Genomic DNA, 115,343 nt, shown 5'->3' with positions numbered 1-115,343 from the left:
AAGCATCCCAGCCCATCGGATGAAGCACATTCAAACCTTGCATAGTCATAAACCTTGCAATAACATCACCTATAGAATAGTTGCGTACGTGACCTACATGGATTTTACCGGAAGGATAAGGCAGCATTTCAAGTACGTAATATTTTGGCTTGCTACTCGCATTTGATACCTCAAAAGCTTTTTCTTCTTGCCAAATGTGCTGCCATTTTTGTTCTATTTGGTTCATATTTTTTTAATTTATATACTGCATCATCATTGCGAGCAGTCGTAGACTGCACGGCAATCTCATCAAATATCCTGAGATTGCTTCGTCAATTACTCCGTAATTTCCTCGCCATGACGGAAATACTGTTATTACCTCACACTATTAATATATATATCTCTAGCTTTTCTTAAAATTTTATCTTCAAGCGTGATAGCAAGATTTGAGGTGTTTTCATTAAGTACCCATTGTTTATTTTTAAACATTTCTTCAAATACTTTCACTTCAATTGAATCAGGGCTTATTACATCGTCTTTAATAAATATATTTATTTTAAATCGAAAATTAGGATTAGAACGTGGGCTATACCATTCCGTAATAATCACGCCGCCGTTTGAGTCGGCTGATGCAAGGGGAGCAACACTTATAGTCTCTAATGCTGCTTGCCAGAGATATTTATTAACTGAACCTCCTACAGCTTTAGTAGATTCGTTCTTAACCCTACCCGGTCTAAAAACTAATCCTTCTTCACCTGCTATAGAACCTACTTCGTCCCATTGCTGCTCTCGTTCTGTTTTTGGATAATCACCCGCTAAGATACGAGTACTTATTGCACTAAGTATAATTACAAAAAATAATCCGATAATTTTCTTCATAACCAATATTTAATTAGTGTGCTTGAGGGAAATAATAGAGAAGCTTTAGCTATTAGTCAAAAATTATTTCTTCCCACCGTTCTTTGGCATTGTTATATGGCTCAAAAAACCCACTCGATGTCATTCCCGTCTACGCGGGAATGACATCGGGCAGATTTAATTATTTCTCAGAAATAAATCCAAAACGTGGAATATTTTTGCCGTGTAATAAAACCTTTTCGTTAAACATTTCAAGCGGCCTTACCCAAAGCTGGAAATTATCATATAATGCTTTATAAACTACTAACTCTTGCAAAGCTCCAGTATGTTTTGCAGTATCTATAACTTGATATAATTTTTCTTTGTAATACTTATATATTCCGGTTCTCATAAAACTTACACCTTAACAGGCATGACGACAAAAATATCTTTAGGATTCTCAGGAAATTTAATAAGTACCGGTGCTGAAACATCTGAAAAATATAGTTCTACTAAATCCGATTTCACTGCTTTTAAGACATCTTCCAAATATTGCGGGTTAAAGCCTATAGCTAAAGACTCATCACTATTATATTCATAAAAACTGTCCTTATCTTGTGAAGAATTAATAACCTCTTTTGCGTTACCTCTTGCTTCACCGACGGCACTAATCTCTAAGGTTTCACGAGATAACGATAATTTTACTGCTCTAAATTTTTCAACGGTTATTATCGCTATCCTTTCTATACTATCTGCAAATATTTTTCGATTAATTACTAATTTTGAGCTGCTGCTTTCCGGAATAAAAGCACTATAATCAGGGAAAGTACCGTCTATAAGCTTTGATAGCATAATAGTATTTTCGTTACATATAAATTTAATCTTATTGCTACTTAATAAAATTTCTATATCTTCATTTATATTTTTAGGATCTTTAACGATTTTTAAAATTTCCTCTGCACTTTTTTGCGGTAATATAACTCCAAAATTCTTTATTTGTTTTTCTAATGTTACCCATGAAATCGAAAGTCTATGCCCATCGGTACTTGCTGAATAAAACTCTTTGTCTTTTATGTGTAAATAAACACCGTTTAAATTATAACGAGTTTCATCTAAAGAAACCGAAAATTTTGTCGATTCGATTATTTTAGCAAAATCCGTGCAGGAAATTTTAAAACTTGCTTCAGGATTAATACTATCCATTGCAGGAAAAGAACTAACCGGCAAAGTAAATAAATTAAATTTACAATTTTTTCCTTTGATCTCAAGTCCCGTTGTACCGAGATCTGTTAATGTAAGCTCGGAATCCGGAAGTTTTCGGACTATATCATTTAGAGTTTTCGTAGAAACGGTAAATTCACCTTCACTTACTACCTGTACTGCTATTTTTTGACTTAAGTACAAATCCATATTAGTGGAACTAAGCTCTAGATTGCTGTCTTTTGCCGATAATTTAATGTTTGCATATTCAGGTATTACATTACGTTTTTCAACAACGGAACTTGCAAACCCTAGGGACTGAACTAACGTTTTTGTTTCAACTATTAATTTTAACATATTGTTATTCTCTTAATGTTCCTTGAAATTTTTGCGAGATGGCAGCAACTAAATTTTTACTGAACGAATTTAAATCAGTATCAGATAACGTCCGATCATCTGCTTGTAGCTCTATTTTAACCGCTATAGATTTTTTACCTTCAGGTAATTTATCACCGCTATAAATATCAAATAATATAACTGATTTGACAAGCTTTTTATTAAAATTATTTATATATGATATTATTTCACCGACTCTATGATCTTGATCAACAATAAATGCATAATCTCTAAAATTAGCTTGGAAATCCGATACTGCAAATTCGTCTCTTTTACCGAATTTAGCTTTTATCAACGGCAAATTCGTAATATTTAGCTCGAATGCAAATATTTCCTGATTAATATCGTAATATTTCAAGATTTTAGGGTGTATCTGCCCAAAATGACCTAATAAATTTTTACCAAGCCCTATATTTACTGCTCTAGTTGGATGATAATATTGTGGCAATACTGTCCCATTTATTGCTATACATTTATCTATAGATAGTCCTGCATAATCAGCTACCAACTCTAAATCGCCTTTAAGATCAAAAACATCATAGCCTCGCCCAAGCGAATGAGGATTTTTATTATTATATGAACCGCTTATAATTGCCGTCAAATAAATTGCTTCCGTATTTAAATCTATAAAACTTGGTCCAACTTCAAAAAAAGCCATATCTTTTATAGAGCGTGCTAGATTTTTACTTACTATACTTAACAAATTCGGCAGTATAGTAGGACGCATATAATTGTCTCCTATGCTAATAGGATTAAGCAAAAACAACTCTTCTTTTAATGCCGCAAACAACTTTGCATCTTCACTACTCATAAAAGAGTTAGTTACTACCTCATCATAGCCTTTGCTTGCTAATATCCTTTTAAAACTAGATATTCTTTTATGCTCTCTTAGCGTATTATTATCTTGGTCTAGTGCGGGTAATTTTATACTCTCTATTTTATCATAGCCGTAAATACGAGCAATTTCTTCCGCTATATCTTCTAAAATAGTTATATCGTGACGCCAAGAAGGAGCTATTACCTTTATAATCTCACCTTTAACATCCGTAATAAATCCTAGTTTATTTAATATGGTTTCTATCGCTTTGATATTTAGTTTAATTCCTATAATTTTTGCTAAATAACATGCTGAAAAATCTAAAGGTTTTTTTTGTGATTCTTTTTCACCGACTTTCACTACTTCCGATACTTCACCGTTTCCGCATATTGACAAAATAAGATTAGTTGCTATGTCCAAAGCCTTTTCCGTAAAATTTCTATCGATATTACGCTCATTACGATATCTAGCATCCGTATCAATTTGGAATCTTCGCCCGCTAGCTGCAACCATTTTAGCATTAAAACAAGCAGCTTCGAGTATTATATTAGTCGTACTATCAGTACAACTACTATCAGCCTCGCCAATGATACCGGCCAGACCTTGAATACCGCTTTCATCTTTTATAACTAAATCATTTTCGGTAAGTAGATATTCTTTGCCGTTTAGGGCGTGGAATTTAGCTACGTCATTGCGAGGCTGCAAAGCAGCCGTGGCAATCTCATTTTGTTGTCCTGAGATTGCTTCGTCGCTACGCTTCTCGCAATGACGTGCTACAGTAATGCCCCCTTTTATCCTATCTGCATCGTAAGCATGCATCGGCTGCCCAAAGCTATAGGCAATATAATTTGTTACATCCACTAAGCTTGAAATAGTTTTTACCCCAACATTTTTTAATAATTTCTGCAACCAATCAGGGCTTGGTTTATTTTTTAAATTTCTTATCTCTCTAAAAGTAAATAACGGACAGGCTTCTTTATCTTGCACGTTAAGCTTCATTTTAGAAATAAATGTACTCTTTATTTCTGAAATTTCTAGCTCTTTAAGTATTCCTATTCCTTTAGCTGCTAAATCTCTTGCGATGCCGTACACTCCAAGTACATCACCACGATTAGGAGCAACGTGAATAACAAATATAGGATCATCTAAACCGTAATATTTAGTAAAATTCTCTCCAACTACGGCATCTTCAGGTAGCTCTATAATCCCTTCAGACTCTGAAGCTAGCAGTAATTCCTCTTCAGAGCAAAGCATACCACAGCTTTTTGCGCCTCTAATAACAGATTCCTTAATCTTAAATTTACCGTTTGGTATTTCTATTCCGATATTTGCAAGTACCACTTTTATACCTGCTCTTGCATTACGCGCACCACAAACTATTTGCAGCATACCACTTTTAGTCTCAACATTACAAAGCTTTAATTTATCAGCTGACGGGTGAGGTTTAATATTTGTAATATATGCTACTTCAAACTTTTGCAACTCCGCCGCTTTATCTATCACCTCTTCCACTTCAAGGCCAATAGCTGTTAGGGCTTCGGCAATTTCAGTAACTGAAGCCGATGTCTCCAAAAATTGTTTTAACCATGATAACGTAAATTTCATTTCGTAAGCCCTCCTGCTAAATTCGGTATATCAAAGCTCCCAAAATTATAATGTTTAAGCCAACGCATATCTCCTTCAAAAAATTGTCTTAAATCTTTGATATTATATTTTAACATTGCAAAACGCTCTACTCCAAGTCCAAAAGCAAAACCTTGATACTCGCTGCTATCGATACCAACATTTTTAAGCACGTTTGGATGAACCATCCCACAACCAAGGACCTCAAGCCATTTATCGTTTTTATTCATCCGAATATCCACTTCGGCAGAAGGTTCGGTAAATGGGAAAAAGCTGGGTCTAAAACGTAATTCAATATTAGAATTTTCAAAAAAGCTTTTTATAAATGCCGTGATAACATATTTTAAATGTCCCATATTGATATTTTTATCAATAACAAGCCCTTCTATTTGGTGGAACATTGGCGTATGCGTCATATCCGAATCCGATCTATAAGTCCTACCCGGTGCTATAAACCTAAAAGGCGGTTTGCCGTTTTTCATAGCTCTAATCTGCACTGTTGAGGTATGAGTACGTAATAACAGCGGCTTATTATTTTCCTGACTTTTCAAATAAAAAGTATCATGCATTTGCCTTGCGGGATGATCATCTTCAAAATTGAGAGCGGTAAAATTATGAAAATCATTCTCGATATTCGGTCCGTTTTCTATAATAAAACCAAACTGCGAAAATACTTGTATTAACTCCTCACTACATTGTGTTATTGGATGAATAGAACCTTGTTTATATCTCCGTGCAGGGATTGTTAAATCAATTTTATCGGCAGCAAGTTTAAAATTTAGTTCCTGCTCCTCTAAAATTTCTTCTTTTGCTTTTATTATATTCTGTATTTTATCTTTTAATTTATTGATTTTTAAGCCAAATTCTTTACGTTCCTGTTCATTTAAACTACCTAATTTTTTAAGCTCACCGGTCACTATACCGTTCTTGCCTAAAAATTCTACTTTATATTCTTGCAGAGCTTTTAAGTTTTGTACTAATAAGATTTTGTCCTCAGCAAGCCTTAATATTGTTTCTATATTTTCCATGATTGTTTTTTTGTTTTTGATTTTTTATTGTACGGTAGAACGTCATTGCGAGGAGGTATTGTTGCGTGGACCTGTTTATCCGTCATTGCGAGGAAATTGCATAGCACTTGACTAAGCAATCCAGTTAAAAATTCTGATTTACAGAATTTTTTTAATTATTTTCTGGATTGCCGCGTTGCCTACGGCTCCTCGCAGTGACGACCTTCAGTATCTACGCAACAATACCTCCTCGCAATGACGTTAAACCAACATACACTTCATATAATTCTCTTCTATCCCCACCAACTTCGCTTTAAATATCTGCCCTATTTCTAAAGGTTTATCTAGCTTTACCGGAATAAAATTTTCGGTATGGGCAATATTATTATTCTCTACTAATAACTCTACTTTCTGTCCTATATGTTTTTTAAAGAATGCGGTCAACTGGTTTTGCCCTTCTTGCCTTAAAATTTCTGCCCTTTCTTTTCTTATATTTTTAGGTACTTGTGGCATACGTGCTGCAGGCGTTCCTTCTCTTTCCGAATAAGGAAAAACATGTAAATATTGTAATTCCGCCTCTGAAATTAATTTTCTTGTATTTTCAAACATTTCAGGGGTTTCAGTCGGGAAACCAGCTATAATATCCGCACCAAAAGATACTTCCGGTCTTATTGCCCGCAGCTTCCGACAAAACTCTATTACGTTTGCTCTATTATGACGTCTTTTCATACGTTTTAATATCATATCGTCGCCTGCTTGCAAGCTAATATGCAAATGCGGCATTATCCTTTCACTATAAGCTATAAGCTCAAAAAGTTCATCATCTATTTCTGCAACATCTATTGAAGATAATCTAAGCCTCTTTAATTCAGGAACTAAATTCAACACTCGTTTAATCATTTGTGCGAATGTTGGACTTCCCGGCAAATCACTACCGTAAGCCGTAACATCGACACCGGTAAAAACTACTTCTTTAAAGCCGTTTAATACCAAATGCTTTACCTGCTCTGCTATAGCTCCTATTGCTACTGATCTACTTTTTCCTCTACCATAAGGGATAATACAGAAAGTACAAAAATGATCACAACCGTTTTGTACCTGAATAAAAGCACGAGACTTACCGTCAAAGCTACTTACTAAATGACTTGCCGTCTCTTTCACCGACATTATATCGTTAACTGTTATTTTTGCATCGGTAATTTGGTAGTAATTAGGTAATAACTTCTCTTCATTACCTATAACTTTATCAACTTCCGGCATATTACCGTACATTTGCGGACTTGTTTGAGCACTACAGCCGGTAACAATAATTTTTAAATCAGGATTATTTTTTTTAGCCTTGCGTATAGCTTGTCTTGCTTGTTGCTCAGCTGCTTTAGTTACCGCACAAGTATTGAATACTGCCACATTATCGATACCGGACAATTCCAAGTTTTTTCGTATTATCTCACTTTCGTAAATATTAAGTCTACAGCCAAATGTTACTACGTCTTGTCTTAAATTATTGCTCACAATAATATTCCCCACGTGCTACAAGCGTAGCTGCCCCTTGCATTATTATATTACCGTTTTCTTCTCTCATAGTAAGGTTACCGTGCTTAAAGACTATAGTACTTGGTGAATGGATAAAACCGAGCTTTAAACCGACAGCAAAACTACCGCAAGCTCCGCTTCCGCAAGCAAGCGTTAACCCTGCACCCCGCTCCCAAACGGATAAATAGATTTTATTATCTTTTACTTCAGCAAAATTAACGTTTACCCCATCTGTGAATAATTCCTTAGCCTGCAATTTTTCACCGACAATTTTTTGATCTTGAGGTTCTAACTTACTAAAAATAACCAAATGCGGATTACCTATATCAACGCAAATAGTTTCCTTTAAATCAATCATATAACGCTCTGCAAATTCCCAAACTTTATCACGACTTGGCATCCAAGCTTCATTAAAACTAACGCTTCCTACATTAACGCTAATATTATTTTCATCATTGACATTACATAGCAATTTTTTATTGCCTACCATTACGGTAATATCTTTCTTTCCCGTATCAAGATAAATTAACTTGGCTAAACATCTTGTAGCATTACCGCATAATTTAGCACTAGAGCCGTCTATGTTATATATAATCATTTCATAAAAATCATTATGCTCTTCATAAATAATAAACTGATCGCAACCGATACCTGTATGACGCTCAGCCATATTTTTTGCTAACTGCGATAAATCATATGAACTTGATAAATCTCGTTTGTTAACAATAACAAAATCATTACCGAGACCATGCATTTTTACAAAATTAATTTTACTAATCATAATGTTTTACATATTAGGAAATTGTATTATAGCAAATTTCTTGGAATTTGCTATAATGACGTGATGATATATAAAAATATAGACTATTATGCTAATTTCACGTTTCTTAGACCCTAAAAATAACTATGCATTTTTAAAAATTTTCGGTACAGAAAAAAAATAAGGATATACTTATTCATTTTCTAAATAACATTTTGGTTATACGGAAAAAGAAGTAATTACCGAAGTTACTTTTTTAAAAACAATCTAAGATCCCGATATCGCTGCTTATAGACAATCTATAGTTGATGTATTATGTAGAGATAAATACGGTACTCAATATTATTGTAGAGATACAGGTCAGCAAACATCCAGATTTTGAAAAACGAGCTCAGCTTTATGCAGCAAAGGCCTATTCAAGACAAACAATAAAAGAAGATGAAGATCATAAAAAAAATGGCAGTATATGCAAAACTTCGAGGAGTAATATTCTTAGCTATTGCCGATTTTATTTTATTGCTCGATAAAAAAGATTGGAGATCAGATAATAGATTACTTGATACTAAAACTTATGAGAACGACCTACAAGATTTTTATTTTATCTTTTTAGAGCTTGCGAAATTTAATAAAGAATTAGATCAATTAGAGAACCTTCAAGAAAAATGGGCATATTTCTTTAAACATGCATATGAAAGCACTCTAGAAGAAATGGAGAATTTGATAGGTCATGATTTTATTATTAAAAAAGCTTTGTATGCTTTGGATCAAGCTAGTTGGTCTGAAAAAGAGTTAAATACTTATGAAAAAATGATAAAAACCGAAATGGATAATCTAGCCGTAGAAGAGCAGAAAATTATGGATGCTGAAGCTAAAGGGGAAGCAAGACAAAAAATTTCTATAGCTAAAAAAATGTTAGCAAAAAAATAAACCTTTAGATAAAATTATAGATTTTACCGGTTTAACAGAAAACGAAATCGAGCAATTATAGTAATGAAGATCCTTAATATTATGCTAAGTCGTGACCTTGGCGGCATTCAACAAGCATTTTTAGATTATAGTACTGCTTTAGAGATGCAAAAAATTGAGATTATAAATATCACTTCTTACAAGGCAAAAATAAATTCCTTTCTACACAAACAAAGCTTAAAACTACCTAATATGGTACCGTTTGATTTACTCTCGGTACTTATTCTTAAGTATATAATTCATAAGACTAAGCCCGATATAATTATAGCACACGGTAATAGAGCAATAAATTTTAGTAAATTTGCTAAATCACAAAATATAAAATTAATCGGTATCGCTCATAATTATAGTTTAAAAGGACTACGTAAATGTGATTTTGTTATTGCCTTGACGCATCATATGAAAGAATTTTTACTAAAAAATAACTTTGCCGAATCTAGGATATGCATCCTACCGAATATGATAAATATTGCTAAAGACTTGCTTCCAAATAAAACATATAGAAAACCTGTCGTAATTGGTGTACTAGCAAGATTTGTAGCTAAGAAAGGTGTTGATATTTTTATTAAAGCTATCAAAATTTTAAAAGAAAAAAAATATGATCTTCATGCAGTTATAGGTGGAAGCGGCGAGGAAAAAGATAATTTAATTGCTTTAGCACATAAACTTAATTTACAAGATCAAATATCATTTACGGGATGGGTTAACGCTAGAGATAAATTCTTTAAACAAATAGATATTTTTTGCTTACCGTCTCTTCATGAACCGTTTGGAATTATAGTGCTTGAAGCAATGGAGGCAAGCGTGCCTATCGTTAGTACAGATACTGAAGGGCCTGCAGCAATCTTAAGCGACATGCAAGACGGGCTTATTTGTAAAGCCGGCTCTGCTGAAGATTTAGCAGAAAAAATTGTCTATCTAATAGAGAACCCTATAAAAGCAAAAGAATTTTCTAAAAATGCCTACCTTACTCTCAAACAAAATTATGACATTAAAGTTGTGTCTGAAAAGTTACAGCATATTTTAGAAAACTTCAGATAAGATGAATTTAAGGGTGAGCCTACACAGCGTATCAAAATACGTGAACACAGGCGAATCCTGCAAAATTCACTTATATCAAGCTTTCTAAAATACGCTGTAGCAACATTATTACGTAATTATAAAAATAGTTAGTTGAAAAAATAATAGTCTATATTGACATAGCGGTTTAAAGATTCATAATTAATATTAAGTAATATGAATTTATTTTAATGAACTTACTCGATGAACTTCGTATGCCGATTTTTCATTTACTTAAAATATATTCTAGTTTTATCGATTTCATCATTGCTTCTATGTGGTTGTAATGCAAAACACGATAATATTCCCCCTAAACTCTCATTACCTGCTACTTGGAATAATTATTCTCTAGAACAAAATAATAATGCATCCTCCAAGTGGTGGCTGCAATTTAACGATCCGGTGTTAGATAACCTAATCGAAGAATCTTTAACCGGTAACTCCGATATTGAGCTGGCAATGAGTAATGTGCTAGCAGCGAAAGCACAGCTTAACCTTATTAATTCTTATCGATTTCCACAAATCAATTTACAAGGCGGAGCAAATCGAACAAAAAACAGTAAAGAAACAAAAGCACCGCATTAGCCGAAATTCTCTAATAATTTTGGGCTAGCAAGCGTGCTTAATTACGAGCTGGATTCATAGGGGCAGCCGCCCACGCTCTAGTGAATCGGCTAAAAAAACTTTCCTTGCAAGCGAGTATAGCAAGGCAGAGCGGTACGTTTATCGGTTATAAGTAACGTCACTATAAGTTACTTTAATCTTTTAGCATTAGACAAACAAATCTATCTAACTGAAAAGCTAATTGAGGCTTAAACGGAAATTTATAAATTAGAAATTATATAATCTTGGCGTAGGTGATTTAATATCGGTTAGTGAAGCTGCTTCCGAGCTTGCACTTACTAAGTTATCATTGCCGCCTTTAAAATAACAAAGACATGAGCAGGAAACCGCTTTAAAAATTTTAGTAGGTAGAATTCCTGAAAATATAGTAAACGGCTTAATTTATCTTGATAAACCAATAGATTACTTCCCTGCTCTACCGGTATTACCTAAAATATTACCATCAGAGCTTTTAGAGCAAAGACCGGATATTAAAGCAGCAGAGTAGAATTTACTAGCAGCAGATGCAAACTTAAACACAATAAAAGCTACTTATTTTCCACAAATTTCTTTAACAGGCTTATTAGGATTCGGTAGCAATAAACTTAATACTCTGTTTACTAACTCAGCTGAAACTTGGCAGGTAGGCGGCCACATAGCAGGACCTATTTTTGATTTTGGCAAATAACAATACTTAAAACAATAATGCGGAATTTGATATTGATAACATTACTAGTACTAATAGTAATATTAGGGGTTTGGGTATCATAAAAACAGTAAACAAATCACTATAACAGCTCCGGTTGAGGTAACACAAGTTATCAGCAAAGACGTACCTGATGTGATAGAACTTGCAGGAGTAGCTGAAACTTACCAAAGTGCCGATATTCAATCTCAAGTTATGGGCCAAATATTAAGTGTAAATTTTGATAACGGACAAGAAGTAAAAGCAGGTGATTTATTATATGAAATTGATTCTCGTCCGTTTCACAATCAATCACAGCAAGCACAAGCAAATTTACTAAGTGATACTTATAACCTTGAAGATGCTATAAAAGAAGAGGCAAGATATCGTGCTTTATACGAGGGAAAAGCCGTTTCGGAAGAGCAGTATTTACAGATGCTAACTAATATGAATATGCTTAGGGCCACCATGGAACGCGATAAAGCAATTATTGCAGACGCTAATTTACAAATCGAGTATTCAAAAATAGTAACTCCTTTTGATGGTAAACTTAGTGAGAGTAATGTGGATATAGGTGATTTAGTATCGCCGGATTTTGTGAGTCTAGTAACTATAAATACTATCTCGCCTATTTATGTCAGCTTCTCCGTACCTGAAAAATATCTCGATCGTATATAGTTCCGTCTAAAGCCATGCAAACTAACGATCAAGGTCCTTATGTATTTGTTATCAAGATAATAAAGCCGTGGTCAAGAATATAGATATAGTGTTTTCTGTTATAAAAGCGGTATAGATGAGGGAGAAACGGTAATCACCAACGGGCAGCTACGATTATCTAACGGAGCAGAGGTGAGTGTTAGGGAGGAGTAGTGTCAAATCGTCATTGCGAGCAGGCGTCATTGCGAGGAAATTACAAAGTCATTGACAAAAAGCAATCTTAGGAGTTTGTCATTATTTCATGAGATTACCACGCTTCTTACAGTCGCTCGCAATGACGATATGTATGACGGGAAAAATCCATACAACAGGAAAAAAATAATTGGGTATTTCAGAAATATTTATTAAGTGTCCGGTTCTTGCTACTTTATTCATGGCAACTATTTTGCTGTTTGGAGCATTCGGCTATAGGCTATTACTGGTCAGCGTTTTACCTGACATCAACTGCCCGACTACTCAGGTTTCAGTAAGCTTGCCTGGAGCTGACCCTACTACTTGGCATCTTCAGTTGCATTACCGCTTGAAAAGCAATTCTCGACGATATCAGATATTGACTCGATGAGTTCGGTTAATAGTAACGGTACTACTCAAATTACTTTGCAGTTTAATTTAGACTGAGATATAGATGCAGCGACACAAGACATACAAGCAGCTACCGAACGACTTACCTACCCCGCCCTCATATCGTAAAGTAAATCCTGCCGACGCACCTATATTTTATTTATCTTTAACCTCTGATACTCTCCCCCTTATATACCGTGGACTATTACGCCAAAACAATTATGGCTGAGCGTTTATCTATGCTGCCGGGTGTTGCACAGGTACAAGTTTACGGCTCACAGCAATATGCAGTGCGTGTGCAGGTTGACCCTGTTAAAATGGCAGCAAATAATATAGGGCTTGACCAAGTATCAAATATTATCAGCTCTGCTAACGTTAATTTACCGACCGGAGCTTTATACGGTAAAGATATCTACTCAAGCATTAGAGCCCCTGGGCAATTACAAAATGCTCAAGAATATAATGAGTTAATATTATTTATGAGCGGAATTTTAGGGAAGCTACTGCACGAACCTGCCGTTGTTATTATTACCGCTATTTTGCTTTCAGGAATTATCTCAACAACCGTAACTCCTATGTTATGTAATGTGTTTTTGAGGGATCGTCATTGCGAGGAACGAACGTAGTGACGAAGCACTCTCAGGGCAACCAACCGAGATTGCCACGGCGTCTGTGATGCCTCGCAATGACGACCTACCACTAACCGAAAAAGTCTTTGAATATGTCAAACAAAAATATGGTAGCAGTCTAAAAACAGTAGTAGAGCTCAAACACTACTATGCTTATATTGCTCTTAGTAATCATCGCAACGGCTTATTTATTTGTAGTTTTTACCGACGCCGCTCAAACTATTTCTTTTGATGCGATGGTGCAAGAACAGCAACAAGTAAGTGATGTGTTACTTAAAAATCCTAATATAGATTCATTTTGGCCATAGGTATTTCAGGTAGAAACTCTGCCGTAAATCAGGGTACGATTTTGATTAGCTTAAAACCTCGTGATCAAAGAAGAGGAGCTGACGCCGTTATAGATCAGTTACGTTCAAAACTAAATCATTCAGTAGGTTTAAGGGTATATATCCAGAACGTACCTACTATTACGATCGACCGACAAGCAACCAAAAGCCAATATCAATATACTATGCAAGAACTCGATCAAGATGTGCTATTTAGCTTTGCACCAAAATTAAAGGACAAGCTCGCACGGCTGCCAGGTTTTATTGACGTAACTTCGGATTTACAAATAGCACAGCCACAAACTTTAGTGCAGATTGATAGATATAAGGCTGCAAAACTCGGTATATCAGTCGAGCACGTCAGAATATCTTATATGCAGCTTACGGTGCTGAGCAGATTTCCACATTATATACCCCAACAACCCAATATGACGTTATTTTAGAGCTAGATCCTAAATATCAAACAGATTCGTCAATGTTATCTTTTGTCAATATTAACTCCGCAAGCGGCAATTTAGTACTGCTAACTACCATTGCTAAAATTGTTAATACTGTTGGCCCGCTTAGTATTTCACATTTCGGGCAATTACCTTCAGTTACGGTATCATTTAACCTGCAAGATGGATATTCAATTAGTGATGCCGTTCCAAAAGTTAATCAAGCAATAAGAGAGTTACAAATGCCGGCTACGATTATGGGAATCTTCCAAGGAACAGTTCAGGCATGTCAGTCGTCTTTTTCCGATCTTAGCTTATTGCTTGGACTTGCCGTTATAGTTATTTACATCATCCTTGGCATGTTATATGAAAGTTTTGTGCATCCTATAACTATACTTTTAGGACTACCTACCGCTATATTTGGAGCATTACTCACTCTACTAATATTTAATAGCACACTTGATATGTACCGATTTGTCGGACTTATAATGTTAATCGGTATAGTAAAGAAAAACGCTATCATGATTATCGATTTTGCCTTAGAACTTGAGAGAACTGGCAATAAATCCTCGCATGAAACAATTTATAAAGCATGTATAATACGATTCAGACCGATTATGATGACTACCATAGCTGCCTCAATAAGAGCTATGCCTATTACTCTTGGAGTCGGAGCAACAGAAGCAGAGAGAAGATCACTAGGGCTTACAGTAGTGGGAGGTTTATTCACATTGCAATTACTTACTCTTTACATCACACTGATAATTTGCCTATATTTAGAAACAGCTAAGAAATGGTTAAAGCATAGCAATTATAAAGCTGAAATTAGAAACTATCCGGAATTAAATTGGAAATCTTAATGTTGTTGTATGGCGCGAGAAACTCGTTCGGTGTTATACCGTGGCTTGACCACGATATCCAGCAAAACAACTAAAAATACTAATAATATTAGTATTTTTAACTAGACCCCGTGGACAAGCCACGGCGTGACAGTGGTATCAAGCTTGTTCAGTATTCGGCGTCGTTTTCTCTTCTCCAGCAACCGTAATTTCATCACTGTCATAATTAAATGTGTCCGTTATAGAAGGAGTAGACGGTACAGGCGATGTGCTTACTCACTTAGAAGGCTTTTGATCTAAATAGTCTCTTACTTCTTGTTTACCAAGCAATTCCATAGCATCATTTTTATTACTTTCGTTTATATATGCTTCAGGAATATATGCCTTAATATATTCCATATCAGATGCGTTTTTTAATAAATAAGGTGATACAAATTCTAGTATGTCCTTACCGCTTCTTTTATAATGAGCAAATGAGTAAGCAACACAAATACCGTAGTCATTTAATAAATGCTTGTCTGTTGAATGTTGTTTTGCAGATTCCACAGCTCTTAAAGCATATAATATCTGTTCTCTTGTTGCTTGAATAGAAACATCATCTGAAGTCATCCCGTAAGCTTTTCAAGCTCTTGATCTTTAAAATGTAATTTTTTTGTTAATTCTTTTATTTCAGTAACAATAGGGTTTTGAAGGCCTTTTATAAAGGTAAGACTAGCAGTACTTGCTGAGAGTTTACTTTTCATGATAGTAATAAATATATTACATCAGAGATTGCTGTATATATCTAATATCTAAAGACTGGATGCTTTTAGCTAAGAATAGGCTTATTATATCGAACAAGCATTACTGCCGTTATCATCATCTTCACGGATAAATTTTTGCTTTACCTTAGAATTGTTATTATCCGGCTTACTATTTTTTACCGATGGATAATTTACAGGCTTATAATTTGTAACGGGCGGGGCATAATTTTGATTTACTACAGCATTTGGACAAGTATATTTTGATATATCACGCTTAGTTTCTCTAAGCATGGCTTTTATCTGATTTAATTCCTCTTGTATCTTTTTTTCTTTAGCGCTATCGTCTTTTCTAACCTTTTTATTAGCTCTACTTAAAGTCATATCATCATCGGATTCAGCGAAGCCGGCTTTTGTTTTTTGCCTTGCTATATCCCTTTTAATCATCTTAAGATACATTTCACGATTTCTCTTTACAGGATCGATTCTTTCTCCTCTTAAAGGACTATCGCTATCATAGTCATCATCATCGTCGTTATCATAATCAAGATTATCTTCTACTATATTCTTTTTAGCCAAAGTAATATATTTATTATTATATACAGGTTTTCTCTTGCCGCCTTTAGCACCTTTGCTATCAACCAATCTGTTATTTGCTGATCTTTGAAAATAGCTTCTAAAATTATCTGTACAAGCTGAAAGTAAAAACATTCCTAAAAATAATATTATAATTTTTTTAAACATATATTTATATTATTCCAAAACTTTTATTAGACTTCCTGTACAACTTAGCTAATAAGGAGGAATTTGTAGGAGACACGGAACGCAGCACCGCAGCGTACGCTTTGGTACGTGAGGATGCGAGTACCGGATCGACGCACAAATTACCCTTAGAAGCAAGTTATGCAGAAAGTCTATTATGATTAATGCCACATAATGGCCAAACTTGCAAGGATAAAGAGCCGAACTACTATGTGCTTAATTAAATTATTGTTATTCTGAGGTATTTTTGGTCTTGTTGTATGTCTCCCACCCCGTCATTGCAAGCGACTAAAAGGAGCGTGGCAATCTCAGGACTTTAGCACGAGATTGCTTCGTCAAAACTCACAGTCTTTCCTCATAATGACGGGAAACAAAATCTAAATCACCTCTTCTATTAGGTTACTTAATAGCTTATGCCCTTCTTTTCTTCTTTTTAATAAATTTTGTGAAGCATCCTCTAATATTTTTGGATTACTTATCAAATCGAGTATTTTATCTGCTAATTTTCCTGCAGAAATATTATTCTGCTCTAAACACCATCCTGTTTTTTTATCTTCCAATAATTTTGCATTGTAATATTGATGATTATCCGCAGCACTAGGAAGTGGAATAAAGATTGCCGGCAACCCTATATATGTCAATTCTTCTATAGTAGATGCTCCTGCTCTTGAAATCACTAAATCGGCTTCTTTATATTGCAATGCCATATTATCAAAAAATTCAGCAAATTCATAAGTAATGTTTAATTTCGAGTATATATCTTTTATTTTTACTTGATCATCTAATGCTGCTTGCTGGATTATATTTAATTCAAGACTTGGCTGTTTTTGCATCAAAATTTGGATACTTGCAGGTATCAGCTCTGAAAATAACTTAGCTCCTTGACTACCGCCAAAGATGAATATTGTAAAAAGCTTGTCATTCCGTGGCTTGACCATGAAGTCCAGTGCTTTTATCAAAGACTTTTTGGACCCCGTGGTCAAGCCACGGGACGACATTTCTATAACCTTTAATGCCCTAATATTCTCTCTAACTACCCCACCGGTAATTACTATTTTACTCTTTGCAAATTCCGGTAAATTCTTTATTTTTTCATAAGAAATAGCTATCTTTTTAGCAAAGCTTGCAAAAAATTTATTAACTTTTCCAAAGTAAGAATTCTGTTCATGAATTATAATCGGTACTCTTAAAAAAATTGCCGCAAACATTGGAGCTATAACAGGATAACCGCCAAACCCTACAGTGACGGAAGGCTTCATATTATATAATAATTTAATAGCCTTTAAAACTGCAATTGATAACCTAGGTAAAAACAAGAAAATATTACCTGAGCGTTTTAAATCTAGGATATGAAAAATTACTTTCATATCCTGCTTTATATATTGTTTGCATCTTAAATCAGTAATACAATGAACTTTATAGCCACGTTTGATTAATTCTTCTCCAAGAGCAACTGCCGGGAAAAAATGTCCCCCCGTCCCTCCTGCTACCAAAATGATTTTTTTCATATTTCAATATTACGAATTTTGTACGAATTTAAAGGCGTTCGGTGTCTTGTAAAGCCAAGAAGCATACCAGTAGCGATAGCTATTGCAAGCGTTGAAGAACCACCGTAACTAATAAACGGTAATGTCATACCTTTAGTAGGCAGTAAATGTAAAGTCACGCCCATATTAATTATTGCCTGAAGCCCTAATTGTGCAATTATACCGCTAGCAGCGAATTGTACAAATTTATCTGTTTCGTTTAATAACTTAATAAGACTTCTTAATACTATAAAAGCAAATATACCTATAACAATAAGGCAAATAATAGCTCCAAACTCCTCACCTGCTACAGCAAAAATAAAATCCGTATGCGAGTCGGGTAGTACCTGCTTTACTGCCCCCTCCCCTGGACCTCGTCCATATAACCCGCCATGCTCAAAAGCCTTAAGAGACTTACTAACTTGATAATTCTCGCTACTATCTGGATCTAAAAACGAATTAATTCTTTGCGTTACGTGCGGTAACCAAAAATAAGCAATAGTTACTCCTATCATTCCTAAAAAACCGGCTAAAACAATCCAAAATATCGGCATACCCGCAATAAACAGTTGAATACCGAAAACTGCCGTAATCATTACAAGCATTCCAAAATCCGGCTGAATAATTAAGAGAATAGCAACAATAGAATAAAGTATTACACAAATCGTAAAACTTGGAAAATCATCATTAAATTTTAGCGATAATATCCAGCCCATAACAACTGCAAAAAACGGTTTGATAAATTCCGAAGGTTGAATAGATAGACCTAGAATATCAATCCATCGCACTGCGCCTTTTACTTCATAGCCAAAAAATTTAACTGCTATTAATAAAACTACACTAGCAATAAATCCAACTATTGCAAAACGCCTTAACCATTTTTTATTAAGACATGAAAATAATAATATCAGTCCTGAAGCGGCAGCTAAATAAAATATTTGTCTAGATACAAAATAACTTTCTTCAAGACCTATTCTACTTGCTACTGCTGAACCTGAGGTAGTAACAAGCATTAGACTAAAAGCAAATAAGATAATTAAAGAAATTATTATTTGCCTATCGGTACTCCGCCACCATAATTTTATAAAGTTATTAGATATTTCGTTATTCATATTATAGTTATTCAATTATGGCTATATTTATAGATGTTATTGCATGGATCGGAAAACACCCTTGATGTCACCCCGTGGCTTGACCACGGTATCCAGAAAAACAATAAAAAATACTAATATTATTTAGTATTTTTAACTAGACCCCGTGGTCAAGCCACGGGGTGACAGGATACTACACAATTTTATAAACAACTCGCCACGCTCTTCAAAATTTTTAAACTGATCATATGAGCTACAACTAGGTGCTAACAAGATATTTTTTACCTCCGCGTTATCACCTACTGCATCCTTATAAGCAAGATCGAAAGCCTGCTCAAGATTATCACATATTACAAAATCTACTATATTCTTAGCAGTATTTGCAAATATTTCTTTAGCTTGACCATAAAAATAAGCTTTCTTAATTTGACTGAAATAAGGCTTTATTTCCTCAATACCACCCTCTTTAGCGATTCCTCCCGCAAGCCAATAAATATTATCGAGTACTTTAATTGATTGCACGGCAGATATGGCATTTGTTGCTTTACTATCATTGTAAAAACTTATATTATTTATACTACCGATATATTGCATCCTATGAGGTAAACTTTGAAAACTACTTATAGATTCAAGTATTTTTTTAGGTTCTACTCCTATTATTTTAGCTACTGCATAACTTGCTGCAATATTCTCACAATTATGAACTCCTTGCAGGTTTTTATTAAAAGGTACAGCATAATGCATAAAGCTTGATACAAGCGAATTTTGCAGGTCTCGCCTGTGCTCACGTATTTTTATACGCTCCGCAGGCTCACCTTGAAATTCATCTTGTCTAAAACTTTTTGAATTACAGCGTAATTCAAAACTTATACCATCAAAAAAATTAGCGCTAATTTTATTATTAACTACCGAAATACCGTGTTCAAGAATTTTAGTAACCGAAAAAGGAATTAGCTTTATACGCTGCTCTTGCTGCAATTTTATAAAGACTTCACGACAATAATCATTATCGATATTAATTACCGCATAACTCTCTTGATCCATTCGATCAAAGATCTTAGATTTTGCTGCAATATAGCAGGTCATATCCTGATGTCTATCTAAATGGTCGGGAGTTATATTAAGAAGCACAGCTATTTTAGCTGTAAAGGTTTTTACTAGATCTAGCTGAAAAGAAGACAATTCAAGTACATATCCATCCTTACTGGCTTTAGCTTGCAAAGCAGAAACTCCAATATTACCGGCAACCGGATAGTCTAAACCGCTACTATTTAAGATATGGCTTATTAAAGCAGTAGTAGTACTTTTACCGTTTGTACCGGTTATAGCTATAAATTTTAAGTTTTTTGATTTTGCAAATAATAAGTCTATATCAGAAGTGATTGGAATATTAAAATTTTTTGCAATATTGACTATCTCATGCGTTAAAGGAATTCCAGGACTTAAGACAATTGTATCTAAATTTTGCCATCTTGAATCAGATAAAGCAGCGATAGCGGTTTTACTATATAATTCTTCAAATATATCTCTATTTGCTTTTAAATCATCATAAACAATTACATCATATTTATTTTGCAATTCCTTGTAAACCGATATACCGGTTTTACCAAGCCCAAAAACACCCATTTTTTGTTTTGTATGAGAATTCATGCATTAATTTGAAAAAACATTACAGTCTTAGTATTCAAGCACAGGGATATGAAGATCAACTGCAAAAAGAGCAAGGCGTTTACAAGTCGAGGAGGGAAGCGTATACTTAATACGTGAGCACCGCAGATCTTGTAAAACGACGTAGCCAATTTTTGCAGTTGATCAAGTATACTAATTCATGTCCTGCATTAATGCTTGTTCACCTTCATTAAATTCACCTTGTCCTTTTACATTACTGTAAGTTGTTTTGCTATGCCCAGGATCAGGTAAATAATAATGAGGCGGAACTTCTAGTGCTTTAGCACGCTGTACTTGATACTCATTAGGTCCAGCTGTTGATATACCTACGGTTTCTTTTAACTTTTTACTACAAGCAGAAGTAATTAATAAAACAGTAAATAATAAAAAAATCTTTTTCACTTAAACACCTATAAATCTAAATTATAATAGACTCCTTGCAAAATGAACTTCTAGAGGTAATTTGTACGTTAATCCGGTACTCGAATCCTCACGTAGGTCTACTACGCTACGGTTCTGCGTTTCGTGTTTCCTTCAAATTCCTCTCTATAAGTTTAATTTTGCAAGGAGTCTATTTTATCGTTACCACCCTCTATCGGTATTACGAATTTTTTCAGCCATAGCTTCAATCTGCACATTATCATAATTCCCTCTAGCCTTTTCTTCAATAACTTTTTTAGTACTATAATAATCTTCTATTAAGATAATTACTCCTATTGTAATAAAGCAATCAGCTAAATTAAATACGGGGAAGCTATAATTCTGATAATGAAAATGAATGAAGTCAAAAACTGCTCCTCTAAAAAATCTATCAATTAGATTACCAACAGCTCCGCCGATTACAAAGCTATAACCGGCAAAGCTTCCGATCGTTTTTGAACGTATCATCAAATAATATAAATAACAGACAATAATCGTGTTCGTTATTAAGAAAATAGCATTGCTATATTGATAATATTCACGCATTAGACCAAAGCTAATACCGTAATTCCAAGTATAAACCATATTTAAGAAAGAAGTAACCTTAAGCATTAAGCCTGGCTTCCATCTCAAATTATCAATAAACCACCATTTACTTAACTGATCAATAATCACTAAGGTTATTATTATACGACTACTACGAGCAAATGTGAGATATAGTTTTTGTAGTAGTGGGCGCATAATTGTAAATGTCATTCCCGCGAAATCGGGAATCCAGAAAAAAACAACCTTAATATTAATACAAAATTATATATTTGATAAAATAAACCTATAAAAAACAAGTTTTTTATAGGTTTTACTAGATTCCCGATTTCGCGGGAATGACACAAGAGTCGTACAACACCAAGTTGATTACGGTATGACAAGGATTCACTCTACAATGAAACTGTGGCTACTTTATCAGCTTGCAATTCCTTATCAAGCTTAACATTTAAAGTTTTTATTGCTTTTTTAAATTGTTTAAATTTCTCTAAATTTTTTCCGTTTAATTCTATACCCGGTGTTGTTTTAACTGACATAGGATTAACATGTTTGCCATCAATTTTAACTTCATAATGTAAATGTGGAGCTGTAGCTCTGCCGGTACTTCCGACATATGCGATAATTTGTCCTTGTTTTACGATATTTCCCACTTTTAAATTTTTTGCAAAATTTGAAGCATGCGCATAAGCAGTAGATAGCGTACCGCTATGTTTTACCTGAATAAATTTTCCATAACCCGACTTCCAACCTATTTCTGTTATAACTCCGTTTCCTGCGGAATATATAGGCGTACCGGTTGGAGCTGCAAAGTCAACCCCCTTGTGCATTTTAGTATAACCGAGTATCGGATGCTTTCTATTACCGTAATGTGAAGAAACTTTTATAACTTTTAGCGGAGTTTTAAGTAAGCTTCTTTTTACGCTTTTACCGTCTTCGGAAAAAAATGCATGATTATTTTCGTTATTGTCATGAGAATAACGATATATATTATATTCTTTCCCTGAAAGATTTAATGAAACATATAGAATTTTACCGTGGTGGGAAAATTTACCGTCTTCCGTTACGTATTTTTCCGTTATTACGGTTGCAGTATCACCGCTTTTTATTTGACGCTGAAAATCGATTTGATAAGCATAAGCATTAATTAGCTCTATTATACTGTTATTCGATAAGCCCAGTTTTTTAAGAGCTGACATAAAATTTGCTTCAATACTTACCGACGATTTAGTAACTTTTTTACTTAAAGGTACTACAATTTCTTCAACTTTAAAATTATCACCTTCTCTAATTACTTCAATAGTTTTTAGCTTATCGATAATTATAACGATTTTATTTAAGAATGCTACCTCTGAGGTTAAATCTTCATCCTCGTTTTCGGTAATTTTTGTTTCATATTCAAAAGTAATTTGCTGCCCTATTTTAAGAGCAGAAGATAATTTTCCCTCTTTTATTAAACTTACAATTTTGTCTATTTCATTTTTAGGGATATGTTGTTCTATCAAAATTGACTTTATAGTATCACCTTTTTTTACTACTACTTCTTTAAATGAAATTGTTTCTTCTTCACTACTATCAGGTTGTACTAAAGTTATGGATAAAGTGTCGTTAACATAATTATTAACAGCAAAAGAGACAAAAACAACTAATCCTATAAATAATAATAAGGAAGCAGAGGTGAGGATTTTTCTGAGACGTGCACTAATAAAAGCTGATGGTAATATGCCATTAAAATCATAAGATAGTGCAGTATCATTCATTAAAATTGCTCTGAAGATTATTTGAATCAATTTTTCATTACTAGTAATATGAACTATATACAAACAAATTACAATAGAAAATTGTAAAATTTTGTTTTATTTCTGTCTTATTAGTTTTTGATTGATTAAAATTTAATATAAGTTAATTTTCATTAACTTATATAGATAAATATTATGCCTAGACTTTCCTATTTTTATTAATTTTTATAAATCTTATATTCTGCTCATCTAGCCATAATACTGTCAAATTACCCAAAATAGAATATTATGAGAATATTTCTTTAAATAAAAACTGTCCTATAAATAGTGAAATAGTTCCAGTAGGCGGTTGTTTTGATTTATTACATTACGGTCATATAGAATTTCTACGCAAAACTAAAAAACACGGTAAGTACTTAATCTTTGCTTTAGAGCCGGATGAAACAATTATTAAATATAAAAAACGTCAACCTATCCATCATCAATTACAACGAGCAAAAATTTTAAGTTTTTTCACACTTGTTGATAAAGTACTTATATTACCTAAACTAAAAGATTTTAATGATTACGCTCGGTTAGTGCAAAATATTTGTCCTTCTATAATCGCCGTAACCAAGCACGATCCTCAATTAATAAATAAATTCAAGCAAAATTAATAAATGCGAAAGTAATAGTAAGTTATTGACTTACTGCAACATCCTAATATAGGTACACTTTCTAGCTCAAATATTATTAAAAATATGTAGTTTTTACAAAAATTTATCGATTTTTACTTTAATAAAACTGTATATCCATTTATATTAAATATAAATAACTTTATATGTGCTATGAAAAATATTATTAGACATCTTTCCAAACCAGCTTATAGAGAGGAATTTAAAGGAGACACTTCCCCTCGCACCGCAGCGTACAAAAGCGTACGTGAGGATTCGAGTACCGGCTCGACGTATAAATTACCTCCAAAAGCGCAATTTGGAAAGATGTCTATTGCTTTAATTTGTTTTTTGATTGTGAGTAGTAATTGCTTTGCTTCCGAGCCGTTACCTTGGCAAGTAACGTTCCAGCCGCCGGCAAGTCCGATTATGGAGGAATTACATCATTTTCATAATTTTCTGCTTTATATCTCAACAGCTATTGTTTTATTTGTTGCCGGACTACTTGGCTTTGTATGCATCAGATTTAATGCAAAAAATAATCCCGTACCGGCAAAATTTTCACATAATGTTTTAATAGAAATAATTTGGACTGTAATACCTATAATAATTTTAGTTATTATTGCAGTGCCGTCTTTTAAAATATTGCGTCATGCCGAAAAAATACCCGAAACGGATTTAACTATTAAAGTAGTAGGTTATCAATGGTATTGGCATTATATATATCCTGATCATGATAATTTAGAATTTGATAGCGTAATGATCTCTGATGAGAATTTAAAACCTAACCAAAAAAGATTATTAGATGTTGATAATCGAATTGTTATCCCTGAAAATGCTACCGTAAGGTTTCTCATTACCGCAGGTGACGTGATACATAGTTTTGCCGTTCCATCACTTGGGTTTAAAATAGACGCAGTCCCAGGCAGAATAAACGAAACCTGGACAAGAGTGGCTAAAAAAGGCGTATATTACGGACAATGCTCCGAACTATGCGGCATCCATCACGGCTTCATGCCGATTGCTATAGAAGTAGTAAGTAAAGAGGATTTTGACCATTGGATTGCAAGCAAGAATAAGACGGCTATGAATGGCAAGAAGCCAAAATTGGCAGTTAACTAATTATATTTAGAAGTGCTATGGAAAATTATAATACAAAAATATCTGCACTAGATAAATTACTAAACGATATAACCGATTCTAATCGACATTAAGAAATTATTAAGTATTGATTATAGGCAAATTTTGTGCTATGGGTACTAGTTTTATAACCGATGATATGAATCATCCTATGGACGGCTTTTCTACTTATCCTTTCTTTATTTTTGAAAATTGGAATAATTACACGCCTTCACCTGACAAAAGAAGAGACACCGTTATAGGAAATGATGTATGGTTTGGTACAAACTCTACCATTTTGCCCGGAGTTAATATAGGTGACGGAGCAATTATCGGTGCTTGCTCAGTAGTAGCTAAAGATGTACCACCGTATAGTATTGTTGTCGGTAATCCTACAAAGATAGTACGCTATAGATTTCCTGATGAGATAGTTGAGCAATTACTTGAAATTAAATGGTGGGATTGGGATTATGATAAAATCACTCGGAATATTCCGGCAATTGTTGGAGCAGATATCGAAAAATTAAAACAGGCAGAATAGTAATTATGAATATAGCTACTACCGAAATTTATCACGATGACCACCACACCCCACACGGTTGGAGGCGATGGCTTTTTTCTACCAATCACAAAGATATCGGCATTATGTATATCATATTTGCCGTTTTTGCCGGAATTGTCGGAGGTTTGTTCTCACTGCTTTTTAGGTTAGAGCTTGCAATACCCGGCGGCACTTTCTTAAATCATGATTTCCAGCTATATAACGTGCTTATCACAGCACATGCGGTTATTATGGTATTCTTTATGATTATGCCGGCTTTGTTCGGTGGCTTTGGTAACTATTTCGTACCTCTGTTAATAGGGGCTCCCGATATGGCATTTCCACGCCTTAACAATATCAGTTTTTGGCTACTAGTTCCTGCTTTTCTTTTACTTATAGGATCAGCTTTTGTTGACGGTGGGCCGGGAACGGGCTGGACGCTCTACCCTCCTTTAAGTAATTTAAGCGGTCACCCCGGTGCAGCCGTTGATGTGGCTATTTTCAGTTTACATTTAACCGGCCTATCGTCAATCCTTGGATCAATTAACTTAATCGTTACTATCTTTAATATGAGAGCTCCAGGAATGGGGCTTTTCAAGATGCCGTTATTCGTTTGGTCTATTTTAGTTACCGCATTTCTAATAATTCTTGCTATGCCGGTACTTGGTGGAGCTATTACTATGCTACTTACAGATCGTAATTTTGGAACTACTTTCTTTAAGCCTGACGGCGGCGGTGATCCTGTATTATTTCAGCATCTATTTTGGTTTTTCGGTCATCCTGAAGTATACATCGTAATACTTCCAGGCTTTGGTATCGTAAGTCAAGTTATTTCAACTTTTTCACGCAAACCTATATTCGGCTATCAAGGTATGGTCGGAGCTATGGTGATAATAGGCTTTGTTGGATTTATCGTATGGGCTCACCATATGTTTACTGTTGGGCTTTCTTATAATGCACTTATATATTTCACTGCCGGAACGATGATTATAGCAGTTCCGACGGGTATTAAAATATTTAGCTGGATAGCGACTATGTGGGGTGGTTCGATTACATTCCCAACTCCTATGCTATTTTCGATAGGATTTATTATATTATTCACGATCGGCGGCGTAACCGGCATAATCCTATCAAATTCGGCACTTGATAGAGTGCTGCACGATACATATTATGTTGTTGCACATTTCCATTATACGATGTCGCTCGGTGCTTTATTTACGGCATTTGCAGGCTTTTATTATTGGTTTGGCAAAATATCCGGTAAACAATATCCGGACATTTTAGGCAAAATTCATTTTTGGATTACCTTTATAGGCGTTAATTTAACTTTCTTCCCGCAGCATTTCTTAGGTCTTGCGGGCATGCCAAGAAGAATACCGGACTACCCTGAAGCTTTCGCCGGCTGGAATATGGTTTCGTCGATAGGAGCAGGTATTTCTATGTTTGCTGCCCTTTATTTTGTATTTATCGTTTTCTATACGCTCAAATACGGCAAAAATTGTCCAAATAATCCTTGGGGAGAAGGAGCAGACACATTAGAGTGGACACTTACTTCACCACCGCCGTTCCATACTTTTGAAACACCACCGCATATTGAGGGATAATAGTGGCTTTGCTGCGTGGATGCCAAGTCATCATTGCGAGGAGTTGCGTTAGCAAAGACGCGGCAATCTTATAAGATAATATAAAAAAACTCCTGAGATTGCCACGTCAGCATAAATGCTGGCTCGCAATGACAGGACCTTTATGAACTATCCGGTACTATGAAGAATGACATAGCTGACAGAAAAACAATAAAGCGATAATAAAATGTATAAAAAACCGATAATAGGTGTTACACCTGATTTAGCTCAAAATTGTGAAAAATATATTTACGCTGCTTTTCCATGGTACGCCTTGCGAAGAAACTATACCGATGCGATTATTGCAGCCGGCGGTGTACCGCTATTATTACCTTATCAAAGTGATACAATAAATCAGCTTATGGAACTTGTTGATGCTGTTGTCATGCCAGGCGGTGATGAGGACATACATCCTAAATTTTATGAGCCAGAATACGCCGAAGATATAGTAGTTTCCAATGAAGAACGTGATAATTTTGAGATATTAGTTTTAAAGAAAGCATTAGAGAGAGATATTCCGGTTTTAGGAATATGTCGAGGTATGCAGTTATTAAACGTTCTTTTTAAGGGTACGCTTATTAAACATATTCCTGATTATATTGAAACTGTAATTAATCATACACAACCTTCGCCTAAAAACATCGTTTCGCATGCAATTAATATAGAAGCAAATACTAAACTTGCTAAAATAGCTAATAATCAGCTACAAACTATGGTTAATTCGACTCATCACCAGGCTGCTAAACAACTTGGTAATGATCTTATCGTATCTGCAAAAGCAGAAGACGGTATAATTGAAGCCATTGAATCAACGAAACATAAATTTGTTATCGGCGTTCAATGGCATCCTGAATATCTTAACGATAATGGAGTAGATTTAGAATTATTTAAAGAATTCGTAAAAGTTAGTAAGTAAATATTAGTTTTTAACATCATTAGATGAACATATTACAAACGCTTTATTATATTCATATCCAAGCAGCCAACAACATACGGAATTTTTAGAGCGTTCATATACGAAAGTAGAACCTCTACCATTGTCTTCTCATTAATACTGACCATAAATTACAGGTCCACATTGTTCTTGCCAAGCAATTGAATATTTTACCCGATTATCTTGCACATCCCATTGTTGTAAACAGCCGCTAATAATACAATTCATTTCAGTCACAAATAGTTTTTTAACCAATTTTTGTATTACCAAATCTTCTTGTTGTTCTACTTGTATATTATCACAATAAGCTATATGTGAGTTTAAATTATTAGCATAAGCTCATGATGTTATAGAGACTATAATAGTAAATAATATAATAAAAATTTGCATATGATACTTTATTTATTAAATTTAAATTAATATATTTAAAGATATTTAATAAAAAACTAATAATCAAATATTATTTATTGTACTATATTATCATTTTAAATAAGATTTCAGACCTTTGATCTGCTATATTATCGTCCAAAACATTATTTATGACTGCTGATTATTCTTTTTTGAAAAGTTTTGCTGAGTATATCATTGATAAATTAGGTAAAGGTACAGAAGTTCAAATAATATTGCCTAATAATTTCTCGTGCCTAGAATTAAAGAAGATTTTAACCAATAAATATAAAATTAAATTACCTATCATTATTCCTTTTAATTCTCTTATTTCAAAAAAAACCGATTCGGATTATATATCTAAAATAGAAGAATTACTTATTTTATCATCCATTATCACCGAATATAAAGAATTACCTTTTAATAAAAATGAATCATTAAAAGCTGCAGAACTTTTAAGAAAATTGTTTAATGATCTTATAATCAATAATATCGATATAAAATTAATTGAAGTCTATAACAATTCTAACTATTGGCAAAAGATTTATAAATTTCTAGAATATTGCTTTTTAAGATGGCAAGAAGAAATATCGTTTACTCAAAAACAAACTAAAGCAGTTTATAAATTAAAGCTATTACAAGAAGAAATAATAAAAATAAAAAAAGGACATAAGCAGGTAATACTCGCCGGAATATTCAAGCCTAATGTTTTTTTTAAAAGATTTGAAGAAGAATTAAAGGATTACATAATTCACTATAATCCTGCCTCCAAGCAGATTAGCGATGGTATATCTTATTATGAGCCTAATGACATTTATGAAGAAACTAAACAAATAGCTTATATATGTAGCCGTAATAAAGACAGACGGATTGCAATCATTACAAATAATAATAAACTTAAAAGAGTATATTGTAATTTTTTAGACAAATATAAAGATCTACTAGGTAATGACTTAAGGCTTACTAATATAGGTGAATTATTAACTTCCATTATTAAAATATTATGTAATAATTTTGATTTAAAACTTCTATTTTTATTACTTAAAAATCCTTTAATTAACTGCCCTACTGTGCAGCAGTTAGAGTTAATGCTATCTAATAAAAACCGTTTTATATCCTCACCGAAATATTTATTGCAATTACAATTTGATAATGAGGAGATAAGAGAGTATTGCCGTAACTTAATAGATATTTTATTTACTGATACTCCACATAATATACAAGCTATTCTAACCTTAACTAAAGAAATAACTGAAAAACTTTTGCCTACTATTTGGGGAAAAGAAGGAGGAGCAGAACTACTTGAGTTTTTAACAAACTTAACCGCATATAGTAAATATATAAATTCAACGGATAAAAAGGATTTTCCTAAAATTTTTTCTTTTTTACTTTCTAATATCAAATATTACAAAAATACCAACGCTGCTAGTATTATTATAGGACGGCCTGAAGATTTAGCATTATGTGAATTTGACTTAATTATATTACCGCATTTTAATAATGAAAACTGGACACTCAGTACTAAAGCTCACCCATGGCTTAGCAAGAAAGCCTTGCAGATACTAAATATAGATTACGATGAAATCGCCCCTACTCTATATTCAGATTACTTCAATTTATTTCTACAAAATAAACAAATAGTTATACTGAATGCTAAAAAATATGATGGGAAGTTGTCAGTGCCGAGTAATTTATTTTTGAAGCTAGAACACGGTTCTGTGTCACCCCGTGACTTGATCACGGGATCCAGTAATTATATGGATACCGTGGTCAAGCCACAGTATGACAAGAGTATTGAGATCCACAGCCTCTCTTTCCCAACCACCTTATCAGTAACCGAAATAGAAACATTAATAAGAAACCCATACGGTTTTTATGCTAAGAAAATTCTTGGACTACGTAAAAAAGATCATATATGGGAAGAGCCTAAAATATCGGATTTCGGTAGTTTGATTCATAAAGTTTTAGAGGAATATTCTAAAAATTACGACAAACAATATATTAATTTAAATTTGCTTGATAAACAAGATGCTTTAATAAATATCGGTAATCATATTTTATATAGCACTATTTTACCAAGCTACACAAAAAAAACTTGGCAAATAAAACTCACGGCTTTCAGCAAAGCTTTTATTTTATTTGATATAGAGCGCCGAAAAAACTGCAAAGAAATCTATTTTGAAACTAAAGGGGAGTTACGGCTAAATATTGTAGGTCAAGATATAAAAATAATCGGTATAGCTGACCGAATTGAAATAAGTAAATCAAACAATATAACTATACTAGATTATAAGACCGGTACTATTCCGACTAAGAAAGAAATAGAGCTTGGACTCTCTCCACAACTTATCATAGAAAGTTTGATGTTACTAGAAAACGGATTTACGAAATGTAATGCTCTGTCCCTTTTATGTCATCCCCAGCCCCTTTTGTGTTATTCACGCAAAAGCGGGAATCCAGTTATGAATAACAATATTACTATCGCCTACGTAAAAATAACTAGTACCGAACCTTATGTGCAAACAACGGAAATAGCTTTAAGCATCGAGACTTTAAATAGACATAAAGCAGGATTAGTAAAATTACTTGAACATTATATTACAAATAAATTCTTTTCTTATGATTTGAATTTATCAAAGTATAATGATTATTTGCATTTGAGTCGATAGGCTAATTATGTCATGCCTGCGAAGGTGCATGGGTGTCAACTTAAGACTCGATGTCATTCCCGCTTACGCGGGCATGACATAAACAAACCATGCAACAAGGCTTTCAGTCGCTCGCAATGACGGATTAGCAACTGCTCGCAATAGTGCTTACAACCCCATCACTAACTTAAATTCTTTACTTTTAATAATCTTACTATTCGTATTATAAATAATCGGATCGTTAATTTTTTCATGACCGAATCTATTTGTTTTAAATACCGGTATATCTAAACTATCTGCAAAATTACGAAGCACTAACATTGTGGCATCAAGATCTTTACCAAATGAACCAAATATTATAGCCTTAACATCCTCAAGTAACCCTGCTTGCTTTAAGTGTAAAAGCTCACGATCTAATCTAAAAGGAGCTACATTCACATCTTCTAAAAAAAGAATTTTGCCCTTAGTCTTTATTTGCCAACTCGTTCCTATACTAGTCTGCACCATAGTTAAGTTACCGCCTGTTAGTTTGCCGTTAACAAGATCACTTGATTTTGCTATATCGTTAAGAGGCACTAAATTATCTATAGTAACCTGCTTTACTTTACCTTTTAATATTTCAGCAAGCTTGGTAAAATTACCTTGATCTTGTTCTAGCTTTAAGAGATCGGCTATATTACTGCCGTGAATAGTTTTCCAGCCCCATTCTTGTGATAGAAAAAGATGTAACACCGTTATATCGCTATATCCTATAAAGAATTTCTCTTTATTGGGTTTTGATAGCTTTAGTAAATCGGGAATTATTCTCGCAGAGCCGTAACCACCTCGTAAACTCCATACTATATTATCAGACTCATCAAATAATGTATCCCGCAGGCAATTAAATCTTATTTCATCGCTACTTGCAAGAAAGGGTAGCTTACCTTTAGCAAAACACTTAGAAGGAATTTGTAAATTTAGTCCATTAATATTTTTTAAATCCGACAAGGTTTTATTATCGGCTCCTGTTGCCGGAGCAACAACAGTAATAGAGATATTTTTTAGACTATGACCAGCAGAAAAAGTTGATATTGAAAAAAATAATATTATTAGTAAAGATATATTTTTAAGAATCATGAATATAATTGATAGGTATTGTTATATGTTATATGAACAGGTAAACCTACTATGTCATGCCGTGGCTTGACCATGGCATCCAGTCTTTATTTTATTTTTTCTAGATACCGTGGCCAAGCCACGCTATGACAGAGGCAAGCACTGGATTCCCATTTTAGCTAGGAATGACATAGAAAATGAGAACAACCTTAAGAAACTATTCTAAATAAAAAGCAGCAGCAGCATCACCGGTAAGCTCTACTGCTTTAGCCTTGATTTGGTCAATAGTAAGGCCACTATATTCTACAAACCAACCTAATAAAGTAGCGTCCTGACCAAAAAAATTAATGTTCTTAACAACCGTTGCTTTATCTATATTACCTTTCCTCATATCATATACAAGTTTTAATGCTTCTTTTTGTGCTGGTAGTTCATGAGTATTAGATAGTGCTAAAGTCTTTACTTTTTCTCCAAGTTTATTCGCCGAAGCCTCTGATATTTCATCATCTTCAGATTTATCAGTTGAATTTTCGCTTATTCTAAGATTTTCTATTTTAGGTTTAACAAGCTTTGTCCATAGCTGGTCAGTTGAACTACAATCACAATCGGCTAGATATTTTTTGCTACCTTCTTCTCCAGTTTTTATAGCATTATCAAGAAACTCTTTAACTATCCACGTATTGTTAAATTTGTTATAAGCAGCTTTTATGAATAGTTCTAAATTATTAGAACCTAAATCTAAGAATTTTTGTTTCAGGTCCATAGGGATATGACTTTTTGTATCTAGCCATGTTTGCATTCCTGATAATATTTCTGACATTACCTTATGAGTGTCTTGTGTCAGTACAGTAATATTGTTACTCTTAATAGTAGCCTCAAGTGCATTTTTAGTACTAGCATCCAAGTTAGATACTAAGTTTTCATACTGGGCTGGGTTACTTTTAGCTTCTTTTAAAGTGCTTACTATTTTCTTAAATCTTGGTACTATTTCTGAATGACTACCCGTAGTGCTTGTCATCCAATCCCATTTAAAATATTCAAACCCGCCGGTAGCATGATTTGGCACTTCAACATGTGCAGATTTATGGTCATATCTAATGCCGATTATATCAAGATCGTTTTTATATTTCTTTACTTGAATATCGTTATCATTACGCTGTTTTTTAAAGTGTTGCTCTAATTTTTTCATACTCTCCTCCTTAATTCATATTTTTAATTAGTGTCCATATCATACTTATATATTACTATATGTCACAATAAAACACTAATAGAAATTAATTTTTTGCTATATCACAAGCATGTAAGTCACGCTTAAAGTACAAACTACTATTCTTATTTAAGATTACCCGATAAATCTGAACATTTTCAAGTACTCTTTGAACGTAATCTCTTGTTTCTCGATAAGGTATAAGTTCTATCCAGTCAATAACTTTTCTTGTATCTTTTATACCCCTTGGATCACCAAACCTATCTATCCATTTTACTACATTATGACTTCCGGCATTGTAAGCAGCAATAGATAGAATATAAGAACCTTTATGATCATCTAATAATTTTTTGAAATGATGCGAACCAAGTTTAATATTATATACCGGATTTCTAGTTAAGTCTGCTACATTACATTTAACATTTATGGATCTTGCGGTATCACAAGCAGTACCTTTAATAAGTTGCATGAGACCCATAGCATTTGCATAACTTACTGCTTGATGATCAAAAACCGATTCTTGTCTAATGATTCCATAAGTTAAATGAGGTGGGATAGGCAAACCTACTAGATTATAAGGCGTTGGAAAAGCACAATCCGGAATAAAAGCATTATTTTGGGCGGCAATTTTTGCCACCTCAACCATATGATTAGTATTATTATTTGCTTTAATAATATTCGCAATTATTTGAATTTCTGCAGAATTTTTAGTGTTTTTCATTGCTGCTTTGGAATATATCAGGGCTAAGTAGTTTTTATTATATTTAACCAATAACCTTATTGCTTTAATAATCTCTTTATTTTCTATAATTTTCCTTTCTTCAGAAGTTATTACGGGAATAGGAGGTAAAACTAACTTTGTCCTATTTAATTCAATATTTGCTGCCTGCCCATAAAAGGTAAAAGAATATTTGGCTGCCTGCTCGTAAAATTTTCTAGCCGTTTGCTTATCGCCTTTTGCTGCATAAGTACGACCGAGCCAATAAAACCCACGTGCTAAACTAATCGGAGTCTTAACAACTTTAATAAACTTATTAAAATGTACTAATGCTTGATCAGGCTTTTTTAAAAAACTTAAAGAAAGCCAGCCCGCAAGCCACTCCTGCTCCCTTATAGTTTCAGGACAAGTAGCAAAAGGAAGCGTTGCCATTCTATAGCTATTAGCAAAATCTTTGTAATCGATGAATTCACGAGCATAATAGGACTGCATACGACACCATTTAGCAAAATGTTTACGGTTATTTTTAGCTTTCTTAAACAAAGTAATCATTTCCTTTGTCGGCTTTTGCATTTTTTTAAAATCTAAATAACGATATAATAAACCGGAAGTATAGTATTTTTCAGGAACACTTTTAAAAAGCTTTTCAGCATTTGGCGATTTACCTATAATCGCAATTTGGACTTTAAAAGAATTACGGTAACCTTGATCTACATATTTCAGGGATTGCTCAGCAGATCTAATATCATTTTTCCATAAATGTTCTTCTATTCGCTCTAAATGATCACTCGCAGTTAAATATTTATGCCACTTATTGTAATATGCATTTTCTTCTTCAGGAGTGAAATTGGCGTATACCCAAGCCTCTTTAATAATCGGTAGTAATATCTTCTGATCTTTGATTAAACTACTTGCAGCTACCGCATAAAATTTATAACCTTTGCCGGTAAGAGGAGGATGTTTACTAAACCAATCAAAAATTACTTTTTTATTTGTATTATTATTTAGATATTCTTCTGCTCTTTCTTCAAGCAGCTTATTTTGAGGCCAATCCGGGTTATTGCATAAAAACCTTATTACATATTCAAAACTATTATCTGAATATTTATTATCTAAATATTTCTGAGAAAGTACAATTTTTGTTAAAATTTTATTATTGACTTCTAGAGCTAAATCTTCGGCTTGTGACCATTTTTTTTGATCGATATAGGTAAAAACTTGCTTAACATTATCTACAGAATCAGAATTAGCATTTACTTTCAAAGCTAATAACAAGAATATAGAAGTTAATAATTTTATTGTGATTTTCATAAGTTTTATGATTTGTTGCGTGGATACCTAATAGTCATTACGAGCTACTAAAAGCGTTGTTGCATGGCTCGTTTATGTCATTCCCGCAAAAGCAAGGAATCCAGTAAAACCTATAAAACCTTATTTTTACCTAATATGTAATTTTTGTATCAATATTAAGGTTATTTTTACTGGATTCCCGCCTACGCGGGAATGACATAGAGACCAACTAAACACCCGTAGAACCAAAGCCACCGCTACCACGCATCGTTTCCATAAGACTACTACTTTCTTCCCATAATATACGTTCGTACTTTGCGATTATCATCTGTGCAATTCGCATGCCTTTTTCTATAATGAAATCTTCTTTACCGAGATTAATAAGAATGACCTTTATTTCACCTCGATAATCTGCATCAATAGTACCGGGTGAATTAGCAACCGTGATACCGTGTTTAACGGCAAGACCCGAACGGGGTCTTATTTGGGCTTCACACGAATCCGGTAGTGCTATAGCGATGCCTGTTGGAATTAGCTGTATTGCGCCTGCTTTGATTGTTATAGGTTGCTCGCTTGCGGCTATTAAATCCATCCCCGCACTATGCTCTGTAGCATATTCCGGCAGACTGCCGGAAAAATTTTCTAGTTTTTTAATTTTAACTTGTGTTATTGTCATATTATTTCATATCAAATTTATCGTTAATAATTTTATTTTCTACCGCATAAATTAAAGAATTAGCAAGATTATCGGTTAATATCTTACTTCCCATGCCAAGTTTCTTTTTAAGCCAAGGCTGCTTAGCACACAGATATTGAAACTTAATATTATCACCGAATTTTTCTTTCATTATGCTATACATATCACCTATGCCGTCAATTAAGCCGTAATCAAGCGCCGTTTGCCCTGCCCAAAATTCACCGTTAAATAAAATTTCGTCTTGCTGAGTTAACTTCCCTGCTCTTCTTGTTTTTACATATTCTATAAAATGTTCATAAACCTGCTTTTGCACATCTTTGATAATTTTAAGATCATCTTTATTAATAGGTTTAAACGGATCCAATACTGATTTATTCTTGCCTTCCGTATAAACTCTTCTCTCTATCCCAAGTTTATTAATTGCTTTATGAAAACCGAATCCGCTTGATACTACTCCGATACTACCGATAATCGAACTCGGCAAAGCATATATCCGGTCACCGCTGCAAGCAAGCCAATATCCGCCTGAAGCCGCCATATCTTCAATAAAACTATAAATTTTTATTTTATTTTCTTTAGCAAGGTCACGAATACGTTTTGCAATAAGTTCAGATTGTACCGGAGAACCGCCGGGAGAATTAATAATTAAACATAATGCTTTTAATTTCTTTATTTTAAAAGCTTTTTCTATTAGTTCATTTAATGATTCTAACGTAAGTCCCGATTGCATAGTACTTACTTTACCGATAACACCGCTAAGGCGTAAAACAGCAATCACCTCTTTAGAATCACCAAAAACCGAAGCCAATAATTGATCTAATTTACTTATATGCCGTTTGGTTATTATCTGATCAAATTCAGCATTCGCCATAGTTGATTTATTTACTTCATTCATTAATTTTACTCATTTTTAATTTAATATACTCGTTTCATTTGAAAAATTGTCTACGTCGTCTTATAAGATCTGCGGTACTCACCTATTAAGTATACGCTCCGCTCCTCGCCTTATAGACTCCTTGCTCTTTTCCAAATTACACTTCGTCTATTTACTTGGAGTTACTATAGCATCCGTTTTTATTGGCGGTAAAGGCTTAGCCGGTTTATTCAGAGATTGCTAGTTATAACTATTTTTAGGTTCAGGATAATTTCCGGGAATGGCCGATAAAATAGTATCTCTAACTTTTTCGTCATACCAATTTGTATTGCCGACAAAGCTAGTTACTATTTTGCCGTTTGGGTCTATTAATATACTAGTCGGTAAACTAACAACCCCTAAGGCTTTAAATAATTCATTTCTATAATCATGATAAATCGGCAAATATCTTATTTGATAGCTTTTAAAATATTCTTGCACAACTTTTATGTCTTGATAATCTTCTGAAATCGGAATTACTGAAAAAGGTAATTTCCTAAAATCTTTTTGCAACATATCAAGATCAGGCATTTCTTTGACACAATGAGCACTCCAAGTAGCCCAAAACACTAACAATATAGTCTTTCCTTCAAACTGATCAAGAGAATATTGATTTTTTTCTTCATCAAAAAAAATTATATTATCAGGAACGCTTGAACCTCTTAAAAATGCTAATTTATCCTTAGGCTTCTCATAGAGCTTAGCATGAATTTTAGGAATAAAAATTATTATAGATAATAAAAATACTATAATACATATAAGATATTTATTATAATTTCTTAAGGTCATATAATAATTTATAGTAATGAAGACATTTTATTTATTCGTATTAGCATTTACATTATGTAGTTGTGGTATAAAAAAGCCTTTAGAAGTACCACAGAAAGAGGCAAAACGTCATTGCGAGCAGTCGTAGACTGCGTGGCAATCTCGTCAAATATCCTGAGATTGCTTCGTCAAATTACTTCGTAATTTTCCTCGCAATGATGTACTGTATCAATACCTCTTAAGCGTCATACCTTGCAAAACTAAGTCAAAACAATAAGACAGCATATTTTCTTGCGGTTCAATCAATATCGGATTTACTTCACCGCACTCATTATCACACATATTTTTATCAGATAAGTCTAAGCGTGTTTCGAGAGTAGTAAGACTAGGATGCTCTATTCTTATATTTGCACTTCTCAAATAATGAGAAGATTTATAAGGCAACATGCTAATAAAGTAATATTCTCCTTTATTATTAGTAGTAGCAATACCGGAACCGGTAAAGCTTGAATCGCTTTTACTTGTAAATCTTCTTTTATCAACTCTAGTTTTTAAAGGTTCGTAAGGATATTTACCTCCGCTTCCTGCTTGCCATAAATAAACTTTAGCATCCGCAACCGGCACGCAATTCTGATCTAATACTTTTCCTTTAATTAATATCCTTTCACCGTAAAATTTTGATAATCTTCCTGTTTTACGTAATAAATTATTAGTAGTTTCAAAAACTTTTGGCTCATAATCATTAAATATATTTCTAGTAATTTTACAACGATTAAGCTTATTAGGGTAAGTTTTAGAAGCAGCAAATATGTTTAATGTCCATAAACATAAAAAACAAAATATAAATTTTTTCACTTTTCACCACTATATTTATAAAATTCTGCATCTAAATTTAAATCAATTATTTTTATTAATCAAATTATTTTTATTCTCATTTGATTATTAAGTAATTGATTGTTATAGTGTAAACTTTGTTATACTAAAATATTATATAATATATGCAAAAATTTTTATCTTTAATAATTGTAATTTTAATACTTTATAATATAGTAAAGTTAAAAATATCTCCCGACAACAATAATCCTACAACTGTAGCGCAAACGGCTTCAAATAATTCATCTACCGATGAAAACCAAACTAGTATAAATAATGAACCCCCTATTTCATTAAACGGTAACTTATTTGAACGTACGGTTTCAAAAATAGTAATAAATGCTCTTAAAACCGAAGAAGGGAAAGCATTTTTTGAAAATATTTTACAACCGTTAAATGGACCTATCAATCCTAATGATTACACTATTGAAGTACGTAAGGATTTAGTAAAAACACTGTTCAAAATTAATACGCTCGGTAGCGGTAATATCGGTCCCGCTTCTTGTGGACATGTAGTTACCGTATTTTATCAAATATCAGATATGAACAATACTTTAATATCTGAAGATACTAAGACCTTTACTTTAGGCTCTGCTCCTGTAATGCTTGGCTTAGATAATGTAATAATCGGTATGATGGTAGGAGAAGCACGAGAAGCTATTATTCCGGCAAAATATGCCGTTAATAATAGTAATAATATTATCTTCGATGATGCTTATAATTATAAAGTTAATGTAATTTTAAAATCCATATTACCGCAAAATTTTGTTAAAAGTAATGAAGTTAAAATTTATGACGATGAGATAGCTTATCGTGTTCCTTTATTATGTGGTGAAAAAGTAAGCTTTAATGCTAAAATTACTCGCTTATCAAACGGTAAAATACTATATGATTCAAAAGCAAAAGGACAACAAATAGATATGAAAATCGGCGATATTACATATCCTTTAATTTTTTCTTACGCCTTGCAAGGTAAAGTAACGGTTGGAACACGCAGTGTTATTGCTGCAGGCAAAACATTTAAAACTTTAGGTTCTAACATAAATAAAATTATTTCTCATGAATCGTTACCGATCAATGAATATCTTTTGCTTGAACTAGGAGACTTTAAACAAAATTAAATAAATATGAAACAAAATAAAATTCAAAGACAAAAAAATTATATTTTATTATCTATCCTTGTCATAATGATAATAATTGTATATCTTATAGCATTAATAAAAATTGCAGGATAAATTTTGTAATTATTAAAAATTTATCACTCAAATTAAACGAGTATATAAGCATCTTACTTTAAACTTTAATTACGCTAGGAGTATGGAAATTATTAAAAAAAACAAAAATATTATTATATTAGTAGGTTTAATATTTTTAGCAGTAATTATTTATATCTCTACAAGTAAGAGTTCCGATGATAAAACAAACGATAATATATTAGAAGTAAAGATAGCTATACAAGATCATAAATTTGTTCCGAATATAGTTGAAGTACCAAAATCGACTAAGATACGGTTAATTGTTCATAATGAAGATGATACGGTAGAAGAGTTTGAAAGTCATGATTTACATCGTGAAAAAATAGTTATGCCAAATGAGTCAATACATATTATACTTGCACCTCTCAAGTCCGGAAAATATGAATTTTTTGGAGATTTTCATCAAGATACGGCTAAGGGTTTTATAATTGTTAATGATTAGATAAAAAATATGTTTAAAATTGCTTTAGTAGTGTTTCGTGAATGTTTAGAAATATCCTTATTACTTGGTGTAATACTCGTCGTAACAAAACAAATAGAAAAATCTCGTCTTTATATTATTGCTGGAGTAATGCTTGGAGTAGTATTTGCTTCAATTTTTGCATTTTTTACACGTAAATTATCTATAGCTTTTGGCGGAATAGGCGACGAGTTATTCGATTCTGGAATTATGATACTAATAACAATTCTGATTAGCTGGACAATAATATGGATGCAAGGTTACAGTATAAAAGTAAAGCAACATATAAACGACTTATCAGTAAAAATTCATGAAGGTAATGCCAGTTATTTCATGTTGTTTTTTTTAGTTGCCACTACTATATTACGAGAAGGTGCAGAAATTATTATTTTAGTATATAGCATATCTTCAGTTGAAACAATATCAAGCAGTATTTACCTGCAAGGAGTGATAATAGGTGCTACAAGTGGCTTCTTACTTGGTTTAGTAATATATTTCGGTTTCATTAAGATTGCTAATCAAAAATATATTTTTAAAATCTCTACCATATTATTAATGCTAATAGCAGGCGGATTTGCAGCAAGTGCTGCAGGTATTTTAACCTCTTCCGGTCTAGTTATGTTTTTATCCGATCAACTTTGGGATAGTTCATGGTTAATAGCAGATAGAAGTATGATAGGTAAAATCTTACATATTGTTACCGGTTATATTGCAAGACCTAACGGGCTACAAGTACTGGCTTATTTTACTACTATATTACTGATAAATATTGTCATACAAATAAAATTAAGATATTCCAAAAATAACTTAATATCAGTACAAAAAAATGAATCAAATTAATTTTATCAAAGAGAACAATTAAATATGTTAAAACTTTTATCAGAAATTGGTCCGGTAATAGCATTTTTTGCAGGCTTTTTTTATGGAGGCGGTATACAACACGCTACTCTTTATATGCTTATTACCTCTGTCATTTGTATTACCCTTTGTTATGTTATAGATAAGAAAGTATCCAAGCTTTCTATTATTTCTACGACTGTTTTATTAGTTTCGGGAAGCATTACTTTAATTAGCGGCGATTCAATGTACATAAAAATCAAACCTACTATATTATATGTTATTTTTGGCATAATATTTCTCATGAGCGGTATAAGAAAAAATCCTTTTATCAAATATGCTTTAGAGAGTATAGTACGTCTTAAAGAAGAAAGTTGGATAACCTTAAGCTATAGAACAGCGGCTTTTTTCTTTTTTATGGCTGTAGTTAATGAAGTAGTTTGGCGTAATTTCTCAGATGAAACATGGGTAAAATTCAAAGTATTCGGTGTAATACCTATTACTTTTATATTTATTTTACTGCAATTACCTCTTTTATTAAAGAATAAATTACCGGATAGTAAGATATGATATATATAATACCTTACTATTTTTACTTTATGTCATTACCACGTAGGCTTTGTTGCATGGACCGGTAAAATCCACTGTGTCACCCCGTGGCTTGGACCATGGGGTCCATACAAACAATTTAAAATACTAATATTAGTATTTTAAGCTGGATCCCACGATCAAATCGCGGGATGACACAGAACAGCACTGAATCCCTACTTTTACAGAGATAACACCGATGACTTTTTAAAACTCGTAGGGTACTATTGTTATGATATTACAAGTTCTAATTTTTATAGCTCTTTCTTTTAGTCTATCTGCTTGTTTACCTGCTATTTTTACCGCAGCAACCACTACCGGCATTGTTGCTTCAAAAGATCAACCAATGTCTGAAACATTAAATGATGCAAGGATTTCTGCCAGCATTAAAGCTGATTTAGTAAAAAATAATTTTAGAGATTTAGGTGCTAAAATAAAGGTTGAAGTATCACAAGGAAGAGTATTATTAACAGGAAATATTCAAAAAGAATCTGATGCGTTAAAAGCCGTAGAAATTGCTTGGAATCAAAAAAGCGTAAAAGAAGTTATTAATGAGTTGAAAGTAAATAAAAACAGTAATCATTTTGACTTAGCCCAATATACTAAAGATAGTATGATAACCACGCAAATTAAAGCTAAAAATTTAGTCAGAAAAGACATTAAATTTGCTAATTATACTATTCTAACTATAGATAATATTGTTTATTTATTTGGAGTTGCAAGATCAGAAGAAGAGCTAGAAAAGCTTGCTTCTATTGCATCAAAAATAAAAGGTGTTGAAAAAGTTGTGTGTTACGCTAAAATAATGAATAATTTTAACACAAATAATGATAATAGTGAAGAATCATAAATTCAAATTAGACCTCTTACATAACGAAGCTAATAAAGAGAAATTTGAAGGAAACACGGCACGTAGCACTGCAGCATACACTTTAGTACGTGAGGATGCGAATACCGGATTGACGTATACCGCAGATATTTCAAAAGTTGGAAATCAAATAAGTGGTGAGCCTGCACAGCGTATAAAAATACGTGAACACAGGCGAATCCCGAAATTTGACGTACCAAATCTTGAAGTATCAAAGGTATACAAATTACCTTTAGAAGCAAGTTATGCAAAGGGTTTATTACTTCTGTTAATTTTTTGTTTTGGTCTAAGCGGTTGTAATACCTCAAAAAGATTACCTTATTCCCACAAATATTCTTACAAAGAATTATCAAAAGATGATCCTCATAATCTAACTTATAAAGGACATTATAAAGTCGGTAAAAATTATAAAATAAAAGGAAAGACTTATAAACCTCACAACCCTAAATCTTTTACCGAAACAGGTTATGCCTCATGGTACGGTGGACGTAAAGACGGTTTTCACGGTAAAAAAACAGCTAACGGCGATAGATTTAATAGAAATTTATTAACTGCTGCACATAAAACTCTTCCACTCCCTTGCTTAGTTAAAGTTACCAACAAAGCCAATAATAAAGCAGTAATTTTAATGGTTAATGATAGAGGTCCTTTTAAGAAAAATCGTATAATAGATGTTTCTCAAAAAGCGGCTGAAATTTTAGCATTTAAAAATCAAGGTATAACTAAAGTAAAAATAGAATATTTACCTAATGAAACTGAGAAATTGCTAAAAAATATTCATCTAAAAAAACCACAAAGTAAAACTTTAGCTAAAAACTCTAAAAAATCTTCATCTACTAAAGTTACAAAAAACAATAAATGTAGCGTTAATTGTCATATAAAACTTGTAAATTTAAAGTATAAATTGGCAATAAAGCCTTAAAAGATGTGTGAATATTAAATCGTCAGTAGTCGTAGGCGTTGTTGCATGGCGCGATTTTTAACGTCATTGCGAGGAGACATTTATGTCGACGAAGCAATCTCAGGAGTTTTTGTATTACCTCATGAGATTGCCACGACCACTTTGTGGTCTCGCAATGACGATACATATCAACTACGTATATTCTTTTTCTTTATTATTTTTGATTTAGCTTTTGTAGTAGATTTACTATTAGAGGCAAGCTTGATTGAAGGTTTAGGGACTATAGGCTTAATATTAAAATGCTGATCTAGTAGCCCCATCATCTTTTGATCACGAGATGCGGCACTTTTGCCGCCTGTAACAACGGCAATCAATGATTTACCGTTCCTAGAAGCAGTAGTTACTAAATTATAACCTGCCGGTGTATGAAAACCTGTTTTCATCCCTTCTGCACCTTGATAATTTTTAGTAACCCTATTATGTCCGTTTACTACGTTTCCACGAAATACAAAGCTGGTTTTAGCAAATAACGGATAAAATTTAGGATAATCTCTCTTCAAAGCCATAGCAAGTTTAGCCATATCTCTTGCGGTAGTTTGCTGCAATGGGTCATGCCAACCTGAAGCATTTTTAAAATAGGTGTTCTTCATACCGAGCTGTTTAGCTTTAACATTCATTAAATGAGCAAAAGCTTTCTCTGAACCTTTCATGCCCTCAGCAACCGTTACAGCAGCATCATTAGCAGATTTTATAATTAATCCATTAATTGCCTCTCGAACGGTTATAGTTTCCCCTGCTTTTAAACCCAGCTTACAAGGCGGCATTTTTGAAGCTTTTGCTGATACAAGTAATTTTTTATCTAAAGGTAACTTACCGGCTTCAATTGCTTCAAACATTAAGTATAGAGTCATTAGCTTAGTTAAAGAAGCGGGGTAAATCCGAATTTGTGAATTATGGGCCTGCAACACTTTACCGCTTTTTGCATCAATTACTAAACTAGTTTGAACAGGAGGTTTAGGGGTATTTTTTACGGCTTTTGTTGCTTCGCTTATAGGAGCAAAGAAAAATGTTACGACAAAAATATAAGGTAATAAAAATTTCCTAAACATTTTAAATAAATAAAATATTATTAAAATTAAATAAATCAAGTGTGATTTTTCGTCATTGCGAGGAAAAATTGAAAATTTTGACGAAGCAATCCAGTAAAAAATGCATAGCATTTTTTTATTATTTTCCTAGATTGTCACGCTTCCTACGATCGCTCGCAATGACGATGAAAATAATACTTACTACACATTAACCTTTTTATTAAGATACATTAATATAAACAAAGCAGGCAAGGCTAAAATTATAGTAAAGATGAAAAAACCGTCCCAGCCCATCATATTTACGAGTTTTCCAGCATAAATAGTGACAGTATTGTTACATAAACTACTAGCACTACTAAGTAAAGTATATTGTGTTGCGGAATATTTTTTATTACATAAATTACTTATATATCCGACTAAAGCAGTAGCACCCATAGCGGCAGCAAAATTCTCTATAGTAATAGCAATTAATAAAGCTTCAAAAGAAGGAGGCTGATGATTAAGCCAAATAAATGCAAAATGCGTTAAGCTTTGGGCAATACCGGTAATAATCAAACCTTTCAAACTCCCCACCCTATACATTATAATACCACCGACAAAACCGCCGACTAAGGTTGCAATCAATCCATAAAGTTTAGCTATTATTGCTATTTCGCCTTTTGTATAACCAAGCTCTATATAAAAAGGTGAGGCAACCGCTCCAAGCATAGCATCGCCTAATTTAAAAAATATTACCGCAAGTAAAATAGTTGCGGCAAATTCTCTTTTGAAAAAATCCTTGAAAGGATTAATTACTGTAGAAATCCATGAAGTAATAGAAATAATATTCATTCTTTCTCTTACTAATTCTTTTGCGTTTATGGTTATTATAAATATCGTTGCAACGACAAATATTATCGCTATAACACAGAAAGTTAGTTGCCAATTATTTCCAGTTATTTCTGCAAGGTACAAAGCACCTGCCCCTGTAATAAGCATACCGATTCGATAACCGAATACGGCGGTTGCACTAGCTATGCTTTGTGTTGCTTGATCAAACTTATCTATACGCAACGCATCAACGGCAATATCAAACGTGCTAGATAAAAAGCCTAATAATATAGTCAAAAAATATAAAGCAGTTAAAGAAACTTCAGGATTTTCCTTGCTCATAGCAATTAGTACTAAAGCCATTAAAGAGCTACATAATATAAGCCAGCTTTTGCGATGTCCCCACCTACTTAAAAAAGGTATTTTAAAATTGTCGACTAGAGGCGACCAAAATACTTTTAACGAATATGATAACCTTGCAACCGCAAATGTAGTAATAACGGCGATATCTATACCGGATTCTTTTAACCATACCACAAGAGTAGAAAAAATTATAACCAGTGGCATACCGCTAACTATTCCTAAAATAAATATTTCAAATAATCGATAGTCTTTAAAAATCTTGGTAATGAGCATTGTGATATTTCATTAAATCGTCATTGCGAGGCGGGACATAGTCCCGACGTGACAATCTTGCCAAGCATCCTGAGATTGCTTCGCCAATTACTTACATAATTTTCTCGCAATGACGAAAATATTAGTGTTGCAATAATAATTAAGAAATATAAGCTATTTACTTTATAAATCAACCATTTTCTCTTAACTCCTTATTATACAACCTATAATATTCATCTTTATTCTTAAGCAATTGTGTATGAGTTCCTTGTTCACAAATCTCACCGTTTTTCATGACGATAATATTATCAAGATCGGTAATACTGCTTAAACGATGCGTAATAATTAAAGTGGTTTTTCCTTGGCGTAATTTCTTTAATGATTCTAGAATTTTCTGTTCGGAAGCTTGGTCTAAGCTGCTTGTTGCTTCATCCCAAATTAAAATAGGGGCATCTTTTAAGAAAGCTCTAGCAATAGATAAACGCTGACGCTGACCGCCTGAAAGGGTCGCCCCCTGCCCCCCTATCTGCGTGTCGTAACCATTCGGCAGATGCATAATAAACTCATGAGCATCGGCATATTTTGCTGCTCTAATTATTTCTTCTCTTGTAGCGTTTGCCTGACCGTATGCTATATTTTCTGCAACGCTTGTATCAAATAAATGAGTATCTTGAGTAACTAAGGAAATCTGACCTCTAAGTGAAGTAAGCTTAATATCTTTAATATCATGATTATTAATTAAAATTCTTCCTTCATTTGGATCATAAAAACGCACTAATAAATTACTAAGCGAAGTCTTAGCACTACCTGAACGCCCGACAAACGCAATAATTTTATGAGGCTCCAGCCTTAAATCTATATATTTTATAGCTATTTTACTCTCAAACCTTAAAGCTAGTTTTTCAAAAGTAATTTGTGGATTATATAAATCTACGTCTTTAGCATCTTCATGATCTTTAATAAGAGGCTCTGTATCCAAAATACTAAATACCCTCTTAGCTGCTGCTATTCCTTCTTGTAAATTAATATTTAACGATACCAAACTTTTAAACGGTCTATAAGCCGCTGCAAAAGAAGCCAAAAAAGCAAAAAGAGCCCCTGGCGTACTTTTCCCCTCAAGGACTAGATTACCTCCGTACCATACCATCCCTCCAACTGCAAGACCGCTTAAACCCTCCATAATCGGTGAAACCATCGCATCTAGCTTAGATGTTTTTTTGTAGAACTCTAAAATATTATTAATAATCAACGATGCTCTATTACTTTCTATTTTTTCGCCTACAAAAGATTTAATAATCTTAATTGACTGAAATGTTTCATCAAGCCTAGAGGTATAATGCCCAAGCTCTTCTTGTGACTGTGCAAATATTCTTCTTATCTTTCTACCCATCCTTTGCACCGGATAAACAGCTAAAGGGAAAACAAGAAAAACTGCGCAAGATAATAGCGGTTCTAAATGAAACATTGTTGCTATTAAACATACTACAGTTAGGAAATGTTTAGCACATCCGACCAGTAAGTTAGAAACAGCTCCACGCATCAAAGAAATATCATTAGTAAAACGAGATATTAAATGTCCTGAAGATTGGTTTTGAATAAAAGAAATATCGGCAAATAACAAATGCTTATACATTTTTATCTGTAAATCGTTTAGTACCCTCTGCCCAACAAATTTTATTAGATAATTCTGATAATACTCTGAAATTCCTTTTATAACAAAAGTTACAGTAAGCACTATAGGCATTATTATAAGCATTTTCTTATCATGCGTTAAAAAAACCTGATCAATAATAGGTCTAGCCGCATGTACGATCACTGCCGTACAAAGTGCTGCAACAACCATACAAAATATCGAAAAATATATTTTATTTGCGTAAGGTTTAACATGATCTTTTATCAGCCTTTTTATAACATCTGCGGCTGTGTAGTTATCATTTAAATTATTGTTATTCATTCTCGTTAAAAATATTAAATTGATTATGTGATTGATGCGGTACAGGCATTTTCAAATACTCAAAAGCGGCAATCGTGATTACCCTACCTCTAGGAGTTCTTTGTAGTAAACCTATCTGTATAAGATAAGGCTCTATGGTTTCTTCAAGTGCATCACGTTGTTCAGACAAGGCAGCTGCGATCGTTTCAATTCCAACAGGACCGCCGTTATAATTATCCGCTATGAATTTTAGATAACGATAATCATTGCTATCAAGTCCTATACGATCAACTTCCAAACGATTTAACCCAAAATCAGAGATTTCCTTATCTACTCTTGATTTACCGTCAACTGCTGCAAAATCTCTTATACGACGAAGCAATCTTAATGCAATTCTTGGCGTTCCTCTACTTCTTTTAGCTATTTCTTCAGAACCCGAATCGGTCAAATCAATATCAAGTAGTTTACTTGCTCTATTTAGAACTTGCTTCAATTCCTCGGTATTATAAAAATTTAGCCGCATCGGAATACCGAACCTATCACGCAAAGGATTACTAAGCAGCCCAAGGCGTGTGGTAGCACCGATTAATGTAAATTTCGGCAAGGTTATTTTCACTGACCTTGCGGCAGATCCTTCACCGATAATTATATCAAGCTCAAAATCTTCCATAGCAGGATATAAAACCTCTTCAACCGCAGTATTTAAGCGGTGGATTTCATCAATAAATAATACATCGTTCTTTTCAAGATTGGTAAGAATAGCAGCAAGATCAGCTACCTTAAGTATAGCAGGACCGGAGGTGGATTTAAAATTACCGCCGATTTCGTTAGAGATAATTTTAGCAAGCGTAGTTTTACCAAGCCCGGGCGGACCGTAAAATAAAGTATGATCAAGATGCTCATTTCGAGATTTTGCAGCCTTAATAAATACCGAAAGATTTTCCTTAATCTGCTGTTGACCGACAAATTCTTGCAAATATGACGGCCTTATCGGCAATTCTTGATCATTTTCACTTTTTTCAGGTGATAATATATTAGTCATTATTTTAAATCGAATATAATGACTAATAATAGCTAAAAAATAGTTTTATGCTATAAATTATTTTAGACTTTTATATTAGCCCTCTTCACAGAAACTAGTTACCCCTGCTCTAAGTTTATCTACGGTTTCAAAAAATTTTTCTGTATCAGTGATGCCTAAGTTTTGTAATTCTTCTTTAAGGTAATTTTTAATCCTTTATATAACTTGAAATAATGACCAAATATCTCATTTGATAATATTATATTAGGATTTTCATAATAATTTTTCAAAACTTCTGCTACATCTTTTAGAGTAAGGTTATTTTCATCAGTTATTTCTGTAATTTGTGCGTCCAATTCTTGTCTATCTTGAGATTTCATTCCTATCTTATAACCTAAAATATTACATCCAATTAAGCTTTTATTCTCTTTTATAGCATCCGATAAGGCTTTCTTTGATTCCTCGCTTACTTCTGTACTTAATGAAAAATTCAATCAGGCAAGTTTAGTATTGTTAACAAATGAGGATCAGGCAGGAACATTATTATTATCAAAAAATATCCCACTTATATCTAAATCGCTTATTTTTGTTTCGTTTATATCTTCGAATAATTTTATTAAATTTTCTTGTGTTAGAGGATTTGCAAGAGCTTCAATATTAGATTCTTTAAGAAATTTAATAAAATTATTTATTATTACATTGTCTAATCTTATATTTGTATTTTGCAATTCTAAAGTTTTTATAAATTTCTTAAATAAATTATTTATTAATCTATCTAATCCCTTATCTCTTAAATAATTATGAGCTAGTTTAATATTTTCTATAGTTCCGTTTACTCTTAAGGTATCTAAAAGAACATCTATCTTATTAACATTATTCAAAGCATTTATAAAACTAATGTCGGTAATTCGGCATAGCGGATCTTTAAAAAATTCAGCAAATAATTTTATTGATTTTAAACTCCACAAAAAACTATCAGTGCTTAAGTACTTTATAGTAGCATCTCCTTGTAAAGCATTAAATAACCCATTAAAGCATCTGCAGGAATTTTAGAGTATCCAGCAGCTGCAAATACCGGTGATTGTGGTACAAAATTAACCTCGGTAATACTTAAAGTAGCATGGTCTTTCTCTAGCTTTTTTAATATTTCTTCAGCCTGTATTTTTTCTAAATATTCTATTAACTTGGACATATATTTAGACCTATTAATTTTAGTAATTAAATTAATATAAAATAACTGCTAATTTATCAACTAAAAATTAGAATTTCGATTTTTCAGGGCTGTTTTGATTAATTCATCAATAGAGATTTCGGGATTTTGGGTAATGATGCCTTGCACGGCGTTTTGAGCTTCAAATCTAGAAAATCCTAGATTTACTAGAGCTTTTATTACTTCATTACTTGTAACGGGTGTGATATTCTTAATATTTAAGCTATCTTTAATAATAGCTGAACCGCTTGATATTTTCGCTACTTTACCTTTCAGCTCTAACACTATACGTTCAGCAAGTTTAGCCCCTACTCCGGATATTGCTTTAAATATATTTTTATCTTCATTATTTACAGCAATTTGAATATCCGAAGGCGTAAGGCTTGATAAGATAGATAAAGCCATTCTTGTACCTATACCGTTTACTGATTGTAGCAAATTAAAAAAATTCTTCTCTTCTAGAGTCAGAAAACCGTAAAGATGAATATGTTCCTCTCTAACATGGATTTCGATAAATAGTTTATAAAACTCCCCTGCAGCAAGTTTACCTAAAGTTTTACCTGAAGCATAGACTAAGTACCCTACCCCGTTTACGTCAATTATAACGTAATCATCGCCTTGGGAATCAACTTTACCGCTTAATTTACCGATCATATATTTACTTTTTCTTTTTACTATATATTAAAATTAGTGTCGGTAAAGCGGTAATAATTGCTGCTAAGATGTAATGAATAACAAGCGGTCTATCCATCATATGACACTGCCCATCATTAGGAATAGTTCGAGCCAAAACCATATAAGCAACTATTATCGTCACTACTATATATAGACCGGTAAAAAACAAATATTTTATAAAATTTTTCATGTTAATCTCTTTTTGAATCAGTGATATGATGTTATTCCTGCGAAAGCAGAAATCTAGGGGTAAAGCAAGATAAATCGAGCTTTTAAAGAGCTTTAAAGTACTGGATTCCCGCTTTCGCGGGAATGGCATCAGAGGTTTTTTCTTCTCTTAAGTTAACACTCATACACGAAAGCGGGAATGACATTAAAAACTACACAAACTTATAATAAGTTTGATTCTTATCCCCTTTACTTATTAAAAGTTTACGCTCTAAACCATATAACAAATCTCTACTAGCTGTTGCCGTAGAAATATTTTTATGTACAGTAATATAATCTTTTCTAGAAAACCATTGATCTATTAAATTAACCTTAGCAAATTCCATTCTAGATAAAGGCGTATTTGCCTCATATGTAATATTATTACTATATAATCTTAATGCTGCAACTATTTTATCAAGCATCAACTCGATAAATAAGGTCGATTCACCAAGCTTATCACACTTACTTAAAACACTATAATATTCACTTTGATTATTCCTTATCAAACTTTCAACGGAAATATACTCAAAAATTTTATTAGCTTGCATTAGTAATAATTGTTGCCATAATCTACCGATTCGTCCATTACCGTCTGAAAAAGGATGGATAAATTCAAACTCATAATGAAATATACAAGCTTTAACTATTCCAGAAATTGTCTTATCTTGTGCTATAAACTCAAATAAATCCTGCATTAATAAAGATATACGGCTTGCCGTAGGGGCAAAATGTATAATCTCTGTGCCTTTAAATATAGCGGCATTACCTTTACGCCACTTTCCGTTATCTTCTACTAATCCTTGCATTAATATCTCATGTGCTTTTAATAATGATTCAATTTTGAAGGGATTAAATATAGTAAGATTATTGTATAGTTTTATAGCATTTTTTACTTCTAAAATATCTTTTTCAGGTGCGAGTACACGCTTGCCGTTTATTATATCGGTTATCTGCTCCACGCTTAAACTATTTCCTTCAATTGCTAAAGAAGAATGGATGGTTTTAATTTGATTATTTTTTCTAAGTTTTATAGGTTGAGAGTAAAGCTTGCTACCGGCTAAAATACCAAGCTCATAAGAAATATCTTGTGATAACTCCAAGATTTTATTAGTTATTTGAAAAGACGGTTTACTATTCATTATATGATACTATCATATGATACTATCATTGTCTACGAAGAATATTTTTTCTATATCATTCCCATAGGGTATTAGCCTTATTGCATGACTCCAAAATCGTCATTGCAAACAGCCATAGACTGCGTGGCAATCTCATGAGATAATAACAAACTCTTGAGATTGCCTCATCAATTGCTATGCAATGTCCTCGTAATGACGTATATCTCTTTATTTTACAATATACTCATTAGACTACCTACCTCAATATCTTCTATAACACCACTTTTACGATCTTTTAATTCAACAATATTATTTGCGGCTTTTTTAGGACCAATGATAATTTGATGAGGTGAACCTATAAGATCATGCGTTGCAAATTTACTGCCTGGACGTGCTTCGGTATCGTCATATAACACTTCTATATTTTTATCTGATAGCTCTTTATAAGCCATTTCCGCAAGCTCTACGCATTTATTATCATGAATATTTAAATTAATTAGAGAAACTTTGAAAGGAGCAACGCTAGAAGGCCATATGATACCTTTCTCATCGCAATTTGCTTCTATGATAGCCGCAACTAACCTTGAAATGCCTATGCCGTAAGAACTCATTTCTATAGGAGTTAGTTTACCATGCTCATCATTAATAAGTGCATTCATATTAACCGAATATTTTGAGCCTATATAAAAAATATGCCCGACTTCTATTCCTTTACTGCTGGTTATTTCTTGTTCAGATATAGGTAATTTATTTACTTCATGTTTTTCTTCAGCTGCCGCGTACCAACTTTTAATTTCCTCTACATCAATATCAGGATTATCTTTTAATGTCTTAAATTTTTTATCGTAATAAATAGTACTTTCACCAGTTTCGGCGATTATATGGAACTCATGGCTTAAATTGCCACCGATCGGACCGTTATCGGCAATAACAGGGATAGCAAACACGCCTAAATCCCTGAAAGCATTGATATAAGCCTTATACATTTGATTATAGGTTTTAACGGCATTTTCTTCATTTATATCAAAAGAATAAGCATCTTTCATTAAAAACTCTCGTCCTCTCATAACACCAAAACGAGGTCTAATCTCATCACGAAATTTCCATTGGATATGATAAAGATTTTTCGGCAAATCCTTATATGACTTAATATTATGACGAAAAATATCCGTAATCATATCTTCGTTAGTAGGACCGAATAGTAAAGTATTATCGTGGCGATCTTGAAATTTCAGCATTTCTTTACCGTAATTATCAAAACGTCCCGATTCCATCCATAAATGTGCCGGCTGAATGCAAGGCATTAGAACTTCCAAAGCTCCCGCTTTATTCATATTTAAGCGTACTATATTCTCGATGTTCTTCAATACTTTTAAGCCAAGCGGAAGCCAAGTATAAATCCCTGCTGCTTGCTGCCTAATCATTCCGCTTCTAAGCATTAATTTATGCGAAGTTACTTGAGCTTCACTTGGCTCTTCCTTTAACACAGGTAAAAAGTATTTTGATAATAACATATTTTATTTACTTTCTTGCTATATTTATAACCAGTCATTTTGTCATCCCGTGGCTTGACCACGGGATCCAGTTTTTTTAAATTTTTTTCTGGATACCGCGATCAAGTCGCGGTATGACAAAATTACTGGATTTCCGCTTCCGCAGAAATGACATTAATAACGTATCACCTTTTAGCAGTAAGGTTTAAAAATTCATGACGATATTTCTGCTGTTCGGCAAATATACCCGTATAATGCATGGTATTCATAACGCTATTATCTTGCATTACGCCACGCATTGACATACAGCTATGTACGGCAGAAATCTTAACGGCAACGCCAAGCGGCTTTAAATTCTCCTGCACGCTTTCTGCTATCTGTACCGTCATTTTTTCTTGGATTTGTAGTCTTCTAGCAAAAATATTTACTATTCGTACTAGCTTACTTATGCCTACAATACAATTATCAGGAACATAAGCTATATCTACTGTACCGTTAAAAGGTAATATATGATGTTCACAGAAAGAGGTAAATTTTATATTCAGTAAGATAAAATCTTGAAAATTACAAGTTTCATAAAACTTGGTATTTAATATTTCTGCTACATCCTTTCCATAACCGGAAAATATTTCTGCATAGCTATTAATTACTCTATCAGGCGTTTTAAGCAGACCTTCTCTGCTTGGATCTTCACCAATGAATTTTAGTAACGTTCTTACTGCCTCTTTAGCTTCTTCTCTAGTTGGTTTACTCATGTGCTAGTTTTATACTTTTAAAAAACATTACTTTAACACAAAAATATACAAACATCAAGCCGCCTACTATAGCAATAAACTCTCCTCCGCCCATCATTCCCATTAATAGCTTAGCTGACATCGGCATTACACTATTTGGGTTTTTCCGCATAACACCGTAACCACCAGCGAATGCTAGACCTAGTATGTGCAGAATCTGCCCGAATGTTAGGAGGTAAAATGTAAAATTAATAATATTGTCACTGCGAGGAGGCACGAAGTGCCGACACGGCAATCTAGGGAGTTTTTGTATTACCTCATGAGATTGCCACGCTCTTTTTAGTCGCTCACAATGACGTTGATACCTCCCAATACCCAAATAACTACACCCCATACAAGCAATGCTAATCCCTACTATAGACCCGTGATAATGAGCAGGAATTGCTACATTTATATCTGTGATATTCATTGCTATAAGCCCGCCAAGTAAGAATAAAGTAATAGAGCAAAGTAAGATGGCTTTGATTACTCTGTCATTTATTGTAACCGTGTCATCCCGCGGCGTGACCGCGAGATCTATAACATTATTTGTTTGGATCTCGCGATCAAGCCGCGGGATGACAAATACCCACACCAACTCAACCCCCATACCTATTAAACATAAAACAGGAGCAATGCCGCCTAGATATTTCATATGATTTGTATAGAATACTTTGAAGGCTCCATCGATAATATCATAAAATATATGACCGAAAAGTGTAAGAATTCCGAAAATAAAATTTAAATAAAGTAAGAAAAGATAGAATTTTTGAAATTTCAATGCTCTAGCTATTAACTCTCTAAATAAACTAACCCAAATAAATATTAATATTTGAGTATATATAAATTGCAGTAAATGACCTCCGCTCCAAAAAAGTAATTCATAATAAAATTCTATCTCGATTGGAATAATTTGAATGATGTTTTGCAAGCCATTATAAGACCATCCAAAACAAACAAAGCTTAAGATAAACATTATAATAGTCGATAATACGGTAAAATTAACTAGACTATTTAAGTTCGTCCAATCGAAGAAATATAAAATATTTATAGCGTACAATAGCAACGTAACACCAAATAAGCTTAACCCCAAAATAAATACAATATTTTCAAGCATCGGTATATAATTATTCATCACCGGATTATGCCCGGCTATTGGGGAGATAGCGATTAGAAGAGTAGCTAGAAAAGCAAGTTTGGGGTAAAGGCGCAACACGTCATTGCGAGCGAACGTAGAGAGCGTGGCAATCTCAGAAATTTTGTATTGTTTCATGAGATTGCCGCGTCGAGGCTTTGCCTCTCCTCGCAATGACGTTTCACCCCCCCAAACACTAGCCGTAACGGACAATAACCAAATCAATACCGATAAATTAACATGAATAATTAAAGCAGATTTGAAAATATGCGGATTTGGGAAAAAGCTTGATAATTGCGGGGTACGTAGTACCACCAAAATAATTGAATATAAACCCGCAAATCCCAAGGATAAAATACCAAGCTTAAGCCAAGAATTAGTGAAGCTATTATTTTGTAATTGATTGGTAGAATTCATAACTACAGGTAAATATTAAATATAATCTACAAATAGCTCACGGTATTTAAATAAGCAATATTTTTTTATTTGCTTTAGAAACTAACATACGATATTAATAAGTCAATCAAGAGTTAATAGTTAGATATGACTAACCACCTACGTATCGGTATTTTAATCTTTAATAATAGGAATGAAATTTTATTAGGTAAACGTATTAGTTCCAATGGTGAGTCTAGTTATGCTCCTGTCGGTGGACATTTAGAATTTGGAGAAACATTTGAAGAATGTGCTATCCGTGAAGTTTTAGAAGAAACAAATCTGATCATTGAAAACCCACAATTTATAGCAGTGACTAACGATATTTTTGAAAAAGAACAAAAGCATTACGTCTTGATTTTCCTTAAAAGCTCATTGTTTAAATGAGCATGAATTACAGAACCTTGAGCCTCATACAGTAAAAAGCTGGTAGTGGTTTGCTCTTGATAATTTACCCTCTAACCTTTTTCTACCTTTAAAAAGACTCATTGAGAAAAAATGTTATTTATATAAAAAAAGTATTGATTAACTAAGTTTATCTAATTTTATATCCGGACGCGTATTTGTGTAAAACACTAGCAATAAGCGTTTGATAAGGCATTCTTTACTTGTGCTGCAATTCTTTTTATATGATTTAAATCGTATAACGGCAATCTAATATTAATTCTTTCCGATTTTTTAAAAAAATTAGCTGCGGCAATTTTAGCTATATTTTTTGGTTCTCTAGTTCTTTTTTAGGTAACTCTAAAAGCTCATCTCTTGTTCAAAATAATCTAGTATTTCTTGTTCTTTTTCAGTGAATTTGTATTTTTTCATAATCTAAACCTTAGTTTGACAATATCATCCTAACTTAGTAATTTTAATAAATGATCACCTTGATTTATAATTATGATAATACAGATTTTATTGTTGTAGCGGATTGAATGGTGGGTTTGAGAAGACTTGAACTTCCGACCTCACGCTTATCAGGCGTGTGCTCTAACCAGCTGAGCTACAAACCCACAGTGTAAAAGTATGGTGAGCTCGCCGGGATTCGAACCCGGGACCCTTTGATTAAAAGTCAAATGCTCTACCGACTGAGCTACGAGCTCTTAAATAATTGCATATATTCAAAAATTATGTTTTACTTTATCGCCGAAAAAGGCTAATCTGTCAACAATTATTTTTTAATTTAAATGTAGGAAGTTTATGCAGCATCAGGACGTGGCTATAATTATCCCCTCAAGGCTAAGTTCAACTAGGCTTAAACAAAAACCGCTGCAGCTTATCGGCTCTATAACTTTAATCGAGCGGGTATTCAAACAAGTAAATCAAGCGGGCCTTGAGCATACATATGTTGCGACCGACTCGGAAAAGATAGCAAGCGTTATTAAAAAAGTCGGAGGAAAAGTAATATTCACGGATAGTGCTATCCCAACCGGTACTGATCGTACTTATGAAGCTTTTAAATTAATTCCAAATAATCAAAACATTAATTACATAGTTAATGTACAGGGAGATATGCCTTTCATTGAACCTAGCGCTATTTTGAAAATTATAGAATATTTAAAAAACAGCGAATACGATATTGTTACACCGATAGTAAAAGTAGATAGGGAATCAGTGGAAGCTAGTAGTAATGTTACCGTAGCGGTTGACTCGGCGGGGACAGCATTGTATTTTTCGCGTAGTCTTATCCCAAACGGTGCAGAAGAATTTTTATATCATGTAGGCATGTATGGTTTTCGCAAAAACGCTTTAGAAAAATTTGTATCTCTTAAGCCAACTTTTTTAGAAAAAACAGAACGTTTAGAACAATTACGTGTCCTTGAAAACGGCATGACTATAGGTACATGTTTAGTTGAGAATGTTCCTATTTCCGTAGATACAGAAGAAGACTTAAAAAAAGCAGTAAAATTTTACGAAAATATTAATAAACTAGGTTTATAATAATGGTACATTTCATTTTTGTTACCGGCGGCGTTGTTGCATCACTCGGTAAAGGTCTAACGGCAGCATCGCTTGCTATGCTGTTGCAAGCAAAAGGTTTTAGAGTAAGTGTATGAAAACTAGACCCTTATCTTAACATTGACCCGGGAACTATGAATCCTCACGAACATGGTGAGGTATATGTAACCGATGACGGAGCAGAAACCGATCTAGATCTTGGACATTATGAACGTTTTACTGGAGTTGCCGCATACAAATTTGATAGCATCACAACAGGTGCGATATACTCAAAATTACTTAAAGATGAACGTTTAGGAAATTACGCCGGCGTTACTGTTCAAGTCATCCCGCATGTTACAAATATAATAAAAGATTTTATACTTTCAAAAAACACCAAGGGTTTTGATTTTATTATTTGTGAAATAGGCGGTACAGTCGGTGATATTGAAGGTCTACCGTTTTTTGAAGCTATAAGGCAATTGGTAACAAATTAAAAAGCAAAAATTGTTTATTTATTCATTTAACATTATTACCTTATGTTAAAACCGCCCGTGAATTAAAAATAAAACCTACCCAACACTCAGTTAAAGCATTACACGCTATACTAGTGTGTCGTGCAGAACGTAACATTTCAAAAGGCGCAATAGATAAAATAGCTTTATTTTGTAATATAGAATCTGAGTATGTTGTCCGGCAATAGATCAAAAAAATATATATTTAGTACTGATTGCATATCATAATCCAGGACTTGACAATAAAGTATTAAAATTTTTTAATATTAATGTCATGCCGTCTAAATTAGATAAATGGCATGATATAATTAAGAGGCTAAAAGATTCTAATTCAAAAGTAAGAATCATCGCTATAATAGCTAAATATCATAAATTAAAAGATGCTTATAAATCAGTAATCTAGGCACTTGATCATGCAGGTATTTATTACAAATACAAAATTGATTTAGTATGGATCAATGCTGAAAATCTAACTGAAGAGAATATTAATAAAAAATTATTAGATATAGATGGGATTTTAGTACCAGGCGGATTTGGAGAACGGGCAACTAAAGGAAAAATTATAGCAATAAAATATGCCCGTACTAATAACATACCTTTTTTTGGAATATGTTTCGGTATGCAACTTGCGACGCTCGAAATAGCTCAGAATTTAATCGGTATTAAAGATGCAGTAACGGAAGAATTTAAAGTAGACGGTACAAAAATTATTGAGAAAATAAATAAAAACTGTGAAGACTCAAAAATAACAATTGAAAATGTAAAAAAGACTATGAGGCTCGGCTCTTATCCTTGTAGTTTGGTCGCAAGTACCATCGCAGCTAATGCTTATAAAAGCCTTGAAATAAATGAGATATATCGTCATAGATATAAAATTTAATAATGAATTTCAAAATATTTTTGAAAAACACGGAATAGTATTTAGCGGTTTTTCAAAAGATGAAGAGATTGTAGAAATAATTGAACTACCGCTACTGCGTTGGTTCGTAGGAGTACAATTTCATCCGGAATTTAAATCTAAACCTTTTGAAGCTCATCCGTTATTTATTCAGTTTATTAAAGCAGTGATTGAGTATAATAAATATAATTAATAACAATATATGAGACTATTTTAAAAAATCTTGACATAGTTTTTATTATAGTCTAGGGTGCAAAATAATATAGCCGGACAGTTTCTGAAAAGCGTTTGAGGTCATTCCCGCATATGCAGGAATGACATATAAAGCTCTAAGCCTTGCAAAAACATAACATTTTTAAAAACTATCCGGTACTAAAAAAATAAGCTCATAGTAAATCAATGGATAGCGTGGATTCTAATTTCACAATTTGGAATAAAGCCAGAAACAGTAAATTTAGGCATATAGTATGGCCGATTAGATCGTATGAATTAACCAGGTTCATCCCGATGGCTTTACTAATGTTTTTTATTCTACTTAATCAAAACTTAGTTCGTAGTATTAAAGATAGTTTTGTTGTTACCTTAATTAGCTCGGAAGTATTGAGTTTTATCAAACTTTGGGGCGAAATGCCGATGGGAATTTTATTTGTTATTTTTTATTCTAAACTCTGTAATATTATGACAACAGAGCAAGTTTTTAGGGTAATTACCGGTACTTTTTTATTTTTCTTCGCAATTTTTGGTTTTATTTTATTTCCATACAGAGAGTTTTTGCATCCCGATCCCGAATTAATTAAGCACTATATCACTGTTCTTCCTCACTTAAAATGGTTTTTAATAATTTGGGGACAGTGGAGTTTGGTATTATTTTATATTATGGGAGAGTTATGGCCGGTTATAGTCTTTACTCTTTTATATTGGCAGCTTGCAAATAAAATTACTAAAGTCGAAGAAGCACCAAGATTTTACTCATTTTTTACTTTATTCGGACAAACTAATTTACTCATCTCAGGAACCGTAATTATTTATTTTGCTAAGAGTGAACATTTCTTATTACCTTTATTTTCTCATCTAAACGATACAAATGAAATTCTTTTAAAATCATTTATTACGGTCATTTTAATATCCGGATTAATTTGCCTAGCTCTTCATAAACTTATTGATAAATCAGTCGTAGAAGCTGACAAAAATATTAAATTTAAAAACCAAAGAACGGATATATTAAAATTAAGCTTGGTCGAAAGTGCAAAAGTAATATTAACTTCTAGATATCTCGGTTTTATTTGTCTTCTTGTAATGTCTTATTCTATGAGTATTAGCCTAATAGAAGGATTATGGATGTCCAAAGTAAAGCAACTCTATCCCGCTACAAAGGATTTTATAGCCTATCACGGCAAAGTGTTTTTTTGGACGGGAGTACTCACGTTAGTTAGTGCGTTTTTAGGCAGTAGTTTAATTAGAATATGCGGCTGGTTTTGGGGAGCTATTATAACACCGATTATGATGTTTGGAGCAGGTGTGATGTTCTTTTCATTCACGGTTTTTGAAAATCACCTAGGAAATATCGTAAATACTCTCGGCTATAATGCACCGCTTGTCGTTATAGTTTTTATTGGCGGACTTTGGCATGTACTGTCTAAATCCGTAAAATATTCACTTTTTGATGCTACTAAAGAAATGGTATATATTCCGCTCGATAGTGAAATGAAGACCAAAGGTAAAGCTACAGTTGATGTTATGGGTGCTAAAATCGGTAAATCAATAGGTGCTATTATTCAATTCATATCCTTTAGTATTTTCCCGAACGCCGTACATAACGACATAACCGGTTTATTGATGTTTAGTTTTATTATCGTATGTCTATTATGGCTATATAGCGTGAAAGTTTTATCGAAATATTATAATAAGATGATACAACGTTGATAAGGATATCCATTCCTGTGAAGGCTTGCTTGCGTTGATACCTAATCTTCATGAACTACATAGGTGTTGTTACATGACTCAGAAAAGGTGTACGATGTCATTCCTAGCTCAGCATTGTTGCATGGACCGGTAAAATCCCCTGTGTCACCCCGTGGCTTTTGACCACGGGATGACATCGGGAAAACTGATCCACACCGAAAACGGGGATCTAGCAAAATAACTTTAAATATCGATATAGAAGTTATTTATTAAAAAAATAAACCTAAAAAAACAAAATTTTTATAGGTTTTACTAGATTTCCGCCTACGCGGGAATGACCAGTGCTTTTCAAAAATTGCTTGATGCTATGAATCAAACTACTGTATTTTGAACATCCTCTCCTATTACTATTAATCCTTGATCAAGCAAATCAAAAGCCTCATCCAAGCACTTATATACTGCATTTTCTTGAGCTACCTCCGAATAATCTTCGATTAACCCTAGATTTTGACAAGTAATAACAAGTTTAGCTTTTAAACCACCACTCTATTGATTTTTAATATAATTAAATATTATTTTTAAAACAGCTTGGCTACTATCCTTTGCTTTTTCATATTTATTTTTTAAGCTCTGTAATCTGTCAACATATACTCTTAACGTCTCTACTTCTTTACTTTGATATATTAAGCCCTCTATTTTTTTCAATTTGTTTTATTAACCGCTCTGCCTCTTCATGCGGTTCTTTACATTGTCTTACTAAATTTGCTTTTGTAAAATTAGTATTAGCATTGTTATGCATTAATAGTGAAAGAATAATTTTGTTTTCTACTGAGTTACGACCACAGTAATGTAATACTGCACCCATCTGTTTATAGTCATTCACCGTAGCACCATATTCAAGTAACATTTTGGCTTTTTTAACATTACCTGTAACCTCTAAAGCAGTATCACCATTCTCATCTTGTATATTAGGCTCAATACCTTTTTGCAGTAACTCTTTAAGGTCTGCTAAGTCAGTTACATAATGTAGGGTACTTTTGTTTTCTGGGCTATCTACCGTATCAAAACTAACATCTTTACTGTTTTACTATTACGACTATTGTTAATACTAATGCGTAAATCATGAAACATTTCTGGAGTGGTTTTACATTCTTTTGCATTACTCCCCTTTCCTATACAAGATTTAAAAATATTTATTAACTTAGAAATTTTAGTCATAATTATTTTTTTAGTTATTTTATTAAAATTCCATGTTTCATGGTATTTTTGACTCGGCATTATATTAATCTATTTTAATAAAGTCAATGTGAATGGTTAATTTTTATGAATTAACCAATTAACAATATAATTTAAAAATTCTTTTTTCTTGAATCTATTTGTAATATAGTAATAGGCATATTTAATATTTGTAGAGGGAGTAATGAAACAAAATCCAAAAATCTCATTAATAGGTAGCGGTAACATAGGCGGTACGCTTGCTCACTTAATTAGCCTTAGAGAACTCGGCGATATCGTGTTATTTGATGTGACTGAAGGAGTACCGCAAGGAAAAGCATTGGATCTCATGCAAGCCGGTACAATAGCCGGGTCTGATATCAAAATAAAAGGCACAAACGACTATAAAGATATTGAAGGATCTGATGCCATAATTATTACTGCCGGTTTACCAAGAAAATCAGGGATGAGTAGAGACGATTTAATTAGCATTAACACCGGTATTATGAAAACGGTTGCAGCAAATGTTAAAAAATACGCTCCTGATGCCTTTGTAATAGTAATTACCAATCCACTTGATGTTATGGTATATGTCATGCTTAAAGAAAGCGGATTGCCTCACAATAAAGTAATCGGTATGGCAGGAGTACTTGACTCATCAAGATTTAATCTTTTTCTTGCTGAAGAGTTTAAAGTATCGGTTAGCAATGTTAATAGCACGGTTCTCGGCGGTCACGGCGATGCTATGGTACCTCTTGCAAGATATTCTACAATATCAGGCGTGCCGATACCTGACTTGATAAAAATGGGCTTATCAAGTAATGAAAATATTGAAAAAATAATCGATCGTACTAGAAACGGCGGCGGTGAGATTGTTGCATTACTTAAAACAGGTTCTGCTTATTATGCTCCCGCAGCCTCAGCAATAGAAATGCTTGAGTCATATTTAAAAGATAAACGTCAGATTCTAACTTGTGCCGCTCATTTACAAGGTGAGTACGGCGTGCATGATTTATATGTCGGAGTGCCTATTATGATCGGTAAAGCAGGTGTTCTAAAAGTAATAGAACTACAGTTAACCGCAGAGGAAAAAGCACTATTTGATAAATCAGTCGAGGGAGTTAAAAAACTCATTGAGACGATAAAATAAATGATGAAATTATATTATTGAAGCACAAATGCAACAAGATTTAAAATATTGAATTAATACTAATTATTAGTATTGTTAATTGAACATAAATGATATTACATTTTGGTTTATTTTTATTAATAGAGGGAAATTATGAAACATAAGAATGAATTAGACCGGCTAATAAGAAATCTTTATTTAATAAAAAATACTAATTTAAATAATATTTTAGAAACAAAACTAGCTATAACACGTACACTAATTTTATAAAAGCTCTAATAAACAAAATAGACCCTAGAACGCCGGGACTGTATGTTTCTCAGCAACACGCTAACTTCAAAGTAGCAAATGATAAAAATATACAGGGTGCTAGTAAAGAAATTTATTTAAAAAATCTACCTATTAGTATTGGTAAAGTTGAGGGCTTTAAGGAAGACGGAAAAGGTAGAAAAACAAAGGCTCAACTTGATGTCCTAATATCCCCTTCAGATTTTTCAGCATTATTAAGACTAAGTAATTCACTACCGATCACTAATGAGCAAGAACTAGAAATAAAGGGATTTTTTCTTGAACAACATGAATGGGATAAATTTCAAGAATTAAGAGAGGGATTACACAAAATAAAAGAAAGAGTCTAGAGAACAATTAGATGAAATGAAAAATTTTTATGATGTGATTAATTCATTAGATAAAAATATCATTCTAGGAGTAATGCAAGAGAAACAAAAAGTGCAACAAGTTTCCAATCAAAAAGCACAAGAGATTATAAGAAGTAAATTTTTATACCTTGATAATGCCGGGGATTTTTCAGATGGTTTACAAAATTTATTTGAGAAGTTAAAAAATAAAGAAGAGACAGGGGAAAAAGCACTTATAGAAGCTTCGAAAAATATACACAGCAAAAGTATATCAGTAAATACAAATTACTTCCGTAATACTAATAATTCAAGTGAATTAGATTTACAATATAAGATGTTGTTCATAGATCATGCAGATAATATCTCGCAAAATATAAAGGAGGCTCTAGTCTCATATGCCGGAAGTAATAACAATAACAAGATTGATATATTATCTGAAGAATTAGCAAATAAATTTAAAAATATATCAAATTTAATCAAGCAAAATGAATCGGTACTACAGTTATCACCGGCAAATAGTACATTCCTCAACAGAACTTTTTGCAAAACTAGAAAATTCATTCAATGAACTAGCACAATTCACTGATAAAATATTAATAGATACTGGCAAATCTTATGTACAACAGGCAAATATTAATCCTAAATCTAATACCGTTTCTAGATCTTCTTCTATTGATTCAGGAATAGGCTCAAGTCAAGAAGAATTATCTACCACATTTGGAAAAAGCAGCTCTACTAATTTAATTGAAGCTCTTGATTTAGCACAAGCGAAAATTTTATCAAATTCAAATACAGCAAAAGATAAGTTAACGGCAACAAAAGAACTACAAAAATCTATCCAACAAAAAGAAGTAAGCAATGCAAGACTTACTCAAGAAGCAATAGATAATATTTATAAGACACTAGGTATATTTGAAGAAATTAAGGAATATGAAAAGAGCGACAATGCACGTGTTCCTCGTTTATTAAATAAAAATTACTATAAGCTAACTGATCCTCGTGAGGAACGTAGAAGCGATCATATCGCTTTAGAACGGGATGACACTGGAATGCTGCCTCCTTCCCAAAATAGTGCCGTTTTAGATAAATTAAAAGAAGCAGTAGATGATTATATATCTGAGCTACAAAATGAAAAGCTATATAACGATACATTCCCGAAACAAGTTGAGGCAATAACTCATCCAATGCAGGAAGCAATACCGACTCCTCCTGCTCTTTCCTGGATACTCATCCTATATTCGATGATACAATAAAGTTCTTAAAGAGGTTTAAAGAAGAGATCGATAAATTTCCACAAGATTATACTCAAGCCTCTACCATACCTCTATTAGGAAGAAGTGAATTTTTAGCAAGTATGGTATCGACTTCTCAACAAGATGAGAGCATTAATGATATATTAGATAAACTTCAAAAAATTTCTACTAATTGTAGTAAAATAAGTAATAATGATGATAAATTTAATAAAGAGATTAAAGAATCTTTTGTAGAAATTAATACCACATTAAAAAATATAATAGAATATAAAGGACCCGAAATAGAATATTTAAATTCCAATATAGAAAAAGTTCAAAAGAATTTATCTAATTTAGAATCTTTGACTTATGCATTATCTAAAAATACATCTCCGAAACATATTAAGCAATCAACCCAAGATCAACCTAAAATATCTACAGGAGCAGTTACCAGTATCAAAGATAGAATAGCAAAATTTGAAGTAGACTCTGACAGCAAAATCAAAAAATACTGGACAGAAGAAAAGAAACAGACTGTAGAAAAACAACATGAAAATACTCAATCTGACTATATAACTCCTAAGAAAAATTTTGAGTTTGAAAATCGAGGTAAAGAAATTAAAGAGAATAGCACCAAAAATTTAATAAACAAATTTGAAAAAGGTTTTGATAGTAAAATAACAAGATACTGGGCATCGCCGGCGGAATGGGATAAATGGGAGGAAGAAAAACAGAAAGGTACAGGGAAAGAGAATGAACTAATAAGACCTCGTACAAAATTTACAATAGAACCTTCTAAAACATACTCAATCTAAAGAGCCTATAGATCATCAAACTCCTGAAAAATTGAATATTAACGAAATAACTCACGATTTAAAGCTAAAAGGCAATACAAAAAGCTTAAAAGACAAATTTGAAAACTTAGCAAAAGAAGCGAAGCAAATTGGGACACAAACACAGCAAAGCTTCAAATCTGCAAGTAGTCCTAGCATAAAACCTACAGGTTGCAGTTAAAGACTGAAGAAATATCCAGGACAATTGATGTTATTCTTGTTTTTGGGTCTTGTTGCATGGCTCGTTTATGTCATCCCCGCGAAAGCGGGGATGACATAAACGAGCCATGCAACAAGGCTTTACTTTTGTGAGGATGACATCCTACGTAAAACCAACACTGTACTCATTAATATTATAAGCAAAAATATGAAAAAGCTTAAAGTTAGAGATAGTGACTTAAAATTTTGCCATAACAACATACTAAAGAAAGGAGTAGTTGAGGATAGAATAATACCTCCAAAAGAATGTGATAGACTATAAAGCCTCATTTTAACATTAGTCTTAAATAAGGATTGAACAATAATTTGTAGCGGTACTGCATAAAATGCTGCAAGTCCTATTAATATAACGGGACAGAGAATATTAAATATTTGTTTGTATAACATTATTTGCATTCCTAAAGCAACAATAATGCTGGCAAATAAAGCCCACATAATCTGTCTTAAAGGGTTTATTTTATCGGCAAACAGCCCTGCAAAAACAGCTGATATTCCATAGGTAGTAGTAAGAGCTATATTCATAAATCTTATTTCAGGATGATTTATAAAAGCTATTTTTGTTAAAAAAACTCCTAAGAAAATTACTAAAAAGTGATACACTCCTCCAATAGCACCGCTTATTAGTAATGCTATTATAACGGATAGTTTATTATTCCATATAATTTGCCGCAAGGTACTTTTTGATGATGTTCTTAAAAATTCGCTACTTTCTTTAAAAAAATTTCTCATCAAAATAGCAAATAAACCAAATATTGCACCAATAAAGAAATTAAAACGCCATAAATATTGGATATCGGAATTACTAGCGTAATAATCAGCTATAGCCGCAAGTAATGCACCTACTTGACTACAGCATGAAACTATTCCTATATTTAAATTTTTCCGATTATCTCCTGTTTTTTCAGCTACATAAACCTTTATTCCGTCAACTTCTCCGGCAAGGCTTGCTAAAAAAACCATTCGACATAATGTTAGTATTACCGTAGCAAAAATACCTATTATCTTAAAGGAAGGAGTAATAGCAATTAATCCGGTAGCAATGCTACTTATGAACATCGATATCTTGATAGATTTAGTACGCCCGTATTTATCTCCGATAAATCCAAAAATTAAGGACCCTAAAGGTCGTACTATAACGGCTGCACTAAGAATAGCAAAAAAACCGAGTAGTTGTTTATCTTGCTCTATATTAGGTAAGAAATTTTGTGCAAGAATACTAGCCGATAAACCGAATAGAGCATAATCATAATAACGGATAATCGTTGTAAAAAACGCAACTAAAAAAGCTGAATTAGACATATAATATTTCCTTTTTGTGGCAACATCATATGATACCCACTATTTAGGCTGTGTGAAAGAAAATTAATTTAATCTATTTTGACTCTTTTTGTCTACAAATTATAAGATTTTTTTGAAATAGGAACAACTACAGCATAATTTCAATATAGAAATCTTTTATATTTATTTTACTATTATAGTTTTAATTATAATATATTATATTTATATATTCAATTTTTAACCGTTTTAAAAATATGCACTTAGAATATAAAGTTACTATATCTGAAAATGGTAGAATAAATATTCCTGCAAAAATTCGTGATCAATTACATATTGCTTAAGGAGATCAGTTAATGCTAATACTTGATAAAGAATTAACATTGATTCCTCTAAAAAATAAAATTAAAGAATTTCAAGCATTAGTAAAATCTAGAAATAAAGATAACATATCATTAGTTGACTCTTTAAATTGAATCAAGAAGAAAGGAATTTAATAATGAATAAATATATTTTAGATTCATCTGCTTTACTTGCATTATTTAACTCAGAAACTGGTAGTGATAAGGTCGAAGAATTATTACCGTTATCTATTATGTCTACAGTAAATATAGCAGAAGTAGTAGCTGAACTAGATAAAAAATTGAACATATCTTTTATTCAAAGTAAAGCAATGATCTCAGCTTCAATAAATAAAATTGTAGCCTTAGAGTTTGATCAAGCTATAGAAATTGGACGCTTAAAGAAAGAAACAGAACAATTTGGCTTATCTCTTGGTGACAGAGCTTGCATTAATTAGCCTAGGATTAATTACAGGCTATCCTATATTACTGCAGATAAAATTTGGGCTAAACTGCAATTAAATTGTAAAATTGTTCTAATTCGCTATGCTCTATGAAGATTTCTAAGAAGCTTTAATTTTGGTTATTTTTTGCTGCAAATTATAGGTTTTTTTTGAAATAGGAGTAGCTATTCTTTCAAAAATCTTATTAATTTTCGCTAAAAAAGACCTCAAAATAGCAAATCAATTAGAAATCTTCATAGAGCCTAACAGCTCATTTTATGATAAAATTTGAAAAAAGAGCCATTATGATACTATAATAATTACCTTCCTCTTCCTGAGTTTTGCTTTTCTATTTTTTCTCTTCATGCTTTCATAACTTTTGCTAGTTCTTCTTTATGCTTATTTCCTCCTTGAAGCATTTGTTTACCAATATCCTTTGCCTCTATAGTTTTTGGAATTGATATAGGTGGTGGCAGAGGCGATGGGGGCATAGGAATACCGCTTCCAGGCATTGTGGAGGTGGTATCAGTATAGTACCGCTAGGCATAGTTGGAGTATTTTTTGAAGATTGATTAACAGCTTCTGCTTGCTGCTGCTTTATCTTCTCTTCTTTCATACGTTTTATATAGCTGCTAATGCTCCTTGTTGCTGTAAATCTGCAGCTGTCAGCTCTCTTGTTGTAGAAGTTAAGTGTTTATTTTTATAATCAAACTTTTTTTCTCTATCGGAAGCACTATTAATAGTATTATGTTCTTTTTCTATAGCCTTAAATTGATTATTAATAGCTTCTAATTCTACAGCGATTTTCCATCTTTCTTCTCTAGTAATATTAGAATTAGCTTTTTTTTCTTCAAGCCCCTTTTTCCCCTCTTCTAGTGCTTTCTGTTGTTGCTTTGATTCTTCTATACGTTTTGCATGATTATCTATTTTTTCTTCTGTACTCTTTGTTTGCTGCTCTAAAGCATCCTTTACTTGTCTGCTTTGAACTTTTTTCTTTAACTCTTCATCAAAAGAAAGCGGTTTATTTCGTACAGGTTTTCCTCAATCAGAATGTATTAGATCTTCAAAATTTTCTCTAGAAGCTAACGGTTTTTTACTGGTATCAGGTATTTGAGGATCATGTTTTCGTAAATCTTTTGTAATTTCTTGTATATTTTTATGCAGTTCTGTAATCGGTGCCACTTTACCTATCACAAGTTAATTGACTTTAAAGATATAGTAATTAAACCTCTTTTATAGCTTCAACGCAAGCAAAAGTTGCTATTTTTAGTATTTCATTAGCTGTTGCTGTAGCTTGAAGTATTTGAACGGGTTTTTCAAAACCGTTTGTTATAGGACCTATAAAGCTGTTTGACGAAAATTCTTGTAACAACTCAGTAGAAATAGCAGCTGAATTTAAATCAGGCATAATTAATACATTTGCAGATCCTGATAATCTACAAAATTTATATAATTTACGTAAATCACCATCTAAAGCCACTTTAACCGACATCTCTCCGTCATATTCAAAATCTACCTTCATGCCGCTCAGCTCTTCTTTGTCTTTTCTAAAATTATCTAGTATATTTACTGCTTCACGAATACGAGCTGTTTTTGCCTTAGAAGAATTACCGAATGTTGAAAAAGAAAGAAGTGCAACACGAGGAGTGATTCCCATATTTTTAGCAATTTCTGCAGTTTGGGTTACTATTTGTGCAAGTTCCCAGCTGTTTGGATATTCTGTAATACAATTATCGGCAATAATAATATTATTATCTTTGGCAATCATAATTGAATAGCCAAGGATGCTACGATTAGTTTTTGGTGAAATGACTTTCATGATATCTTCTAAACTATCGATATAACTTTTCGTAACACCGGTTAAAAGAGCATCACCGTCACCGCATGCTAACATACAAGCAGCAAAAATATTCTTATCAGTTTTAACAAACTTTGCACAATCACGGTATAAATAACCTTTTCTCTGAAGTCTTTTATATAAATAATCAGTATATTTCTCTAAACTATCGCTTAAGGCCGCATTCATTATTTGAATTCCATCTAAGCTAATATCTTGACCTATCTTTTTTAACGTAACCTCAATTCGTTCAACACGACCAATTATAATCGGATGACCATATTTCTTGTCTCGCATCATAAGAGCGGCAGAAATTACTTCTTCTTCTTCACCTTCAGCAAAAACAATCCGTTTAAGTGGTGCATTATGAATTTTTTCAGCTAAGAAATTCATATAGTTAGCAGTAGGATTTAATCTGCTACCTAATTCTTTCTTATATTTACCTATACTAAAATCTTTAACCCTAGCAACGCCGCTTTCTACTGCAGCAACGGCAACCGCCGCTGCTACTACGGTAATTAAACGAGGATCAAACGGTACGGGAATGATATATTCCTTACCAAAAACCATCTTACGCCCTGAGTAAGCTTTATACACCTCTTCCGGTACAGGTCTACGGGCTAAATCTGCAATGGCTTTTGCTGCAGCTATCTTCATTTCCGTATTAATAGTCTTAGCTCTTACATCTAATGCTCCTCTAAAAATATAAGGAAATCCCATAACATTATTAATCTGATTATTATAATCAGATCGCCCTGTTGCTATAATCGCATCATCACGCACAAGTTTTATATCTTCCGGAGTAATTTCCGGATCAGGGTTAGCCATAGCAAAAATAATCGGATTACTTGCCATTCTACTCACCATATCTTTAGTTACTGCCCCTTTTACCGATAACCCTATAAATACATCAGCGTTATTTAAGCTTTCCGCTAAAGTTCTAAACTTGGTATCACTTGCATATAGCTCTTTCCATTTATTCATACCTTCTAGGCGTCCTTTGTAAACAACGCCTTTAGTATCACATACAATAATCTTTGATTTATCGGCTCCAAGAGCAATTAATAAATCAATGCAAGCAATAGCTGCTGCACCTGCTCCGTTAACTACGATTTTTAAATCTTCAAGCTTGCGATTAGTAAGATACGCAGCATTTATTAGCCCTGCGGCGGTAATAATCGCCGTGCCATGCTGATCGTCATGAAAGACCGGTATATCCATTAAAGATTTTAATTTTTCTTCTATAATAAAACATTCCGGAGCTTTAATATCTTCAAGATTAATACCCCCAAAACTATAACTTAGATACTTCACGGCATTAATAAGTTCTTCAGGGTCTTCCGTATTCACTTCCAAGTCAATTGCATCAATATCAGCAAATTTTTTGAATAGTACCGCTTTACCTTCCATCACCGGTTTTGAAGCGGCAGCTCCTAAATTACCAAGCCCAAGTACGGCAGTACCGTTAGAGATTACGGCAACTAAATTACCGCGAGCAGTATATTTATATACATCCTCTAAATTTTTAGCAATTTCAAGGCAAGGAGCCGCAACCCCTGGGGAATAAGCAAGTGATAAATCTTGCTGAGTAACTAAAGACTTTGTTGCAGAAATAGCGATCTTACCAGGCTTATCTTTTTCATGATATTCAAGGGCCTCAGCATAATTTATTTTATTCATTTCATCCATTTTAGAAATTCCTGTTTTATTTGTTTGTTTTGGTTTTGCATCATTGCGAGCAGACGCAATAGGCGTCGACTAAGCAATCTCAGGCAACATTCCTGAGATTGCCACGCTCCTTTCAGTCGCTCGCAATGACGTGGTAAATTCACCCCATTATATACATAATAATTGATATAGTAACTACCGAGAAAAAAGTAGTAAATGTTATAATCGACGCCATAGAATCAGGATCACCGTCAAGTTGACGAGATAAAACATAAGCCGTACTCGCACATGGAAGGCAGCTATATAATATTCCTACCGATCTATCTAATCCGTCAATAGACATTAACCATAGTACTACTACACTAACTAGAGGAAATGCAACTAATTTAACAAAGCTTGTAAACATTACATTATGTAAAAGCTCTTGTCTAATAGTAAAATTAAGCCCTGCCCCAACATTTAGCATACCGATAGATAAAGCGGCATTAGAAAGGCTATCTAACGTCTTCTTAAGCCCTAGATGTAATTCAAGATTTGAGTAATTAAAAACGAATCCTACTAAACTTGCGATAATTAACGGATTACGCACAATTAATTTCATCATTAAAACAAAACTAGTTCTAATAGTATTAGTAACGGATTTATTAGGGATATAATAAGCGAAAATCATTACCGATAAAATATTGGTAAAAATAATCATATAAGAAGAAATAACGGCAACGATTGAAAGCCCGCTAGGACCAAGCAAGGGGCTACTTACCCCAAAAAAAATGTAGCTATTATAACGAATCGATCCTTGAAAAATGGAAGTAAATTGGACTTTATCTATGTTGTATTTTTTTTGGTAAATTATAAGACCGATTGATACAAGAATAGTGGATATAATAAGAGCCACTACTAATTTAATTATGGATACAACGCTTAAATCGGCAGTAGATACGTAATTAAACAGCATGGCAGGAAATAGTACAAAATACGATAATTTCTCAATACCACGCCAAAATTCTTCTGAAGTTAACCATTTATTTTTGATAATACTACCAAGCAGCGTAATTAAAAAAATAGGTAATGTACTACAAAAAATTTCATTCATTTGTTAATAGTTTTTATTTTAACGTCATTGCGAGGAGCGAAGCGACGTGGCAATCTCGTCAAACTTCCTGAGATTGCCACACTCACTTCCTTCGTTCGCAATGACGCTTAGATACCCATGCGGGAATGATATATAGGCTACAACTGCCCTTCAACCAGCTTTTTCATTTCCTGCACCCCGTAAAGCTTTATAAAAGTCCCAAGTCTTGGACCTTCATTCTGTCCAAGCAATATTTGATATAAATCTTTGAAGTAATCACGCAGATTTTCATATCCTGCTTTCATTCCTATATTATATATTGCTTTCTGAATTGCCTCAGCTTCGGTTTGATCAGCTATATCAGATAACATATCTAATATATCCCGCAAAATAACCTTATGCTTTTCAGAAGGAGATAAATATGATTTATGTGCTTTAATAAAGTCATTATAATATCTTATAGCAAATTCTGCTAAATGGTCAAGATAAGGGCTAGTATTTGGAGTTGCTTTTGGCTCATATTTGCTAATAAATCCCCAAAGCACTGATTTATCCGAAGGATTACACACAGAAGTAAGATTTAAAAGCAACGAATAGGTAATTCCAAAAGTCTCAATTTTCGGTACATTTCCGTGATGGATGTGATAAACGGGATTTGCAAAACGCTTTGCCCTATCCTCCTCTAAATGATATTTCTGGTTAAAAGTAATATATTCATCAACATTTTTAGGAATTACATCAAAAAACAAACGCTTAGCTCTAGTCGGATTTTGATACATAAATAATGCCATACTTTCAACAGGAGCATATTTAATCCAATCATCAACGCTAATGCTATTACCTTTTGATTTTGATATTTTCTCACCGTTTTCATCTAAGAATAACTCATAACATAACTGCACCGGCGGCTTTCCTCCTAGGATTCGGCAAATTTCTGAATAAAGACGAGCATTTGCCAAATGGTCTTTGCCGTACATCTCATAATCGACTTTAAGCGCAGCCCAACGCATACCAAAATCCGGCTTCCACTGTAATTTGCAATGCCCTCCCGTTACCGGTACTTCTATATAATTACCGGCTTCATCTTTATACGTTACAGTGCCTGCTTTAGCATCCCATTTCTCTATAAGTACTTGCAGTACCTTACCGGTTTTCGGACATATAGGCATGAAAGGTGAATAGGTAGCCTTGCGCTCTTCTCTAAAAGTCGGTAGCATTAGCTCCATTATCTCGTAATATTTCTCAAGCACCATTATCAGCATCTCATCAAACATACCAGCTTTATAACAGTTAGTACTGCTATAAAATTCATACTCAAAGCCGAATTGATCAAGGAATGAGCGAAGCTTTGCATTCATATAATGCCCATAACTTTCACATTCACCGAATGTATCAGGGATAGAAGTAAGCGGCATATCCATATACTGTGCCACCATTTCAGGATTTGGGATATTGCTAGGTACTTTACGAAGCCCGTCCATATCATCGGAAAAGCAAATTAGTTTAGTCGGAATATCGGATAATTGCTCAAATGCTTTCTGTACCATCACCATACGGGCATTTTCACCAAAAGTACCGATATGAGGTAAACCTGAAGGACCGTAACCCGTTTCAAATAATACATACCCCTTCTCAGGAATTTTACCGTTTAAGCTGTCTAATATCTTCTTAGCCTCAACAAAAGGCCACGCGTTTGACTTAATAGCATCTTCCCAAATTTCTGACATTTATTTTTCTTGCATTAATTAATAATCAGTGACAATATACTAAATTTATTTATTTGTAAAATATCAAATTAAATGCCCTCATTGCGAGGCGCGAAGCGGCGTGGCAATCTCATCAAACTTCCTGAGATTGCCACGCGCCTTGCAGTCGCTCGCAATGACATTAAGAACAAAAAAACCATGCCATTTAATACTATTATAAATTACATCAGAAAAGATAGCTATAAAGTTCTACATTTAGGACTGATTGCAATTTCTATAATAGCACTTGCTACCGCTTATATTGCTGAATATATATTCCATTATACACCCTGTCCTTTATGCGTTTACGAACGATTTCCTTATTTAATCCTAATCAAAATTTGCTTAACTGCTTTAATCATCCGACAGTTAAGTAAGTATACTTTAATATTCATTCTCCTAACTATCCTTAGCTCTTGCATATTATCAACCTATCATAGCTTCGTAGAAAGAGGCATAGTACAACCAAGTGCTCTTTGTTCATCAATGATTCGTATCCCGAAAGGCTTGTCTATACAACACATCAAACAAATGTTCTACTCGCAGCCAATCACGTCCTGCACGAAACCCGCCATCAAAATCTTTGGTATTTCTATGACAGAGTATAATCTACTCTTAAATATCGGTCTTCTAATCTGTTTACTCCTAGTTTGGTTTTATCCAAAATCTAATAAATAGTTAAAAAATTAACTATTAACTTAATTAAAAATATTGTGTATAATGACAATTCCAATATTTTTATATATTTTATATTTCAATTTTTTAAGAATTAGTTAGGAATTGTATAAAAATAATAATTTCAACTAATTTAAAAAAGAGAAAAAACTATGATGAATGATCATGAAAATAATCTATTCGCAACACTCGCTTTTGGTGAACTTAGCGAAGTTCAAGCTTGATTAAAAAAAGGCGTTAATCTTGACGAACACAAAAATGCACGTGGAGAAACAGCATTACACCATACATTATTTACAGGATATATGGACAGAGCTAAATTATTACTTGAACATAATGCTAGTCTTAATATTAAGGATAACTACGGACAAACGATTTTACATAAACTCATAGCATTTAATTCTATAGATAAAATGGAATTTTTACTCCAAAATGCTACTAATATTGATTTAGAAATAAAAAATCATTACGGCTTTACTCCTTTATATTCTTCAGTATTTGATGAAAATATTAAGGCTGCTGAGCTTTTACTTAAAAATGGTGCTGATGCTAATTTTAACCATCACACCAATTGAAAAGCAAGAATTAATTGAGATTTTACTTCAACATGGTGCAGCAATTAATAGTAGATAACAATAACCCTCCTGAACGAGTTTGGACATTTGAGCATTTAAATGTAAAAATAAAGAGATTATACTTAAATCTTTATTAACTTATAATAAACCGCTAACCTTTAATAATATCTCTAATAATTTTTCAACTATTAATAATGTTAATATTGATGAGGTAAGACCTAAAGCCATATTTGAATATTCAAATGATATTCATCATAAAGTAGTAAATAACTTTCTTAAAGATGCGATAGTTAACTCAGACAATAAAACAGGAAATAAAAATTTTATAGACAGTTACAACAAATACAAAGGTTTTTTAAAAAAGAATTATGATGAATATAAATATCACATGGATAATAACTTTCCATATTTTTACTCCTCAATTACTTCATTAGGAATATTTGAAGATCCTACTTTTACAAAAAAGATTGAAAGTATTGCCGCATTTTTTAACAACGACACACAATCCTTAGAATATAAAGCATTCAAGACACTTTTATCTTTACATCCTAGTTTTAAAATCACGGGTAGTGATATTATATTAAAGGAAGTAGCAACAAGTAAAGAAACAGAGGAAACACTAAATACCACATTTGATATGAAAAGTACCAAAACAACCCTTATTGGACTGAAACTACAGAGCAAATAATTTATGATTCAGCTAATCTTTTTGAAACTGAACTAACAGGCGATATTGCTTAATTCTTATACCATTCCTGAGGAAACGCATGAGTGTCAACTAAGAATCTATGTCATTCCTGCGAAAGCAGGAATCCATTAACCTCTAATATCATCCCGCGACTTGATCGCGGGATCCAGTCTTTTTTAATTTTTTTCTGGACCCCGTGGCTTGGCCACGGGGTGACAGTCATTTTATGGATACCCGCTTTCGTGGGTATGACATTGAGTAAGACCGCTCTTAATTTGACACCCATACACGGAAGCGGGAATTCAGTCACTAAAAAGTATAAACATACTAAATTTTATTAATTAATAATTAACTATTAGCTTGCAGAAATTCAAAATATTATGTATAGCTCGCACGACAAAATAATACTTAAACATAAAGGAATATTTATATGATGAATCAACCAACAAATAGTGCTAATTACAGACTTCCAGACGGTAGTACGGTTTTTACATAATGCAGCACGTATAGGGAATGTAAATAATGTTAGACTTTTACTTTCACAAGGTGCCGATGTTAATGCTTTAGATGCTAAAGGAAAAAAAACTATAGATTATGCATCTAAACCAGAAATTAAAGAAATACTAACTGATTCCGCTAATGCACGCTCAGCACTGCCTGCATTCAAAGCAGAACAACTTGCTGAGCTGAAGAAAAATATTAAAAATGAGGATGATAAAAATAAAATTATCAACGGATTAATTATGAATCCTGAATTTTATTCTGATATAGATGATGTTACAATAGAGAAATTAATAGAAAAACTTTTTAATTATAATATTAACGACAATAAGCCCGTAACAGCTCCGGTAGCAGCACCGGCACCAGCAACAACCACTACTTCTACAGAAATAGTAGCAGAGGACAATGTACGTGCACCAGACCCTGAAATATGAAATATATGACACCTTAATTGAAGCTGAAGACAACCGTACACCGCTTAGTATAGCAGCCTCAGCCGGAAATGCAAATATTGTTCAAGAATTAATTGAGCAAGGTCATGATGTCAATGCTAAGGATAAAAAAGGACATACGGCATTATTTTATGCAAGCACTAAAGAAATAGCTAAAATTTTATTAGACAAGGGGACAAGTTTTGAAGTTGAGTATGAATATCTATACTCACCTATACATTATGCGACAACAATAGGAAATAATGGGCTTTTTACTTGAAAAAATATGGATGTTATAATACCAAAGATGGCAAGGGACGTATACCTATACATTATGCAACTTATTCTAAACAGCACGAAATAACTCAAATTTTATTACAACCCGGCAGTGAAATTGATACAGTAGACAATTATGGCGGCACACCTTTTTTTTATTTGCTACTAAAGCATAAATCAGGTCAAAATAAAACGTTACTGGACTTCTTTTTAAATAATAACGTTAATCTTAACATTAATGCATGTGGTGAGTCAATTTTTAATCACGCACTAACATCAAGAGATAAATGGTTACTTGAGAAGTTAATATCTAAAGGTGCTGATATAGGACAATTCTATTGCGTAATCCATTCGATCACAGTATAACAGCACTTGTAAAGATAGGTGTTGATAAAGAAAAGATAGTTTATGCATTAAAAAAATATAATTCTCATATTAATGAGCAATTAAAAATTAACACCATACAAAAATACTTGGGTGCAAAATCAGCCAACAATTATAAAGACATGGATGTTAATGATTATAATTATGATTTACCGGATGAAGAAGGGTTTGCAAAAAATACACACGAAAAATTATTAAAAGATGTTATGCAACGTCTTAAAAACGGTGAAGATCAAGATGGCATTATTAATACTTTAATTGAGATTAGTATTAATGAAGATACAAGAGCAGAGTTAATAGAAAAAGTTTTAAATTATAATGTTAATGATAATAATCCTTTAGCAGCTCCAGCATTAGTTACTCCTGTAGCAACCCCTATAGTAGTACCGGCTCCATCAACTTCAACAGAAGAAAAGTTATCGACTGAAGTGAAGATACGCCTTTACAATAGGGAAAATAAGGATGATATTATTAATTTCGTGCTTCTTTATCAGACTACTAACGAGAATGTAAAAAGTAAGTTAATAGATTATATTTGTGAATATTCTTTCGGTACTGAATTAGTCGGACAGATAGGTGCAGATATTCAAGTCTAATTTAAAATCTCTTTAAGTTCTTTTAAAGAAAAACCCGGTGGTTTTAGGTAGTCTAGTACTACCTTACCACTATCTAAGACTATAAGCCTTTCGCCGTAATTTACGGCATCTTCTAAATTATGCGTGATCATAACGGAAGTTATCTTATGTTTCTCTATAATCTCTGCTGTTTTTTTCATCACTTCCAAAGAAGCTTTCGGATCTAAATGTGCCGTATGTTCGTCTAGAAATAATATTTTAGGTGGATGAGCTATGCTAAGTGCCAGCAGTATAATCTGCTTTTCTCCGCCGGAAAATTTACCTAATGGCTGTGCAAGTAAAGGCAAAAAGCGTTTAGGCGAACCTGTAAGCTCTAACAACTCGCTACTTGTTAACCGTTCATTACTAGAGAATCTACTTTCCCACAAAATGATATTTTCTTCAAGGGTTAGCTCGGTAAATAGCCTCTCTTCAGCTTTTTGTGTTAATGTAACTAATGTAGAAGCTTTTTGTCCTTTAGGTATTTTATCGATTCTGACTTGATCTAGACACACTTTCCCGCTAGTAGGTTTTAAATAGCCGGCAAGTATTTTAGCTAAAGTAGACTTACCGCTACCGTTATGACCCAATATTACAACAAACTCTTCTTTAGCAATATTTAAAGTAGTTTCAACAATTATAGGTTCGGTTCTTTCTTTAACTTTGAACTGTATATTTTCTGCATATAAATAAGGTTTCATAAAGCCTCTCTTTTTACAGAACTCAACGAAATAAACAATACTATCCCTAAAATAAGCTTAAGATTTATGGGATCGATGCCAATTCGGAGTAAAACGCCCAGAGCAATAAAGTAAAATAATATACCTATCAAATAAGAAAATATCTCTTTAAACGCATTAAAATTATTAGCATGGATTAAAATATGACGCCCTATAACAATCGCACCGATACCGACTAGTGCCACCCCGAAACCCATATTAATATCGGCAAAACCATTTACTTGTGCAGATAAAGTACCGGTTAAAGCAGCCAAACAATTACTTATGCTAAGACCGATAGTACGGTAAAGCTCGGCAGGTTTTCCTAAATTAATCAACAAATCTTTATTAAAACCAAAAGCACGAAGAAATAAACCGAGCTTACCTTTTAATAAAATTATAACTGAACATATAATAAGACAATTGATTATTACTAAAGGTATTAACCAATTTTCGAGATCTAATATAGATAATAGAGTCGGCATACCAAGAACCGATATATTAGGACTCTGCATAATTTGTAAGTTAACCGAATAAAGCATAAAACTTGCAAGTATTCCGACTATAAGCCCGTTAATGCGGTTATTCTTCTGCATAAAACTAACTATACTGCCTATAATTCCGCCTGCTATTACGACAAATATTAATGCAGGAAATAACCCAAATGAAAGACTGCGGGCAAACACTGCCGCACCCAGTACATAAGTACCGTCTACGGTAAGATCGGTAATTTTGAGAATCCGATAACTTATATACATCCCTAAAATAAGCGGCAGCATTATTAAGGATTGCTCAAGAGCAGTAACTAAAATGTTCATGTGACTACTCTTCAAGTTCTTTACGCGTGAAAGGAAGTACGGATAAATTTTCTTTAGTAAGAATATCTTGTTTAACAAATGATTTAAGGTTAATAAATAAAGTTAAGTCTTTCATATCCCCAAATGGAATATCTTTCGGTTCTATTCCTTGTAAGATTTTTTTTGCCATTAAACCTGCTGCTACGCCTACTTGCTTCTCTTGTACTCCTACCGCAATAGTTGCCCCGCTAATTACCGAACCTTCATCGGAAGCAATTATCGGAATACGGCGTTTAGATGCTTCTTGCTTTAAAATATTAATCCCACTGACTATTAAATGATCTTTCAAAATTATAAAACTCTGCGTATTTTCAGGAGCATTTTTTACAGCCACAGGCATATCATTAAAATTTTGTATCATTACCGTGTGCAGAGAAATATTGTTTTTTCCAGCATATAATTTTAATATTTCTACTTCAGGTATAACTTTCTCGCTACTGCTATAAATTAAAGTGATATTCTGTAAAAAAGGTAATTTACTAATGGTATCAGTGATTTTTATCTCATCGTTAACACCGGTAACTAAAGGTAGGTTTTTACTATTAATTATAGCAGCAGCACAAACAATCGGTTTATTTGTTATATGAGAAATAACAGTTTGGCTGACTGTCGTGCCTATTGGAATTATTACATCAATATCCTGATCTGTTATTTGTTTTATAATGGCAAGTAAAATATTTGAATCAGCATGAGCATTTTTAACTATAATTTCTGCATCTATATCTTTTAGCGACTCTTTAATTCCTGATATAATCTCAGTCATGGCGGCATGTTCAAGTGGAACAATGACTGCTACTTTCTTTTGATCCGCATAAACTGCAGCTGTGATGAATAAAACAAAAAGAAAAGAAAAAAATTTTTGAAAAATATTAGAGATAAACATTTTAATATCCTGTTATAAGTTATAATCAAAATTTAAATTTGCATATAGCAAACACATAAACGCAAAAAATTATCTACGCCAACGCCAATTTTGTATTAAACTATTAACCTTTAAAGATATCATAAATATTTTTAACTGTAGAAATATAAAGTAAAGATAAAAAGCTTATCTTTTTTTGACTAGAAGCTAAATAGTCAAGAAAACTCTACCTTAGAGGCTATCTGTAAATAAATTTTAAGACTAATTAAATTATTTTTTACTGCAAATTGTAAGACTTTTTTGAAATATAAAGTGATATTCTTTCAAAAATCTTATCAATTTTCACTAAAAAAGCTCTTTAATTACCAATTAAAACTTATTTACAGATAGCCTCTTAATTTTTAATGTTTAGCACCATTTTAAGATTATGTCAATCACCAATAAATAGTATTGCCTAAAAGAATTACTTGAGATAGCATATACTTCGATGTCATGACCGCTTTTGCGAAACGTTATTATTGTATAAAGTTGTTGCACGGCTACAAAAAACTTACTCGATGTCATCCCCGCATAACATTGTTGCGTGGATCGAAAAATGCATTTGGTGTCATACCGTGGCTTGACCACGGTATCCATAAAAGTAATTTAAAAATACTAAATTTTTAGTATTTTTAAACTGGATCCCGCGATCAAGTCGCGGGATGATAGGGGTGGAATCGATCCACGCAGGAATGACCTAAACAAGCCATTCATTCTCTTAATGACTATTCAGTACCCATGAAGCAAGGCTTGCAAAATGAAACAGGAATTCATTTCTTAAACTATGCATTTTCTGTTTGTTCTAATACCGTTTGCCCTAGTAATTGCGATAGAACATCTTGACCTGCTTCAGTCCAACTTACAGGTGGCTCTTCGCTTGGTAAACCTGTACCATAACGATCATTAAATACTCTAACTGCTTACTGAGTAAATTGATCAAATGTACTTGTGGATTCTACTCCATAGCCATATTCTTTTAAATTTTCCTGTAAAGTATTAACTTTTTCTCCAGTACTATCAAGACTTAATAATACTTCACTCTTTTGCTCTTGCGTAGTCTCAAAATATCTACCAAAACCAGCTTCAGCTAATTCTTTCCAAGGAAATTTTGATCCAGAAGCTATATGAGCATTTCCTTCTCGGTTTACAGTTACTGCACCAAGACCGACTAAATCATGTTTTAAATCTAAATCTGGATATCTTTCTGCTACATCCTTAAGAAATTCTTTTAATTTCCCTATTTGCTCTTCAGGCAAATCACTTTTTGCATCATTAATAAGCATGACTCCAATACCAAACTTATTCACACCTACTTCTCCTTTCCAACTACTCTTGCCCGCATAAAAAGCTTGATCTGTTAAATCATTATGATATTCTTTTTGAGCCCCATCCTTATCAATTATGTAATGAACACTTGCACCTCGCTCATCCAATACTTCACGAGTAGCCTTAATATCCTTGCTTACAGAATAAGTAATTACTACACAGGTAGGTTTTACTCCTTCCGGTCTTGGAGCCATATATTTACCGTTTAGACTATTGGTATTACTAATACCGTTTTTTCGATAGCCTTACTTTTACTCATAAACTTCCTCCAATATATTTAATAATTGTTGACGGTTCAGAATTTACTAAACCTTAACAAAAATTAATACTGTGGTAATGCTAACAATGAAAATTTAAATATTATTCACAAGGTATCGATACTGATCTGACAAGTTCAATGATTATTTTTCTAATATTTGGATTTTGTACTCTAGTAAATGCTCTAGTTAACGATAAAAGTGCTCTTTCCATAGTCCTTGATAATTCTTTATAATCAAAAGAGATATCATGTTCATATTGCCCTTCTTCTTCAGCAATATTATTTAAGAAATCACTTTCTATTTCTTTGAATAGATATTCAATTTTATTATTAGGAATATTTTCATCGTCAGCTTTTAACTTTTCTTCTTCAGAACTATTAAAGAAATATTTTAAAGGCGTATTTAAAACTTTTGCAAAAACATATAACCTACTTACGGTATATTACTTAAACCTTCTTCATATTTTTTAACTTGGAGAGCACTAATATCTAAAGCTTGCCCTAATTCTTTTTGGCTAATACCTACAGCAAGACATCGTTCTTTTAAACGTTCACTTGCGAGTTTGTCCAGATGTTTTATTGAATCATTCATTTTAATAATAAGCTTTAATTATTAATAAAGTCTATTCAACTTTTAATGTAGTATATATTACTTTATATTTAATCAAGCAACTTTATTAAAAATTTAATATAATAATGCTAAAACCCTTTGGTTATCAAGAATCAAGGCTAATAAATAATTAATTAAAAGTATAAAAACGATGAGTAATAGAATAGTAACATTACCGAATTGCGAGAATATAGTTGGAGAGATTAGTTTTTTAGGAATTAAACCTTGCGTATAATTTATTTCATTTAGATTTAGTTTTTTTATTGTTCTGCCAAAAGGATCTACTATAGCTGAAATACCGTTATTCGCTACTCTAATCATAGGTAAACCGTTCTCTACGGCTCTACTTCTACTAATATGAAAATGCTGATATGGACCGCTTGATTTACCATACCATGCATCATTTGTAATATTAATTATTACATCGGCTATTTCATTATTTGTCTGTACAAAATCAGGAAAAATAGATTCATAACAAATCAAAGGTTTAATTTTAAGATTATATTTTTCAAGATAAACAAGCCCTCCGTTTCCTTCTTTATAATCAATTAAACCATAAGTTAATTTTTTAAACGGTAGTATCTTTTTAAGGGGCATATACTCACCGAAAGGTACTAAATGTGATTTATGGTATTCAAATAATTTATGATTATTTTTATCAAGAGCATACATAGCTGAATAAAGTTCAAACTCATCACCTTGTTTTTTATTATCCGAAATTCCTCCTGTTATCAAAATAGCATTTGTAGAATTTAGCATTTTTAATAATTTTGATTTAACTTGCGGTATATCATCAGGTACTACTAATGCTGCCTCAGACCAAATAATTAAATCGGTAGGTTCCAAATTTGCCGATAAATTAATATGTAGCATTAAATTATGCCAAAATTCTTCTTCATTCCATTTTTCGGTTTGAGGTATTGAAGGTTGCACTAATCGTACTTTTATATCAGTGAAATTTGTATGGTTGTTACTTAGCCTTACTGCTCCGTAAATGACAATTACGGTTAATACTAGGACTGAACTAGCTAGTAATATTTTTAACTGAGTAAATTGCTTGCTAAATAAAGGATAAGCTGATGTAGAAATATATATAACTATAAAACTAAGCCCATATATCCCTATTATACTTAAAGACTGTATTAAAATATCTGAAAACGAAAAAGCATAACCGATCAAATTCCAAGGAAGACCGGTAAAAATCCACGAACGTACCCACTCAAATAATACCCAACATAAACAGAATATAAATTGGTAATATTTATTATTTTTAGCAAAAAAACTAAGCGTGCAGCTTGCCGATATAAAGCAAGCTAAAACTATAGGTAGTCCAAATAACGCAAAAGGAATTGCCCACCAAAAATCTGCAATATAAACGCTAACACCGATACTTATCCAATATATTCCACTTAAAAAATGCCCAAAACCGAATAAATAACCAAATTTTGTAGCTTCTTGCCAATTGGCGGATTTTTGAACTATATAACATAAGTAAGATAACGTGAATAATGCCGGTATAAAGAAAGTCGGAGCAAAAACTAAACCGCTTAATATCCCTAGCAGTAAACATATGATTTTAGGTTTATACATTTTTATCGATTATTTGTTTACAAAATCATACATCATGCTATCATTTCAGCAAGTTTTAATATAATGAGTAAATAAATGACTACAGGATTACTACAAGGAAAAAAAGGCTTAATTACAGGTATTGCAAATAATATGTCAATATCGTGGGCGATTGCACAGCTTGCTAAAAAACACGGAGCAGAGCTATGGTTTACTTATCAATCGGAAGTACTAGAAAAACGAGTTAAACCACTCGCTGAGGAAATAGGTTGTAATGTTGTTAGCGAACTTGATGTTACGAATCCAAAATCAATTAGTAATTTATTTGATGATATAAAAGAGAAATGGGGTAGCTTCGATTTCTTACTTCACGGTATGGCTTTTGCCGATAAAAATGAATTAAAAGGACGGTATGTTGATACTAGCTTAGAAAATTTTCATAATGCTTTACATATATCATGTTACTCTCTTTTAGCACTCTCAAGGTCCGCAGAAGCTTTAATGCATGACGGCGGAAGCATTGTGACATTAACTTACTACGGCGCTGAAAAAGTTATACCTAATTATAACGTTATGGGAGTAGCCAAAGCTGCACTTGAGGCTAGTATAAAATATCTAGCAAACGATATGGGAGAAAATAATATTAGGGTAAATGCTATTTCGGCAGGACCTATCAAAACTTTAGCATCTAGTGCAATAGGTGATTTTAGTACTATGCTTAAATCTCACGCTGCAACCGCACCATTAAAACGTAATACTACTCAAGAAGATGTAGGAGGAGCAGCAGTATATTTATTTAGTGCATTATCTGAAGGTGTTACCGGTGAAGTCCATTATGTAGATTGCGGTTATAATATTATGGGAAGTAATAAATTATTGTAGGGATTAATGTCATTCCCGCCAAAGGCTTGCTTGTGTGGACCAATAAAATCCACTGTGTCACGTCCATAAAAACAATAAAAATACTAATATTATTAGTATTTTAAGCTAGATCCCGTGAATAAATCACGGGATGACAACTGTATTTTCCAAGTTACACAACAAAGTCATCACAATCCATGATTTCTTTTTTTGAGGTGTTCAGGTTTTGGAGGAACAGGCGGTTTTTTAGATTTTGCCTGAACCTTTTTAGCCTTTAACGGCAATGATGCCGGATTATTTAATCTATTTAACTCTTTTGCGATTTGTTTTAACTGTTCTTGTGCTTCTATCTTTAAAGGGGTATGAGAATTTTTCATTTCACTATTTATTATTGTGCCTATTTTCTCAAGATTTTCTTTAGAAATGGAATATGATTTTATACCTATATAATTAACAATCTTTGACCACCAAGTTTGTCTTTTATCTAATCCTTGATATATTACATCTACTAAGTCATTTTTTTTGAATGTTAATATATAATCAGAAGCTCCTTCTAAGGATTTAGATAAATGCCTTTTTATTTCTCCTTGTCTCGTATCTTCAATATTTACTTTTTTGTCTTTCTTGAGTTTTGTTATTGCTTTTTCAATTATTGAAGATATCTTAGTTTCTTTTCCTTCATGTGCTTTATTTTCTAAATTTTCTTTGGTATTAAAATTTATATTAGTGCCTATTTTAGCATCTACTAATGGTTTAGCATACTTACCGTTAGGATCTTGTATTTCTCGCTCTATCTCAGCAGATTTTAAACCTAATTTTGTATATATATCTGATTCTCGGAAAAGTGGAGCATATAATAAAAAATTAATACTTTGAGCTATTCTACTATCTATCAAATCTTTAGAATCTCTTTTGGGATAAAATTTTTCTTGTAACATACTATAGTGATCTAATATTTCCTGTGTTATATCTTTTACATCAAGAGATTGTAATTCTCCTTTATCATTAAATTTTGCTTTCATACCTGAGCGTTTGGCTTCCAATAATAATATTTCTTGAAAAACTTTATTATTAGGAGTACGACAAACGAAATTAGGATCGTTATCCGGCATTAATTCATTTGCATTTTCCATTATTGCTTGATTGAGTTTATGTAATTGCTCTTTATTAAGCTTTTTATCTAACAAACTTATAAAAGCTTCTCTTTGTTTTTGCTTACTTGCAGTACTAAAAGCCTGCTGCATCTTTTGCAAAACACCAAAATCAAAATTTTCGTCACCTATTCCTTGGATAACTAAATTTGCTAAATTTTTTGTTTCAGTATTCACTGTTTCTTTTTTATTTTTTGTAGCCATATTGAGTATTAATCTAACTTATAATTATTTAAATATTAATGATAGATTAAATTAATTTCTAGATGTTTTTACTATATTTATAATCAAAACTTTAAAACAGTATCTAACAAGTCATACTGGTCCTTAGCTATTACCCAAAATTTCTATTGATTCTATTGTTTCATTATGCGATTGACTATGCATTACTAAATCTAAAATATTTGACGATGCTAAATTGCTAATATAAACACCTTGTACATCATTTAATACATAATCAACCACTAATAATTTAGCATCAGCAGAAGTTCCATATAATGACATTTTTGCCTCAAATAATTTTTTAAATGTATCTAATTCAAGTAATTCTTCACATACAGCATGTTCTTTAATATCTCTACTTACAAATAAACCCATTATGCTTCGTGCTAAACTATGTTTAATATAAAATTCTTTTAAGCATTCAATAAAATTTTCCAAAAAATTTAGTTTTTCAAAAGGAATTTTGAAATCAGGTAATAATTTTTGATATAATTTTTTCTGCAATTCCTTGTTTTGAATTAGTTTTTCAAAAGGAATTTTGAAATCAGTGAACAATTCTTGATATAATTTTTTCTGCAATTCCTCCTCCTCAAATTTTTTCAAATAGAAATTATCAATTAATAGCTTGTAAAGCTCAAGTACCCCACTAGGAAAGTTAATTTTCAAAGTTCCTTTTTTATCAATTTCTACAGTAAACCTGTTTTCTTTTGCTTCTAAATATATTAGATCTCGAAATATACTATCCTCTTTTGTTCTACGAAGTAAAAAAACTGCATCTTTAGAATCAACTAAATCTAAAGCATGTTTCATTATTTTTGCATTAAGCTCATGTAACCTATTGTTAGATATCATCTCTTCTACATCTGCTAGAAAAGATTTTTTATCATCTCCTTTTAATTTCCTTAAATTTTCTATAACTTCTAAAGTTATTGCTCCTTGTTGAATTTTTTTAAGTAACTCATAATAGTTGCTAAATTCTACTTCTTGATTTTTGCATCCTAACCCGGCTTGCTTTTGAGCTAATCTAGAATCTTCTTTTTCAATGTCTCTAGGTTTACTAATACAAGAGATTATAATTTCTTTTAGCTTCATATAATTTATTCCTTACATTAAATCAAGGAGTATTATATTGAGTTAAGAAATATTAACAAGTACTTTATACAAGATTAAGATAAATTAATTTTTATTGAGAGGATGATACAACAATGCTTTTTTGAGATGATTAGTGTGAAGATGAGTATATATTTGGGTAGTAGATATATCAGCGTGACCAAGCAGCTCTTGAATTACTCTTAAGTCTGCTCCGCCCTCAAGCAAATGACTTGCAAAACTGTGACGTAATATATGCGGCGAAATATGCTCAGGGTTAAGTCCTGCATAAAGGGCAGCAGATTTTAACAGAATAGCAAAATTTTGCCTAGTCATATAACCCGCTAAAGCTGATGAGGGAAATAAATAAATTAGATTTCTTGGTTTAGCTTTATTTACAAAAACATCTCTAATTGCAAGATATTTAGCAATACTGATAACTGCCTGTTCATTTATTACTATGACTCTTTCCTTATTACCTTTACCAAGTACCGAAAATATTTTTCTTACTTCTCCTTTAGACGTTTTATTAGTCAGAATATCAGCAAGCCTAAGACTAACAAGCTCCGAGACTCTAAGACCGCTAGCATAAAGCAAATGAATCATAGCATTAAGCCTGATACCTTCAGGAGAATTATCTTGAGAGCAATGTTCAAGTAACGATTTAATTTGACCTATAGATAATATTTCGGGAAGTTTATTTTGATATTTGGGCAAATCTACTTTAAGAACCGGATTAAAAGCGGTATGGTTTTCGCTAATTAAAAATTCATAATAACTTTTTATAGTTGAGATTTTTCTGTTGATTGAGCGTGCCTGCAAATCATTACTTGCTAGATACTCAATCCAGTCTCTAATATTCTCAGTAGTAATATTTAATTCGGATAATTTTTGTTTAGCAAGATAATTTTGAAAATCGAATAAGTCACGCTTATAGCTAAGTATGGAATTTTTTGACAATGCTCTCTCGGCTAAAAGCATTTCTAGGAATTGCGAAATAAATTCCATAAGATGTTTTAATTTCTATAATGGAGGCCAGGGTCGGAATCGAACCGACGAATAGAGGATTTGCAGTCCACGGCATTACCACTTTGCTACCCAGCCTAATCAGTGTCATACCACAATCCTATGTCATTCCTGCGAAAGCAGGAATCCATAAACGGATAATTGTATTTTTACTAGATTCCCGCTTTCGCAGGAATGACATGAATACTACCAACATCCATACAAAAAATCCATACAAAAAAACAACTATTTTTATATTAAACTCCTAATCCTTGCAGGATATTTAAACGATTTATCCTTCATAAAATTCAAGAACTGGCTAACTGAATCTACTATATCGTCATTTTTAATATGGGGAAAATTCAGTAATTCCTTTAAAATTATGCTTGATTGTTTAGGTATTAGAACACTAACTGATTGAAATAAAGGAACTACCGAGACGCATCTTGTAACTTTATCAAATCTTGGCTTAATCCCTATCACTCTAATATTATCACCTAAAAATCCCATATCTTGAATCAATTGTTGACCACTTGCTGTATCTTCGCTTAATACAAATTTTGGCTGATATTCTCTAGCTAATTTTTCTGTCAAATTCTTAAGCTCAGGATAATTAATTTTTTCCCGTACTAATGATACTAGATAATATTTCTGTTCAAAAATCCCCCACATAGTACAAACACTATAATCGGAATCTTCGGAAATCTTAATTGCCGTATCCCAGCTTTGCACAAAATAATCAAATCTTGAAGGTAGATTTTCATAAAAGCTAATATCTTCCATATTCAGTAACGATGACCTTGGTGCTATCGGTTCTTGTAAATATTGAGCATTATCATTATAGCTACCTATTTCCTGCTCTAATTTCATTAAACAATCAGGAGGTTCTTTATAGCTGTCTAATACTTTACCACTAAGATATTGATATTCTTTATTCATTAATTTAAAGGAGTAATCTTGAATGCTAATCACTGGAATTTTTAAATGATGCCATGAATTGCTATTATTAAGTAGATAACCGGATAAATCATCCGTATGCAGACGCTGCATAACTCAAACTATCGCTCCCTTATTACGATTATTTCGTCTGCTAACAAAAGTTTGCTCAAACCAATCTATAACTTTCCTACGTGTTTTATACGAATGAATTTGCGTGGGGTTATGAGGATCATCGATAATTAAGATATCACCACCCTCACCTGTTGCCGATCCTCCAACCGATGTTGCAAATCTAAAGCCATTAGCTGTCGTTAAAAACTTACTTTTTTGATTATGGGTTTTACGAAGGATAGTACTTGGGAAAAGTTCTTTATACCAATCAGAATTTAAAATGAACCAACAATCTAGTGAGTGTTTAATGCTAAGTATTTGAGAATAGCTGGCAACCATAAATCCTTTTGGTAGGATTAACCCCCAATAAATAAGCAGGCCAAGCAACGCTAACACAAATAGATTGTAAGCTCCTTGGCGGTATATTAATTATTAAACGATTAATATCACTGCTTTGCACGGCATTTAAATAATCGGTAATTATTCTTATATGCTTACTTGGAAATACTCCGCTCCAGGATTATAGTATTAAGTACCTTAATTATAAAACTATGAAAATCCTGTCGTAAAATAGAATTTAATAGTTCTTTAGAGTAGCATATTGTACCTACATCGTCATTGCGAGGAAAAAATTGTAAGTTTTGACAAAGCAAATCTCAAGCAAGATTCCTGAAATTGCCACGCTCCTTGCAGTCGCTCGCAATGACCTTACAACCTTATAATAAGTTATCATTGCCATTAATCCCCTATAGTATATAATTTTGAAAAATAATATATTTATCTATGAAATTACTAAAAATTATTTTTATCATTACTATATGCATTAATTTTCCTATATTCGCAGAAAATTTAGAGTCGGTTACTACAACCGAAAATATTGAAAATGACGTATTTATCCCTCTTGATGAAAATCATCCTATTTTAAATCCAAACGATAATATTAATGATAGTTCTGAGTTTAAGAATTATACAAATGGCAAGATTATTGCTCTAAATAACATTACTGCTACTTCTGAAGAGATAGATTTTAAAGTCGGGGAAGAAAAATATTTCGGTAATATAAAAATCAAATTGCACAAATGTATAAAAAACCTTGATCCATATAATGAAGATAATTATTTGTTGATGACCATAACGGAATATAAAATAGACGAAGATCCTAATTTACTCTTTCAAGGATGGATGATTTCTTCAAGCATTTCACTTTCAACGTTTGAACACCCAATCTACGAAATTTTTGCTAAAGATTGTTTTTAGATGCAATATTTAATTTCAAGTTTAATATTTTTAATTCCAAGCCTTGGGATGCTGGCGGGCTTATCAGCTGCAGCTACTGTTACAATTTTTTTGCTTATATCATTCCTGCGAGGTATTAATCGTCATTGTGAGCGACTGAAAGGAGCGTGGCAATCCAGTAACAATGTCATACCGTGGCTTGACCACGGTATCCAAAAAATAAAAAAAGACTGGATCCCGCCACAAGCTCGCGGGATGACAATGTTATTCACCGCTTGGTGCTTTATATCTTGTTTATTCGCAATTCATCTTATTAATAGCTTAGCTACTTTTACTCAAGTTTTTATACTCTTATTTCTTGGCTTTGCAGTTAGTAATTCTGCTCCTTTTCAAAATCGCTTACAGCTTAAAAACGCTTTAATATTCGGAATTCTCACAGCAATATTATTATTCTTCATCGAATATTTTTCTCATGGATTTTTAACAAGAATATTCAAAGCTAGTTTTGGCTTATATATGCTCGATCGTGGTTGTGCTTTACTTTCAATTACCGCTTGGGTAGCGATTATAATTTTACTTTCTAACGGTAAAAAACGACATGCATTAATGCTATATATATTAGTGCTTTATTTACTAAGTGTTTCCGATAGTTTAGCAAGTTTTTTAGGCTTCGGTATAGGAGGAGTAATATTTATTTTAACAAGATTTATGAAGCCGATATTTTTCAAATTAATCGCAATAAGTTTAATTACCGGCTCGTTACTATTTCCTGTGATAGCTAAACAAATAGAACCACGAGATTTATCTGAAAAATATTTAGCTACACAACCTTCCGCTGCTCATCGTTTATTTATTTGGCATTTCGTCGCAAACAAAATCATTGAAAAGCCGATTTTAGGCTATGGCTTAGCTTCTTCTAAATATATCGAAGCTGGTGATAGTGAAATGATCGATTACAACGGAGCAAAATGGCATCCTTTGCCGCTTCATCCTCATAATAATATATTACAAATTACTCTTGAACTCGGTATAATAGGTTTAATATTATTTTTATGCTTAGTTTATAAATATCTCAAACAAATTAGTAATCTCAAAAATAAAAATTTCAAGGCAATTTCCTATGCATGTTTTATAAATTACTATATTATCGGCATGATTTCATATAATATTTGGCAAATATGGTGGATATCAAGCGGTATTTGGGTACTAGTTTTAATGAAGCTACTAGTTAAACCTGATATTGTCATTGATAATTGATGCTATTTGAGGTAAATATAGAGTTAAGTGTCATTAAACCTACGTCATTGCAAGCAGCCGTAGGCTGCGTGGCAATCTCATCAAATATCCTGAGATTGCTTCGTCGAATTACTGTGCAATTCTTCTCGCAATGACGGAAAAATATAATAAAAAACATATGCTACAAAACTCAGCACTTTTACAAGCATATCTACCGATTGCTATATTTTTCGGTATTGCGATATTGGTTTCTGGTTTAATAATGATTCTACCTAACCTATTATCGACAAAAAAATATAATAAAGATAAGCTAGAACCTTATGAGTGCGGTTTTAAGCCTTTTAGCGATGCAAGATCAAAATTTGACATACGTTTTTACTTAGTTGCTATTTTATTTATTATCTTTGATCTTGAGATTGCATTTTTAGTGCCTTGGGCTATTAGTCTTAATACGATAGGTAAAATAGGCTTTTTCTCAATGATGTTTTTCTTATTCGTACTTATTATCGGGTTCATATATGAATGGAAGAAAGGAGCTTTAGACTGGTAATAATATGAAAAATAATTTTTATCAAGAAGACGAATTATTAAGTAATGAGCTTTCTAATAGAGGATTCTTACTCACTAAAGTTGATGACGTTATAGGCTGGGCGAGAGCTAATTCCTTATGGCCTATGACTTTTGGGCTTGCTTGTTGTGCTGTTGAGATGATGCAGGCAGCAGCAAGTAGATATGATATGGATCGCTTCGGTATGTTATTTAGACCAAGTCCAAGACAGTCCGACCTTATGATAGTTGCAGGAACGCTTACTAACAAAATGGCACCGGCTCTACGTAAAGTATATGATCAGATGGCTGAACCTAAATGGGTGCTTTCAATGGGTAGCTGTGCCAATGGCGGCGGCTATTACCACTTTTCCTATTCGGTAGTGCGTGGCTGTGATAGAATCGTACCGGTTGACGTATATGTCCCTGGCTGTCCTCCTACCGCCGAAGCATTAATTTACGGGCTTATGCAGTTACAGAAAAAAATTAAACGCACTACAGGTTTTAAGTATGACGCTAGACAAACTCATTGAAAGACTTGCAGCTAAATCTAGCATTTTAATAACTCCGATCACGGTTAAAGATTACCTAGCTTATAAAATCGAGCCGCATTTTTTATTGCCGTTTTTAAAAGCTTTAAAAGAATCGGAAGAATTACGCTTCACTTTACTTACTGATTTATTTGGGGCTGATTTTCCTCAGAATAACGTAGTCAATTCAGTTGGGCTTGGCTACAAGGAGCAAGGCGCGAAGCCTATAACTAATAGGAGAGCGACGAGCAACAATGTAGGCGAGTCCAAATCAATTGACTATAAAAGGTTTGAAGTAGTATATAATTTATTAAGCTTAAAATTAAATAAGCGTCTTATAATAAAAGTATATATATCTGAAAAAGAAACTATACCTTCAGCAATGAATATATTTAGTGCCGCTTGTTGGTATGAGCGTGAAGTTTATGATATGTACGGGGTAAATTTCGAGGGTAATGACGATAAGAGACGCATACTAACCGATTACGAATTTGAGGGGCATCCATTACGTAAAGATTTCCCGTTAACAGGCTATACACAAGTTAAATATGATGAGAAGCTAAAGAAAGTAGCTCATGAATCGGTCGATTTAGACATAGAATATCGTGAGTTTGATTTTAGCTCGCACTGGCATAGCCCGAGTTATGTATTGCCAGGTGATGAGAAGGCAACCGATGTCATTCCTGCGAAAGCAGGAATCCAGAAATAAAATGAATGTCATCCTGTGACTTGATCGCGGGATCCAGAAAAAAATAAAAAGGACTGGACCCCGTGGTCAAACGAACTAGGTGACAGTAGGAAAAATACTATGACTAACAACACCAACACTATAACGCTAAACCTTGGTCCACAGCATCCGGCCACTCACGGAGTTTTAAGGTTAATCCTTGAGATGGACGGGGAAGTAGTAAATAATGCCGCCCCTCATATTGGGTTACTTCATCGTGGTACGGAAAAGCTTATTGAGCATAAAACATATTTACAGGCTATACCATATTTTGATCGTCTTGATTATGTTTCGCCGATGTGTCAGGAACATGCATTTGCTTTAGCTGTCGAGTCGTTATTAGAATGCGAAGTCCCACGAAGAGCTCAGTTTATCAGGGTACTATTCTCAGAGTTAACAAGAATTTTGAACCATACTTTGAATATTGGCAGCCAAGCTTTAGATATCGGTGCTACTACTCCTTTATTATGGCTCTTTGAAGAGCGAGAAAAGATCATGGAATTTTACGAGCATGTTTCCGGCTCTCGTATGCATTCAAACTACTTTAGACCGGGCGGGGTTGCAGCAGATTTACCCGAAGGTTTACTTGAGGATATAGATAAGTTTATAGAACAGTTTCCTCCTAAACTTCATGATATTGAAAGTCTACTAAATGAAAATAGATTATGGAAACAACGTTTAGTAGATATCGGCGTTGCGTCTCAAAAAGAGGCAATGGACTGGGGGTTTTCAGGACCAATGCTTAGAGGTTCGGGTATAGCTTGGGATTTACGCAAGTCAAACCCTTATGACGTTTACGATGAAATGGACTTTAAAGTACCAATCGGCAAAAACGGTGATTGTTACGACAGATATTTCGTTCGTATGCTTGAAATGTACGAATCAGTCAAGATAATCAAGCAATGTATAGAAAAAATGCCGAAAGGTGCAGTTAAAACCGATGATCCTAAATTAACACCACCGACAAGAGCCAAAATGAAAGAATCTATGGAAGCAATGATTCATCATTTTAAGCTCTATACGGAAGGATATGACGTCCCAGCCGGCGAGACCTATAAAGCCGTAGAAGCCCCTAAAGGCGAATTTGGTGTATATTTATACTCACAAGGAGGTAATAGACCTTATAGATGTCGTATTAAAGCACCCGGCTTTGCTCATTTGCAAGGACTAGATTTTATGTCTAAAGGTCATTTAATGGCAGATGTTATTACTATTATTGCAACGCTTGATATAGTATTTGGTGAGATAGATAGGTAATATATTTGTCATGCCGTGGGCTTGTACTTGCGTTGCTCTGTCATTCCTGCGAAAGCAGGCATTCATAAAATAAAATTAAAAAACAAAAAATGTATTGGGTATATATTATGCTCTAATAAGCATGGTACTTTATATATTGGTATTACTAATAATATAATACGTCGTGCTTATGAACATAAACAAAAAATAATAAAAGGTTTTACCTCAAAATATAATATTATAAAGCTTGTTTATACAGAAGAATTTACTGATATTCAAGAAGCACTTACAAGAGAAAAAAACTTGAAAAAATGGCAACGTAGTTGGAAAATAGAACTGATAGAAAAAACTAATCCTGAATGGAAAGATTTAATTGAATAGTGCTATGGATTCCTGCTTTCGCAGGAATGACATAAAACTATACCGTACTAAAAATATATGAATACAAAAATTACAAATTTTACATTTGATAAGAAAAATTTAAATCTAGCAGAAGAGATTATAAAAAAATATCCACCGCATGGAAAAAGAAGTGCAATACTGCCGCTGCTTGATCTAGCACAACGTCAAAACGGCGGCTGGCTACCTGTTCCTGCTATCGAATATGTCGCAAATATGTTAGAAATGCCTTATATACGGGTTTATGAGGTTGCAACATTTTATACTATGTTTAACTTAAAGCGAGTTGGTAAATATCATATCCAAGTATGTACTACTACTCCTTGCTGGCTGCGTGGTAGTAATGATATAATGAAAATTTGCGAAAAGAAATTAGGTGTAAAACTCAAAGAAACTACTGAAGATCAAAAATTTACTTTAAGCGAGATAGAGTGTTTGGGAGCATGCGTTAACGCTCCGGTCGTACAGATTAATGACGATTATTATGAAGATCTAACTCAAGAAAAAATGGAAAAAATAATAGACAAGCTTCACAATGACTAGAATCTTATTATTATTACTGAGATTTTATCAATATTTCATTTCTCCACTACTTGGCAATAATTGCCGGTTTCACCCCACTTGTTCTGAATATGCCAAAGAAGCTATATCAATGCACGGCAGCATAAAAGGCTTATGGCTTACCTTTAAAAGAATCATCAAATGCCAACCGTTTTGCGACGGCGGATATGATACCGTTCCAATCTCTATAAAAAATTCTAAACCACTTAATAAAAAAATATAAATTATGTTTATTGTAAACCTTAAATATACCTTAGGCTTAGACCTTTCTTCTGTTGAAAAATTTATTACGGAACATAGAAAATTTTTAGATACATGTTATGATAAAGGATATTTTATTTTATCAGGTCCTATACATCCAAGAATTGGCGGTATTATTTTAGCTAATATAGAAAAACTAAGTCAACTTAAAGATATATTAAGAGAAGATCCTTTTTATATAAATAATATAGCTGAATATGAAATTACTAACTTCACTCCTACAAAATGGCATAAGAATTTAAATATTTTTTTTCAAAAACATGAATAAACTCATCCCTTTACCTCGTGAATTTTTTGCAAGAGATACTAATGTAGTAAGCACTGAGTTAATCGGTAAAGCTCTTTATTTCCAAGGTAAAACAGCTATCATTACTGAAACTGAAAGCTATATAGGGCAGAATGATCCTGCTTGCCATGCAGCAAGAGGGCGAACAAAAAGAACGGATATAATGTTTGGCCCTGCAGGCTTTAGCTATGTCTATTTAATTTACGGAATGTATTATTGTTTAAATTTCGTAACTGAAGCTAAAGGCTTCCCTGCTGCGACCTTAATAAGAGGCGTACATGTTATTTCGCCTGAAAATCTATACCTCAACGGTCCAGGTAAATTATGCAAATATTTAGGAATTAATATTTCTCATAATAAATGCGATCTTATAAATAACAACGAATTTTTTGTCAGCGATATCGGCTTAAAGCTACCCTACTCTACTACTGCTCGTATAGGTATTACTAAAGGCACGGATCAATTATGGCGTTATGTTGTTACAGAGATCACTAATTTAATCTCTCAATATAATGTATAGCCTTAATAAGGTCATATTGATTTACGGCGAAAGGACCTCGAAAAGGTTTGTCTAATATAAATAATCACAAAAGCTTAACCCTGTTATACCTTACGGTATAAAGCTCTTTTATCTCCTCAATGATTTCCTGCTTAGTCAATAGCTGCATTTGCTCGCTTGCTTTATAAGCTTGTAGTCTCTTATTAATATCTTGGAAGAAACTAAGAGCTTCATGGCCGATTTGCTTGCCGTCTTTCATTAATTACCATTCACGCTGCATTACATCTTTGGTATAACTTTTAATATCTAGATAAATTGCAGGTCTCATTTCATGGGGAAGCCAACCTACACTATCTGCAAGCCTCATTAACACTATAGATCCTGCTGCCACCCCTTCTTGTACTTTATTAAAATTATCGAGGTAAATAAATTAATACAAAACCGGTTGATACCGCGTACATACTACCGACTACACCCGATAAAAACCCACCAAGACTTCCAAAAGCTCTGCTTTTTGAAAATTATTAGGAATAATGTATTTTGTTAAATATAAACATCCCGCACAATCCCGCACAAAAACTCATCAAAACAATATTAGGAACGGTATAGATAAAGTCAATGATATGATTAACCATGTCCTGCTGAATATTTATATAATATACTAGAAATAAGAGTTTGATAAGGTAATCCCTCATAAGCAGCTTTTTGTTTTATTCTCATTAAATCACTACTAAAAATACGAATATTTATTCGAGTATCTTTTTTTAAATAATTAGCTGCTGCCACTTGTGCTATATGTTTCTCTTGTTCAAAATTTTTAATTCTTTGCCATTTATCATTTTCAAAGACTCTAGCAATGCGTTTTCTTCAGCATCTAGTATTATATTTGATATATTCTCTTTATTTCTCATTACTTTTTCCTATTTTTAGATATTTCTGAGTAGCTTTGCGACGTGGAATAATAGTCTTTAAAAAAACTGTTCCATCAACTTCAATAATAAAAGGCACTCAATAGGCGTATTCATTAAATTTAACTATATACATTTTTTGCTCTGAATATTTATTAGGATTTATGTTCTATTATATCCAATAAACAATTACTTTTTATAACTGATATTATTTCTTCAACACGTACCTTGCGCGCACTTATTAACTTATAATTTTTTTCAGCAGAAAAGCTATCATTACATTTCTTTGTCATCTTATGGTATTAGTCAATGTATGATGTCAACACTACACTTCCGTCTCTTCTAAGATCACTGTAGAATCAGCAAGTTTAGTAATTTTTTCAATTTTTAACCGAGCTTCTTTTAGTTTTTTCTCACAATGATTCTTAAGTAAAATACCTCTTTCAAAGCTATTAACTGCCGTCTCTAGACTCTCTTGTCCGTTATCTATTTTTTTAACAATTTCCTCAAGCTCTTTTAAAGCTTCTTCAAAGCTAATATTTGCTTCTAAAGTTTTAGTATTAGTCATTTATTTTTATTTTTTAATGGTTATCTGTAGTAGTGTTGTCTTCAGTTGTTTGGGTTATAAGTAATTTTTTTAGCTCACTACTATCAAAAGTTTTCTTAGGAGCAAAAATACTCCCTTGCATTTTTATATTAAGATGTGCCAAACTATCTTTATCAGAACTTGTATTTGAGGTATTTAACTTAACAAGCCTTGCCGGTACGTAAAATGATAAAATACTAGATGCATCCATATCAAAATTATATATATTAACTGCAAAAGAGGCCGCACCGCTACTATATTGTGTTGCAAATTTTACTTTCTTTAAAAGGGCAATACCTTTTTGTAGTTCAATATCACCGCTTATACCTCTAATATTTTCTTGTCCTGTGGTTATAGCACTATTTATATCTTTATCTAAATTTTGTACCTTATAATCAGCTGTATCAATTTTTTCTATAAAAGAATCAATTGCAAAATTATTAACATCTATATTGTTTATAGCAAATTGTGATTTTGTAGTAAGGTTATATAGCTGGCTTTGAAGAGTGTTACCATTAGTTCCTAAACTACCGCTTATACTTATTTTTCCGCTACTTGCCGTAAATATTTTAGGCATAAGAGCCGAAAGTTTGTTTAAATCTATTGTATTTAAAGCATATACGAAATTTATAGCATAAGGTTCTAATAAAATATTGCCGTTACCTTGAAGCTTACCACCTAATAATTCTGCTTCAATATTATTAAATTGTAATAAATTATTATTATTTGCTACATAAAATTTAACATTTTTCAATATTAAATCATTTTGTAATAATGTCGACAATGTACCGGAAACTTGTAAGGTAGCTTTATCTAAACTATAATCATTTATTAATTTATTTCTTAAATTAAGCATTCCTGCCGGTGATAATAAATCAGTAGTAAGATTACCGTCCTTAATTTCTACGGTCAAAGACGGCAATACACTCGATACATCTAAGTTCCAGCTAGTTGATAAATAGCTGTTAGCAGTTTTAAAATCTAAATTACTAATTTTTATATTAGCCGGCACGATTTTAGCAAGCAAATTCATTTTGTCAAATACATGATCGTTATACTTAACGCTATCTATCAGAATATCTAAATTAGCTAAATATCCTATTGTTCTAATAGGGATGAATTTACTTGGATAATCTAGAGCTTTCATATCTTTAGTTAAATTTTTTGTAAATTCGATAAGCGGCGAAATTATTGGATACGTTCTACTGCTTAAGTCAAGCGAAGATATATTAAGCGTAACGTCTAAACGAGGTGTTTGAGCAATAAATTTACTAGAAAAATTTCCTGATAAATTTAAATTATCTGTTTTGAGTAATAAATTTTTAAAAAATAAATCTATTAAAGTGAGTTTTAAATCCGATGACAAGCTAAAAGGAATAGCTTCTTTAATAGTAACGTCGTTAAATCCTAAAATATTCAGTAACGAATTTATATCGTTGTGCTTTAAATATAGCTGTCCATCGAACATACTTCTAACGGCATTCTGTGTTACATTACCTGTAAGCTTAAATTCTCCACCTGATTTAATATTACCTGAAAATTCATTTATCTTTAAAGTACCCTTTGATAAGTTAGAAGAAAAGACTATTTTTTCTAGTTCTTCATTATTACTTAAAATTATTTCGTTAATTGCCACGTCTGCTTTAAGTAATTTATCGGCAAAAATAAATCTAATATTTGAAGAAGAAGTATTAAATGTTACCTCTGCATTTGGAGAAATTAACGCACTTAAATCTATTTTAGGAAAATCTAGTTTTACATGAGTAGTAATATTATCATTTTTAGCAATGTTAACAAATCCATTACCAATAATAAAAGATGATGCTATTACTATGTCTTTTAGCTCTATTTCATCTTCATTATTTGAAATATTAAATTTCACGTTTACTGCCTCATGTTGATTAAATTTATTAAAAAGATGGTTTAAATCCGGTAATATATTATACATTACCGATGCTAAATTTTTAATCTGATATTCACCACTACCACTAGTAAGCTTAGAATCTTTGTAAATTTGCGATAACTTAAAACCATAATCATTATTATCAATATTAAGACTAAAATCTACTATATCGTCACGTTTATTAATTGAACCTGAAATTTTCCCTATATAGTTACTTGTAGTTTTAAATATGTAATTAGACGATAAAGCATTTTCTTTTTTTAATATACAATTATTAAAATTTAAAATAGAATAATCTTGTTTATTAATAATACTTAGATTAGTAACATTTAGATTTATATTTTGTAATTTATATTTAAAGAAATTCTTTATTAACTCTTCATGATTATAAATATTTAATACATTAGAATGTGAATAAAATTTAGCATCTAATATATCTATTTTATTAATTTTAGGATTAAATTTTATAAGCGACCACCACGAAAAATGAATTTTAATCTGCTCTAAATCTAACTTTCCTTCTTCTCTTATCGTCTCAATAACTAAATAGGACAAAGGAAATTTATTCATCTTTATTTTTCCGATATTTTCTTTCGCAATTCCTAAATGACTGATAAAATTATTAGTAACCGCATTATAGTTAACAAACGATAATGCACCAAACATTATAAATAACAATAATGAGAAACAAATTATGACGCCGGCAGCTATTTTTTTTATCATGTCTGTAAAAAAGTTTTTAAATATATTATTATATATAATTATCAAAATTTAAAGGCAAATTAATGAATTCTTTAGAAAATTTAATTTTAGTCGGTGTAATAAAATCATGTCACGGAATTAAAGGTCATGTAATGTTAAAATCTTTTACCGACCCTGCTACAAAAATACTTGAAAGAAATTTAGTAAATGAGTCAAGAGCAAATATACATATTAAGCTAATGAGCCAAAATGCCAAAGGAGAATTAATTTGTACATTTAATGATATAGCTACTCGAAATGAAGCTGAAAATTTAAAAGGTTATAAAATATTTTGCTTAAGAGCAAGTTTACCGGAACTAGAAGAAGATGAATTTTATATAGCAGATTTAACTCATTTACCGGTATTAAACCAAGATCATAAAGAAATAGGCAAAATTAAAAATATTCTTAACTTTGGTGCCGGTGACATAATTGAAATAGAATTTTCAGATCAAACAACCGAATTATTACCTTTCAATAAAGAATTTTTTCCTATTATAACTAAAGATTATGTGATTTTAAATTATCAAAGAGAAGCTTGAATAATTTACCGTAGTTTTCAATTTCTTTATAGTACCCTACGATTCTTATTCACCTCTGTCATCCCGTGACGTGACCACGGGGACGGGGTGACACAGTGGGTTTTACCGGTCCACGCAACAATACCTACTCGCAATGATGGAAAAACCGATCCACGCAACAACGCCTCGTGGGAATGACATAGAATATCATTATTTCAATCATTAATTGAGTAAATTATATAAAATTGACAATTAATCCTTAAATACTATAATTAATATATGTATATAATATAGAAGGTTAAGCTCTATGCCTAAAACTTTAAAATACTCACTTATTATATTTATAAGTATAATATTATTATTAGTTGTTATTCCTTTCTTTATTCCTTTAAATAATTATAAAGGAATAGTAATAGATAAAGTTAAAGAGGCTACAAATAGAGATTTAACTATTAACGGCGACATAAAATTATCTTTACTACCGAATCCAGCAATATCAATATCAGAAATTAAATTATCATCAATAAACGGTACAAAAGAACCTCATCTAGTTTCCGTTGAAGGTGCTAAAGCGTCATTGCGACTTTTTCCTCTTTTTAGAGGAGCAATTGAAGTAGCTTCTATAGAACTGCAAAAACCGATTATAAATCTAGAAGTTTTAAGTAATGGACAAAAAAATTGGCAATTTTCTACACCTAATAATACATCCAAAACAAATGAAATTAGCTCTGTAGAATCTACCGATACTAAAACTGAATTAGCACTTCCTATTTTGATTAGTCATTTTAAAATTATAGACGGCAAAGTAATATATATAGAAAAAAACAGTGAGAAAATATTTAACGATATTAACTTAGAGACTAAAATTAAAAGCCTTAAGGGTCCTATAGATTTGACTTTAGCTGTAAAGGCTTTGGAACAGCAAATTAATATAGACGGAAATATTGAAGAAATCGGTCAAATAATTCCGTTAAGTGCCAATATTAATCTTGCCGGTGAAAAAATTAAAATCGAAGGAAAATTTGATAGCGAAAATAATTCTTTCATAGGTAACGCAAATATTAAAGGTAATACTAAAACTTTAGGTATGCCTGCTGATTTACAAAATGACTACGAGCTAACTACGGCAATTACTGCCAATAGTAAAAATATAGCTATTAAAGATGCTAGACTTAATTATCCAAATATAGAATTACTAGCAAATGCAAATTATGATATAGAGCGTCATAACCTAAAATCAAATATTATTATCAATCCCGGTAACATTATAACCGAGATTAGCTCTAATTTAGATAAGACAAATATTATGCTACAAGCTGATAGTTTAAAACCTATACTTGATGCTCTAAAACTAAAGACCGATAAATTACCGCCTATTATTAACCAAAAACTTATACTTACTTCTAATGTAATTTGTAATTCTCAAGCAATAAAATTACAAAATATTAATTTATCGGCTGCACATAGTAATCTCACGGGAGATATTGAGCTTAAAAATTTAGCACAAGATATAACTATTTCGCACAATCTAAAAATTAATAATTTTGAGTCGTTTATGTCTCTTATGGAAGTAAGTAATTTAAGTAAGATTGGAGTATTGCAATTAAACGGGGAAGTGCAAAAAATTAAAGATACTTTCCATATTAATAATAAAATATCCGCTTTTAATACTAATATATCTATTAAAGGAGATATTAATTTAGCAACTCAGAAGCCAAATTTTAATCTTAACTTATACAGTCCGTTAGTTAATTTGGATAAAATTCTTACAAGTAATAGTCCTACTCCTGCTCCAAATAAAACTAATAGTCCTGCTACTCAAAACATACCTACAGCTAAAAATAATTCTCCTTGGTCAAATAATCCTATTAATTTAAGGTTTTTAAATGAAATTGAAGGGCAATTATCTGCAAATATTGATAAATTAACTAACGACTCATTAAGCATAAATAATTTAAAAGCAAAATTAAATATCACCGGCGGCACGCTGAATATTACTTCAGTTAATGCCAGCATTTACGGTGGCGCACTAAGTAGCACCGGTTATGTGAGTTCAGCAAAAGATCAAAACGCTGCAATTAAAATCGATTTAAAAAATGCCTATCTCAAAAGTTTCACTCCGCAATCGGGTAAAATAAAAATAACTGATGGGCGACTAAGCTTTAAAGCCGATCTTACTTCTCGCGGTAATAGCGTTTATACATATGTTAATAATCTAAATGGACAATTTAACGTAAATAGCGATAACGGGAAAATAAGCGGATTTGATTTAAACCGAATCGCAGATACGGTAAATAATGCTAAAAATACCGAAGGAGTATTGAGACTTATTAACAGCGCCTTTAGTGGCGGATCCACATCTTTCAAAAATTTAATTGCCAGCGGAAATATAACGCAAGGCAAGCTTAATTTAAATGAATGTAGTTTAGATGCTTCACCTGCCACAACAAATGCAAGCGGTCAAATTAACTTACCACAATATATGATGGATGTTAGTGCAAGCGTTACTATTGCGGATTTACCGCCTATAGCCGTTAAATTATACGGATTCATAAATAATCCGCAGCATAAATTAGACGTTCAAGCCTTTCAAACATATTTAGTTAAAAACGTATTTAATAGCGTTATTAAAGACTTAAAAAGCGGAGAGAAGAAACCTGAAAATATTATTAAAGATGCTTTGGGTCTCAGAAAGAAAAAGGATACAAATACAGAGGAACAAAGCAGCCCTCCGCAGGAAAACCAACAAGCAGATCCTGTGAATAAGCTTCTACAAAAAGGCTTGAAGAAACTGTTTTGATGTGACCGTCACGGGTGTTGTGTGACTTATTATTCCTCTCTATGTCATCATCCAGCAACACATATAGTGTAGTAACAATGTTGAAGTTATTTTTTCTAGACTTAGTTAGCAAGCAAACTAGATGACAGTGCAAAACTCGTAAATACCCACGTTTTGATACAGTGATTCCTGTGCCAAACCTAATGGATACACATCCTTTGTTTCCTCAGTATCTAATACCAAATTAGGTATGTTTTTAGGGAAATCTTGAATTGCTTTAGTAATTTTTGCTGCTTCTTCATCATAATTTGCCTTTTTCAACAAAATAATAAGGTCTTCATATAATGATTTTTTATTTGGATTTAACCCCATAGCTCTCTTGATAGAAGCGAGTGCTTCCTCCGAATTTATTTTATGTAATTTATTAAAAAACTCTTCGTGATAGTATGCTTTACTTGGATCTAGTTCAATAGCTTTCTTTGATTTAATCGCATTATCTTGTTGTTTTGCCATTAAAATAGAACTTAAACTATGAAAAACTTCAGCTTCTCTATTGTTATATTTTTCAGTTTTATCATAAGTTTCAATAAAATTTGAAAGTTCTTCAGGATCAGTTTCAACGAATTTTAGTAGATTGTCTTTTTCTTCTTGATATTGATATCTGTTATGAAGATCGAGATATTTTTTAAACAGCTACACAATTTCATCTTTAGTCATAATCTATCCTCTATTAATCTACTATAATATAAAAACACTAACTTGGTAAAGCTAATATTTACCCATATTGTTTTTTCCATTCTATTTTCATCTTTTTATATTGCTCATGCTCTTCTGCCGCTTGTCATTTTTTGAAAAATATATCGGCACTTTTCACTTTTTTTTTGATCCCCCTCCTCTTTCTAATTTCTTATAATCATGTTCTTTGTTATATTTTTTCCCACCTTTATAATTAGCATAACGTCTACTTCTAGTAAAACCCATCTGCAAATATTTACGCATCATATCAGCTCCAACAAAATCATTATCCTCTAAGGATTTTAAAAATATTTCATATATTTCTACTTTCTTTAGCAATTTCAGGAGTTTTAAACTTCCAATAAGGCAAAATTTCATTTTTATATGGTTGACAGATACATACTCCTTGCTCATCTTTACCTACTCTATAGCTTTCCAGGTATTTACGATACTCAATATCATTTTTCCATTTATAACTTTTATTATCAAAATTTAGATAGCTTGGTTTTGCCATAACTTATGATATATTTGTAATTAATAATTTATAACTACAATTTCAATGTAAGTAAATAAATCTGAAGTTTGTAAAGCTAAGTAAGTATTTTAAATAAACTTTAATTTAAAATCGTATAATTAAGAAAATAGTACAAAATACGAAAACTTTGCACGTACGTCCTAATGGACGATCAGCTGATTACATAACGCCTAACTTCATGTATGGCTGTGCCGGAGGTTGCAGAAATAGTTATTGTTATGTTATGCGTCATAACTATGAGACATTATATATCAATGAAAATATAGATCAAATACTTGACGTATTGGATAAATATACAGCAAATTTACTGACTAAAATTTCCAATCAAACAGATTCTAAATATTGGACATATGATATAGGTTGTTCTACCGATGTAAGTTTGCATTGGAAACACGCTAATTGGTTAAAGATATTTAATTTCTTTAAAGAAGATCCACGTGCTAAAGCAACTTTTGCTACTAAATATGTCAATCCTAAATTACTTAATTTTAATCCTGAAAACAAAATAAGGATTAGATTTAGTTTGATGCCGGCAAGAATGAGTGAGATATTAGAGCCAAAAACGAGTCCAATTATCGAGAGAATAAAAGCGGTGAATATTTTTATTGAAGCAGGTTACGAAGTTCATCTAAACTGTGCTCCTATTATTGCTTATGAAGGCTGGCTTACCGAATATGCAAAGTTATTTGAAGATTTAGCTCAATACATAAATAACTAATATAAACCGTTTATAAAAGCGGAATGCATATTTTTAACGCATAACGATAAGCAGCATGAAAGAAATATTGCCTCAAATAGATTAGAGAGTGAAGCTTTAATTTGGCAACCAAATATACCGGAAAATAAAGTAAGCGAATATGGAGGCAAGGCGGTACGTTATAAAGCCGGTATTAAGAGTAGTTTTATCCAACGATGGAGTGTGTTGCATGACAGGTTGCCCCATGGAATAAAATACGATATATATTCTAACTCTTCCTACTTATCAAAATTATGAAACAAAAGCATAAAATTTTAAAATTACAGTTATAAATAAAAAATCACTTGCATGAAAATAAACTTATGATATGTTTCTTCACGTTGGGTTTCAATTTTATCTTCCATGAAAGTAACCCAACACTATTATCTCTCAGCTAATAGTGGATATAGTGTTAGTTGAGTACAAAAGTAAAAATATAAAAAACAAGTAAAATATCGAATAGGCAAAAAATCGTTTAGCTTGTTTGTTATCAGGGGTATCATAGAATAAAGAGCCTGCATAATATAGAAATACTACTCCAAGAATACCAGAAATTATTAAATATATAAAATTATTCATTCCAATAAAAAAAGGCATTAGCGAAACAATAAATAAAAGAATACTGTAAATTAGAATTTGTTTTTTAGTATATAAAGTCCCTTTTACTGCAGGCATCATCGGTACTTTACAGTTTTTATAGTCATCGTTACAGAATAAAGCAAGAGCCCATGAATGCGGCGGCGTCCAAATAAAAATAATCAAAAATAATATAATCGACTCTAGAGATATAGTATTACTTACTGCTGCATAACCTATCACAGGAGGTAATGCTCCCGATACTCCGCCAATAACGATATTTTGTATAGAACGACGCTTTAACCACATAGTATAAATACAGATATAATAAAAAATAGTGAATAGCAGTAAAAAGGATGCAAGTAGATTAACACATAAAGCCATAAAAAATACTGCAAAAAATCCCGTTATCAAACCAAAAGATAAAGCTTCATCAGACTCTATAACTCCTCTTACTATCGGTCTTTTTTGGGTACGTTTCATTAAGCTATCGATGTCTCTATCGTACCACATATTAATTGCCCCTGCACTACCTGCCCCAAGAGCTATGCAAACAACTGCAATACCAGCAATAAACGGATGCACGGAATAAGGAGCAAGCCACATACCTACAAAACCCGTAAAAATCACAAGCGACATTACACGCGGTTTCATAAGTAAAATATAGTCTTTAACAGTACTTTGTGAATGATTGATTTTACCTAAATTGATTGGCCTTACTAAAGAATTCATATGAAATATTTTTTAATTAAATATAAAAAGTTTTAGGTTAAAAATCAATGATTGACTTTGATGCAAGAAATGTATATATTTATGTGATGCAAATAATAAATAATAAGTTAAGGATATTATCAGTGACAAAAATTGTTCGTTCTAAATATAAAGCTAGTAGAAGACTTGGAGTAAGTCTATGGGGTGATAGCAAGGATGCTTTCAATACACGAAATTATCGTCCCGGGCAACATGGGCAGAATACCATGATTAAAACTTCAGATTATGGTTTACATTTAAAAGCTAAGCAAAGATTGAAATGCCACTACGGTCGTGTCACTGAAAAACAATTTAGAAATACTTTTGCACTTGCTCAAAAAATGAAAGGTAATACCGGTGAAAACTTCATTGGGTTACTTGAAAGTAGACTTGATACGGTAGTTTATAGAATGAATATAGCTCCAACTATTTTTGCTGCAAGACAGTTAGTTTCACACGGACATATTAAATTAAACGGTAAGAAAGCCGATATCGCAAGCATACGACTAAAGGCAGGCGATGTTATAGAAGTTAAGGAATCCGTAAAACAAATACCGCTTATCCAAGAATCCGTTTCAAAACAAGGTCAAACAACACCGGGGTATTTATCATTTGATGTACATTCATTAACCGGTAAATATTTAAGAGTTCCTGCTCTTTCTGATGTCCCATATCCTTTTGAAGCAGCAGTGCATTTAGTAATCGAGTTATATTCTCGTTAATCATTACAAAAAGGCAGGTTTTATTTATCTGCCTTTTTGCTTTCTTCCCTACACCTACATTTTTTCTTTATACTATAATACAACTTATCACCTAATTCGGCAGCGTTTATTATAAAGATAGGTTAGTTAAGAATTTAACGTCTGAGCTAAGAAAAAACTGTAATTTTTGACAAAGCAAGGAAGTATAAAAATGCTAATTTTTAGCATTTTTATTATTTTTATGGAGTGCCACGCTACTTTCAATCGTGCGCAATGTATTGCTGTGTGGATCAGTTTTTCAGTTGTCATCCCGCGACTTGATCGCAGGCTCCAGTTAAAAATACTAACATTATTAGTATTTTGAGTTGTTTTTGGATACCGTGGTCAAACCACGGTATGATACAGAGTGCCTTTTTCGATACACACAACAACGCCTGCTCACAATGACGATATCTATTTTTAATAAATAATGCCCTATATAATAATTGTTTCTACTTACGTATTATTTTTAAGAACATATAATGCTGCTTCTACCTTTTCCAAGAAGTTAGCATATGGAACGCATTTAATAATTAGCGGTATAACTGGTTTTATTGTAAATGGAACAACAGGAAGCAGTCTTTTTGTTTCGGCAACTCTTGCTGATGAAATCTTAATAACCGAAGGGTATTTTCAGAAACATTATCTTACTTCTGCCACATTTAAAGGAAGTTTAATCTACCCTATTACTACAAATCTCATCACAACTTTTCCTAATTATTCAGTACCAATTTATTTAACTTCTACAGCCACAATAGTAGGCTGCTTAGCATATTATGGGACTGATTTCTTAAATTATCAGGAAAATTTAAAAGAAATTCAGACAAACTTAACTCCTAATATTAGGGTAATTGATCCTAATATACTTTCTAACAATTTTAAAAATGAAATTAAAGATGTAACCCAAAGATTTTAGATTTAATTGAAGCATACATAAATAGTAGTTTTATTAACTATACCGGACATGATGGCAATACATTAATTGCATTAACCTTACTTATACAGGACCCTAATGCTGCTATAGGCTGTTTCTTAAGGAGCAAAAATCAGTATTTTATGGTGTGGAAACAATATAATAAGCACACTATTCCAATCATATAAAGCTTCTTTAACACAAAATACTCAAGATTTAATCGAACAAAAAGCTTGAGAACTGTTACTAAACGAGGCATATAAAAGTAAAATCTTAGGATTAAAGGATATAGAAGCTATTACTAATAATTTATTTAATGATCTTAATAATACTTTCACTATTGGAATTTTACAATTAGGGAATTTAACCACTTAAAAAATTATACAGCTTATTGCATTGCAAGATATAATGAATTTAGTTCCAGGAGCTATTATATTTAATGAGTTTGAAAATATTAAGCAAGGATTTTTAAATATATTATATCAACTGGATATTTCTTAAAGGCAAGAAGCAGAGAAAATTAACGAACATAAAGCTTCTATAGTAAGAAATATATCCTCTAATACTTCAAATATCTTGTTAACTGATTCTGCTCAATTTGTACAAAATCAATATGCCAAGCAACTTAAAGCTAAAAAAGAAATATCAAAGAAAATGTTGTTTTTAGATAGCACAAAAAATACTATAACTACTATACTAGACGATAAATTCATAAAATCACTTTACTATATTTATAAAGTAAAAAATGGAGAGATTACGCCTGAGCAAGCTCTACTACTTAATCCTTGGCTTGAAACCTTAAAATCATTCTTAACAAGTTCCTCATTGAAAATAATCTTTAGTGGAGCAGTTATATCACAAACGAGAATTACAAAATTAATAGAGGCAATTTCTTCTGAGAATAAAAAAGGAATAACATGGTCTACTAATGATACAAACGATGAACTTGTAATTTCTGATTATAACCTCATTATAGAAGAAAGAACTATTTTGAGTTTTGAAAAATTAGTATTCAAACTAGGAGCACATTATCTTCTTTCAGCTTCCTCAGGCAAAGGTAACACTACTTTTTTAAAGAGTTTAGTCAATTGTATTGCTGATCCATGCCATAGCGTTGGTGAAATTTCCATACCTACCCATTATCAAAATCCAAAAATAATATTTATTGATCAAAATAGTTATATACCGGTTTAATCTACTTTATTTGAAATAATAACCTCCGGCCTTGATCAATCAATCATTAAAAGTAATAAGCAATTATTAGAAGAAAAAATTAACACACTATTTATAAAATTAGATCTAGGTACATTAATTATGCACTTAAGTGATAAAAATTATGATGTAATAAATGCACCAAGTGGCAGTCAAAAGAAAAAAATTGGAATCATTAAAGCTATTCTATTCAACCCTATATACTTGACTACTTTTCATTTATCATGAGTATATACTAAATCTAGATGTTCAACTATGGGAGTTTTTTAAGATTTCTTTATAGATTGCAAGGTTTTTTCTTAGCATCAGATCAAGAGAGAAATTATTAATTACCGTATGTCTTGCCGCTTCTTGGATTTTCTTAGCAGTATCAGTACCTAAAATCGAGAAACAATAATCGATTTGCTGTGCTAACGCTTCGGCATTATTTGGTGCTACGTGGAAACCGGTTATATTATTATTTATTGTCTCTACTGCCCCGCCGATATTAGTTGCAATAACAAGCTTCTCCATCGCCTGCCCTTCTATAATAGTACGCCCGAAAGCTTCAGGCTCGATTGAGGCAGAAACGATAATATCGGAAATCCCATATAGGTTTATTATATCCGAATCATTACCGAAAATTTGAATTTTATTTTGAAGTTTTAGATTAGCTATAAGCTCTTTTACTCTATTAGTAAAATTGGGATGTCTAGATATATCACCGACCATTAAACAATAAAAGTCTCTATGTTTTAATTTACTTAATGCTTCTACTAGAACAAGATGTCCTTTCCAGCTTGTCATTCTAGAAGGCATGAATATTATCGGCACGTTACTCGGTACATCATATTTATCACGACATTTTTCAAGTTTTTCCGGCGTTAAATTTGCAGGATCGAAATAATCACAATTCACTCCACGCTTAATTACTACTATTTTATCTTCATCAATTTTATAGTTTTCGAGCAAGTGTTGTTTTACAAAATTAGACACGGCAATAACTTTCTTGCCTTTTAGCATTATGCTATTATAATATTTTTTAAAACTATTCGGAATATTATAAACCCCATGAAAGGTAGTCAAAAATTTAGCATTTGTCCATTTTGTTGCTAGATATGAACTCCATGCCGGTGCTCTTGATCTTGTATGAACTATATCAACATTATATTTTTTAATTATTTCTGCTATCAATTTTGCATTATTCAGAATTACAAAAGGATTTTTACTGCTACTATTCATTTCAATATGTAATATATCTTCCTTATCTAACTCTTTAACTAGAGTACCGCCTGCTGAAATTATGATAGGAGTATGACCGAAAATTTTAAGATATTTTGCAACTTCTATAGTACCTCTTTCAACCCCTCCCGAAACTAGAGCAGGAACTACTTGCAAAATAGTATATTTATTGTATCGTTTACTTGACTTTAATGAAGGCATTAAATCTCAATCTATTAAAATAATTATTTAAAATGCACAAGCTTTATAATAAAACACAAGACAAATTTATTGTCTATGATAATTATAGAATAATTAATACAAATATTCCATCTGTAATTTTTTTACACGGCTTGATGTCTAGTATGCAATCAACTAAGGCTATCTATTTAATAGATTATTGTAAAAAAAACAATTATAATTTTATTGTTTTTGATAATTTCGGCCATGGAAACGCATCGGAACAATTTAAGGATCAAACAATTAGTGATTGGTTAGAAGGAGTATCACTAATTTTAGACAAATTAATTAATACGGAGGCGATATTAGTAGGTTCGAGCATGGGAGGATGGCTAGCACTTCTTGCGGCTTTAAGATTTCCTGATAAAATAAAGGGACTTGTGTGTGTAGCCCCTGCTCCAGATTTTACTGAAAATATTTGGCAAAATATATCTCTAAATGATCAAAATAAGATGCAAAAAGAGGGAATACTAGAAGTAAGCGGTAAAAATTGTGAGCATAAATATCCTATAAGCTATAAACTGATAGAAGATGCAAAAAAACATTTATTATTGACAAAGAAACAGATGGATATAAATATACCGGTACATCTAATTCATGGGATGTTAGATGAAGACGTACCTTATAATGTTTCAGTAAAATTATTAGAAAAAATAACGAGCAAACAAATAGTAATGAAGCTAATTAAAGACGGTCACCATAATTTATCTAGAGAAGAAGATTTAAAGGTAATGACAAATTCCTTAGAAGAAGTAATTAGACTCTTAAGTAATATTAAATAAACAATAAATATGTATAGCAAAATAAATAAAGTTCATGATTTTAAAGAAGTTATAGAAGCGGTAAAACAAGCCGATAATACTAGCTTGGTGCTTTTTGATGTAGATGAAGTAATTGTAATGGATAGTGATGAATCTAGGTTAACACATGATTATAGAAAAGAATTAATGAAGAACATTGAAAAAAGACTTACTAGAAAAGAATGTGAATTATTACTTAGTATTGTTCTTAAAGATAGGAAAGCTAGATTTGTTAACCCAGATATCTTAACGATATTTGCTCTACTTACAGAAAAAAATGTACCGGCAATGGGTCTTACTAAACTTCCTACCGGTAAATTCGGCGTAATTGAAGATATGATCGAATGGAGAATTCGTGAACTCACTGAATTAAAGGTAAATTTTCAAGAATTTTCACCTTTAGAAGATGAGATAATAATAGAAGATTTTAATGCCGGCTACGGTAAACCTACATTAAAAGACGGAATAATTTACACTGCAGAATATGATAAAGGAAGCATGCTTGAGTATGTATTACGAAAAACAAATTATTATCCACAATCAATAACATTTATCGATGATATAAAAGAAAATTTATTATCATTACAAGAAATGTGTAAGAAACTAAAAATTAACTATCAAGGATTTGAGTTTACCGGTTCTGCTATCGTTCCCGAACCTGTTCTTGATACACAATTAGAAAAAATCAGATTTGAAATTCTAGAAAAAGAATATCAATGGTTAACGGATGAGGAACTTAAAAAGCATACTTTGTCATCTAGTAGCTTGTCCACAGTATCCAGCTAAAAATGTCACAACAACATACACTTTTAGTGGCTTTTCCTAGATGCCGTGGACAAACTACTAGATGACACCTATTCACCTTAGAGTATAATATTATGTCTGCAAAACTTATTGTTCTTTTTACCTTACTTATCTCGCTTGCTACTATGGCAAGTAAAAAGGAAGA

The 115,343-nt window shown here is 32.5% G+C and carries 110 protein-coding genes, 3 tRNA genes and 18 pseudogenes (2 of these 131 cut by a window edge); 63 read left to right on the top strand and 68 right to left on the bottom strand.

What is annotated here, in order from left to right; genetic code table 11:
* The 8 genes from leuS to dapF all read right to left on the bottom strand — a co-directional run.
* Window positions 1-226: the 5' portion of a leucine--tRNA ligase gene (gene leuS, locus A3305_RS06280; protein ID WP_014392205.1), read on the bottom strand. It extends 2,282 nt beyond the left edge of the window; the window shows 226 of its 2,508 coding nt (coding positions 1-226); the start codon lies at window positions 224-226; its stop codon lies off the left edge, out of view.
* Window positions 227-354: 128 nt separating this feature from the next.
* The gene (locus A3305_RS06275) at window positions 355-858 is read right to left on the bottom strand and encodes a DUF3576 domain-containing protein (protein WP_014392204.1); all 504 of its coding nucleotides are present in this window, start codon (window positions 856-858) and stop codon (window positions 355-357) included.
* A gap of 160 nt (window positions 859-1,018) precedes the next feature.
* Window positions 1,019-1,228, bottom strand: coding sequence for a DUF1653 domain-containing protein (locus A3305_RS06270; protein ID WP_014392203.1), 210 nt, complete (start codon window positions 1,226-1,228; stop codon window positions 1,019-1,021).
* 5 nt (window positions 1,229-1,233) lie between these two features.
* Window positions 1,234-2,373 carry a DNA polymerase III subunit beta gene (gene dnaN / locus A3305_RS06265; protein WP_014392202.1) on the bottom strand — a complete coding sequence of 380 codons (1,140 nt, stop codon included), beginning with the start codon at window positions 2,371-2,373 and terminating at the stop codon, window positions 1,234-1,236.
* A 4-nt stretch (window positions 2,374-2,377) separates the two neighbouring features.
* On the bottom strand, window positions 2,378-4,834 hold the full coding sequence (gene pheT / locus A3305_RS06260; RefSeq protein WP_014392201.1) for a phenylalanine--tRNA ligase subunit beta: 2,457 nt from the start codon (window positions 4,832-4,834) through the stop codon (window positions 2,378-2,380).
* Window positions 4,831-5,880 carry a phenylalanine--tRNA ligase subunit alpha gene (pheS, locus tag A3305_RS06255; RefSeq protein ID WP_014392200.1) on the bottom strand — a complete coding sequence of 350 codons (1,050 nt, stop codon included), beginning with the start codon at window positions 5,878-5,880 and terminating at the stop codon, window positions 4,831-4,833. Before pheS ends, pheT begins: the two co-directional genes overlap by 4 nt.
* Window positions 5,881-6,120: 240 nt before the next feature.
* Window positions 6,121-7,386, bottom strand: a complete 1,266-nt coding sequence (mtaB, locus tag A3305_RS06250; protein ID WP_014392199.1) for a tRNA (N(6)-L-threonylcarbamoyladenosine(37)-C(2))-methylthiotransferase MtaB — start codon at window positions 7,384-7,386, stop codon at window positions 6,121-6,123.
* On the bottom strand, window positions 7,361-8,173 hold the full coding sequence (gene dapF / locus A3305_RS06245; RefSeq protein WP_014392198.1) for a diaminopimelate epimerase: 813 nt from the start codon (window positions 8,171-8,173) through the stop codon (window positions 7,361-7,363). The genes mtaB and dapF overlap by 26 nt, the downstream gene beginning before the upstream one ends.
* Before the next feature lie 88 nt (window positions 8,174-8,261).
* Between dapF and A3305_RS10730 the strand changes: the two are divergent.
* The 10 genes and pseudogenes from A3305_RS10730 to A3305_RS11865 form a co-directional block, all read left to right on the top strand.
* Window positions 8,262-9,140, top strand: a pseudogene (locus A3305_RS10730) (Rpn family recombination-promoting nuclease/putative transposase).
* 2 nt (window positions 9,141-9,142) lie between these two features.
* Window positions 9,143-10,159 (top strand): glycosyltransferase family 4 protein, encoded by a 1,017-nt coding sequence (locus A3305_RS06235; RefSeq protein WP_014392196.1) that lies wholly within the window; start codon window positions 9,143-9,145, stop codon window positions 10,157-10,159.
* A 222-nt stretch (window positions 10,160-10,381) separates the two neighbouring features.
* Window positions 10,382-10,762 carry a TolC family protein gene (locus A3305_RS10725; protein WP_226984037.1) on the top strand — a complete coding sequence of 127 codons (381 nt, stop codon included), beginning with the start codon at window positions 10,382-10,384 and terminating at the stop codon, window positions 10,760-10,762.
* Between the two features lie 859 nt (window positions 10,763-11,621).
* A complete protein-coding gene (locus A3305_RS06215; RefSeq protein WP_231289088.1) occupies window positions 11,622-12,143 on the top strand; it encodes an efflux RND transporter periplasmic adaptor subunit in 522 nt (173 codons plus the stop codon).
* A gap of 412 nt (window positions 12,144-12,555) precedes the next feature.
* Window positions 12,556-12,624, top strand: a pseudogene (locus A3305_RS10720) (AcrB/AcrD/AcrF family protein); the annotation flags it as partial.
* Window positions 12,625-12,677: 53 nt separating this feature from the next.
* On the top strand, window positions 12,678-12,800 hold the full coding sequence (locus A3305_RS11275) for a hypothetical protein (RefSeq protein WP_264357854.1): 123 nt from the start codon (window positions 12,678-12,680) through the stop codon (window positions 12,798-12,800).
* A 164-nt stretch (window positions 12,801-12,964) separates the two neighbouring features.
* Window positions 12,965-13,530, top strand: a pseudogene (locus tag A3305_RS10715) (efflux RND transporter permease subunit); the annotation flags it as partial.
* Window positions 13,522-13,680, top strand: coding sequence for a hypothetical protein (locus tag A3305_RS11870; RefSeq protein ID WP_226984034.1), 159 nt, complete (start codon window positions 13,522-13,524; stop codon window positions 13,678-13,680). The pseudogene A3305_RS10715 and the gene A3305_RS11870, both read left to right, overlap by 9 nt.
* Window positions 13,671-14,995, top strand: a pseudogene (locus tag A3305_RS06200) (efflux RND transporter permease subunit). Before A3305_RS11870 ends, A3305_RS06200 begins: the two are co-directional and overlap by 10 nt.
* Window positions 14,995-15,097: pseudogene (locus A3305_RS11865) on the top strand (permease); the annotation flags it as partial. The pseudogenes A3305_RS06200 and A3305_RS11865, both read left to right, overlap by 1 nt.
* Window positions 15,098-15,250: 153 nt before the next feature.
* Here A3305_RS11865 and A3305_RS09610 read toward each other — a convergent pair.
* The 3 genes from A3305_RS09610 to A3305_RS06195 all read right to left on the bottom strand — a co-directional run bounded on the left by A3305_RS09610 (window position 15,251) and on the right by A3305_RS06195 (window position 16,458).
* Window positions 15,251-15,583 (bottom strand): hypothetical protein, encoded by a 333-nt coding sequence (locus tag A3305_RS09610; RefSeq protein WP_014392193.1) that lies wholly within the window; start codon window positions 15,581-15,583, stop codon window positions 15,251-15,253.
* Window positions 15,580-15,717, bottom strand: coding sequence for a hypothetical protein (locus A3305_RS09605; RefSeq protein ID WP_014392192.1), 138 nt, complete (start codon window positions 15,715-15,717; stop codon window positions 15,580-15,582). The genes A3305_RS09610 and A3305_RS09605 overlap by 4 nt, the downstream gene beginning before the upstream one ends.
* 84 nt (window positions 15,718-15,801) lie before the next feature.
* Window positions 15,802-16,458 carry a hypothetical protein gene (locus A3305_RS06195; protein WP_014392191.1) on the bottom strand — a complete coding sequence of 219 codons (657 nt, stop codon included), beginning with the start codon at window positions 16,456-16,458 and terminating at the stop codon, window positions 15,802-15,804.
* Window positions 16,459-16,469: 11 nt separating this feature from the next.
* On the opposite strand from A3305_RS06195, the pseudogene A3305_RS06190 reads away from it, so the two are divergent.
* Window positions 16,470-16,634: pseudogene (locus A3305_RS06190) on the top strand (palindromic element RPE1 domain-containing protein); the annotation flags it as partial.
* 219 nt (window positions 16,635-16,853) lie between these two features.
* Here the strand turns inward: A3305_RS06190 and murG are convergent.
* The 6 genes from murG to A3305_RS06155 all read right to left on the bottom strand — a co-directional run bounded on the left by murG (window position 16,854) and on the right by A3305_RS06155 (window position 23,481).
* Window positions 16,854-17,984 (bottom strand): undecaprenyldiphospho-muramoylpentapeptide beta-N-acetylglucosaminyltransferase, encoded by a 1,131-nt coding sequence (gene murG, locus A3305_RS06185; protein ID WP_014392190.1) that lies wholly within the window; start codon window positions 17,982-17,984, stop codon window positions 16,854-16,856.
* The gene (ftsW, locus tag A3305_RS06180; protein WP_014392189.1) at window positions 17,981-19,114 is read right to left on the bottom strand and encodes a putative lipid II flippase FtsW; all 1,134 of its coding nucleotides are present in this window, start codon (window positions 19,112-19,114) and stop codon (window positions 17,981-17,983) included. The genes murG and ftsW overlap by 4 nt, the downstream gene beginning before the upstream one ends.
* Window positions 19,115-19,246: 132 nt before the next feature.
* Entirely contained in the window at window positions 19,247-20,743 is a 1,497-nt protein-coding gene (gene murD, locus A3305_RS06175) for a UDP-N-acetylmuramoyl-L-alanine--D-glutamate ligase (protein WP_014392188.1), read from the bottom strand.
* A gap of 171 nt (window positions 20,744-20,914) precedes the next feature.
* Entirely contained in the window at window positions 20,915-21,163 is a 249-nt protein-coding gene (locus A3305_RS06170; RefSeq protein ID WP_014365878.1) for a DUF3035 domain-containing protein, read from the bottom strand.
* A 180-nt stretch (window positions 21,164-21,343) separates the two neighbouring features.
* Window positions 21,344-21,922 (bottom strand): signal peptidase II, encoded by a 579-nt coding sequence (gene lspA / locus A3305_RS06160; protein ID WP_041860507.1) that lies wholly within the window; start codon window positions 21,920-21,922, stop codon window positions 21,344-21,346.
* Between the two features lie 194 nt (window positions 21,923-22,116).
* Entirely contained in the window at window positions 22,117-23,481 is a 1,365-nt protein-coding gene (locus tag A3305_RS06155) for a M23 family metallopeptidase (RefSeq protein ID WP_014392186.1), read from the bottom strand.
* 215 nt (window positions 23,482-23,696) lie between these two features.
* Between A3305_RS06155 and A3305_RS06150 the strand changes: the two genes are divergently transcribed.
* The 6 genes from A3305_RS06150 to A3305_RS06120 all read left to right on the top strand — a co-directional run bounded on the left by A3305_RS06150 (window position 23,697) and on the right by A3305_RS06120 (window position 31,385).
* Window positions 23,697-24,116, top strand: coding sequence for an adenylyltransferase/cytidyltransferase family protein (locus tag A3305_RS06150; protein ID WP_193353175.1), 420 nt, complete (start codon window positions 23,697-23,699; stop codon window positions 24,114-24,116).
* A 171-nt stretch (window positions 24,117-24,287) separates the two neighbouring features.
* Window positions 24,288-25,235 (top strand): cytochrome c oxidase subunit II, encoded by a 948-nt coding sequence (gene coxB / locus A3305_RS06145; protein ID WP_014392185.1) that lies wholly within the window; start codon window positions 24,288-24,290, stop codon window positions 25,233-25,235.
* Window positions 25,236-25,341: 106 nt separating this feature from the next.
* The gene (locus A3305_RS06140; protein WP_226984032.1) at window positions 25,342-25,773 is read left to right on the top strand and encodes a CatB-related O-acetyltransferase; all 432 of its coding nucleotides are present in this window, start codon (window positions 25,342-25,344) and stop codon (window positions 25,771-25,773) included.
* A 5-nt stretch (window positions 25,774-25,778) separates the two neighbouring features.
* Window positions 25,779-27,377, top strand: coding sequence for a cytochrome c oxidase subunit I (gene ctaD, locus A3305_RS06135; RefSeq protein WP_045799424.1), 1,599 nt, complete (start codon window positions 25,779-25,781; stop codon window positions 27,375-27,377).
* Window positions 27,378-27,582: 205 nt separating this feature from the next.
* Window positions 27,583-28,311 (top strand): gamma-glutamyl-gamma-aminobutyrate hydrolase family protein, encoded by a 729-nt coding sequence (locus A3305_RS06130; protein WP_014392182.1) that lies wholly within the window; start codon window positions 27,583-27,585, stop codon window positions 28,309-28,311.
* 557 nt (window positions 28,312-28,868) lie between these two features.
* Window positions 28,869-31,385 (top strand): PD-(D/E)XK nuclease family protein, encoded by a 2,517-nt coding sequence (locus A3305_RS06120; protein WP_045799423.1) that lies wholly within the window; start codon window positions 28,869-28,871, stop codon window positions 31,383-31,385.
* Between the two features lie 147 nt (window positions 31,386-31,532).
* Here the strand turns inward: A3305_RS06120 and A3305_RS06115 are convergent, their stop codons facing one another.
* From A3305_RS06115 to A3305_RS06085, 7 genes are all read right to left on the bottom strand, one after another.
* The gene (locus A3305_RS06115; protein ID WP_014392179.1) at window positions 31,533-32,480 is read right to left on the bottom strand and encodes an LD-carboxypeptidase; all 948 of its coding nucleotides are present in this window, start codon (window positions 32,478-32,480) and stop codon (window positions 31,533-31,535) included.
* Between the two features lie 196 nt (window positions 32,481-32,676).
* Complete coding sequence (locus tag A3305_RS06110) at window positions 32,677-33,648, bottom strand: hypothetical protein (RefSeq protein ID WP_014392178.1); 972 nt, start codon at window positions 33,646-33,648, stop codon at window positions 32,677-32,679.
* Window positions 33,649-33,733: 85 nt separating this feature from the next.
* Window positions 33,734-35,695: a lytic transglycosylase domain-containing protein gene (locus A3305_RS06105; RefSeq protein ID WP_014392177.1), complete on the bottom strand. Its 1,962-nt coding sequence runs from the start codon at window positions 35,693-35,695 to the stop codon at window positions 33,734-33,736.
* Window positions 35,696-35,903: 208 nt separating this feature from the next.
* A complete protein-coding gene (gene dut / locus A3305_RS06100) occupies window positions 35,904-36,350 on the bottom strand; it encodes a dUTP diphosphatase (RefSeq protein WP_014392176.1) in 447 nt (148 codons plus the stop codon).
* Window position 36,351: 1 nt separating this feature from the next.
* Window positions 36,352-37,266: a S49 family peptidase gene (locus A3305_RS06095; RefSeq protein ID WP_014392175.1), complete on the bottom strand. Its 915-nt coding sequence runs from the start codon at window positions 37,264-37,266 to the stop codon at window positions 36,352-36,354.
* 219 nt (window positions 37,267-37,485) lie between these two features.
* Window positions 37,486-38,073, bottom strand: coding sequence for a TlpA disulfide reductase family protein (locus A3305_RS06090; RefSeq protein ID WP_014392174.1), 588 nt, complete (start codon window positions 38,071-38,073; stop codon window positions 37,486-37,488).
* 207 nt (window positions 38,074-38,280) lie between these two features.
* Complete coding sequence (locus A3305_RS06085; protein WP_014392173.1) at window positions 38,281-38,907, bottom strand: dioxygenase; 627 nt, start codon at window positions 38,905-38,907, stop codon at window positions 38,281-38,283.
* 143 nt (window positions 38,908-39,050) lie between these two features.
* Here A3305_RS06085 and A3305_RS06080 point away from each other — a divergent pair, with 143 nt between their 5' ends.
* The 6 genes from A3305_RS06080 to A3305_RS06055 all read left to right on the top strand — a co-directional run bounded on the left by A3305_RS06080 (window position 39,051) and on the right by A3305_RS06055 (window position 43,856).
* Window positions 39,051-40,046 carry an FKBP-type peptidyl-prolyl cis-trans isomerase gene (locus A3305_RS06080; protein ID WP_014392172.1) on the top strand — a complete coding sequence of 332 codons (996 nt, stop codon included), beginning with the start codon at window positions 39,051-39,053 and terminating at the stop codon, window positions 40,044-40,046.
* A 196-nt stretch (window positions 40,047-40,242) separates the two neighbouring features.
* Window positions 40,243-40,623: a cupredoxin domain-containing protein gene (locus A3305_RS06075; RefSeq protein WP_014392171.1), complete on the top strand. Its 381-nt coding sequence runs from the start codon at window positions 40,243-40,245 to the stop codon at window positions 40,621-40,623.
* A 9-nt stretch (window positions 40,624-40,632) separates the two neighbouring features.
* Window positions 40,633-41,481 (top strand): FTR1 family protein, encoded by an 849-nt coding sequence (locus A3305_RS06070; RefSeq protein WP_014392170.1) that lies wholly within the window; start codon window positions 40,633-40,635, stop codon window positions 41,479-41,481.
* Window positions 41,482-41,505: 24 nt separating this feature from the next.
* The gene (locus A3305_RS06065; protein WP_014392169.1) at window positions 41,506-42,048 is read left to right on the top strand and encodes a septation protein A; all 543 of its coding nucleotides are present in this window, start codon (window positions 41,506-41,508) and stop codon (window positions 42,046-42,048) included.
* Between the two features lie 250 nt (window positions 42,049-42,298).
* Window positions 42,299-42,916 (top strand): BON domain-containing protein, encoded by a 618-nt coding sequence (locus A3305_RS06060; RefSeq protein ID WP_014392168.1) that lies wholly within the window; start codon window positions 42,299-42,301, stop codon window positions 42,914-42,916.
* A complete protein-coding gene (locus tag A3305_RS06055; RefSeq protein WP_014392167.1) occupies window positions 42,894-43,856 on the top strand; it encodes a septal ring lytic transglycosylase RlpA family protein in 963 nt (320 codons plus the stop codon). The genes A3305_RS06060 and A3305_RS06055 overlap by 23 nt, the downstream gene beginning before the upstream one ends.
* 167 nt (window positions 43,857-44,023) lie before the next feature.
* Here A3305_RS06055 and A3305_RS06050 read toward each other — a convergent pair whose 3' ends face one another.
* From A3305_RS06050 to A3305_RS05990, 13 genes and pseudogenes are all read right to left on the bottom strand, one after another.
* On the bottom strand, window positions 44,024-44,944 hold the full coding sequence (locus A3305_RS06050; RefSeq protein ID WP_014392166.1) for a D-alanyl-D-alanine carboxypeptidase family protein: 921 nt from the start codon (window positions 44,942-44,944) through the stop codon (window positions 44,024-44,026).
* Between the two features lie 180 nt (window positions 44,945-45,124).
* Window positions 45,125-46,369 carry an AmpG family muropeptide MFS transporter gene (locus A3305_RS06045; protein ID WP_014392165.1) on the bottom strand — a complete coding sequence of 415 codons (1,245 nt, stop codon included), beginning with the start codon at window positions 46,367-46,369 and terminating at the stop codon, window positions 45,125-45,127.
* Between the two features lie 169 nt (window positions 46,370-46,538).
* Window positions 46,539-48,302 carry an ABC transporter ATP-binding protein gene (locus A3305_RS06040; protein ID WP_014392164.1) on the bottom strand — a complete coding sequence of 588 codons (1,764 nt, stop codon included), beginning with the start codon at window positions 48,300-48,302 and terminating at the stop codon, window positions 46,539-46,541.
* Window positions 48,295-49,323 carry a Holliday junction branch migration DNA helicase RuvB gene (ruvB, locus tag A3305_RS06035; protein ID WP_014392163.1) on the bottom strand — a complete coding sequence of 343 codons (1,029 nt, stop codon included), beginning with the start codon at window positions 49,321-49,323 and terminating at the stop codon, window positions 48,295-48,297. Before ruvB ends, A3305_RS06040 begins: the two co-directional genes overlap by 8 nt.
* Window positions 49,324-49,398: 75 nt before the next feature.
* Window positions 49,399-49,682 (bottom strand): annotated as a pseudogene (locus A3305_RS11595) (hypothetical protein).
* Window positions 49,683-49,829: 147 nt separating this feature from the next.
* Window positions 49,830-50,270 carry a hypothetical protein gene (locus tag A3305_RS10690; protein WP_014392161.1) on the bottom strand — a complete coding sequence of 147 codons (441 nt, stop codon included), beginning with the start codon at window positions 50,268-50,270 and terminating at the stop codon, window positions 49,830-49,832.
* Between the two features lie 23 nt (window positions 50,271-50,293).
* Complete coding sequence (locus A3305_RS09595; protein WP_014392160.1) at window positions 50,294-50,494, bottom strand: hypothetical protein; 201 nt, start codon at window positions 50,492-50,494, stop codon at window positions 50,294-50,296.
* Between the two features lie 60 nt (window positions 50,495-50,554).
* Window positions 50,555-51,166, bottom strand: a complete 612-nt coding sequence (gene ruvA / locus A3305_RS06015) for a Holliday junction branch migration protein RuvA (protein WP_014392159.1) — start codon at window positions 51,164-51,166, stop codon at window positions 50,555-50,557.
* Between the two features lie 4 nt (window positions 51,167-51,170).
* The gene (locus tag A3305_RS06010) at window positions 51,171-51,377 is read right to left on the bottom strand and encodes a hypothetical protein (RefSeq protein WP_014392158.1); all 207 of its coding nucleotides are present in this window, start codon (window positions 51,375-51,377) and stop codon (window positions 51,171-51,173) included.
* A 190-nt stretch (window positions 51,378-51,567) separates the two neighbouring features.
* Window positions 51,568-52,536, bottom strand: a complete 969-nt coding sequence (locus tag A3305_RS06005) for a Fic family protein (protein ID WP_014392157.1) — start codon at window positions 52,534-52,536, stop codon at window positions 51,568-51,570.
* 212 nt (window positions 52,537-52,748) lie between these two features.
* Window positions 52,749-54,029: a proline--tRNA ligase gene (proS, locus tag A3305_RS06000; protein WP_014392156.1), complete on the bottom strand. Its 1,281-nt coding sequence runs from the start codon at window positions 54,027-54,029 to the stop codon at window positions 52,749-52,751.
* A 164-nt stretch (window positions 54,030-54,193) separates the two neighbouring features.
* The gene (gene folE / locus A3305_RS05995; protein ID WP_014392155.1) at window positions 54,194-54,763 is read right to left on the bottom strand and encodes a GTP cyclohydrolase I FolE; all 570 of its coding nucleotides are present in this window, start codon (window positions 54,761-54,763) and stop codon (window positions 54,194-54,196) included.
* The gene (locus A3305_RS05990; protein ID WP_014392154.1) at window positions 54,756-56,333 is read right to left on the bottom strand and encodes a cbb3-type cytochrome c oxidase subunit I; all 1,578 of its coding nucleotides are present in this window, start codon (window positions 56,331-56,333) and stop codon (window positions 54,756-54,758) included. The genes folE and A3305_RS05990 overlap by 8 nt, the downstream gene beginning before the upstream one ends.
* Window positions 56,334-56,459: 126 nt before the next feature.
* On the opposite strand from A3305_RS05990, the pseudogene A3305_RS05985 reads away from it, so the two are divergent.
* Window positions 56,460-56,784: pseudogene (locus A3305_RS05985) on the top strand (nucleotide triphosphate diphosphatase NUDT15).
* A 491-nt stretch (window positions 56,785-57,275) separates the two neighbouring features.
* Here A3305_RS05985 and A3305_RS05975 read toward each other — a convergent pair.
* Together A3305_RS05975 and A3305_RS05970 are read right to left on the bottom strand one after the other, a co-directional pair.
* Window positions 57,276-57,352 (bottom strand) — tRNA-Ile (locus A3305_RS05975).
* Between the two features lie 14 nt (window positions 57,353-57,366).
* Window positions 57,367-57,442, bottom strand: a tRNA-Lys gene (locus A3305_RS05970).
* A gap of 97 nt (window positions 57,443-57,539) precedes the next feature.
* Between A3305_RS05970 and A3305_RS05965 the strand changes: the two genes are divergently transcribed.
* The 3 genes and pseudogenes from A3305_RS05965 to tlc2 all read left to right on the top strand — a co-directional run bounded on the left by A3305_RS05965 (window position 57,540) and on the right by tlc2 (window position 61,613).
* Window positions 57,540-58,280, top strand: a complete 741-nt coding sequence (locus tag A3305_RS05965) for a 3-deoxy-manno-octulosonate cytidylyltransferase (RefSeq protein ID WP_014392152.1) — start codon at window positions 57,540-57,542, stop codon at window positions 58,278-58,280.
* 2 nt (window positions 58,281-58,282) lie between these two features.
* Window positions 58,283-59,883: pseudogene (locus A3305_RS05960) on the top strand (CTP synthase).
* 206 nt (window positions 59,884-60,089) lie between these two features.
* The gene (gene tlc2, locus A3305_RS05955; RefSeq protein WP_014392151.1) at window positions 60,090-61,613 is read left to right on the top strand and encodes a nucleotide exchange transporter Tlc2; all 1,524 of its coding nucleotides are present in this window, start codon (window positions 60,090-60,092) and stop codon (window positions 61,611-61,613) included.
* Window positions 61,614-62,262: 649 nt separating this feature from the next.
* Here the strand turns inward: tlc2 and A3305_RS10685 are convergent.
* Together A3305_RS10685 and A3305_RS05940 are read right to left on the bottom strand one after the other, a co-directional pair.
* Complete coding sequence (locus A3305_RS10685) at window positions 62,263-62,499, bottom strand: hypothetical protein (RefSeq protein ID WP_226984031.1); 237 nt, start codon at window positions 62,497-62,499, stop codon at window positions 62,263-62,265.
* A 146-nt stretch (window positions 62,500-62,645) separates the two neighbouring features.
* The gene (locus A3305_RS05940; protein ID WP_014392150.1) at window positions 62,646-62,870 is read right to left on the bottom strand and encodes a hypothetical protein; all 225 of its coding nucleotides are present in this window, start codon (window positions 62,868-62,870) and stop codon (window positions 62,646-62,648) included.
* Window positions 62,871-63,012: 142 nt separating this feature from the next.
* On the opposite strand from A3305_RS05940, the gene mdh reads away from it, so the two are divergent.
* The 5 genes from mdh to A3305_RS09585 all read left to right on the top strand — a co-directional run bounded on the left by mdh (window position 63,013) and on the right by A3305_RS09585 (window position 66,820).
* A complete protein-coding gene (gene mdh / locus A3305_RS05935) occupies window positions 63,013-63,957 on the top strand; it encodes a malate dehydrogenase (protein ID WP_014392149.1) in 945 nt (314 codons plus the stop codon).
* A 633-nt stretch (window positions 63,958-64,590) separates the two neighbouring features.
* A complete protein-coding gene (locus tag A3305_RS10680; protein WP_014392148.1) occupies window positions 64,591-65,142 on the top strand; it encodes a hypothetical protein in 552 nt (183 codons plus the stop codon).
* Entirely contained in the window at window positions 65,060-65,827 is a 768-nt protein-coding gene (locus A3305_RS05920) for a hypothetical protein (RefSeq protein WP_226984030.1), read from the top strand. The genes A3305_RS10680 and A3305_RS05920 overlap by 83 nt, the downstream gene beginning before the upstream one ends.
* A gap of 101 nt (window positions 65,828-65,928) precedes the next feature.
* Window positions 65,929-66,621: a hypothetical protein gene (locus A3305_RS11860; RefSeq protein WP_014392147.1), complete on the top strand. Its 693-nt coding sequence runs from the start codon at window positions 65,929-65,931 to the stop codon at window positions 66,619-66,621.
* Between the two features lie 31 nt (window positions 66,622-66,652).
* The gene (locus tag A3305_RS09585; protein WP_014392146.1) at window positions 66,653-66,820 is read left to right on the top strand and encodes a hypothetical protein; all 168 of its coding nucleotides are present in this window, start codon (window positions 66,653-66,655) and stop codon (window positions 66,818-66,820) included.
* 119 nt (window positions 66,821-66,939) lie between these two features.
* On the opposite strand, the gene A3305_RS05910 is transcribed toward A3305_RS09585, so the two are convergent.
* Window positions 66,940-68,157, bottom strand: coding sequence for an MFS transporter (locus tag A3305_RS05910; RefSeq protein ID WP_014392145.1), 1,218 nt, complete (start codon window positions 68,155-68,157; stop codon window positions 66,940-66,942).
* 233 nt (window positions 68,158-68,390) lie between these two features.
* Here A3305_RS05910 and A3305_RS05905 point away from each other — a divergent pair.
* Window positions 68,391-68,640 (top strand): annotated as a pseudogene (locus A3305_RS05905) (AbrB/MazE/SpoVT family DNA-binding domain-containing protein).
* Window positions 68,633-69,031 (top strand): annotated as a pseudogene (locus A3305_RS05900) (type II toxin-antitoxin system VapC family toxin). The pseudogenes A3305_RS05905 and A3305_RS05900 overlap by 8 nt, the downstream one beginning before the upstream one ends.
* Before the next feature lie 248 nt (window positions 69,032-69,279).
* Here A3305_RS05900 and A3305_RS11580 read toward each other — a convergent pair.
* From A3305_RS11580 to A3305_RS05880, 5 genes and pseudogenes are all read right to left on the bottom strand, one after another.
* A pseudogene (locus A3305_RS11580) lies at window positions 69,280-69,533 on the bottom strand (transporter).
* A gap of 425 nt (window positions 69,534-69,958) precedes the next feature.
* Entirely contained in the window at window positions 69,959-70,099 is a 141-nt protein-coding gene (locus tag A3305_RS08980) for a hypothetical protein (RefSeq protein WP_167884963.1), read from the bottom strand.
* A gap of 40 nt (window positions 70,100-70,139) precedes the next feature.
* Window positions 70,140-72,443, bottom strand: coding sequence for an NADP-dependent malic enzyme (locus A3305_RS05890; protein WP_014392140.1), 2,304 nt, complete (start codon window positions 72,441-72,443; stop codon window positions 70,140-70,142).
* Between the two features lie 139 nt (window positions 72,444-72,582).
* The gene (locus tag A3305_RS05885; protein WP_014392139.1) at window positions 72,583-73,515 is read right to left on the bottom strand and encodes an AEC family transporter; all 933 of its coding nucleotides are present in this window, start codon (window positions 73,513-73,515) and stop codon (window positions 72,583-72,585) included.
* Between the two features lie 137 nt (window positions 73,516-73,652).
* Entirely contained in the window at window positions 73,653-75,221 is a 1,569-nt protein-coding gene (locus tag A3305_RS05880) for a lysine--tRNA ligase (RefSeq protein ID WP_014392138.1), read from the bottom strand.
* A gap of 177 nt (window positions 75,222-75,398) precedes the next feature.
* Here A3305_RS05880 and A3305_RS05875 point away from each other — a divergent pair, with 177 nt between their 5' ends.
* The 8 genes and pseudogenes from A3305_RS05875 to A3305_RS05845 all read left to right on the top strand — a co-directional run bounded on the left by A3305_RS05875 (window position 75,399) and on the right by A3305_RS05845 (window position 79,282).
* Entirely contained in the window at window positions 75,399-75,917 is a 519-nt protein-coding gene (locus tag A3305_RS05875) for a disulfide bond formation protein B (protein WP_014392137.1), read from the top strand.
* Between the two features lie 290 nt (window positions 75,918-76,207).
* A pseudogene (locus tag A3305_RS11575) lies at window positions 76,208-76,324 on the top strand (ankyrin repeat domain-containing protein); the annotation flags it as partial.
* Between the two features lie 3 nt (window positions 76,325-76,327).
* Entirely contained in the window at window positions 76,328-76,489 is a 162-nt protein-coding gene (locus tag A3305_RS11570; RefSeq protein ID WP_331270786.1) for a hypothetical protein, read from the top strand.
* A gap of 388 nt (window positions 76,490-76,877) precedes the next feature.
* The gene (locus tag A3305_RS05865) at window positions 76,878-77,177 is read left to right on the top strand and encodes a hypothetical protein (protein WP_014392135.1); all 300 of its coding nucleotides are present in this window, start codon (window positions 76,878-76,880) and stop codon (window positions 77,175-77,177) included.
* A 452-nt stretch (window positions 77,178-77,629) separates the two neighbouring features.
* A pseudogene (locus tag A3305_RS11855) lies at window positions 77,630-77,710 on the top strand (hypothetical protein); the annotation flags it as partial.
* 379 nt (window positions 77,711-78,089) lie between these two features.
* Window positions 78,090-78,389 carry an ankyrin repeat domain-containing protein gene (locus A3305_RS10665; protein ID WP_231289087.1) on the top strand — a complete coding sequence of 100 codons (300 nt, stop codon included), beginning with the start codon at window positions 78,090-78,092 and terminating at the stop codon, window positions 78,387-78,389.
* The gene (locus A3305_RS05850) at window positions 78,386-78,751 is read left to right on the top strand and encodes an ankyrin repeat domain-containing protein (RefSeq protein WP_014392134.1); all 366 of its coding nucleotides are present in this window, start codon (window positions 78,386-78,388) and stop codon (window positions 78,749-78,751) included. The genes A3305_RS10665 and A3305_RS05850 overlap by 4 nt, the downstream gene beginning before the upstream one ends.
* Before the next feature lie 107 nt (window positions 78,752-78,858).
* Window positions 78,859-79,282, top strand: a pseudogene (locus A3305_RS05845) (hypothetical protein).
* Window positions 79,283-79,361: 79 nt separating this feature from the next.
* On the opposite strand, the gene A3305_RS05840 reads toward A3305_RS05845, so the two are convergent.
* The 6 genes and pseudogenes from A3305_RS05840 to lnt form a co-directional block, all read right to left on the bottom strand.
* Complete coding sequence (locus A3305_RS05840; RefSeq protein WP_014392132.1) at window positions 79,362-80,084, bottom strand: ATP-binding cassette domain-containing protein; 723 nt, start codon at window positions 80,082-80,084, stop codon at window positions 79,362-79,364.
* Window positions 80,081-80,920 (bottom strand): ABC transporter permease, encoded by an 840-nt coding sequence (locus tag A3305_RS05835; protein ID WP_014392131.1) that lies wholly within the window; start codon window positions 80,918-80,920, stop codon window positions 80,081-80,083. The genes A3305_RS05840 and A3305_RS05835 overlap by 4 nt, the downstream gene beginning before the upstream one ends.
* Window positions 80,921-80,924: 4 nt before the next feature.
* A complete protein-coding gene (locus tag A3305_RS05830; RefSeq protein ID WP_014392130.1) occupies window positions 80,925-81,842 on the bottom strand; it encodes an ABC transporter substrate binding protein in 918 nt (305 codons plus the stop codon).
* Between the two features lie 800 nt (window positions 81,843-82,642).
* Window positions 82,643-83,445, bottom strand: a pseudogene (locus A3305_RS05825) (N-acetylmuramoyl-L-alanine amidase).
* A 433-nt stretch (window positions 83,446-83,878) separates the two neighbouring features.
* The gene (locus A3305_RS10660) at window positions 83,879-84,037 is read right to left on the bottom strand and encodes a helix-turn-helix domain-containing protein (RefSeq protein WP_226984025.1); all 159 of its coding nucleotides are present in this window, start codon (window positions 84,035-84,037) and stop codon (window positions 83,879-83,881) included.
* A gap of 93 nt (window positions 84,038-84,130) precedes the next feature.
* The gene (gene lnt / locus A3305_RS05810) at window positions 84,131-85,645 is read right to left on the bottom strand and encodes an apolipoprotein N-acyltransferase (protein WP_014392128.1); all 1,515 of its coding nucleotides are present in this window, start codon (window positions 85,643-85,645) and stop codon (window positions 84,131-84,133) included.
* Window positions 85,646-85,720: 75 nt separating this feature from the next.
* On the opposite strand from lnt, the gene fabI reads away from it, so the two are divergent.
* Window positions 85,721-86,506: an enoyl-ACP reductase FabI gene (gene fabI / locus A3305_RS05805; protein ID WP_014392127.1), complete on the top strand. Its 786-nt coding sequence runs from the start codon at window positions 85,721-85,723 to the stop codon at window positions 86,504-86,506.
* Between the two features lie 167 nt (window positions 86,507-86,673).
* Here the strand turns inward: fabI and A3305_RS05800 are convergent, their stop codons facing one another.
* From A3305_RS05800 to A3305_RS10650, 6 genes are all read right to left on the bottom strand, one after another.
* On the bottom strand, window positions 86,674-87,840 hold the full coding sequence (locus A3305_RS05800) for a DUF5410 domain-containing protein (RefSeq protein ID WP_014392126.1): 1,167 nt from the start codon (window positions 87,838-87,840) through the stop codon (window positions 86,674-86,676).
* 123 nt (window positions 87,841-87,963) lie between these two features.
* Window positions 87,964-88,950, bottom strand: coding sequence for a DUF5410 family protein (locus tag A3305_RS05795; protein ID WP_014392125.1), 987 nt, complete (start codon window positions 88,948-88,950; stop codon window positions 87,964-87,966).
* 84 nt (window positions 88,951-89,034) lie between these two features.
* The gene (locus tag A3305_RS05790) at window positions 89,035-89,955 is read right to left on the bottom strand and encodes a site-specific tyrosine recombinase XerD (protein ID WP_014392124.1); all 921 of its coding nucleotides are present in this window, start codon (window positions 89,953-89,955) and stop codon (window positions 89,035-89,037) included.
* A 21-nt stretch (window positions 89,956-89,976) separates the two neighbouring features.
* Window positions 89,977-90,051, bottom strand: a tRNA-Cys gene (locus tag A3305_RS05785).
* Between the two features lie 153 nt (window positions 90,052-90,204).
* Complete coding sequence (gene terL, locus A3305_RS10655) at window positions 90,205-91,002, bottom strand: phage terminase large subunit (RefSeq protein ID WP_226984024.1); 798 nt, start codon at window positions 91,000-91,002, stop codon at window positions 90,205-90,207.
* A 3-nt stretch (window positions 91,003-91,005) separates the two neighbouring features.
* Entirely contained in the window at window positions 91,006-91,341 is a 336-nt protein-coding gene (locus A3305_RS10650; RefSeq protein WP_226984023.1) for a hypothetical protein, read from the bottom strand.
* A 444-nt stretch (window positions 91,342-91,785) separates the two neighbouring features.
* Between A3305_RS10650 and A3305_RS05775 the strand changes: the two genes are divergently transcribed.
* From A3305_RS05775 to A3305_RS05725, 11 genes and pseudogenes are all read left to right on the top strand, one after another.
* Entirely contained in the window at window positions 91,786-92,259 is a 474-nt protein-coding gene (locus A3305_RS05775; protein ID WP_014392123.1) for a DUF2155 domain-containing protein, read from the top strand.
* Entirely contained in the window at window positions 92,260-93,495 is a 1,236-nt protein-coding gene (locus A3305_RS05770) for an O-antigen ligase family protein (protein ID WP_014392122.1), read from the top strand. It abuts the gene before it with no gap.
* A 157-nt stretch (window positions 93,496-93,652) separates the two neighbouring features.
* Window positions 93,653-94,024 carry an NADH-quinone oxidoreductase subunit A gene (locus A3305_RS05765; RefSeq protein WP_014392121.1) on the top strand — a complete coding sequence of 124 codons (372 nt, stop codon included), beginning with the start codon at window positions 93,653-93,655 and terminating at the stop codon, window positions 94,022-94,024.
* 4 nt (window positions 94,025-94,028) lie between these two features.
* Window positions 94,029-94,553 (top strand): NuoB/complex I 20 kDa subunit family protein, encoded by a 525-nt coding sequence (locus A3305_RS05760; RefSeq protein WP_004995988.1) that lies wholly within the window; start codon window positions 94,029-94,031, stop codon window positions 94,551-94,553.
* Window positions 94,531-95,259, top strand: a complete 729-nt coding sequence (locus tag A3305_RS05755; RefSeq protein ID WP_014392120.1) for an NADH-quinone oxidoreductase subunit C — start codon at window positions 94,531-94,533, stop codon at window positions 95,257-95,259. The genes A3305_RS05760 and A3305_RS05755 overlap by 23 nt, the downstream gene beginning before the upstream one ends.
* Window positions 95,260-95,358: 99 nt before the next feature.
* Entirely contained in the window at window positions 95,359-96,534 is a 1,176-nt protein-coding gene (gene nuoD / locus A3305_RS05750) for an NADH dehydrogenase (quinone) subunit D (protein WP_014392119.1), read from the top strand.
* Window positions 96,535-96,623: 89 nt separating this feature from the next.
* Window positions 96,624-96,894 (top strand): annotated as a pseudogene (locus A3305_RS05745) (GIY-YIG nuclease family protein).
* A 57-nt stretch (window positions 96,895-96,951) separates the two neighbouring features.
* Complete coding sequence (gene nuoE, locus A3305_RS05740; RefSeq protein WP_014392117.1) at window positions 96,952-97,455, top strand: NADH-quinone oxidoreductase subunit NuoE; 504 nt, start codon at window positions 96,952-96,954, stop codon at window positions 97,453-97,455.
* Entirely contained in the window at window positions 97,448-97,696 is a 249-nt protein-coding gene (gene yidD / locus A3305_RS05735) for a membrane protein insertion efficiency factor YidD (protein WP_014392116.1), read from the top strand. The genes nuoE and yidD overlap by 8 nt, the downstream gene beginning before the upstream one ends.
* Window positions 97,697-97,699: 3 nt before the next feature.
* Window positions 97,700-98,002, top strand: a complete 303-nt coding sequence (locus A3305_RS05730; RefSeq protein WP_014392115.1) for a YciI family protein — start codon at window positions 97,700-97,702, stop codon at window positions 98,000-98,002.
* Entirely contained in the window at window positions 97,995-98,540 is a 546-nt protein-coding gene (locus tag A3305_RS05725; RefSeq protein ID WP_014392114.1) for a DNA-3-methyladenine glycosylase, read from the top strand. Before A3305_RS05730 ends, A3305_RS05725 begins: the two co-directional genes overlap by 8 nt.
* A gap of 64 nt (window positions 98,541-98,604) precedes the next feature.
* On the opposite strand, the gene A3305_RS10645 is transcribed toward A3305_RS05725, so the two are convergent.
* The 5 genes from A3305_RS10645 to A3305_RS05700 all read right to left on the bottom strand — a co-directional run bounded on the left by A3305_RS10645 (window position 98,605) and on the right by A3305_RS05700 (window position 102,639).
* On the bottom strand, window positions 98,605-98,778 hold the full coding sequence (locus A3305_RS10645) for a hypothetical protein (RefSeq protein WP_226984022.1): 174 nt from the start codon (window positions 98,776-98,778) through the stop codon (window positions 98,605-98,607).
* A 3-nt stretch (window positions 98,779-98,781) separates the two neighbouring features.
* Complete coding sequence (locus tag A3305_RS11270; RefSeq protein ID WP_264357847.1) at window positions 98,782-98,910, bottom strand: hypothetical protein; 129 nt, start codon at window positions 98,908-98,910, stop codon at window positions 98,782-98,784.
* Window positions 98,911-99,146: 236 nt separating this feature from the next.
* On the bottom strand, window positions 99,147-99,305 hold the full coding sequence (locus tag A3305_RS10640; protein WP_014392113.1) for a hypothetical protein: 159 nt from the start codon (window positions 99,303-99,305) through the stop codon (window positions 99,147-99,149).
* 447 nt (window positions 99,306-99,752) lie between these two features.
* On the bottom strand, window positions 99,753-99,995 hold the full coding sequence (locus A3305_RS05705) for an exodeoxyribonuclease VII small subunit (protein ID WP_014392112.1): 243 nt from the start codon (window positions 99,993-99,995) through the stop codon (window positions 99,753-99,755).
* A 13-nt stretch (window positions 99,996-100,008) separates the two neighbouring features.
* Window positions 100,009-102,639, bottom strand: coding sequence for an AsmA-like C-terminal region-containing protein (locus A3305_RS05700; protein ID WP_041860584.1), 2,631 nt, complete (start codon window positions 102,637-102,639; stop codon window positions 100,009-100,011).
* A gap of 62 nt (window positions 102,640-102,701) precedes the next feature.
* Between A3305_RS05700 and rimM the strand changes: the two genes are divergently transcribed.
* Both rimM and A3305_RS05690 read left to right on the top strand, forming a co-directional pair.
* On the top strand, window positions 102,702-103,199 hold the full coding sequence (rimM, locus tag A3305_RS05695) for a ribosome maturation factor RimM (protein WP_014392110.1): 498 nt from the start codon (window positions 102,702-102,704) through the stop codon (window positions 103,197-103,199).
* A 286-nt stretch (window positions 103,200-103,485) separates the two neighbouring features.
* Window positions 103,486-105,978 (top strand): AsmA family protein, encoded by a 2,493-nt coding sequence (locus A3305_RS05690; RefSeq protein WP_014392109.1) that lies wholly within the window; start codon window positions 103,486-103,488, stop codon window positions 105,976-105,978.
* 117 nt (window positions 105,979-106,095) lie between these two features.
* On the opposite strand, the gene A3305_RS05685 is transcribed toward A3305_RS05690, so the two are convergent.
* Together A3305_RS05685 and A3305_RS10635 are read right to left on the bottom strand one after the other, a co-directional pair.
* The gene (locus A3305_RS05685; RefSeq protein WP_045799415.1) at window positions 106,096-106,470 is read right to left on the bottom strand and encodes a hypothetical protein; all 375 of its coding nucleotides are present in this window, start codon (window positions 106,468-106,470) and stop codon (window positions 106,096-106,098) included.
* A 357-nt stretch (window positions 106,471-106,827) separates the two neighbouring features.
* A pseudogene (locus tag A3305_RS10635) lies at window positions 106,828-107,206 on the bottom strand (DUF4385 family protein).
* 148 nt (window positions 107,207-107,354) lie between these two features.
* Between A3305_RS10635 and A3305_RS05665 the strand changes: the two are divergent.
* Window positions 107,355-107,945, top strand: a complete 591-nt coding sequence (locus A3305_RS05665; RefSeq protein WP_373604501.1) for a spore photoproduct lyase family protein — start codon at window positions 107,355-107,357, stop codon at window positions 107,943-107,945.
* 408 nt (window positions 107,946-108,353) lie between these two features.
* On the opposite strand, the gene cyoE is transcribed toward A3305_RS05665, so the two are convergent.
* Window positions 108,354-109,271 (bottom strand): heme o synthase, encoded by a 918-nt coding sequence (cyoE, locus tag A3305_RS05660; protein ID WP_014392104.1) that lies wholly within the window; start codon window positions 109,269-109,271, stop codon window positions 108,354-108,356.
* A gap of 122 nt (window positions 109,272-109,393) precedes the next feature.
* Here cyoE and rpsD point away from each other — a divergent pair, with 122 nt between their 5' ends.
* From rpsD to A3305_RS05640, 3 genes are all read left to right on the top strand, one after another.
* On the top strand, window positions 109,394-110,011 hold the full coding sequence (rpsD, locus tag A3305_RS05655) for a 30S ribosomal protein S4 (protein ID WP_014392103.1): 618 nt from the start codon (window positions 109,394-109,396) through the stop codon (window positions 110,009-110,011).
* Window positions 110,012-110,459: 448 nt separating this feature from the next.
* The gene (locus A3305_RS05650) at window positions 110,460-110,945 is read left to right on the top strand and encodes a hypothetical protein (RefSeq protein ID WP_014392102.1); all 486 of its coding nucleotides are present in this window, start codon (window positions 110,460-110,462) and stop codon (window positions 110,943-110,945) included.
* A gap of 573 nt (window positions 110,946-111,518) precedes the next feature.
* Window positions 111,519-112,136 carry a hypothetical protein gene (locus A3305_RS05640; protein WP_014392101.1) on the top strand — a complete coding sequence of 206 codons (618 nt, stop codon included), beginning with the start codon at window positions 111,519-111,521 and terminating at the stop codon, window positions 112,134-112,136.
* Window positions 112,137-112,403: 267 nt separating this feature from the next.
* Here the strand turns inward: A3305_RS05640 and A3305_RS05630 are convergent, their stop codons facing one another.
* A complete protein-coding gene (locus A3305_RS05630) occupies window positions 112,404-113,576 on the bottom strand; it encodes a glycosyltransferase family 4 protein (protein ID WP_081120888.1) in 1,173 nt (390 codons plus the stop codon).
* A 32-nt stretch (window positions 113,577-113,608) separates the two neighbouring features.
* Between A3305_RS05630 and A3305_RS05625 the strand changes: the two genes are divergently transcribed.
* From A3305_RS05625 to A3305_RS05615, 3 genes are all read left to right on the top strand, one after another.
* The gene (locus A3305_RS05625) at window positions 113,609-114,376 is read left to right on the top strand and encodes an alpha/beta hydrolase (protein WP_014392099.1); all 768 of its coding nucleotides are present in this window, start codon (window positions 113,609-113,611) and stop codon (window positions 114,374-114,376) included.
* 9 nt (window positions 114,377-114,385) lie between these two features.
* The gene (locus A3305_RS05620) at window positions 114,386-115,180 is read left to right on the top strand and encodes a DUF2608 domain-containing protein (protein WP_014392098.1); all 795 of its coding nucleotides are present in this window, start codon (window positions 114,386-114,388) and stop codon (window positions 115,178-115,180) included.
* A gap of 89 nt (window positions 115,181-115,269) precedes the next feature.
* A protein-coding gene (locus A3305_RS05615; RefSeq protein WP_193353173.1) for an efflux RND transporter periplasmic adaptor subunit crosses the window boundary here: on the top strand, window positions 115,270-115,343 show its start. It continues 925 nt past the right edge of the window; only the first 74 of its 999 coding nucleotides appear in the window; it begins with the start codon at window positions 115,270-115,272; the stop codon falls past the right edge of the window.

Origin of the sequence: Rickettsia amblyommatis (assembly GCF_002078335.1) — a bacterium.
In the GTDB taxonomy this organism is placed as follows: domain Bacteria; phylum Pseudomonadota; class Alphaproteobacteria; order Rickettsiales; family Rickettsiaceae; genus Rickettsia; species Rickettsia rickettsii.
This window is presented reverse-complemented; position numbering and strand designations above follow the sequence as displayed.

What these genes read in the sequence shown, in the direction of transcription:
- A3305_RS06275 (WP_014392204.1), bottom strand. Translation starts at nt 858, where the DNA reads ATGAAGAAAATTATCGGATTATTTTTTGTAATTATACTTAGTGCAATA.
- A3305_RS06270 (WP_014392203.1), bottom strand. Translation starts at nt 1,228, where the DNA reads ATGAGAACCGGAATATATAAGTATTACAAAGAAAAATTATATCAAGTT.
- dnaN (WP_014392202.1), bottom strand. Translation starts at nt 2,373, where the DNA reads ATGTTAAAATTAATAGTTGAAACAAAAACGTTAGTTCAGTCCCTAGGG.
- pheT (WP_014392201.1), bottom strand. Translation starts at nt 4,834, where the DNA reads ATGAAATTTACGTTATCATGGTTAAAACAATTTTTGGAGACATCGGCT.
- pheS (WP_014392200.1), bottom strand. Translation starts at nt 5,880, where the DNA reads ATGGAAAATATAGAAACAATATTAAGGCTTGCTGAGGACAAAATCTTA.
- dapF (WP_014392198.1), bottom strand. Translation starts at nt 8,173, where the DNA reads ATGATTAGTAAAATTAATTTTGTAAAAATGCATGGTCTCGGTAATGAT.
- A3305_RS06235 (WP_014392196.1), top strand. Translation starts at nt 9,143, where the DNA reads ATGAAGATCCTTAATATTATGCTAAGTCGTGACCTTGGCGGCATTCAA.
- A3305_RS10725 (WP_226984037.1), top strand. Translation starts at nt 10,382, where the DNA reads ATGAACTTCGTATGCCGATTTTTCATTTACTTAAAATATATTCTAGTT.
- A3305_RS11870 (WP_226984034.1), top strand. Translation starts at nt 13,522, where the DNA reads ATGCTTATATTGCTCTTAGTAATCATCGCAACGGCTTATTTATTTGTA.
- A3305_RS09610 (WP_014392193.1), bottom strand. Translation starts at nt 15,583, where the DNA reads ATGACTTCAGATGATGTTTCTATTCAAGCAACAAGAGAACAGATATTA.
- A3305_RS09605 (WP_014392192.1), bottom strand. Translation starts at nt 15,717, where the DNA reads ATGAAAAGTAAACTCTCAGCAAGTACTGCTAGTCTTACCTTTATAAAA.
- A3305_RS06195 (WP_014392191.1), bottom strand. Translation starts at nt 16,458, where the DNA reads ATGTTTAAAAAAATTATAATATTATTTTTAGGAATGTTTTTACTTTCA.
- murG (WP_014392190.1), bottom strand. Translation starts at nt 17,984, where the DNA reads ATGAAAAAAATCATTTTGGTAGCAGGAGGGACGGGGGGACATTTTTTC.
- ftsW (WP_014392189.1), bottom strand. Translation starts at nt 19,114, where the DNA reads ATGAATAACGAAATATCTAATAACTTTATAAAATTATGGTGGCGGAGT.
- murD (WP_014392188.1), bottom strand. Translation starts at nt 20,743, where the DNA reads ATGAATTCTCATACAAAACAAAAAATGGGTGTTTTTGGGCTTGGTAAA.
- lspA (WP_041860507.1), bottom strand. Translation starts at nt 21,922, where the DNA reads ATGCGCCCACTACTACAAAAACTATATCTCACATTTGCTCGTAGTAGT.
- A3305_RS06155 (WP_014392186.1), bottom strand. Translation starts at nt 23,481, where the DNA reads ATGAATGATACTGCACTATCTTATGATTTTAATGGCATATTACCATCA.
- coxB (WP_014392185.1), top strand. Translation starts at nt 24,288, where the DNA reads ATGAAAAATATTATTAGACATCTTTCCAAACCAGCTTATAGAGAGGAA.
- ctaD (WP_045799424.1), top strand. Translation starts at nt 25,779, where the DNA reads ATGAATATAGCTACTACCGAAATTTATCACGATGACCACCACACCCCA.
- A3305_RS06130 (WP_014392182.1), top strand. Translation starts at nt 27,583, where the DNA reads ATGTATAAAAAACCGATAATAGGTGTTACACCTGATTTAGCTCAAAAT.
- A3305_RS06120 (WP_045799423.1), top strand. Translation starts at nt 28,869, where the DNA reads ATGACTGCTGATTATTCTTTTTTGAAAAGTTTTGCTGAGTATATCATT.
- A3305_RS06115 (WP_014392179.1), bottom strand. Translation starts at nt 32,480, where the DNA reads ATGATTCTTAAAAATATATCTTTACTAATAATATTATTTTTTTCAATA.
- A3305_RS06110 (WP_014392178.1), bottom strand. Translation starts at nt 33,648, where the DNA reads ATGAAAAAATTAGAGCAACACTTTAAAAAACAGCGTAATGATAACGAT.
- A3305_RS06105 (WP_014392177.1), bottom strand. Translation starts at nt 35,695, where the DNA reads ATGAAAATCACAATAAAATTATTAACTTCTATATTCTTGTTATTAGCT.
- dut (WP_014392176.1), bottom strand. Translation starts at nt 36,350, where the DNA reads ATGACAATAACACAAGTTAAAATTAAAAAACTAGAAAATTTTTCCGGC.
- A3305_RS06095 (WP_014392175.1), bottom strand. Translation starts at nt 37,266, where the DNA reads ATGAATGAAGTAAATAAATCAACTATGGCGAATGCTGAATTTGATCAG.
- A3305_RS06090 (WP_014392174.1), bottom strand. Translation starts at nt 38,073, where the DNA reads ATGACCTTAAGAAATTATAATAAATATCTTATATGTATTATAGTATTT.
- A3305_RS06080 (WP_014392172.1), top strand. Translation starts at nt 39,051, where the DNA reads ATGCAAAAATTTTTATCTTTAATAATTGTAATTTTAATACTTTATAAT.
- A3305_RS06075 (WP_014392171.1), top strand. Translation starts at nt 40,243, where the DNA reads ATGGAAATTATTAAAAAAAACAAAAATATTATTATATTAGTAGGTTTA.
- A3305_RS06070 (WP_014392170.1), top strand. Translation starts at nt 40,633, where the DNA reads ATGTTTAAAATTGCTTTAGTAGTGTTTCGTGAATGTTTAGAAATATCC.
- A3305_RS06065 (WP_014392169.1), top strand. Translation starts at nt 41,506, where the DNA reads ATGTTAAAACTTTTATCAGAAATTGGTCCGGTAATAGCATTTTTTGCA.
- A3305_RS06060 (WP_014392168.1), top strand. Translation starts at nt 42,299, where the DNA reads ATGATATTACAAGTTCTAATTTTTATAGCTCTTTCTTTTAGTCTATCT.
- A3305_RS06055 (WP_014392167.1), top strand. Translation starts at nt 42,894, where the DNA reads ATGATAATAGTGAAGAATCATAAATTCAAATTAGACCTCTTACATAAC.
- A3305_RS06050 (WP_014392166.1), bottom strand. Translation starts at nt 44,944, where the DNA reads ATGTTTAGGAAATTTTTATTACCTTATATTTTTGTCGTAACATTTTTC.
- A3305_RS06045 (WP_014392165.1), bottom strand. Translation starts at nt 46,369, where the DNA reads ATGCTCATTACCAAGATTTTTAAAGACTATCGATTATTTGAAATATTT.
- A3305_RS06040 (WP_014392164.1), bottom strand. Translation starts at nt 48,302, where the DNA reads ATGAATAACAATAATTTAAATGATAACTACACAGCCGCAGATGTTATA.
- ruvB (WP_014392163.1), bottom strand. Translation starts at nt 49,323, where the DNA reads ATGACTAATATATTATCACCTGAAAAAAGTGAAAATGATCAAGAATTG.
- A3305_RS09595 (WP_014392160.1), bottom strand. Translation starts at nt 50,494, where the DNA reads ATGTCCAAGTTAATAGAATATTTAGAAAAAATACAGGCTGAAGAAATA.
- ruvA (WP_014392159.1), bottom strand. Translation starts at nt 51,166, where the DNA reads ATGATCGGTAAATTAAGCGGTAAAGTTGATTCCCAAGGCGATGATTAC.
- A3305_RS06010 (WP_014392158.1), bottom strand. Translation starts at nt 51,377, where the DNA reads ATGAAAAATTTTATAAAATATTTGTTTTTTACCGGTCTATATATAGTA.
- A3305_RS06005 (WP_014392157.1), bottom strand. Translation starts at nt 52,536, where the DNA reads ATGAATAGTAAACCGTCTTTTCAAATAACTAATAAAATCTTGGAGTTA.
- proS (WP_014392156.1), bottom strand. Translation starts at nt 54,029, where the DNA reads ATGTTATTATCAAAATACTTTTTACCTGTGTTAAAGGAAGAGCCAAGT.
- folE (WP_014392155.1), bottom strand. Translation starts at nt 54,763, where the DNA reads ATGAGTAAACCAACTAGAGAAGAAGCTAAAGAGGCAGTAAGAACGTTA.
- A3305_RS05990 (WP_014392154.1), bottom strand. Translation starts at nt 56,333, where the DNA reads ATGAATTCTACCAATCAATTACAAAATAATAGCTTCACTAATTCTTGG.
- A3305_RS05965 (WP_014392152.1), top strand. Translation starts at nt 57,540, where the DNA reads ATGCAGCATCAGGACGTGGCTATAATTATCCCCTCAAGGCTAAGTTCA.
- tlc2 (WP_014392151.1), top strand. Translation starts at nt 60,090, where the DNA reads ATGGATAGCGTGGATTCTAATTTCACAATTTGGAATAAAGCCAGAAAC.
- A3305_RS10685 (WP_226984031.1), bottom strand. Translation starts at nt 62,499, where the DNA reads ATGTTACTTGAATATGGTGCTACGGTGAATGACTATAAACAGATGGGT.
- A3305_RS05940 (WP_014392150.1), bottom strand. Translation starts at nt 62,870, where the DNA reads ATGCCGAGTCAAAAATACCATGAAACATGGAATTTTAATAAAATAACT.
- mdh (WP_014392149.1), top strand. Translation starts at nt 63,013, where the DNA reads ATGAAACAAAATCCAAAAATCTCATTAATAGGTAGCGGTAACATAGGC.
- A3305_RS10680 (WP_014392148.1), top strand. Translation starts at nt 64,591, where the DNA reads ATGAAAAATTTTTATGATGTGATTAATTCATTAGATAAAAATATCATT.
- A3305_RS05920 (WP_226984030.1), top strand. Translation starts at nt 65,060, where the DNA reads ATGAATCGGTACTACAGTTATCACCGGCAAATAGTACATTCCTCAACA.
- A3305_RS11860 (WP_014392147.1), top strand. Translation starts at nt 65,929, where the DNA reads ATGGTATCGACTTCTCAACAAGATGAGAGCATTAATGATATATTAGAT.
- A3305_RS05910 (WP_014392145.1), bottom strand. Translation starts at nt 68,157, where the DNA reads ATGTCTAATTCAGCTTTTTTAGTTGCGTTTTTTACAACGATTATCCGT.
- A3305_RS05890 (WP_014392140.1), bottom strand. Translation starts at nt 72,443, where the DNA reads ATGGATGAAATGAATAAAATAAATTATGCTGAGGCCCTTGAATATCAT.
- A3305_RS05885 (WP_014392139.1), bottom strand. Translation starts at nt 73,515, where the DNA reads ATGAATGAAATTTTTTGTAGTACATTACCTATTTTTTTAATTACGCTG.
- A3305_RS05880 (WP_014392138.1), bottom strand. Translation starts at nt 75,221, where the DNA reads ATGTCAGAAATTTGGGAAGATGCTATTAAGTCAAACGCGTGGCCTTTT.
- A3305_RS05875 (WP_014392137.1), top strand. Translation starts at nt 75,399, where the DNA reads ATGCCATTTAATACTATTATAAATTACATCAGAAAAGATAGCTATAAA.
- A3305_RS11570 (WP_331270786.1), top strand. Translation starts at nt 76,328, where the DNA reads ATGGAATTTTTACTCCAAAATGCTACTAATATTGATTTAGAAATAAAA.
- A3305_RS05865 (WP_014392135.1), top strand. Translation starts at nt 76,878, where the DNA reads ATGGATAATAACTTTCCATATTTTTACTCCTCAATTACTTCATTAGGA.
- A3305_RS05840 (WP_014392132.1), bottom strand. Translation starts at nt 80,084, where the DNA reads ATGAAACCTTATTTATATGCAGAAAATATACAGTTCAAAGTTAAAGAA.
- A3305_RS05835 (WP_014392131.1), bottom strand. Translation starts at nt 80,920, where the DNA reads ATGAACATTTTAGTTACTGCTCTTGAGCAATCCTTAATAATGCTGCCG.
- A3305_RS05830 (WP_014392130.1), bottom strand. Translation starts at nt 81,842, where the DNA reads ATGTTTATCTCTAATATTTTTCAAAAATTTTTTTCTTTTCTTTTTGTT.
- A3305_RS10660 (WP_226984025.1), bottom strand. Translation starts at nt 84,037, where the DNA reads ATGAATGATTCAATAAAACATCTGGACAAACTCGCAAGTGAACGTTTA.
- lnt (WP_014392128.1), bottom strand. Translation starts at nt 85,645, where the DNA reads ATGTATAAACCTAAAATCATATGTTTACTGCTAGGGATATTAAGCGGT.
- fabI (WP_014392127.1), top strand. Translation starts at nt 85,721, where the DNA reads ATGACTACAGGATTACTACAAGGAAAAAAAGGCTTAATTACAGGTATT.
- A3305_RS05800 (WP_014392126.1), bottom strand. Translation starts at nt 87,840, where the DNA reads ATGGCTACAAAAAATAAAAAAGAAACAGTGAATACTGAAACAAAAAAT.
- A3305_RS05795 (WP_014392125.1), bottom strand. Translation starts at nt 88,950, where the DNA reads ATGAAGCTAAAAGAAATTATAATCTCTTGTATTAGTAAACCTAGAGAC.
- A3305_RS05790 (WP_014392124.1), bottom strand. Translation starts at nt 89,955, where the DNA reads ATGGAATTTATTTCGCAATTCCTAGAAATGCTTTTAGCCGAGAGAGCA.
- terL (WP_226984024.1), bottom strand. Translation starts at nt 91,002, where the DNA reads ATGCAGCGTCTGCATACGGATGATTTATCCGGTTATCTACTTAATAAT.
- A3305_RS10650 (WP_226984023.1), bottom strand. Translation starts at nt 91,341, where the DNA reads ATGGTTGCCAGCTATTCTCAAATACTTAGCATTAAACACTCACTAGAT.
- A3305_RS05775 (WP_014392123.1), top strand. Translation starts at nt 91,786, where the DNA reads ATGAAATTACTAAAAATTATTTTTATCATTACTATATGCATTAATTTT.
- A3305_RS05770 (WP_014392122.1), top strand. Translation starts at nt 92,260, where the DNA reads ATGCAATATTTAATTTCAAGTTTAATATTTTTAATTCCAAGCCTTGGG.
- A3305_RS05765 (WP_014392121.1), top strand. Translation starts at nt 93,653, where the DNA reads ATGCTACAAAACTCAGCACTTTTACAAGCATATCTACCGATTGCTATA.
- A3305_RS05760 (WP_004995988.1), top strand. Translation starts at nt 94,029, where the DNA reads ATGAAAAATAATTTTTATCAAGAAGACGAATTATTAAGTAATGAGCTT.
- A3305_RS05755 (WP_014392120.1), top strand. Translation starts at nt 94,531, where the DNA reads ATGACGCTAGACAAACTCATTGAAAGACTTGCAGCTAAATCTAGCATT.
- nuoD (WP_014392119.1), top strand. Translation starts at nt 95,359, where the DNA reads ATGACTAACAACACCAACACTATAACGCTAAACCTTGGTCCACAGCAT.
- nuoE (WP_014392117.1), top strand. Translation starts at nt 96,952, where the DNA reads ATGAATACAAAAATTACAAATTTTACATTTGATAAGAAAAATTTAAAT.
- yidD (WP_014392116.1), top strand. Translation starts at nt 97,448, where the DNA reads ATGACTAGAATCTTATTATTATTACTGAGATTTTATCAATATTTCATT.
- A3305_RS05730 (WP_014392115.1), top strand. Translation starts at nt 97,700, where the DNA reads ATGTTTATTGTAAACCTTAAATATACCTTAGGCTTAGACCTTTCTTCT.
- A3305_RS05725 (WP_014392114.1), top strand. Translation starts at nt 97,995, where the DNA reads ATGAATAAACTCATCCCTTTACCTCGTGAATTTTTTGCAAGAGATACT.
- A3305_RS10645 (WP_226984022.1), bottom strand. Translation starts at nt 98,778, where the DNA reads ATGAAAGACGGCAAGCAAATCGGCCATGAAGCTCTTAGTTTCTTCCAA.
- A3305_RS05705 (WP_014392112.1), bottom strand. Translation starts at nt 99,995, where the DNA reads ATGACTAATACTAAAACTTTAGAAGCAAATATTAGCTTTGAAGAAGCT.
- A3305_RS05700 (WP_041860584.1), bottom strand. Translation starts at nt 102,639, where the DNA reads ATGATAAAAAAAATAGCTGCCGGCGTCATAATTTGTTTCTCATTATTG.
- rimM (WP_014392110.1), top strand. Translation starts at nt 102,702, where the DNA reads ATGAATTCTTTAGAAAATTTAATTTTAGTCGGTGTAATAAAATCATGT.
- A3305_RS05690 (WP_014392109.1), top strand. Translation starts at nt 103,486, where the DNA reads ATGCCTAAAACTTTAAAATACTCACTTATTATATTTATAAGTATAATA.
- A3305_RS05685 (WP_045799415.1), bottom strand. Translation starts at nt 106,470, where the DNA reads ATGGCAAAACAACAAGATAATGCGATTAAATCAAAGAAAGCTATTGAA.
- cyoE (WP_014392104.1), bottom strand. Translation starts at nt 109,271, where the DNA reads ATGAATTCTTTAGTAAGGCCAATCAATTTAGGTAAAATCAATCATTCA.
- A3305_RS05650 (WP_014392102.1), top strand. Translation starts at nt 110,460, where the DNA reads ATGCCCTATATAATAATTGTTTCTACTTACGTATTATTTTTAAGAACA.
- A3305_RS05630 (WP_081120888.1), bottom strand. Translation starts at nt 113,576, where the DNA reads ATGCCTTCATTAAAGTCAAGTAAACGATACAATAAATATACTATTTTG.
- A3305_RS05625 (WP_014392099.1), top strand. Translation starts at nt 113,609, where the DNA reads ATGCACAAGCTTTATAATAAAACACAAGACAAATTTATTGTCTATGAT.
- A3305_RS05620 (WP_014392098.1), top strand. Translation starts at nt 114,386, where the DNA reads ATGTATAGCAAAATAAATAAAGTTCATGATTTTAAAGAAGTTATAGAA.